100 protein-coding genes, 1 tRNA gene and 3 pseudogenes (1 of these 104 cut by a window edge) are annotated in these 114,901 nt (G+C 72.7%); 61 read left to right on the top strand and 43 right to left on the bottom strand.

Features of this window, described 5'->3' with window-relative positions; genetic code table 11:
• Positions 1–229 carry the 3' end of an ABC transporter permease gene (locus tag ABD350_RS00960; RefSeq protein ID WP_344345422.1) on the top strand. Its footprint begins 593 nt before the window's first position, so only the last 229 of its 822 coding nucleotides appear in the window; its start codon lies beyond the left edge, outside the window; its stop codon occupies positions 227–229.
• A 34-nt stretch (positions 230–263) separates the two neighbouring features.
• The gene (locus tag ABD350_RS00955) at positions 264–914 is read left to right on the top strand and encodes an AAA family ATPase (protein WP_344345420.1); all 651 of its coding nucleotides are present in this window, start codon (positions 264–266) and stop codon (positions 912–914) included.
• A gap of 447 nt (positions 915–1,361) precedes the next feature.
• Here ABD350_RS00955 and ybaK read toward each other — a convergent pair whose 3' ends face one another.
• From ybaK to ABD350_RS00935, 4 genes are all read right to left on the bottom strand, one after another.
• Positions 1,362–1,862 (bottom strand): Cys-tRNA(Pro) deacylase, encoded by a 501-nt coding sequence (ybaK, locus tag ABD350_RS00950; protein ID WP_344345418.1) that lies wholly within the window; start codon positions 1,860–1,862, stop codon positions 1,362–1,364.
• A 21-nt stretch (positions 1,863–1,883) separates the two neighbouring features.
• Entirely contained in the window at positions 1,884–2,624 is a 741-nt protein-coding gene (locus ABD350_RS00945) for an LON peptidase substrate-binding domain-containing protein (protein ID WP_344345416.1), read from the bottom strand.
• 11 nt (positions 2,625–2,635) lie between these two features.
• Entirely contained in the window at positions 2,636–3,679 is a 1,044-nt protein-coding gene (locus ABD350_RS00940; RefSeq protein ID WP_382466796.1) for a hypothetical protein, read from the bottom strand.
• A gap of 154 nt (positions 3,680–3,833) precedes the next feature.
• Entirely contained in the window at positions 3,834–5,417 is a 1,584-nt protein-coding gene (locus ABD350_RS00935) for an oxidoreductase (RefSeq protein ID WP_344345412.1), read from the bottom strand.
• Between the two features lie 277 nt (positions 5,418–5,694).
• On the opposite strand from ABD350_RS00935, the gene hisD reads away from it, so the two are divergent.
• The 9 genes from hisD (at position 5,695) to ABD350_RS00890 (ending at position 12,832) form a co-directional block, all read left to right on the top strand.
• Positions 5,695–7,020 (top strand): histidinol dehydrogenase, encoded by a 1,326-nt coding sequence (gene hisD / locus ABD350_RS00930; protein ID WP_344345410.1) that lies wholly within the window; start codon positions 5,695–5,697, stop codon positions 7,018–7,020.
• Positions 7,021–7,034: 14 nt separating this feature from the next.
• The gene (locus ABD350_RS00925; RefSeq protein WP_344345758.1) at positions 7,035–8,141 is read left to right on the top strand and encodes a histidinol-phosphate transaminase; all 1,107 of its coding nucleotides are present in this window, start codon (positions 7,035–7,037) and stop codon (positions 8,139–8,141) included.
• Positions 8,138–8,731, top strand: coding sequence for an imidazoleglycerol-phosphate dehydratase HisB (gene hisB, locus ABD350_RS00920; RefSeq protein WP_344345408.1), 594 nt, complete (start codon positions 8,138–8,140; stop codon positions 8,729–8,731). The genes ABD350_RS00925 and hisB overlap by 4 nt, the downstream gene beginning before the upstream one ends.
• A gap of 3 nt (positions 8,732–8,734) precedes the next feature.
• Positions 8,735–8,899, top strand: coding sequence for a hypothetical protein (locus ABD350_RS00915; RefSeq protein WP_189996617.1), 165 nt, complete (start codon positions 8,735–8,737; stop codon positions 8,897–8,899).
• Positions 8,890–9,546 carry an imidazole glycerol phosphate synthase subunit HisH gene (gene hisH, locus ABD350_RS00910; protein ID WP_344345405.1) on the top strand — a complete coding sequence of 219 codons (657 nt, stop codon included), beginning with the start codon at positions 8,890–8,892 and terminating at the stop codon, positions 9,544–9,546. The genes ABD350_RS00915 and hisH overlap by 10 nt, the downstream gene beginning before the upstream one ends.
• A 3-nt stretch (positions 9,547–9,549) precedes the next feature.
• A complete protein-coding gene (gene priA, locus ABD350_RS00905; RefSeq protein ID WP_344345403.1) occupies positions 9,550–10,275 on the top strand; it encodes a bifunctional 1-(5-phosphoribosyl)-5-((5-phosphoribosylamino)methylideneamino)imidazole-4-carboxamide isomerase/phosphoribosylanthranilate isomerase PriA in 726 nt (241 codons plus the stop codon).
• Positions 10,272–10,667 carry a RidA family protein gene (locus ABD350_RS00900; RefSeq protein ID WP_344345401.1) on the top strand — a complete coding sequence of 132 codons (396 nt, stop codon included), beginning with the start codon at positions 10,272–10,274 and terminating at the stop codon, positions 10,665–10,667. The genes priA and ABD350_RS00900 overlap by 4 nt, the downstream gene beginning before the upstream one ends.
• Positions 10,668–10,673: 6 nt before the next feature.
• Positions 10,674–11,429 (top strand): imidazole glycerol phosphate synthase subunit HisF, encoded by a 756-nt coding sequence (gene hisF, locus ABD350_RS00895; protein WP_344345399.1) that lies wholly within the window; start codon positions 10,674–10,676, stop codon positions 11,427–11,429.
• 161 nt (positions 11,430–11,590) lie between these two features.
• Positions 11,591–12,832: an MFS transporter gene (locus tag ABD350_RS00890; protein WP_344345397.1), complete on the top strand. Its 1,242-nt coding sequence runs from the start codon at positions 11,591–11,593 to the stop codon at positions 12,830–12,832.
• A 9-nt stretch (positions 12,833–12,841) separates the two neighbouring features.
• On the opposite strand, the gene ABD350_RS00885 is transcribed toward ABD350_RS00890, so the two are convergent.
• Positions 12,842–13,477 (bottom strand): TIGR03085 family metal-binding protein, encoded by a 636-nt coding sequence (locus ABD350_RS00885; protein ID WP_344345395.1) that lies wholly within the window; start codon positions 13,475–13,477, stop codon positions 12,842–12,844.
• Between the two features lie 128 nt (positions 13,478–13,605).
• On the opposite strand from ABD350_RS00885, the gene hisI reads away from it, so the two are divergent.
• The 11 genes from hisI (at position 13,606) to lgt (ending at position 22,649) form a co-directional block, all read left to right on the top strand.
• Complete coding sequence (gene hisI, locus ABD350_RS00880; protein ID WP_344345393.1) at positions 13,606–14,052, top strand: phosphoribosyl-AMP cyclohydrolase; 447 nt, start codon at positions 13,606–13,608, stop codon at positions 14,050–14,052.
• Positions 14,053–14,063: 11 nt separating this feature from the next.
• On the top strand, positions 14,064–15,569 hold the full coding sequence (locus ABD350_RS00875) for an anthranilate synthase component I (RefSeq protein ID WP_344345391.1): 1,506 nt from the start codon (positions 14,064–14,066) through the stop codon (positions 15,567–15,569).
• A 25-nt stretch (positions 15,570–15,594) separates the two neighbouring features.
• On the top strand, positions 15,595–16,233 hold the full coding sequence (locus tag ABD350_RS00870; RefSeq protein ID WP_344345389.1) for a TIGR02234 family membrane protein: 639 nt from the start codon (positions 15,595–15,597) through the stop codon (positions 16,231–16,233).
• Positions 16,234–16,370: 137 nt separating this feature from the next.
• Positions 16,371–16,628, top strand: a complete 258-nt coding sequence (locus ABD350_RS00865; protein WP_344345387.1) for an HGxxPAAW family protein — start codon at positions 16,371–16,373, stop codon at positions 16,626–16,628.
• Positions 16,629–16,903: 275 nt separating this feature from the next.
• The gene (locus ABD350_RS00860; RefSeq protein ID WP_344345385.1) at positions 16,904–17,323 is read left to right on the top strand and encodes a DUF2752 domain-containing protein; all 420 of its coding nucleotides are present in this window, start codon (positions 16,904–16,906) and stop codon (positions 17,321–17,323) included.
• A 140-nt stretch (positions 17,324–17,463) separates the two neighbouring features.
• Entirely contained in the window at positions 17,464–18,273 is an 810-nt protein-coding gene (gene trpC, locus ABD350_RS00855) for an indole-3-glycerol phosphate synthase TrpC (RefSeq protein ID WP_344345383.1), read from the top strand.
• A 20-nt stretch (positions 18,274–18,293) separates the two neighbouring features.
• On the top strand, positions 18,294–18,461 hold the full coding sequence (gene trpM / locus ABD350_RS00850) for a tryptophan biosynthesis modulator TrpM (protein WP_344345381.1): 168 nt from the start codon (positions 18,294–18,296) through the stop codon (positions 18,459–18,461).
• Positions 18,462–18,594: 133 nt separating this feature from the next.
• Positions 18,595–19,878 (top strand): tryptophan synthase subunit beta, encoded by a 1,284-nt coding sequence (gene trpB / locus ABD350_RS00845; protein WP_344345379.1) that lies wholly within the window; start codon positions 18,595–18,597, stop codon positions 19,876–19,878.
• Positions 19,875–20,693, top strand: a complete 819-nt coding sequence (gene trpA, locus ABD350_RS00840; RefSeq protein ID WP_344345377.1) for a tryptophan synthase subunit alpha — start codon at positions 19,875–19,877, stop codon at positions 20,691–20,693. The genes trpB and trpA overlap by 4 nt, the downstream gene beginning before the upstream one ends.
• A 111-nt stretch (positions 20,694–20,804) precedes the next feature.
• Positions 20,805–21,578: a DsbA family protein gene (locus ABD350_RS00835; protein ID WP_344345375.1), complete on the top strand. Its 774-nt coding sequence runs from the start codon at positions 20,805–20,807 to the stop codon at positions 21,576–21,578.
• An 81-nt stretch (positions 21,579–21,659) separates the two neighbouring features.
• On the top strand, positions 21,660–22,649 hold the full coding sequence (lgt, locus tag ABD350_RS00830; RefSeq protein WP_344345373.1) for a prolipoprotein diacylglyceryl transferase: 990 nt from the start codon (positions 21,660–21,662) through the stop codon (positions 22,647–22,649).
• Positions 22,650–22,817: 168 nt separating this feature from the next.
• Here the strand turns inward: lgt and rbsK are convergent, their stop codons facing one another.
• The 3 genes from rbsK to ABD350_RS00815 are packed head-to-tail and all read right to left on the bottom strand — an operon-like array spanning position 22,818 to position 25,491.
• A complete protein-coding gene (gene rbsK, locus ABD350_RS00825) occupies positions 22,818–23,711 on the bottom strand; it encodes a ribokinase (RefSeq protein ID WP_344345371.1) in 894 nt (297 codons plus the stop codon).
• Positions 23,708–25,069, bottom strand: a complete 1,362-nt coding sequence (locus tag ABD350_RS00820; protein ID WP_344345369.1) for an ADP-ribosylglycohydrolase family protein — start codon at positions 25,067–25,069, stop codon at positions 23,708–23,710. Before ABD350_RS00820 ends, rbsK begins: the two co-directional genes overlap by 4 nt.
• Positions 25,057–25,491 (bottom strand): hypothetical protein, encoded by a 435-nt coding sequence (locus tag ABD350_RS00815; protein ID WP_344345367.1) that lies wholly within the window; start codon positions 25,489–25,491, stop codon positions 25,057–25,059. The genes ABD350_RS00820 and ABD350_RS00815 overlap by 13 nt, the downstream gene beginning before the upstream one ends.
• Before the next feature lie 220 nt (positions 25,492–25,711).
• Between ABD350_RS00815 and ABD350_RS00810 the strand changes: the two genes are divergently transcribed.
• The 3 genes from ABD350_RS00810 to ABD350_RS00800 all read left to right on the top strand — a co-directional run bounded on the left by ABD350_RS00810 (position 25,712) and on the right by ABD350_RS00800 (position 32,949).
• Complete coding sequence (locus ABD350_RS00810; protein ID WP_344345365.1) at positions 25,712–26,443, top strand: VIT1/CCC1 transporter family protein; 732 nt, start codon at positions 25,712–25,714, stop codon at positions 26,441–26,443.
• A 454-nt stretch (positions 26,444–26,897) separates the two neighbouring features.
• A complete protein-coding gene (gene gltB / locus ABD350_RS00805; RefSeq protein ID WP_344345363.1) occupies positions 26,898–31,493 on the top strand; it encodes a glutamate synthase large subunit in 4,596 nt (1,531 codons plus the stop codon).
• A complete protein-coding gene (locus ABD350_RS00800; protein WP_344345361.1) occupies positions 31,486–32,949 on the top strand; it encodes a glutamate synthase subunit beta in 1,464 nt (487 codons plus the stop codon). Before gltB ends, ABD350_RS00800 begins: the two co-directional genes overlap by 8 nt.
• Before the next feature lie 129 nt (positions 32,950–33,078).
• Here the strand turns inward: ABD350_RS00800 and ABD350_RS00795 are convergent, their stop codons facing one another.
• Positions 33,079–33,951, bottom strand: a complete 873-nt coding sequence (locus ABD350_RS00795; protein WP_344345359.1) for an aldo/keto reductase — start codon at positions 33,949–33,951, stop codon at positions 33,079–33,081.
• Positions 33,952–34,010: 59 nt separating this feature from the next.
• Between ABD350_RS00795 and ABD350_RS00790 the strand changes: the two genes are divergently transcribed.
• Positions 34,011–34,349, top strand: a complete 339-nt coding sequence (locus tag ABD350_RS00790) for a MerR family transcriptional regulator (protein WP_344345357.1) — start codon at positions 34,011–34,013, stop codon at positions 34,347–34,349.
• 109 nt (positions 34,350–34,458) lie between these two features.
• Here ABD350_RS00790 and ABD350_RS00785 read toward each other — a convergent pair whose 3' ends face one another.
• Both ABD350_RS00785 and ABD350_RS00780 read right to left on the bottom strand, forming a co-directional pair.
• Positions 34,459–35,340 (bottom strand): hypothetical protein, encoded by an 882-nt coding sequence (locus ABD350_RS00785; protein ID WP_344345355.1) that lies wholly within the window; start codon positions 35,338–35,340, stop codon positions 34,459–34,461.
• A gap of 135 nt (positions 35,341–35,475) precedes the next feature.
• The gene (locus ABD350_RS00780) at positions 35,476–37,230 is read right to left on the bottom strand and encodes a glycoside hydrolase family 35 protein (RefSeq protein WP_344345353.1); all 1,755 of its coding nucleotides are present in this window, start codon (positions 37,228–37,230) and stop codon (positions 35,476–35,478) included.
• Positions 37,231–37,358: 128 nt separating this feature from the next.
• Between ABD350_RS00780 and ABD350_RS00775 the strand changes: the two are divergent.
• The 6 genes and pseudogenes from ABD350_RS00775 to ABD350_RS00750 form a co-directional block, all read left to right on the top strand.
• Positions 37,359–38,237, top strand: a pseudogene (locus ABD350_RS00775) (helix-turn-helix domain-containing protein); the annotation flags it as partial.
• A 45-nt stretch (positions 38,238–38,282) separates the two neighbouring features.
• A complete protein-coding gene (locus ABD350_RS00770; protein ID WP_344345756.1) occupies positions 38,283–38,645 on the top strand; it encodes a chorismate mutase in 363 nt (120 codons plus the stop codon).
• 117 nt (positions 38,646–38,762) lie between these two features.
• Positions 38,763–41,273: an aminopeptidase N gene (gene pepN, locus ABD350_RS00765; RefSeq protein WP_344345351.1), complete on the top strand. Its 2,511-nt coding sequence runs from the start codon at positions 38,763–38,765 to the stop codon at positions 41,271–41,273.
• 94 nt (positions 41,274–41,367) lie between these two features.
• The gene (locus ABD350_RS00760; RefSeq protein WP_344345349.1) at positions 41,368–42,195 is read left to right on the top strand and encodes an NAD(P)H-binding protein; all 828 of its coding nucleotides are present in this window, start codon (positions 41,368–41,370) and stop codon (positions 42,193–42,195) included.
• A gap of 164 nt (positions 42,196–42,359) precedes the next feature.
• Positions 42,360–43,736: a pyridoxal phosphate-dependent decarboxylase family protein gene (locus tag ABD350_RS00755; RefSeq protein ID WP_344345347.1), complete on the top strand. Its 1,377-nt coding sequence runs from the start codon at positions 42,360–42,362 to the stop codon at positions 43,734–43,736.
• Positions 43,733–45,145: a lysine N(6)-hydroxylase/L-ornithine N(5)-oxygenase family protein gene (locus ABD350_RS00750; protein ID WP_344345345.1), complete on the top strand. Its 1,413-nt coding sequence runs from the start codon at positions 43,733–43,735 to the stop codon at positions 45,143–45,145. The genes ABD350_RS00755 and ABD350_RS00750 overlap by 4 nt, the downstream gene beginning before the upstream one ends.
• Before the next feature lie 114 nt (positions 45,146–45,259).
• On the opposite strand, the gene ABD350_RS00745 is transcribed toward ABD350_RS00750, so the two are convergent.
• Entirely contained in the window at positions 45,260–47,074 is a 1,815-nt protein-coding gene (locus ABD350_RS00745; protein ID WP_344345343.1) for a bifunctional metallophosphatase/5'-nucleotidase, read from the bottom strand.
• A 259-nt stretch (positions 47,075–47,333) separates the two neighbouring features.
• Between ABD350_RS00745 and pyk the strand changes: the two genes are divergently transcribed.
• Positions 47,334–48,770 carry a pyruvate kinase gene (pyk, locus tag ABD350_RS00740; protein ID WP_344345341.1) on the top strand — a complete coding sequence of 479 codons (1,437 nt, stop codon included), beginning with the start codon at positions 47,334–47,336 and terminating at the stop codon, positions 48,768–48,770.
• A 122-nt stretch (positions 48,771–48,892) separates the two neighbouring features.
• Here the strand turns inward: pyk and ABD350_RS00735 are convergent.
• Positions 48,893–48,975 (bottom strand) — tRNA-Leu (locus tag ABD350_RS00735).
• Positions 48,976–49,071: 96 nt separating this feature from the next.
• Between ABD350_RS00735 and ABD350_RS00730 the strand changes: the two genes are divergently transcribed.
• A complete protein-coding gene (locus ABD350_RS00730; RefSeq protein WP_344345340.1) occupies positions 49,072–49,731 on the top strand; it encodes an ANTAR domain-containing response regulator in 660 nt (219 codons plus the stop codon).
• A 70-nt stretch (positions 49,732–49,801) separates the two neighbouring features.
• On the opposite strand, the gene ABD350_RS00725 is transcribed toward ABD350_RS00730, so the two are convergent.
• The 7 genes from ABD350_RS00725 to ABD350_RS00695 all read right to left on the bottom strand — a co-directional run bounded on the left by ABD350_RS00725 (position 49,802) and on the right by ABD350_RS00695 (position 58,824).
• Positions 49,802–50,518: an ABC transporter ATP-binding protein gene (locus ABD350_RS00725; protein WP_344345339.1), complete on the bottom strand. Its 717-nt coding sequence runs from the start codon at positions 50,516–50,518 to the stop codon at positions 49,802–49,804.
• The gene (locus ABD350_RS00720; RefSeq protein WP_344345337.1) at positions 50,515–51,354 is read right to left on the bottom strand and encodes an ABC transporter ATP-binding protein; all 840 of its coding nucleotides are present in this window, start codon (positions 51,352–51,354) and stop codon (positions 50,515–50,517) included. Before ABD350_RS00720 ends, ABD350_RS00725 begins: the two co-directional genes overlap by 4 nt.
• Before the next feature lie 5 nt (positions 51,355–51,359).
• Positions 51,360–53,186, bottom strand: a complete 1,827-nt coding sequence (locus ABD350_RS00715; protein ID WP_344345336.1) for a branched-chain amino acid ABC transporter permease — start codon at positions 53,184–53,186, stop codon at positions 51,360–51,362.
• Between the two features lie 5 nt (positions 53,187–53,191).
• Positions 53,192–54,121, bottom strand: a complete 930-nt coding sequence (locus ABD350_RS00710; RefSeq protein ID WP_344345334.1) for a branched-chain amino acid ABC transporter permease — start codon at positions 54,119–54,121, stop codon at positions 53,192–53,194.
• 112 nt (positions 54,122–54,233) lie between these two features.
• On the bottom strand, positions 54,234–55,469 hold the full coding sequence (locus ABD350_RS00705) for a branched-chain amino acid ABC transporter substrate-binding protein (RefSeq protein ID WP_344345333.1): 1,236 nt from the start codon (positions 55,467–55,469) through the stop codon (positions 54,234–54,236).
• Between the two features lie 500 nt (positions 55,470–55,969).
• Positions 55,970–56,461: a hotdog fold thioesterase gene (locus ABD350_RS00700; RefSeq protein WP_344345332.1), complete on the bottom strand. Its 492-nt coding sequence runs from the start codon at positions 56,459–56,461 to the stop codon at positions 55,970–55,972.
• A gap of 50 nt (positions 56,462–56,511) precedes the next feature.
• Positions 56,512–58,824: an FdhF/YdeP family oxidoreductase gene (locus tag ABD350_RS00695; protein WP_344345330.1), complete on the bottom strand. Its 2,313-nt coding sequence runs from the start codon at positions 58,822–58,824 to the stop codon at positions 56,512–56,514.
• Between the two features lie 273 nt (positions 58,825–59,097).
• Between ABD350_RS00695 and polA the strand changes: the two genes are divergently transcribed.
• Positions 59,098–61,824: a DNA polymerase I gene (gene polA, locus ABD350_RS00690; protein ID WP_344345329.1), complete on the top strand. Its 2,727-nt coding sequence runs from the start codon at positions 59,098–59,100 to the stop codon at positions 61,822–61,824.
• 1,275 nt (positions 61,825–63,099) lie between these two features.
• Here the strand turns inward: polA and ABD350_RS00685 are convergent.
• On the bottom strand, positions 63,100–63,978 hold the full coding sequence (locus ABD350_RS00685; protein WP_344345327.1) for a DUF4184 family protein: 879 nt from the start codon (positions 63,976–63,978) through the stop codon (positions 63,100–63,102).
• A 330-nt stretch (positions 63,979–64,308) separates the two neighbouring features.
• Between ABD350_RS00685 and ABD350_RS00680 the strand changes: the two genes are divergently transcribed.
• A complete protein-coding gene (locus tag ABD350_RS00680; protein WP_344345326.1) occupies positions 64,309–66,090 on the top strand; it encodes a lytic transglycosylase domain-containing protein in 1,782 nt (593 codons plus the stop codon).
• 117 nt (positions 66,091–66,207) lie between these two features.
• Here the strand turns inward: ABD350_RS00680 and hrpB are convergent, their stop codons facing one another.
• Positions 66,208–68,721, bottom strand: coding sequence for an ATP-dependent helicase HrpB (gene hrpB / locus ABD350_RS00675; protein ID WP_344345325.1), 2,514 nt, complete (start codon positions 68,719–68,721; stop codon positions 66,208–66,210).
• A gap of 103 nt (positions 68,722–68,824) precedes the next feature.
• A complete protein-coding gene (locus tag ABD350_RS00670; protein WP_344345754.1) occupies positions 68,825–69,661 on the bottom strand; it encodes a class I SAM-dependent methyltransferase in 837 nt (278 codons plus the stop codon).
• A gap of 366 nt (positions 69,662–70,027) precedes the next feature.
• Between ABD350_RS00670 and rpsA the strand changes: the two genes are divergently transcribed.
• On the top strand, positions 70,028–71,518 hold the full coding sequence (gene rpsA / locus ABD350_RS00665; RefSeq protein ID WP_344345323.1) for a 30S ribosomal protein S1: 1,491 nt from the start codon (positions 70,028–70,030) through the stop codon (positions 71,516–71,518).
• A gap of 141 nt (positions 71,519–71,659) precedes the next feature.
• On the opposite strand, the gene ABD350_RS00660 is transcribed toward rpsA, so the two are convergent.
• Complete coding sequence (locus tag ABD350_RS00660) at positions 71,660–72,619, bottom strand: right-handed parallel beta-helix repeat-containing protein (RefSeq protein ID WP_344345322.1); 960 nt, start codon at positions 72,617–72,619, stop codon at positions 71,660–71,662.
• Between the two features lie 187 nt (positions 72,620–72,806).
• On the opposite strand from ABD350_RS00660, the gene ABD350_RS00655 reads away from it, so the two are divergent.
• From ABD350_RS00655 to ABD350_RS00645, 3 genes are all read left to right on the top strand, one after another.
• Positions 72,807–73,745, top strand: coding sequence for a PAC2 family protein (locus ABD350_RS00655; protein WP_344345320.1), 939 nt, complete (start codon positions 72,807–72,809; stop codon positions 73,743–73,745).
• A gap of 72 nt (positions 73,746–73,817) precedes the next feature.
• A complete protein-coding gene (coaE, locus tag ABD350_RS00650) occupies positions 73,818–74,435 on the top strand; it encodes a dephospho-CoA kinase (protein ID WP_344345319.1) in 618 nt (205 codons plus the stop codon).
• A 49-nt stretch (positions 74,436–74,484) separates the two neighbouring features.
• Positions 74,485–74,865 carry a tetratricopeptide repeat protein gene (locus ABD350_RS00645; protein ID WP_344345318.1) on the top strand — a complete coding sequence of 127 codons (381 nt, stop codon included), beginning with the start codon at positions 74,485–74,487 and terminating at the stop codon, positions 74,863–74,865.
• Positions 74,866–75,088: 223 nt separating this feature from the next.
• Here the strand turns inward: ABD350_RS00645 and ABD350_RS00640 are convergent, their stop codons facing one another.
• Positions 75,089–75,427 carry a DUF6343 family protein gene (locus ABD350_RS00640; RefSeq protein ID WP_344345316.1) on the bottom strand — a complete coding sequence of 113 codons (339 nt, stop codon included), beginning with the start codon at positions 75,425–75,427 and terminating at the stop codon, positions 75,089–75,091.
• Positions 75,428–75,643: 216 nt separating this feature from the next.
• Here ABD350_RS00640 and ABD350_RS00635 point away from each other — a divergent pair, with 216 nt between their 5' ends.
• Positions 75,644–76,351 carry a class I SAM-dependent methyltransferase gene (locus ABD350_RS00635; RefSeq protein ID WP_344345315.1) on the top strand — a complete coding sequence of 236 codons (708 nt, stop codon included), beginning with the start codon at positions 75,644–75,646 and terminating at the stop codon, positions 76,349–76,351.
• A gap of 137 nt (positions 76,352–76,488) precedes the next feature.
• Entirely contained in the window at positions 76,489–76,962 is a 474-nt protein-coding gene (locus ABD350_RS00630; protein ID WP_344345314.1) for a DoxX family protein, read from the top strand.
• 64 nt (positions 76,963–77,026) lie between these two features.
• Here ABD350_RS00630 and ABD350_RS00625 read toward each other — a convergent pair whose 3' ends face one another.
• Complete coding sequence (locus tag ABD350_RS00625; RefSeq protein ID WP_344345312.1) at positions 77,027–77,758, bottom strand: RNA-binding S4 domain-containing protein; 732 nt, start codon at positions 77,756–77,758, stop codon at positions 77,027–77,029.
• A gap of 155 nt (positions 77,759–77,913) precedes the next feature.
• Here ABD350_RS00625 and ABD350_RS00620 point away from each other — a divergent pair, with 155 nt between their 5' ends.
• Entirely contained in the window at positions 77,914–78,609 is a 696-nt protein-coding gene (locus tag ABD350_RS00620) for a uracil-DNA glycosylase (RefSeq protein WP_344345311.1), read from the top strand.
• Between the two features lie 290 nt (positions 78,610–78,899).
• Here ABD350_RS00620 and ABD350_RS00615 read toward each other — a convergent pair whose 3' ends face one another.
• Both ABD350_RS00615 and ABD350_RS00610 read right to left on the bottom strand, forming a co-directional pair.
• The gene (locus ABD350_RS00615; protein WP_344345752.1) at positions 78,900–79,367 is read right to left on the bottom strand and encodes a GNAT family N-acetyltransferase; all 468 of its coding nucleotides are present in this window, start codon (positions 79,365–79,367) and stop codon (positions 78,900–78,902) included.
• Between the two features lie 9 nt (positions 79,368–79,376).
• Positions 79,377–79,826 (bottom strand): annotated as a pseudogene (locus tag ABD350_RS00610) (RidA family protein); the annotation flags it as partial.
• A 272-nt stretch (positions 79,827–80,098) separates the two neighbouring features.
• Between ABD350_RS00610 and ABD350_RS00605 the strand changes: the two are divergent.
• From ABD350_RS00605 to ABD350_RS00590, 4 genes are all read left to right on the top strand, one after another.
• Positions 80,099–82,309: an FUSC family protein gene (locus ABD350_RS00605; RefSeq protein ID WP_425584165.1), complete on the top strand. Its 2,211-nt coding sequence runs from the start codon at positions 80,099–80,101 to the stop codon at positions 82,307–82,309.
• A gap of 94 nt (positions 82,310–82,403) precedes the next feature.
• On the top strand, positions 82,404–83,774 hold the full coding sequence (locus tag ABD350_RS00600; protein WP_344345308.1) for an amidohydrolase: 1,371 nt from the start codon (positions 82,404–82,406) through the stop codon (positions 83,772–83,774).
• 143 nt (positions 83,775–83,917) lie between these two features.
• Entirely contained in the window at positions 83,918–84,562 is a 645-nt protein-coding gene (locus ABD350_RS00595) for a DUF899 domain-containing protein (RefSeq protein ID WP_344345307.1), read from the top strand.
• 192 nt (positions 84,563–84,754) lie between these two features.
• A complete protein-coding gene (locus ABD350_RS00590; RefSeq protein ID WP_344345305.1) occupies positions 84,755–84,931 on the top strand; it encodes a hypothetical protein in 177 nt (58 codons plus the stop codon).
• A gap of 101 nt (positions 84,932–85,032) precedes the next feature.
• Here ABD350_RS00590 and ABD350_RS00585 read toward each other — a convergent pair whose 3' ends face one another.
• Both ABD350_RS00585 and ABD350_RS00580 read right to left on the bottom strand, forming a co-directional pair.
• Positions 85,033–85,419, bottom strand: a complete 387-nt coding sequence (locus ABD350_RS00585; RefSeq protein ID WP_344345304.1) for a hypothetical protein — start codon at positions 85,417–85,419, stop codon at positions 85,033–85,035.
• A 236-nt stretch (positions 85,420–85,655) separates the two neighbouring features.
• A complete protein-coding gene (locus ABD350_RS00580) occupies positions 85,656–86,435 on the bottom strand; it encodes an ATP-binding protein (RefSeq protein WP_344345303.1) in 780 nt (259 codons plus the stop codon).
• Positions 86,436–86,623: 188 nt separating this feature from the next.
• On the opposite strand from ABD350_RS00580, the gene ABD350_RS00575 reads away from it, so the two are divergent.
• The 3 genes from ABD350_RS00575 to ABD350_RS00565 all read left to right on the top strand — a co-directional run bounded on the left by ABD350_RS00575 (position 86,624) and on the right by ABD350_RS00565 (position 88,009).
• Positions 86,624–87,484 carry a helix-turn-helix domain-containing protein gene (locus tag ABD350_RS00575; protein WP_344345301.1) on the top strand — a complete coding sequence of 287 codons (861 nt, stop codon included), beginning with the start codon at positions 86,624–86,626 and terminating at the stop codon, positions 87,482–87,484.
• A complete protein-coding gene (locus ABD350_RS00570) occupies positions 87,485–87,739 on the top strand; it encodes a DUF397 domain-containing protein (RefSeq protein WP_189996687.1) in 255 nt (84 codons plus the stop codon).
• Positions 87,740–87,853: 114 nt separating this feature from the next.
• On the top strand, positions 87,854–88,009 hold the full coding sequence (locus tag ABD350_RS00565; RefSeq protein WP_344345299.1) for a hypothetical protein: 156 nt from the start codon (positions 87,854–87,856) through the stop codon (positions 88,007–88,009).
• Positions 88,010–88,181: 172 nt separating this feature from the next.
• Here ABD350_RS00565 and pdxR read toward each other — a convergent pair whose 3' ends face one another.
• The gene (gene pdxR / locus ABD350_RS00560; RefSeq protein WP_344345298.1) at positions 88,182–89,627 is read right to left on the bottom strand and encodes a MocR-like pyridoxine biosynthesis transcription factor PdxR; all 1,446 of its coding nucleotides are present in this window, start codon (positions 89,625–89,627) and stop codon (positions 88,182–88,184) included.
• 47 nt (positions 89,628–89,674) lie between these two features.
• Between pdxR and ABD350_RS00555 the strand changes: the two genes are divergently transcribed.
• Positions 89,675–90,220: a carboxymuconolactone decarboxylase family protein gene (locus ABD350_RS00555; RefSeq protein WP_382466941.1), complete on the top strand. Its 546-nt coding sequence runs from the start codon at positions 89,675–89,677 to the stop codon at positions 90,218–90,220.
• Positions 90,221–90,315: 95 nt separating this feature from the next.
• On the opposite strand, the gene ABD350_RS00550 is transcribed toward ABD350_RS00555, so the two are convergent.
• The gene (locus tag ABD350_RS00550) at positions 90,316–91,803 is read right to left on the bottom strand and encodes a glutamate synthase subunit beta (protein ID WP_344345296.1); all 1,488 of its coding nucleotides are present in this window, start codon (positions 91,801–91,803) and stop codon (positions 90,316–90,318) included.
• Positions 91,804–92,162: 359 nt separating this feature from the next.
• Here ABD350_RS00550 and ABD350_RS00545 point away from each other — a divergent pair, with 359 nt between their 5' ends.
• Positions 92,163–92,795 carry a nucleoside/nucleotide kinase family protein gene (locus ABD350_RS00545; RefSeq protein WP_344345295.1) on the top strand — a complete coding sequence of 211 codons (633 nt, stop codon included), beginning with the start codon at positions 92,163–92,165 and terminating at the stop codon, positions 92,793–92,795.
• A gap of 105 nt (positions 92,796–92,900) precedes the next feature.
• On the opposite strand, the gene ABD350_RS00540 is transcribed toward ABD350_RS00545, so the two are convergent.
• Complete coding sequence (locus ABD350_RS00540; protein WP_344345294.1) at positions 92,901–94,028, bottom strand: magnesium and cobalt transport protein CorA; 1,128 nt, start codon at positions 94,026–94,028, stop codon at positions 92,901–92,903.
• Positions 94,029–94,203: 175 nt separating this feature from the next.
• Between ABD350_RS00540 and ABD350_RS00535 the strand changes: the two are divergent.
• Positions 94,204–94,490: pseudogene (locus tag ABD350_RS00535) on the top strand (methyltransferase domain-containing protein); the annotation flags it as partial.
• A gap of 62 nt (positions 94,491–94,552) precedes the next feature.
• Here ABD350_RS00535 and ABD350_RS00530 read toward each other — a convergent pair.
• Positions 94,553–95,488: a carbohydrate kinase family protein gene (locus ABD350_RS00530; protein WP_344345292.1), complete on the bottom strand. Its 936-nt coding sequence runs from the start codon at positions 95,486–95,488 to the stop codon at positions 94,553–94,555.
• Positions 95,473–96,378 carry a pseudouridine-5'-phosphate glycosidase gene (locus ABD350_RS00525; protein WP_344345291.1) on the bottom strand — a complete coding sequence of 302 codons (906 nt, stop codon included), beginning with the start codon at positions 96,376–96,378 and terminating at the stop codon, positions 95,473–95,475. Before ABD350_RS00525 ends, ABD350_RS00530 begins: the two co-directional genes overlap by 16 nt.
• 99 nt (positions 96,379–96,477) lie before the next feature.
• Here ABD350_RS00525 and ABD350_RS00520 point away from each other — a divergent pair, with 99 nt between their 5' ends.
• On the top strand, positions 96,478–96,906 hold the full coding sequence (locus ABD350_RS00520) for a VOC family protein (protein ID WP_344345290.1): 429 nt from the start codon (positions 96,478–96,480) through the stop codon (positions 96,904–96,906).
• Positions 96,907–96,922: 16 nt separating this feature from the next.
• On the opposite strand, the gene ABD350_RS00515 is transcribed toward ABD350_RS00520, so the two are convergent.
• Complete coding sequence (locus ABD350_RS00515; RefSeq protein WP_344345288.1) at positions 96,923–97,489, bottom strand: methylated-DNA--[protein]-cysteine S-methyltransferase; 567 nt, start codon at positions 97,487–97,489, stop codon at positions 96,923–96,925.
• 40 nt (positions 97,490–97,529) lie between these two features.
• On the bottom strand, positions 97,530–98,402 hold the full coding sequence (locus ABD350_RS00510; protein WP_344345287.1) for a glycerophosphodiester phosphodiesterase: 873 nt from the start codon (positions 98,400–98,402) through the stop codon (positions 97,530–97,532).
• A 277-nt stretch (positions 98,403–98,679) separates the two neighbouring features.
• Between ABD350_RS00510 and ABD350_RS00505 the strand changes: the two genes are divergently transcribed.
• From ABD350_RS00505 to ABD350_RS00485, 5 genes are all read left to right on the top strand, one after another.
• Entirely contained in the window at positions 98,680–99,561 is an 882-nt protein-coding gene (locus ABD350_RS00505; protein WP_344345285.1) for an MHYT domain-containing protein, read from the top strand.
• Positions 99,562–99,601: 40 nt separating this feature from the next.
• The gene (gene uvrB, locus ABD350_RS00500; RefSeq protein WP_344345284.1) at positions 99,602–101,731 is read left to right on the top strand and encodes an excinuclease ABC subunit UvrB; all 2,130 of its coding nucleotides are present in this window, start codon (positions 99,602–99,604) and stop codon (positions 101,729–101,731) included.
• 164 nt (positions 101,732–101,895) lie between these two features.
• Entirely contained in the window at positions 101,896–102,474 is a 579-nt protein-coding gene (locus ABD350_RS00495) for a TerD family protein (protein ID WP_344345283.1), read from the top strand.
• A gap of 288 nt (positions 102,475–102,762) precedes the next feature.
• Positions 102,763–103,752, top strand: a complete 990-nt coding sequence (locus ABD350_RS00490; RefSeq protein ID WP_344345281.1) for a TerC family protein — start codon at positions 102,763–102,765, stop codon at positions 103,750–103,752.
• Between the two features lie 176 nt (positions 103,753–103,928).
• Positions 103,929–105,029, top strand: a complete 1,101-nt coding sequence (locus ABD350_RS00485) for a calcium:cation antiporter (RefSeq protein WP_344345280.1) — start codon at positions 103,929–103,931, stop codon at positions 105,027–105,029.
• Positions 105,030–105,054: 25 nt separating this feature from the next.
• Here ABD350_RS00485 and ABD350_RS00480 read toward each other — a convergent pair whose 3' ends face one another.
• Complete coding sequence (locus ABD350_RS00480; protein WP_344345279.1) at positions 105,055–106,365, bottom strand: MFS transporter; 1,311 nt, start codon at positions 106,363–106,365, stop codon at positions 105,055–105,057.
• Positions 106,366–106,549: 184 nt separating this feature from the next.
• Here ABD350_RS00480 and aroQ point away from each other — a divergent pair, with 184 nt between their 5' ends.
• Positions 106,550–107,023: a type II 3-dehydroquinate dehydratase gene (gene aroQ / locus ABD350_RS00475; RefSeq protein ID WP_344345277.1), complete on the top strand. Its 474-nt coding sequence runs from the start codon at positions 106,550–106,552 to the stop codon at positions 107,021–107,023.
• A gap of 14 nt (positions 107,024–107,037) precedes the next feature.
• Here the strand turns inward: aroQ and ABD350_RS00470 are convergent, their stop codons facing one another.
• The 5 genes from ABD350_RS00470 to ABD350_RS00450 form a co-directional block, all read right to left on the bottom strand.
• Entirely contained in the window at positions 107,038–107,766 is a 729-nt protein-coding gene (locus ABD350_RS00470) for an amino acid ABC transporter ATP-binding protein (protein WP_344345748.1), read from the bottom strand.
• Positions 107,767–107,833: 67 nt separating this feature from the next.
• On the bottom strand, positions 107,834–108,760 hold the full coding sequence (locus ABD350_RS00465; RefSeq protein ID WP_344345276.1) for an amino acid ABC transporter permease: 927 nt from the start codon (positions 108,758–108,760) through the stop codon (positions 107,834–107,836).
• Entirely contained in the window at positions 108,757–109,641 is an 885-nt protein-coding gene (locus ABD350_RS00460; protein ID WP_344345274.1) for an ABC transporter substrate-binding protein, read from the bottom strand. Before ABD350_RS00460 ends, ABD350_RS00465 begins: the two co-directional genes overlap by 4 nt.
• Positions 109,642–110,117: 476 nt before the next feature.
• Entirely contained in the window at positions 110,118–110,774 is a 657-nt protein-coding gene (locus tag ABD350_RS00455) for an MBL fold metallo-hydrolase (protein WP_344345273.1), read from the bottom strand.
• 97 nt (positions 110,775–110,871) lie between these two features.
• Positions 110,872–111,558 (bottom strand): maleylpyruvate isomerase family mycothiol-dependent enzyme, encoded by a 687-nt coding sequence (locus tag ABD350_RS00450; RefSeq protein ID WP_344345271.1) that lies wholly within the window; start codon positions 111,556–111,558, stop codon positions 110,872–110,874.
• A gap of 224 nt (positions 111,559–111,782) precedes the next feature.
• Between ABD350_RS00450 and uvrA the strand changes: the two genes are divergently transcribed.
• The gene (uvrA, locus tag ABD350_RS00445) at positions 111,783–114,836 is read left to right on the top strand and encodes an excinuclease ABC subunit UvrA (protein ID WP_344345270.1); all 3,054 of its coding nucleotides are present in this window, start codon (positions 111,783–111,785) and stop codon (positions 114,834–114,836) included.
• The last annotated feature ends 65 nt before the right edge of the window (positions 114,837–114,901 follow it).

Here is a 114,901-nt window from a genome sequence, read left to right as displayed (position 1 = left end):
GTCGGCGGCGCTGCTGCTGGGCGTGCTGCCGGCCGGGCGGATGCCGGAGGTGATCAGGCTGGCCCGCGATCTGCTGCCCTCCACCTACGGCGTGGAGGCCTACGCCCGGACCTTCGGGCCGGACCCGGACTGGGCCCTCGTCCTCGCTGACCTGGGGGTGTGCGCGGGCGTCGGCGTGATCTCGCTGGCCGTGGCGACCCGGGCCTACCGCAGGGCCGCCGTCCGGTGACGCGGCGCACGGCGCGACCTGGCACGATGGCAGGGTGACCGCACCGTTGACTCCACCGCCGCACGACGACTCCGCGCACCAGGTCCGGCAGGGGCCGCCGCCCGCCGGGGCGTTCGCCGGGCAGGGGCGGGAACAGGACGGTCCCGGGCTGCGGACGGAGCTGCGGGAGGCCGCCGTGATCACGGTGGCGCTGATGCTCGGCGGGGTGCTGCTGGGGCTGCTGTGGTGGTGGCTGGCGCCGCGCGTGCCGCTGGTCGGCGATGTGCTGGACAAGAGCTGGGTCGTCTACTTGAAGGACAGTGAGGGGGAGCAAGCCGTCGGGGTGGACGGAACGTTCACTCTGCTGGGGCTCGGCCTCGGACTCGTCAGCGCGCTCGTCGTCTTCCTGCTGCGCCGGCGCGGCGGGGCGCCGCTGGTGGTCGCGCTCGGGCTCGGGGGCCTGCTCGGGTCCCTGCTGGCCTGGCGCCTCGGGGTCTGGCTGGGCCCCGACACGGACGTGCTCGCGCACGCCCAGGCCGTGGGCAGGGGCGTGACGTTCTCCGCGCCGCTGAAGCTGTCGGCCAAGGGCGCGCTGCTGGCCTGGCCGCTCGCCGCCCTGCTGGCCCACCTCGGCCTGACCGCCCTGTTCGGCCCCCGCGACCCGGAGACGGCGTATCCCCACGGCCCCGGGTCTGAGACGCCGTAGCGCGTGGCTCCGGGCGGGAGGTGCCGTGGCCCATGGGTCCGGGCCTCAGGCGTCCTAGCGCGTGGCTCCGGGCGGGAGGTGCCGTGGCCCATGGCTCCGCGCCTCAGGCGTCCTAGCGCGTGGCTCCGGGCCGGAGACGCCGTAGCCAGACGCCGTAGCCCACGGCCCCCGGGCCCGAGACGGCCAACCCGTGAACCCCGCCCCGGCATGTCGTAGCCCGCGAGCCTCAGCCCCCGGGACTCCGTACCCGGCGGGAACCTGTGCCGCTGGAACGCCGACCCGGCGCGAGCCGTGCGCCGGTGTGCCGTGGCGGGCGGGAGCCGCGTGCCCGGTGTGCCGTACCCCGGCGCGAGCCGTGCGCCCGGTGTGCCGGGCCCGGCGGGTACCCGCGTCCTGGGCATGCCGTGCGTGACGGGGCCGTGCCTTCGACGGCCGGGGCGGGGGCGGTCAGTGCTTGGCGATCGGGGCCAGGGTCGCCTCCGTCAGCTTGGCCAGGTCGTCCGGGGCGAGTTCGACCTCCAGACCGCGGCGGCCCGCCGAGACGCAGATCGTGGGGTGGGCCCCGGCCGAGTCGTCGAGGACCGTGGGGAGCCTCTTGCGCTGGCCGAGCGGGGAGATGCCGCCGCGGACATAGCCCGTGGTGCGCTCGGCGAGCGCCGGGTCGGCCATCGTCGCCCGCTTGCCGCCCACCGCCGCCGCCAGGGCCTTCAGGTCCAGCGAGCCGGCCACCGGCACCACGCCGACCACCAGGGAGCCGTCCACCTCGGCCACCAGGGTCTTGAAGACCCGGTCGGAGGAGACTCCCAGCGCCTCGGCCGCCTCCTCGCCGTAGGAGGGGTGGGACGGGTCGTGGTCGTAGGAGTGGAGGGTGAAGTCCACGCCCGCCGCCGTCAGGGCCACCGTTGCGGGCGTGCCCCCGGCCTGCGCCTTCTTCTGCTTCTTCGCCATCCTCGGTTTCCTTGTGGTCCCTCAGTTCAGGCTCATCGGCGTCCGCGTCAGCTCGAACGCGGGCAGCGACGGCAGGCCGTGGATGATCGCCGTCTCCGCGCGCAGCAGTCTCAGCTCGTCCCGCAGCCGGGAGGCGGTGTCCGGCGCCTGGAGCAGCCGCTGTTTGGTCGGTGTGTCGTGCACCATCGCCGCGGCCACCAGGTACGACACCACGCTCGGGTCGTCCGGCAGCTCGGCGGAGCCGGACAGCGAGCGTTCCCGGGCGCCGGCCAGCCGCTTCTGGTAGCGGCGGAAGGACCGCAGGACGTCCTCGGCCAGCGCGCCGGCCTCGTCCCCGGGCTCCTCCTCCAGCTCCTGGAGTTCCGCGGTCAGATACGGGCCGGACGCGTCCACGGACAGCAGCCGTACCCGGGTCGTCCCGGTCGCCAGCACCTCGAACGTGCCGTCGGAGTGTTCCCGGATGGTCGCCGCGTCGGCCACGCAGCCCACCCCGTGGAAGGCGCGCAGCGGGTCCGGGCCGAAGCCGGCGGCCGGGCCCCGCGCGGGCAGCGCGGTGGGATCGGGCATGCCGGGGGCGCTCGGCGCGACCTCGTGGCCGTCCCGGATGGCGACGACGGCGAACCGGCGCGGCTCGTCCTCGGGGGTTTTCAGCAGGTCGCGCATCATGGCGCGATACCGCTCCTCGAAGACGTTCAGCGGCAGCACGAGACCCGGGAACAGCACCGAGTTCAGCGGAAAGAGCGGCAGACGGACGGTGGTCACGGCGCCCCAGCCTAGTGGCCTGCGGCGCGGGCGTGTCCGCCGTGTCCGGCTCCGGGCTCCGGCGGCGCCGTCAGCAGCCCGGGCAGGGCGGTCCACGGGGCCGCGGTCTCCAGCTGCTCGCGCAGCCACAGGAAGTGGCCGAGCGGGTCGGCGGAGAACCGGTCCCAGGGGAACGACGTGGCGTACGGGCCGATCAGCCGCAGCTGGGCCCGGGCGTCGCGCCAGCGCTCCAGCCGCAGCAGCACGTACAGCAGTTTGTTGCGGACCTCGGCCGGGGCCGGGTCGGCCGCCGGCAGCCGCGCGGACAGGGCGATCGCCCGGTCGGCCGCCGCCTCCAGCCGGCCGCGGGGCACCGCCGCGCCGCAGCCGTCGGTCAGATAGCCGAAGGCCGCCCGGGCGGGCAGCGCCTGCACCAGGGAGTCGGCCGGGGCGTCCTGCGCGGCCCGGTCGGCGAAGTCGAAGCACTCGCGGTGGGAGCCGTGCCAGGAGGCGGCCAGATAGCGCAGGGCGGCCACATGGCAGCCGTAGTGGTGCGGGGCGCGCCGTACGGCCGCCTCCCACAGCTCCTCGAAGTAGCGGTGCCCGGCCCGCGAGCCGCGCGCGTGGTCGAGCGCGATGCGCCAGGGCACCGGGTCGCGGTCGTCGGCGCGGGCGGCGGCGGTGATCAGCGGGCTCACCTCGCGCAGCAGCTCGGCCCGGGCCGGCGAGGGCCAGGCGCGGTCCACCGCCAGCTGGGCCCCGACCAGCAGCATCCCGGCGTCCTCGGGGTCGGCGGCGTGCCACTCCTCGTACCACTCCGGGCGGGAGCGGGCGAAGGCGGCCAGGCGCCGGGTGTAGCGGTCCCGGTGCTCCCAGTCGGCCGTGGCGCGGGTGTCGGCGAGCAGGCCGGCCGCGGTCGCGTACTCGCCCCGGCCGGCCGCGACGAGCGCGGGCGAGAGGCGGTCGTCGGGCGCGTCGAGCACGGCCTCGTCCCCGGCCGGTGGCCGCAGGGCCGGGCGCGCGGGGAGTCGGGGCATCCGGCGGTGGGGGCGGATGAACGAGGGCAGCAGAGCCATGGTGCCGACCATTGAAAGTCCGCAGGTCGGGGCGGCGCCAGAGGGCCAGGGCAAGTCGTGGAAGGTTGTACGGCCGACGGTAAAGGGCCTGTAAAGGGTGAATGTACGCGTTGTGTAGGCGAGGTGAGGTGTACGGGTGCGGGCGCCGTGCGGATCAGCTCCGGCGCAGCAGCCGGGTCGCGCCCGCCGCCACCGTGGTCGCCAGGACCCAGCCGGCGAGGATCATCACCGTCGCCAGCCACTGCCAGCCGCCCCGCATCCGCCACTGGCCCGCCTGGCCCAGGTCGATCACCGGCAGCAGCAGGTCCAGCGTGAACAGCGCCGGACTCCAGACCGGATTCCCGCCGGAATTCACCGGCGGATGGTCGGCGTGCGCGAACGACAGTGTGCCCGCCGCCCACAGCACCGCCATCCACACCGCCGCCCGGCCCGGCCGGTAGCCGTAGGCCACGGTCCAGTCCTGCGCGAACCCCCAGACCTTGGCGGCCGGCGGCAGCGTCTCGCGCCGCCGGCGCTGCTTGGCGAGCAGCACCTCGCGCGCGTCCTCGTCCTCCCCGGCGGAGCGCAGCACCGAGGCCAGCCGCTCGTAGGGCTCCGGGGCGTACTCGGCGGTGGCCGCCGCCACCCAGTCCAGGCGCCGGGTCAGCGGGAAAGGGCCCTGCGGCACCAGGTTCTCGTAGGTGAACCCGCCCATGTGCAGACTGCCCGCCTCCGGCCAGCTGCTCGCGCGGTCCACCAGGTTCACCACCCGCGCGCCCGACAGCACCACCTTGCCGCGCTGCGGCCTGTCCCCGAGGAAGCGCAGCTCCGGCGTCTGCACCCGGCGCAGCGACAGCTCCTGGTCGTCGGTGAAGACGAACCGGGCCCGCTCCAGGTCGACGGCGTCCCCGAACCGCCCGTCGTCCAGCCGCACCCCGCCCCGGCACTCGAAACGCTGGATGCGCGTCCCGTGCGCGGGCGTGGTGCCGCTCAGCGCCGGACTGCCCACACCGGCCGGGGTCAGATAGAGGGTGCGCTCGACCGTGAGCTGGGGGGCGTTCAGGGCGAACCGGGCATGCGGGTTGGTGAGTTTCGCACCCCGCAGGCTGAGCGAGACGCCGACCTGGGCGCCGCGCAGGCTCAGCTCGCCGTGCGACTCCAGCATCTCCGCCTGGAGGTCCTGGCCGACGGTCATGCCGTCCGCCGCGATCGACCGGCCGCTGCGGTCTCGGTACGCGATCGCCTGGTTGAGCAGCAGGTCGGTGCCGATCTGCGCGTCCGTCAGCCGGACCCCGCTCTGGAACCGGCAGCGCGGCAGATGCAGATCACCCTCCGTGTGCACCCGGGCCGCCTCCAGCCGCGGCACCGCGCAGTCCACCATGCGCACGGTCGTGAAGCGGGCCTCCGGCAGCCGGATCTCCTGGTCGAAGCGGCAGCCCGTCAGCTCCACGTACGGAGTGACCTGGCCGCCGGCGAGATCCAGCACGCCGGAGATCCGTACGCCGACGAGCTTGAGCGAGGACACCCGGCCGGCCAGCGCCGGCGGACCGTCCAGCAGCAGCCAGCAGACGATGCGGGCCCGCACGGTCCGCTCCGGGCCCCATGGTTGCCCGCCGTGCGGGTCGTCCGCGACGAGATCCCCGCTGCTCAGGTCGTACACGCTGCCGTTGCGGAAGGCCTGCCACATGCCCGCCTCGGTCGCGGTCAGGTCGTCCGGCAGGTCTCCGGCGGCGATGCGGATGCCGGCTCCCTCGGTCACCGCTCTCCTCTCTTCGCGCACTACGTTTCGTACAGCCGTTCATGCCCGCTGGGTGACCCGCCGAACACTCCACGTGAAGGTGATCTTCCGGGTTCCGGCCACCCTCTGTACCGGCCATTGGCCCACGAAAGGCCCGCTGACGGGCCATGACGGACCGCCTCCCGGCCCGTCGAGCACCGGATCCGGTCCCCCGGGCGGGTGACCATTGGCCCATGCTCTGTATCAGCCACTGATACGCGCGGACGGCTCCCGACGGCGGTCTGAGAGAATTGGGACTGTGATTTCCCGAATCGATCTGCGCGGCGACGCCCTTCCCGAGGGTCCCGCCCTGCGCGACCTGCTGCCCCGAGCCGACTTCGACGTTCAGGCCGCCCTGGAGAAGGTGCGCCCGATCTGCGAGGCCGTGCATCATCGTGGCGACGCGGCGCTGATCGACTTCGCCGAGAAATTCGACGGAGTACGGCTGGAAAACGTCCGTGTCCCGGCGCAGGCGCTCACCGACGCGCTCGCCGCTCTCGACCCGGCCGTGCGCGCCGCCCTGGAGGAGTCCATCCGCCGCGCCCGGCTGGTCCACCGCGCGCAGCGCCGTACGGCCCACACCACCCAGGTGGTGCCGGGCGGCTCGGTCACCGAGAAGTGGGTGCCGGTCGAGCGGGTCGGGCTGTACGCGCCCGGCGGCCGGTCCGTGTATCCGTCCTCCGTGGTGATGAACGTGGTGCCCGCCCAGGAGGCCGGCGTCGAGTCCATCGCGCTCGCCTCCCCGGCCCAGGCCGAGTTCGGCGGCCTGCCGCACCCGACGATCCTCGCCGCCTGCGCCCTGCTCGGCGTGGACGAGGTGTACGCCGCGGGCGGCGCCACCGCCGTCGCGATGTTCGCGTACGGCACCGAGTCCTGCCCGCCCGCGAACATGGTCACCGGCCCCGGCAACATCTGGGTCGCCGCCGCCAAGCGCTACTTCACCGGCAGGATCGGCATCGACGCCGAGGCCGGCCCGACCGAGATCGCGATCCTCGCCGACGACACCGCCGACCCGGTGCACGTGGCCGCCGACCTGATCAGCCAGGCCGAGCACGACCCGCTCGCGGCGGCCGTCCTGGTCACCGACTCCGCCGAGCTCGCGGACGCGGTGGAGAAGGAGCTGGCACCGCAGGTCGCGGCCACCCGGCACGTGGACGACCGGATCGTGCCCGCGCTGAAGGGCAGGCAGTCCGCGATCGTCCTGGTGGACGGCGTCGAGGAGGGCCTGAAGGTGGTCGACGCCTACGGCGCCGAGCACCTGGAGATCCAGACGGCCGACGCCGCCGCGCTCGCCGGCCGGGTCCGCAACGCGGGCGCGATCTTCATCGGCCCCTGGGCCCCCGTCTCGCTCGGCGACTACGCGGCCGGGTCCAACCACGTCCTGCCCACCGGCGGCTGCGCCTGCCACTCCTCGGGCCTGTCCGTCCAGTCCTTCCTGCGCGGCATCCACATCGTGGACTACACCAGGGACGCGCTCGCCGAGGTCGCCCACCACGTGGTGACGCTGGCGGAGGCGGAGGACCTGCCCGCGCACGGCGCGGCGATCAAGGCGAGGTTCGGCTGGAAGGTACCCGAGAGCAAGTGACCGGCAACCCCTCTGTGTCCCGTTGGGACGAGCTGCCCATCCGTGACGAGCTGCGCGGCAAGTCCCCCTACGGCGCGCCCCAGCTGGACGTGCCCGTACGGCTGAACACCAACGAGAACCCCTACCCGCTGCCCGAGCCGCTGGTCGAGCGGATCGCCGAGCGGGTGCGCGAGGCCGCCCGCGACCTGAACCGCTACCCGGACCGGGACGCGGTACAGCTGCGCACCGAGCTGGCCGCCTATCTGACGAAGACCGGCGGGTACCCCCTCGGCATCGAGAACGTCTGGGCCGCCAACGGCTCCAACGAGGTCATCCAGCAGCTGCTGCAGGCCTTCGGCGGGCCGGGCCGCACGGCCATCGGCTTCGAGCCGTCGTACTCGATGCACGCGCTCATCGCGCGGGGGACCGGCACCGGCTGGATCTCCGGCCCCCGGAACGAGGACTTCACGATCGACCTCGCCGCCGCCGAGCGGGCCATCGCCGAGCGCCGGCCGGACGTCGTCTTCGTCACCACCCCCAACAACCCCACCGGCAACGCGGTCCCGCCGGAGACCGTCCTCGCGCTGTACGAGGCGGCGCAGGCGGCCAAGCCGTCCATGGTGATCGTGGACGAGGCGTACATCGAGTTCAGCCACGGCGCCTCGCTGCTGCCGCTGCTGGACGGCCGCCCGCACCTGGTGATCTCCCGCACGATGTCCAAGGCGTTCGGCGCGGCCGGCCTGCGCCTCGGCTACCTGGCCGCGCACCCGGCCGTCGTGGACGCCGTCCAGCTGGTCCGGCTGCCGTACCACCTGTCGGCCGTCACCCAGGCGACCGCGCTGGCCGCGCTGGAGCACACCGACACGCTGCTCGGGTACGTCGAGCAGCTCAAGGCCGAGCGGGACCGGCTGGTCGCCGAGCTGCGCGCGATCGGCTACGAGGTCGTCGAGTCCGACGCGAACTTCGTGCAGTTCGGCCGGTTCGCCGACGCCCACGAGGCCTGGCGGAAGATCCTCGACCGGGGCGTGCTGGTCCGGGACAACGGCGTACCGGGATGGCTGCGGGTGTCCGCCGGCACCCCGGAGGAGAACGACGCGTTCCTCGACGCGGTCCGGGAAGTCAAGAAGGAGCAGAGTTCATGAGCCGCGTTGGACGCGTGGAGCGCACCACCAAGGAGACCTCGGTGCTGGTCGAGATAGACCTCGACGGCACCGGCCGCACCGACATCGCCACCGGCGTCGGCTTCTACGACCACATGCTCGACCAGCTCGGCCGGCACGGTCTGTTCGACCTGACCGTGAAGACCGACGGCGACCTGCACATCGACTCCCACCACACCATCGAGGACACCGCCCTCGCGCTGGGCGCCGCCTTCAAGCAGGCCCTCGGCGACAAGGTGGGCATCTACCGCTTCGGCAACTGCACGGTCCCGCTGGACGAGTCCCTCGCCCAGGTCACCGTCGACCTGTCCGGCCGCCCCTACCTCGTGCACACCGAGCCCGAGAACATGGCGCCGATGATCGGCGAGTACGACACGACGATGACCCGGCACATCCTGGAGTCCTTCGTCGCCCAGGCGCAGATCGCGCTGCACGTGCACGTGCCCTACGGCCGCAACGCCCACCACATCGTGGAGTGCCAGTTCAAGGCGCTGGCCCGGGCCCTCAGGTACGCCTGTGAGCGCGACCCGCGCGCGGCCGGCATCCTCCCGTCGACGAAGGGCGCGCTGTAACCCATGACCGGTCTGTCGACCCTGCTGATCGTCGTCGGCCTCTTCCTGGTCGGCGGGATCATCTCCTTCGTCAAGCAGAAGATGCCCACCAGCCTGATCGTGCTGCTCTCGATCGGCGCGGCCCTGTGCCTGGTGGCGGGCGTCCTGAGGCTGGAGGTGTGGAATTGAGCGCCGCGTCGGGCAAGAAGAAGGTCGTCGTCTTCGACTACGGCTTCGGCAACATCCGCTCCGCCGAACGCGCCCTCGCGCGCGTGGGCGCCGACGTCGAGATCACCCGTGACTTCGACAAGGCGATGAACGCCGACGGGCTGCTGGTGCCGGGCGTCGGCGCGTTCGCCGCCTGTATGAACGGCCTGCGCGAGGCGCGCGGCGACTGGGTCGTGGACCGCCGGCTGTCCGGCGGGCGCCCGGTCATGGGCATCTGCGTCGGCATGCAGATCCTGTTCGCGCGCGGCATCGAGCACGGCGTGGAAGCCGAGGGCCTGGACGAGTGGCCCGGCACGGTCGAGCCGCTCCAGGCCGACGTGGTGCCCCACATGGGCTGGAACACCGTCGAGGCCCCGGCCGGCTCCCGGCTGTTCGCGGGCCTGGACGCCGGCGCCCGCTTCTACTTCGTGCACTCCTACGCCGTCCACGAATGGTCCCTGGAAGCCCACAACCCGGTGATCGAGGCCCCCAAGGTCACCTGGTCGACACACGGCAAGCCGTTCGTGGCCGCCGTGGAGAACGGCGCCCTGTGGGCCACCCAGTTCCACCCCGAGAAGTCCGGCGACGCCGGCGCCCAGCTCCTCACCAACTGGATCGGAACCCTGTAGACCATGGCCAAGCTCGAACTGCTCCCCGCCGTCGACGTCCGTGACGGCCAGGCCGTCCGCCTCGTACACGGCGAGTCCGGCACCGAGACCTCCTACGGCTCCCCGCTGGAGGCCGCCCTCGCCTGGCAGCGCGCCGGCGCGGAGTGGCTGCACCTGGTCGACCTGGACGCCGCGTTCGGCACCGGGGACAACCGGGAACTGATCGCCGAGGTCGCCGGGGCGATGGACATCAAGGTGGAGCTGTCCGGCGGCATCCGCGACGACGACACCCTCGCCGCCGCCCTCGCCACCGGCTGCACCCGGGTGAACCTCGGCACGGCCGCCCTGGAGACCCCCGAGTGGGTCGCCAAGGTCATCGCCGACCACGGCGACAAGATCGCCGTCGGCCTGGACGTCCGCGGCACCACCCTGCGCGGCCGGGGCTGGACCCGCGACGGCGGCGACCTGTACGAGACGCTGGACCGCCTGAACAAGGAGGGCTGCTCCCGCTACGTCGTCACCGACATCGCCAAGGACGGCACCCTCCAGGGCCCGAACCTGGAACTGCTGCGGAACGTGTGCGCGGCGACCGACCGCCCGGTGGTCGCCTCCGGAGGCGTGTCCTCCCTGGACGACCTGCGGGCCCTCGCCGGTCTGGTGCCGCTCGGTGTCGAGGGCGCCATCGTAGGGAAGGCGCTGTACGCGAAGGCGTTCACCCTGGAAGAGGCCTTGGAGGCTGTGTCGTCATGACGTCCGAAGCCGTGCGGCGTGTGAGAAGCGGAAGTCCCTGGGAAGAGTCCTTCGGTTTCGCACACGCCGTGGCGGCGGGCGACCGGGTGCTGGTGGGCGGCACGACGTCCTTCAAGGGCACCGTGCTGTACGGCGAGGGCGACCCGTACGAACAGGCCAAGGTGGCCCTCACCAGCGCCGTCGAGGCGATCGCGGAGTTCGGCCTCGGTATCGAGTCCGTGCTCCGCACCCGGATGTACCTGACCCATGCGCGGGACGTGGACGCCGTCGGCCGGGCCCACCAGGAGCTGTTCGGCTCCGTGCGCCCGGTCTCGACCCTCCTGGTCGTCGAGGGCTTCGTCGACCCGCGCATCCTGGTCGAAGTGGAACTAGAAGCATTCAGAGGAGCCTGAGCAGTCATGACCCTGGCGGTCCGAGTCATCCCCTGCCTGGACGTGGACAACGGCCGGGTCGTCAAGGGCGTGAACTTCCAGAACCTGCGCGACGCGGGTGACCCCGTCGAGATGGCCAAGGTGTACGACGCCGAGGGCGCCGACGAACTGACGTTCCTGGACATCACCGCGTCCTCCGGCGACCGCGAGACGACCTACGACGTGGTGCGCCGCACCGCCGAGCAGGTGTTCATCCCGCTGACCGTCGGCGGCGGCGTGCGCACCGCCGAGGACGTGGACAAGCTGCTGCGGGCGGGCGCCGACAAGGTGGGCGTGAACACCGCCGCGATCGCCCGCCCCGACCTGATCCGCGAGATCGCCGAGCGGTTCGGCCGCCAGGTGCTGGTCCTGTCGGTCGACGCGCGCCGCACCCCCACCGGGGGCTTCGAGGTCACCACGCACGGCGGCCGGCGCGGCACCGGGCTCGACGCGGTGGAGTGGGCGCACCGGGCGGCGGAGCTCGGCGCGGGGGAGATCCTGCTGAACTCCATGGACGCGGACGGCACGAAGGACGGCTACGACCTGGAGATGATCGCCGCGGTCCGCAAGCACGTCACGGTCCCCGTGATCGCCTCCGGCGGCGCCGGCAAGCTCGCCGACTTCCCCCCGGCCGTCGGGGCGGGCGCCGACGCGGTCCTGGCCGCCTCGGTCTTCCACTTCGGCGACCTGCGCATCGGCGAGGTGAAAGAGACCCTGCGGCAGGCGGGCCACCCCGTCAGGTAACGAGCCCGCGCAAGCCCGCGCAAGGCCCCGGCCGGGCGGCCGGGGCCTCTTCGCGTGCGGACACGGCCCCGCACCGGGGCACGTCGCGGCGCGCTTTCACGGCTTTTCCCGACGGCTTCGATCCTCCCCACCGTTCCCGTGCCCGAGAGGACACCCCCCGCGTGACCGCCACGCTCACACCCCCCGCCTCCGTGCGGGCCCACCGGGATCCCAACGTGCTGCGCTGGCTCGGGGCCTACACCTCCTCGATGCTCGGTGACAGCGTCTACTACCTCGCCCTGTCCTGGGCCGCCGTGCAGGCCGGGACGCCCGCGCAGGCCGGGCTCGTGATGTCCGCCAGCGCGCTGCCCCGGGCCGTGCTGATGCTCGGCGGAGGCGTGATCGCCGACCGGCTGGGCCCGCGAAGGGTGGTGATCGGCAGCGACGCCGTCCGCTGCGCCGCCGTCCTCGCCGTGGCCGCCCTGCTGTTCCTCACCCGCCCCGGCCTGTGGCCGCTCGCCCTGCTCGCGTGCGTCTTCGGCGCCGTCGACGCCGTGTTCATGCCGGCCGTGGGCGCCCTGCCCGCCCGGATCACCGGCAGGGACCAGCTCGCCCGCGTCCAGGGCCTGCGCGGCCTCGCCGTCCGCGCCGCGAGCGTCGTCGGCGCCCCGCTCGGCGGGCTCGGCGTGGCCCTCGGCGGCGCCCCGGCGGCCTTCGCCCTCGCCGGAGCGCTCATCGCGCTGTCGCTGCCGCTGCTGCTGTCGGTACGCATACGGGACCTGCCCGGCGGCCCCGCCGGTACCGAGCGCCGCACCACCGCCCGCGCCGACCTGAAGGCCGGGCTGCGCTACGTCCGCCGGCACCGGGTCCTCGGTCCGCTGATGATCGCCATCGCGCTCGGCGACCTCGGCTTCGTCGGCCCGCTGAACGTCGGCCTCACCCTGCTCGCCGACCACCGCGGCTGGGGCGCCGCGGGCATGGGCTGGGTCCTGGCCGGGTTCGGCACCGGCGCGGGCGCCGCCTCGCTGCTGCTGGCCGCCCGCGGCCGGCTGCCCCGCGCCGGACTGGTCACCGGGTGCGCGTGTGCCGCGGGCTCCGTGGCCGTCGGCGCCCTCGCCTTCGTCCCCGGCCTGGCCGCCGCCGTCGGCACCGCCCTGCTGGTGGGCCTGCTCACCGGACTGAGCGGCGCGCTGTGCGGGGCCCTGCTCCAGACCCAGGCCGACCCCGCCTACCTGGGCCGTGTCACCGCCGTGTCCAGCCTGGTCAGCCTCGGTCTCACCCCGCTGAGCATGCCCTTCGCCGCCGCCGCGGCCGGCGCCTTCGGACTCGGCCCGGTCTACACCGTCAGCGCCGCCGTCTGCGGACTCGGCGGCCTGGTCTTCCTCGCCGTACCGGAGCTGCGCCGCGCGGAACTCCCCGGCTGACGGCGCCCGTCAGATGCCCAGCTGCTTCGACTCGTGCAGCCTGTCGATCGCGTCCGCGTCCCCCTCCAGATCCACCCTGGCCACGCTCTGCCGTCCGTACGCGAACATCAGCAGCTCCGACGGTTCACCGGTCACCGTGACCACCGGCGTACCCCGGTGCGCCACCGCCGTCTGCCCGTCCGGGCGGCGCAGCACCAGCCCCGTCGGCGCGCCCTTGCCCAGCAGCCGCGCGGCACGCTCCAGCCGGGACCACAGCGCGTCCTGGAACACCGGGTCCAGCTCGCGCGGGGTCCACTCCGGCTGGGCGCGGCGGACGTCCTCCGTGTGCACGTAGAACTCGATGATGTTGGCCGCCTCGTCCACCTGCTTGAGCTGGAACGGCGAGAACCGCGGCGGCCCGGTGCGGATCAGCCGGATCAGCTCCCCGTACGGCTTCGCGGTGTACTCGGCCATCACCTTCTCCAGGCGCGGCGCGAGCCGTCTGACCAGCGTGCCGCCCGCCGCGTCCGGGCGGCGCTCGCGCACGATGACATGCGCGGCCAGGTCCCGGGTCCGCCAGCCCGCGCAGAGGGTCTCGGCGTCCGGCCCGACGGTTTCCAAGAGGTCGGCGAGCAACAGCCGTTCACGCTTGGCGAAGGTCGACATGGAGCCAGCCTACGGCCAGGTGATCGCTCCGCCCACCCGTCGCCCCCCGAGGGGCCGCCCGGGAGGATCCCGACCGCTTCGTGGACGCCCGGGGCCCGCCGCCCGTGCCGCGCGGCACAATGGCACCCATGACCAGTACGACCGGCAGCCCCCGGCCCAGCAGCCTCGACCCGGAGATCGCCGCGCGGCTCAAGCGCAGCGCCGACGGGCTCGTCCCCGCCATCGCCCAGCAGTACGACACCGGCGAGGTGCTCATGCTCGGCTGGATGGACGACCAGGCACTGCACCGCACGCTGACCACCGGCCGCTGCACCTACTGGTCGCGCAGCCGCGGGGAGTACTGGGTCAAGGGCGACACCTCCGGCCACGTCCAGCGGGTGAAGTCGGTCGCCCTGGACTGCGACGGCGACACCCTGCTGGTCCGGGTCGACCAGGTGGGAGCCGCCTGCCACACCGGCGCGCGCACCTGCTTCGACGAGGACGTGCTCCTGAAGGACGCGGAAATGAAGGACGCGGACGTGCAGGACGCGGACGTGAAGGACGCGGACGCCGCCGCTCCGGCGTCCGCTCAGTAAGGTCGGCCGCCATGGATCTAGAGACCTTCCGCAAGCTGGCCGGAGACCGCCGCGTCATCCCGGTCACCCGCAAGCTCCTGGCCGACGGTGACACACCGGTCGCGCTCTACCGCAAGCTCGCCGCCGAACGCCCCGGCACCTTCCTGCTGGAGTCCGCGGAGAACGGCCGCTCCTGGTCGCGGTACTCCTTCGTCGGGGTCCGCAGCGCCGCCACGCTCACCGCGCGGGACGGGCAGGCCCACTGGATCGGCACCCCGCCCGTCGGCGTCCCCACGGACGGCGACCCGCTCGCGGCCCTGCGCGCCACCCTCCAGACCCTGCACACCCCGCACCAGGAGGGCCTGCCGCCCTTCACCGGCGGCATGGTCGGCTATCTGGGCTACGACATCGTCCGCCGCCTGGAGAAGATCGGCCCCGGCGAGCACGACGAGCTGCGGCTGCCCGAGCTGACCATGCTGCTGACCAGCGACCTGGCGGTGATGGACCACTGGGAGGGCTCGGTCCTGCTGATCGCCAACGCGATCAACCACAACGACCTGGAAACCGGCGTCGACGAGGCGTACGCGGACGCCGTGGCCCGCCTGGACGCCATGGAGGCCGACCTCTCCCGCCCGGTCTCCCAGCCGCCGGCCCACCTGCCGCCCTCCGAGCTGCCCGAGTACACCGCCCGCTGGGGCGGCCCCGACTACCGGCGGGCCGTGGAGGACATCAAGGAGCGCATCCGCGCGGGGGAGGCCTTCCAGGTCGTGCCCTCCCAGCGCTTCGAGACCCCCTGCACGGCGAGCGCCCTGGACGTCTACCGGGTGCTGCGGGCCACCAACCCCTCGCCGTACATGTACCTCTTCCGCTTCGACGGCTTCGACGTCGTCGGCTCCTCCCCGGAGGCGCTGGTGAAGGTCGAGGACGGGCGCGCGATGGTCCACCCCATCGCCGGCACCCGGCACCGCGGCGCCACCCCGCAGGAGGACCAGGCGCTCGCCGAGGAACTGCTCGCCGACCCCAAGGAGCGCGCCGAGCACCTGATGCTGGTCGACCTCGGCCGCAACGACCTCGGCCGGGTCTGTGAGCCCGGCTCGGTCGAGGTGGTCGACTTCATGTCCATCGAGCGCTACTCGCACGTGATGCACATCGTCTCCACCGTCACCGGCAAGGTGGCCCCCGGCCGCACCGCCTTCGACGTGCTCACCGCGTGCTTCCCGGCCGGCACCCTCTCCGGGGCCCCCAAGCCCCGCGCGATGCGGATCATCGACGAACTGGAGCCGTCCCGGCGCGGCCTGTACGGCGGCTGCGTCGGCTATCTGGACTTCGCCGGCGACTCCGACACCGCGATCGCCATCCGTACCGCCCTGCTCCGCGACGGCACCGCGTACGTCCAGGCCGGCGCGGGCGTCGTCGCCGACTCCGACCCGGCCGCCGAGGACCAGGAGTGCCGCAACAAGGCGGCGGCGGTGCTGCGGGCGGTGCACACGGCGAACCGCCTCGGGCGGCGGGGCGCTCCTCAGGGCAACCCCGGGTGAGGGTCCGCCGGGGGTTCAGGCGATAGTGGAGTACGTGACTGCCGTACCTCACCTTCGTTCCGAAGCCGCCGCACCCGCCCGGTCCGGCCGGCGGAGCCTCGCCGTGGCCCTGCTGTTCGGCGCGCTCGGCGCGGCCGTGGCGCTGCTCGCGACCCGGCAGCGCTGGGCGGAGGGCACCGCGACGGTGGCCGGCGGCGCGTTCCCGCTGACCGCCAAGGGCAGCGACGTCACGGGCGTCCCCGCGGCCCTCGCCATAGTGGGCCTCGCCGCGCTCGTCGCGGTCTTCGCCGTCCGCCGGGCCGGCCGCCTCGTCGTCGCCGGGCTGCTCGCGCTGTCCGGCGCCGGGATCGCCCTCGCGGCCCTGGCGGCCGTCTCCGACGGCTCCGCGCTGGACGAGCGGGCCGCCAAGGTGAGCGGCGACAGCTCCGCCACCGTCCACGCGCTCACCCACACCGGCTGGCCGTACGTCGCGGCCGCCGGCGGGCTGCTGATCCTGCTGGCCGGGCTGCTCGCCCTGCGCTACGGCCGCCTGTGGCCCGCGATGTCCGGCCGCTACGAACGCGGCACCGCCCGCCCCCGGCGCACCGCCCGCCCGGCCGACCCGGAGCGGCCCGAGGAGATGTGGAAGGCCCTGGACCGGGGCGAGGACCCGACGGGCGCCTGAACCGGCACGGCCCGGGCGGTGTGGCGAACCAGACGCCACCCCCGCGTCCGGCGCGCGCGACGCTACGGGACAATGGACGGCGGCGAGCGTACGACGCCTCATACGACACGTACACCAGCAACAACGAGGAGCAAGTCATGGCGGGCAGCAGCCACGGCCACGGTCACACCCCGGCCGCCTGGACCGGTGTCATCATCGCCTTCATCGGTTTCTGCGTCGCGGGCGCCTTCATGGTGATGGCCCAGCCCGTCGGCTTCTGGGCCGGTATGGCCCTCACGCTCCTCGGCGGCGTGGTCGGCGGCATCATGCGGGCCATGGGCCTCGGCCAGCCGAAGCAGACCGCTGCCGTGGCGCGCGCCTCCGCGAGCCCCGAGCCGGCCGCCGCGGGCCGCTGAGCCCAGGCTTCCCCGAGAGGCGGCCCGGCATCCGCAGGGATGGGGACCGCCTCTCGCGCTGTCCGGCCCCGGAGGACCGCGGCCCGCTCCCGGGCTCCCTCGCCGGTGCCGCCCGGCGGGCGGAGCCGTACCGGGCGGGGCAGAATGCCCGCGTGAACGCCGACAGCCGCACGGCCCCGTCGGAGCCGCCCCGCGCCGCCCCGGACGCCACACGGCTCCCCACACCCTCCGCGTCCCCCGGTGCCCCGCACCCGGCGCCGCCCCCCGCACATCCCATGCCCCCCACGCCCGCCGTGCCGCCCCTGTGGCGCCGGCTCGCCGTGCCCCTGGGGCTGTTCGCGGCCGTGGCCGGGGCCTTCGGCTATGTCGGAGCGGTCGACCCGAACCAACCCGGCCACTACCCCGTCTGCCCCCTGTACGCGCTCACCGGCCTGTACTGCCCGGGCTGCGGCGGACTGCGCAGCGCGCACGCGTTCGTCCACGGCGACCTGCTCACCGCGGTGCGCGCCAACGCGCCGGCCGTGGCCGCCTACCTGGGCTTCGCCGTGCTGTGGACCGTCTGGACGGTCCGCGCGGCGCGCGGCCGGCCGCTGCGGACCGGCCTCGGCCCCGTACCCCTGTGGACCGTCGCCGCCCTGCTGGTGGCGTTCACCGTCCTGCGGAACCTCCCGTTCGGCGGCCTGCTCCACCCTTGACCGTGCCGGAAGAGGGATGTCCACGGAGTGGGACCGCCGTCAACCGGATGCGAAGCCACCGCACCGCTGCGGATACCATCGCATTGACCACGGGCTTTCGGAGCCTGAAGGAACCCACCGTCTGGAAGGGGGCCGCTCGCGTGAGTGTGCTCGACGAGATCATCGACGGAGTCCGAGCCGACCTCGCCGAGCGGCAGGCCCGAGTCAGCCTCGACGAGCTCAAGGAGCGCGCGGCCAAGGCCCCCGCAGCCAAGGACGGGGTGGCCGCGCTCAAGGGCGACGGCGTCAAGGTGATCTGCGAGGTCAAGCGGTCCAGCCCCTCCAAGGGCGCGCTGGCCGCCATCGCCGACCCGGCCGGCCTCGCCGCGGACTACGAGGCGGGCGGCGCGGCCGTCATCTCCGTCCTCACCGAACAGCGCCGCTTCGGCGGCTCGCTCGCCGACCTGGAGGCCGTCCGCGCGCGCGTGGACATCCCGGTGCTGCGCAAGGACTTCATCGTCACCTCGTACCAGCTGTGGGAGGCCCGCGCGTACGGCGCCGACCTCGCGCTGCTGATCGTCGCCGCCCTGGAGCAGCCGGCCCTGGAGTCGCTGATCGAGCGCGCGGTGTCCATCGGCCTGACCCCGCTGGTCGAGGTGCACGACGAGGAGGAGGTCGAGCGGGCGGTGGACGCGGGCGCCAGGATCATCGGCGTCAACGCGCGCAACCTCAAGACCCTGGAGGTCGACCGCGGCACGTTCGAGCGGGTCGCCCCGGAGATCCCCGACCACCTCGTCAAGGTCGCCGAGTCCGGCGTGCGCGGCCCGCACGACCTGATCGCCTACGCCAACGCCGGCGCCGACGCGGTCCTGGTCGGCGAGTCCCTGGTCACCGGCCGCGACCCGAAGGCGGCCGTCGCCGACCTGGTCGCCGCCGGCGAACATCCCGCACTGCGGCACGGGCGCGGCTGATCCCGCTAGGCTTGGTGTCGATGACTCCCACCGTGACGACCGTGGACCGGCACGCGCGCCTGGCGCGCGGCTGCCGTCCGCGTGGCTGCCGCGCGCCCGCGCGGCGCGTCCACGGCCGCAGGGTGCGGTACGTCATCGGTGACGAACCCGGGCAGGTCAACGGGCGTCGATGGCAGCGCGCCCTCTAGGGGCGCGGGACTCCATCTGACATGCGGCTACCGCCGCGCGGGCGCGACAAGCCACACACGGCCCGCAGCCGGCAGACGACCCGAGCCCCACGGCGATCGGTTTTTCCCAGGACACTCACCGTGAGGTTTCCGCATGCCCAGCGATTTCTTCATCCCCGACCCGGAGGGCCGGGTCCCCGACGCCGGGGGCTACTTCGGCGCGTTCGGCGGCAAGTTCATCCCGGAGGCCCTCGTCGCCGCCGTGGACGAGGTCGCCGTCGAGTACGACAAGGCCAGGAACGACCCCGAGTTCGCCCGTGAACTCGACGACCTGCTGGTGAACTACACCGGCCGCCCGTCGGCGCTCACCGAGGTCCCCCGCTTCGCCGAACACGCCGGCGGCGCCCGCGTGTTCCTCAAGCGCGAGGACCTCAACCACACCGGCTCCCACAAGATCAACAACGTGCTCGGCCAGGCCCTGCTCACCAAGCGCATGGGCAAGACCCGGGTCATCGCCGAGACCGGGGCCGGCCAGCACGGCGTCGCCACGGCCACCGCCTGCGCGCTGTTCGGCCTCGACTGCACCATCTACATGGGCGAGGTCGACACGCAGCGGCAGGCCCTGAACGTGGCCCGCATGCGCATGCTCGGCGCCGAGGTCGTCGCCGTGAAGTCCGGCAGCCGCACCCTGAAGGACGCCATCAACGAGGCGTTCCGGGACTGGGTCGCCAACGTCGACCACACTCACTACCTGTTCGGCACGGTCGCCGGCCCGCACCCCTTCCCGGCCATGGTCCGCGACTTCCACCGGGTCATCGGCGTCGAGGCCCGCCGCCAGCTCCTGGAGCGCGCCGGCCGTCTGCCGGACGCGGCCGTCGCCTGCGTCGGCGGCGGCTCCAACGCCATCGGCCTCTTCCACGCCTTCATCCCCGACGAGGGCGTCCGCCTGATCGGCTGCGAACCGGCCGGACACGGCGTCGAGACCGGCGAGCACGCGGCCACCCTCACCGCCGGCGAGCCCGGCATCCTGCACGGCTCCCGGTCCTACGTCCTCCAGGACGACGAGGGCCAGATCACCGAGCCGTACTCCATCTCGGCCGGTCTGGACTACCCCGGCATCGGCCCCGAGCACTCCTACCTGAAGGACTCCGGCCGCGGCGAGTACCGCGCGATCACCGACGACGCCGCCATGGGGGCGCTGCGCCTGCTGTCGCGCACCGAGGGCATCATCCCGGCCATCGAGAGCGCTCACGCCCTGGCCGGCGCCCTGGAGGTCGGCCGCGAGCTGGGCCCGGACGGCCTGATCGTCGTCAACCTGTCCGGCCGCGGTGACAAGGACATGGACACCGCCGCGCGCTACTTCGGCCTGTACGACACCGACGCCGAGGTGGCGGCCGACGCCGCCGACACCGCCGAGATCGAGGGGGACGCCAAGTGAGCGGGAACATCCAGCTGCTGTCGGACACCCTCGCGGGTGCCAAGGCCGAGGGCCGCTCCGCGCTCATCGCCTACCTCCCGGCCGGGTTCCCCACCGTGGACGGCGGCATCGAGGCGATCAAGGCCGTCCTGGAGGGCGGCGCGGACGTGGTCGAGGTCGGTCTGCCGCACAGCGACCCGGTCCTGGACGGTCCGGTCATCCAGACCGCGGACGACATCGCCCTGCGGGGCGGTGTGCGGATCGCCGACGTCATGCGCACGGTCCGGGAGGCGTACCGGGCCACCGGGAAGCCGGTCCTGGTGATGACGTACTGGAACCCCATCGACCGCTACGGCGTCGAGCGCTTCACCGCCGAGCTGGCCGAGGCGGGCGGCGCCGGCTGCATCCTGCCCGACCTGCCGGTGCAGGAGTCGTCGCTCTGGCGCGAGCACGCCGAGAAGCACGGCCTCGCGACGGTCTTCGTCGTGGCGCCCAGCAGCAAGGACGAGCGGCTCGCCGAGATCACCGCGGCGGGCAGCGGCTTCGTCTACGCCGCCTCGCTCATGGGCGTCACCGGCACCCGCGAGTCCGTCGGCGCGCAGGCCCAGGACCTGGTCCGGCGCACCCGCTCCACCGGCACCGCCCTGCCCGTCTGCGTGGGCCTCGGCGTCTCCAACCGGGCCCAGGCCGCCGAGGTCGCCGGCTTCGCGGACGGCGTGATCGTCGGCTCGGCGTTCGTGAAGCGGATGCTGGACGCGCCGGACGAGGCCGCCGGCCTCGCGGCGGTCCGCGAGCTGGCCGGGGACCTGGCGAAGGGCGTCCGCGGACAGGCGTGAGCAGGGAGCCGGTACGGGCCGCGATGTCCCGTACCGGATGATTCGGTCACTCGAACGGGTGGACCTCGAACCGGGGAGGCGCGCTGCGCCTCCCCGGTTCGTTCTGGGGGTGTGAGCGAGAAGAACCGTGACGGAAAGCGCACCGCCCGCGAGCGGCTGGCGGTCGAGCGCGAGAAGCAGAAGGCCGCGGACAAGCGACGGCGGGCGCTGATCGTGGGCGCGAGCGTCGTCTGCGTCCTGGGCCTGGCGGCGGTGATCGGCGTCGTCGCCGCGAACGCCGGCAAGGACAAGAGCACCGACGCGGGCCCGGCCGTGGCCCCCTCGGGCGCGCAGGGCAAGGACAGCCTCGCGATCCCGGTCGGCAAGGACGGCGCCAAGTCCACGCTCACCGTCTGGGAGGACTTCCGCTGCCCGGCCTGCCAGGCCTTCGAGGTGGCGTACCGGCCGACGCTCCACGAACTGACCGACGCCGGCAAGCTCAGAGTCGAGTACCACCTGGTCCGGCTGATCGACGGCAACCTCGGCGGCACCGGCTCGCTGCGCGCCGCCAACGCCGCGGCCTGCGCCCAGGACGCCGGAAAGTTCCGCGACTACCACGACGTGCTGTTCGCGAACCAGCCCAAGGAGGCCGACGACGCCTTCGCGGACAACGGCAAGCTGATCGAGCTGGCCGGCAAGGTCAAGGGCCTGGACACCCCCGCCTTCCGCCGGTGCGTCGAGAACGGCACCCACGACGGCTGGGTGGACAAGTCCCACCAGGCGTTCAAGTCCGGCGGCTTCGGCGGCACGCCGACCGTGCTGCTCGACGGCAAGAACATCTACGAGGACCGCACGATGACCCCGGCCAAGCTCAAGCAGATGGTGGAGGCGGCCGGCCGCGGGTGAGCGTTTCCCACGCCCCGTTATGGACCCGTAGCCGGGCTGCTTGCCGTCCCCACGGCCCGGCACGGTAGCGTCGGATCTGCCATGAACCTTGCCTATATCCCCAGCCCGTCGCACGGGGTGCTGTACCTCGGCCCCATCCCGCTGCGCGGCTACGCCATCTGCATCATCATCGGCGTCTTCGTTGCCGTCTGGTTCGGCAACAAGCGCTGGATCGCCCGCGGCGGGCAATCCGGCACGGTCGCCGACATCGCCGTCTGGGCCGTGCCGTTCGGCCTGGTCGGCGGCCGGCTCTACCACGTGATCACGGACTACGAGCTGTACTTCAGCGAGGGCCGTGACTGGGTGGACGCCTTCAAGGTGTGGGAGGGCGGCCTGGGCATCTGGGGTGCCATCGCGCTCGGCGCGCTCGGTGCCTGGATCGGCGCCCGGCGCCGCGGCATCCCGATGCCCGCGTACGCCGACGCCGTCGCGCCCGGCATCGCGTTCGCGCAGGCCATCGGCCGCTGGGGCAACTGGTTCAACCAGGAGCTGTACGGCCGGGAGACCCACGTGCCCTGGGCGCTGCACATCACCTCCGCCGAGGGCGGCCGGGTGCCGGGGTACTACCACCCGACGTTCCTGTACGAATCGCTGTGGTGCGTCGGTGTGGGCCTGCTGGTGATCTGGGCGGACCGCCGCTTCAAGCTGGGGCATGGCCGGGCGTTCGCCCTGTACGTCGCCGCGTACTGCGCGGGCCGCGGCTGGATCGAGTACCTGCGCGTGGACGACGCCCACCACATCCTGGGCATCCGCCTCAACGTCTGGACCGCGCTGATCGTCTTCCTGCTGGCGGTGGCGTACATCGTGGTGGTGGGCAGGAAGCGGCCGGGGCGGGAGGCCGTGGTGGAACCCGCGGTCGCCTCCGGCGGTCCGGCCGGGGGCACGGAGGCTGTCGCCGGCGGTGCGGAGAAGAACCCCGGGGCCGCCGAGGCCGACGCCGACGCCGACGCCGAGGAGAAGCGGACCGGGGGCGACGGGGAGCCGGGCGAGGAATCACCCAAGGACGAGGCGAAGCCGGCGAAGAAGGTCTGACAGCCGGTACCACGACGACGGTCCGACCGCCGGTTCCACGACGCCGAGGGCGCCCGGAGTCTTCCGGGCGCCCTCGGCGTGTGAGACCGGCACCGCCGGGCGCCGCCGTCGGGTCTGATCGCCGTCGCGGCGGCCGGCAGAGCCGCGCCCGCGCACGGAGGCGAGTGCTCACGTGCCGTACCGCGCCTCGATCTCCGGGCGGTACGGCATCGACGCCGACGCCCCTTCCCGCTGGACGGAGATCGCCGCCGCGGCGGCCGCCCAGGTCAGGGCCTCGCGTACCGGTCTCTCCTCGGCGAGGGCCACGGCGAGCGCGCCCACGAAGGTGTCGCCCGCGCCGGTGGAGTCGACGGCGGTCACCCGGGGCGCGGGAACCACGAGAGGCTCGGTGCCCCGGGCCAGATACAGGCAGCCGGTCGCGCCCAGGGTGACGACGACCTCCGGCACCAGATCCAGCAGGGCCGCCGCCGCCTCGCGCGGGTCGGTGCGGCCGGTGAGGGTGACCGCCTCGTACTCGTTCGGCACCAACAGGTCGACGGCACGCAGCAGTTCGGGTGGCAGCGGCTGGACCGGGGACGGGGTGAGGACCGTACGGACCCCGTGCCGGCGGGCGGCCCGCGCGCCCGCGACGACCGCCGCGAGCGGGATCTCCAGTTGCAGCAGCAGGGCGTCGGCGGTGGCGATCACCCCCTCGTCGCCGGGGGAGAGGTGGTCCACGGTGCCGTTGGCGCCGGGGACGACGACGATCGCGTTGCCGCCCTCGGCGTCCACCACGATGTGCGCGGTACCGGACGGACCCTCCACCGTACGCAGGAAGTCGGTGTCCACGCCGGAGTGTTCGAGGGTGTCGCGCAGCCGCGCGCCGTAGGCGTCGGTGCCGACCGCGCCGATCATCGAGACGGTCGCGCCGGCCCGGGCCGCGGCGATCGCCTGGTTGGCGCCCTTGCCGCCGGGCACCGTACGGAACTCCCGTCCCGTCACGGTCTCCCCGCGCTCGGGCGCCTTGTCGACATAGGCGACCAGGTCCATGTTGGTGCTGCCGAGGACCGCGATATGGGTCATGGGCGGGTCGCCTCCAGGTGCGTGAGGTGGGCGAGGGTGTCGAAGCCGCTGCCGTCGAACTCGGCGATGGCGCTGGTGAGCCGGTTCTTCAACGGCGCCCGCCAGCGTTCGGGCAGCGCGTCGGGGGACCCGGCGAGGAGTCCGGCGATGCTGCCGGCGGTCGCGCCGGCGGAGCCGGTGCCCCAGCCGCCGGACACGGCACGGCAGATGGAGCCGGCGAAGTCGCCGTCGGCGTGGGTGAGGGCGGCGGCGATCAGCGCGGTGGTGGGGACGGCATGGGCCCGGTGGTGGGTGGCGGCGTAGCGGACGTGGAGTGCGTCCACCACGTCCTCGAAGTCCTCGGTGGTCCGGGCCAGCCGGACGGCGTGGTCGACGGCCGCCGCCAGCCGGGAGCGGGGCGGGAGCACCGCGCGGCCGGCCCGCAGACAGGCGTGGACGTCGTGGGTGCCCGGGGTGGCGGCGGCGATGACGGCGGCGGTGAACATGGCCGCGTAGACGCCGTTGGCGGTGTGGGTGAGGACGGCGTCCCGGTACGCCTGTCCGGCGGCGGCGCCCGGGTCGCCGGGGTTGGTCCAGCCGTGCGGGTCGGCGCGGACCAGCGCGCCGCTCCACTCGCGGAACGGGTTGCGGTGGCGGGCGGTGTGCGGGGGCTCGATGCCGCAGAGCAGATTGCGGTAGGCGACGCGCTCGGCGGTGGCGGTGCGGCCGGGCGGAAGCTCGTCGAGCCAGAGCCGGGCCACGTCGTCGGTGCCGAAGCGGCGTCCGTGGCGCCTCAGCAGCAGCAGGTGGAGGAGCGAGCGGTCGAGGTCGTCGTCCTCGGGCATGCCGTCGATGTTCTCGGCCAGGCAGGTGGCGGCGGAACGCCGGTCCCAGGGATGGGCGGCGAGGACGTCCCCGGGTACGCCCCTGGCGGTGAAGTAGCCGGTGAGGGGCCGGTTTCCGGCCGCCGCGGCGAGCGCCCGGATGCCGTCGAGGGGGAGTTGCCCGACGGGTTTGCCGAGGAGGCGGCCGATGGCCCGGCCGAGCCAGGCGGCTTCGAAGGCGCGGGGGTCCGGCGCGGTGGCGGACCGCCCGGCGGGCCAGTCGGGGCACAGGGACCTGATGCGGGCCAGGTCGGTCGGCTCGTCCTCGGCGAAGCGGCCGGGCAGGTCGGCGAGTTCGTCCAGCAGGTCCTTGGCCAGCAGGCGCAGATAGCGGGAGACGCCGTGTGCGAAGGCGTCCGTCCGCTCCGGCGCGTCCGGGCCGCCGGCCGCCCGCCAGCGCGCCTCGACGGCCTTCGGCTCGCGCCCGTCCAGGCGGGCCTGGCGCAGCTCGTGGCCCAGCAGTTCCTCCGGCCGGACCCAGGTCAGCCGGAGCACGGGCGGCCTCCGAGCGCGGTGGACGCCCGCTCGTGGGCGCGGCCGCGGCGGACGTCCCGGGCGGAGAGCCCGCGGACGGTCCCGGTGCGCGTGCGGGCGGGCGCCCACCGGCCCGCACGGCCGGCGCCCGCGACCGTCTTGGCGTCGGCTGCGCCCATGACCTCCTCCGCCCCGGGCAAGCCGGCGGGGCCACCGGCCGTCGGGGCGATCGGGTCGTGCTCCCGGCCGTACGCCGCCGGGCCGGGCAGTGCCTGACGGCGGTCGTCGCCGGACAGCACCGGCACGCCCGGGGGGACGGGGGGCTTCCCGACGCGGCGCGGCCGGGAGGGACGACGGGCGGCGGCCGTGGCCGGGGCGCCGTCGAGGAGGGCGGGGAGCGCGCCCTGAACGGGGGCGCCGCTTCGGTGTGCTGTGGGCGTCATGCCCCGCATCATCCTCCTGGGCGGCCGTGTCGGACGGCTTCCAGGAGTCCGGCGCGTTCCGCCGGACGGGTGCGGGTGCGAAGGTCCGCTGACGCCGAAACCGCAGGTTAGCCCAGCCTTTCCTTGCTGGCGGAGGGGGAGTCGGCGGCGTAGATTTGGGCTTGTCAAAAAATAGAACTCGTCCAAAGTTAGCTTTGGCTAAGCTTTCCTGGGGGCCCGCATGGCGATCATCGACACCGAGGCCGCGCTGCACGAAGCGCACCGCGACAACCACACCCACCGCGATGTGAACGGTGGCTGGCTGCGGCCCGCCGTCTTCGGCGCCATGGACGGCCTGGTCTCCAACCTCGCCCTGATGACGGGCGTGGCCGGCGGCTCCGTGAGCCAGCACACCATTGTCATCACCGGCCTCGCCGGCCTCGCGGCCGGTGCCTTCTCCATGGCGGCCGGCGAGTACACCTCCGTCGCCTCCCAGCGCGAACTGGTCGAGGCGGAACTCGACATCGAACGCCGTGAACTGCGCAAGCACCCGCAGGACGAGGAGGCGGAGCTCGCCGCGCTGTACGTGGCCCGCGGGGTCGAGCCGGAGCTGGCCCGGCAGGTCGCCCGGCAGCTGTCCAGCGATCCCGAGCAGGCCCTGGAGATCCACGCCCGCGAGGAGCTGGGCATCGACCCCGGCGACCTGCCCTCCCCGCTGGTCGCCGCCGTGTCGTCGTTCGGCTCCTTCGCCCTCGGCGCCCTGCTGCCCGTGCTGCCGTACCTGCTCGGCGCGACCGCGCTGTGGCCCGCCGTGCTGCTCGCCCTCGCCGGGCTCTTCGCCTGTGGTGCCGTGGTGGCCAAGGTGACCGCGCGGACCTGGTGGTTCAGCGGCCTGCGGCAGCTCGCGCTGGGCGGTGCGGCGGCCGGTGTGACGTACGCCCTGGGCAGTCTGTTCGGGACGGCCGTAGGATAGGCCGACCGGTACTTATGCGACGGGCCGCATAAGTACCCGTTACTCGCTGGTTTCGAGTGCTTTGCGACGGGGCATGAGCCGTAAGCGCTGTGGGCAATGACGCCTGCCGCGCCCCCACGGGACGGGTGATGACGCCCGCTCCGGCCCCCTCGGACCGCCGGACGCCGATCCGACCGATCCTGTCCGTCACGGTCCCCACGACGTTGCCGCCACCGCACGGCATCCGCCGTCCTCGCACGGCACCGCGCCGCCACCGCACGGCATGCGCCGCGCTCGCGCGGCACCCCCGCCGCGACCCGCGGTGTCCGCATGATGGAACGAAGTATCCGGTTCCCGGGAACCGCTCCATCATGTAACCTGCACGAAATTTTGATCTCATCGCAGATCTCACGCAGAGGGCCAACGTCGTCCCTCGGCACCTGCCACATGCCACATGACGACGACGGGAGAGCCGATGCGTACGCCGCGCCAGCCGTCCCAGCACTCCACGAACGGCCGAAACTGGTCGTTCATGGATGCTCGCCCTGCTGCGCAGGGTATGTACGACCCCCGCAACGAACACGACGCGTGCGGCGTCGGTTTCGTCGCCACCCTGACCGGCGAGGCCTCCCACACCCTGGTCGAGCAGGCACTCACCGTCCTGCGCAACCTGGAGCACCGCGGCGCCACCGGCTCCGAGCCCGACTCCGGCGACGGCGCGGGCATTCTCTCCCAGGTGCCGGACGCCTTCCTCCGCGACGTGGCCGGTTTCGACCTTCCCGCAGCCGGGTCCTATGCGGTAGGCATCGCCTTTCTGCCGGAGGAGGGGACCGAGGACGCCGTCTCACAGATCGAGACGATCGCCGCCGAGGAGGGCCTGACGGTCCTCGGCTGGCGCACCGTCCCGGTCGCCCCGGAACTGCTCGGCGCCACCGCCCGCTCCACCATGCCGGTGTTCCGGCAGGTCTTCGTGACCGACCGTGCCAGCGAGGGCCTCGCCCTGGACCGCAAGGCGTTCGTGCTGCGCAAGCGCGCCGAACGCGAGGCCGGGGTCTACTTCCCCTCCCTGTCCGCCCGGACCATCGTCTACAAGGGCATGCTGACCACCGGCCAGCTCGAACCCTTCTTCCCGGACCTGTCCGACCGCCGCTTCGCCTCCGCGATCGCGCTGGTGCACTCCCGGTTCTCCACCAACACCTTCCCGTCGTGGCCGCTCGCGCACCCGTACCGGTTCGTCGCGCACAACGGCGAGATCAACACCGTCAAGGGCAACCGCAACTGGATGGTCGCCCGCGAGTCCCAGCTGGTCTCGGACCTGTTCGGCCCGCAGGGCAAGCTCGACCGCCTCTTCCCGGTGTGCACCCCGGACGCCTCCGACTCCGCCTCCTTCGACGAGGTCCTGGAACTGCTGCACCTGGGCGGCCGTTCGCTGCCGCACTCCGTGCTGATGATGATCCCGGAGGCGTGGGAGAACCACGACTCCATGGACCCGGCCCGGCGCGCCTTCTACCAGTACCACTCCACGATGATGGAGCCCTGGGACGGCCCCGCCTGCGTCACCTTCACCGACGGCACCCAGGTCGGCGCCGTGCTCGACCGCAACGGCCTGCGCCCCGGCCGCTACTGGGTCACCGACGACGGCCTCGTCGTCCTCGGCTCCGAGGTCGGCGTCCTCGACATCGACCCGGCCAAGGTCGTCCGCAAGGGCCGCCTCCAGCCCGGCCGGATGTTCCTCGTCGACACCGCCGAGCACCGCATCATCGAGGACGACGAGATCAAGGCGTCCCTCGCCGCCGAGAAGCCCTACGCCGAGTGGCTGGAGGCCGGCGAGATCGAGCTGGGCGACCTGCCCGAGCGCGAGCACATCGTGCACACCCACGCCTCGGTCACCCGCCGCCAGCAGACCTTCGGCTACACCGAGGAAGAGCTGCGCGTCATCCTCGCCCCGATGGCCCGCACCGCCGCCGAGCCGATCGGCTCCATGGGCACGGACTCCCCGATCGCGGCCCTGTCCGAGCGCCCGCGGCTGCTCTTCGACTACTTCACCCAGCTGTTCGCGCAGGTCACCAACCCGCCGCTGGACGCGATCCGCGAGGAGCTGGTCACCTCCCTGCGCAGCTCGCTGGGCCCGCAGGGCAACCTGCTGGAGCCGACCGCCGCCTCCTGCCGGTCCGTCGTGCTGCCCTTCCCGGTGATCGACAACGACGAGCTGGCCAAGCTCATCCACATCAACGCCGACGGCGACATGCCCGGCTTCAAGGCCGCCACGCTCGCCGGTCTGTACCGGGTCTCCGGCGGCGGTGACGCCCTCGCCGCGCGCATCGAGGAGATCTGCGCCGAGGCCGACGCCGCCATCGACAACGGCGCCCGGCTGATCGTCCTGTCCGACCGCCACTCCGACGCCGAGCACGCGCCGATCCCGTCCCTGCTGCTCACCGCGGCCGTCCACCACCACCTCATCCGCACCAAGCAGCGCACCCAGGTGGGCCTGCTGGTCGAGGCCGGCGACGTCCGCGAGGTCCACCACGTCGCCCTGCTCATCGGCTACGGCGCCGCCGCCGTCAACCCCTACCTGGCGATGGAGTCGGTCGAGGACCTGCTGCGCGCCGGCACCTTCCTGAACGGCCTGGAGCCCGAGCAGGCCATCAAGAACCTGATCTACGCCCTCGGCAAGGGCGTGCTGAAGGTGATGTCCAAGATGGGCATCTCCACCGTCGCCTCCTACCGCGGTGCCCAGGTCTTCGAGGCCGTCGGCCTGGACGAGGGCTTCGTGGCGAAGTACTTCAACGGCACCGCCACCAAGATCGGCGGCGTCGGCATCGACGTCATCGCCCAGGAGGTCGCCGCCCGCCACGCCAAGGCCTACCCGGCCTCCGGCATCGCCCCGGCGCACCGCGCGCTGGAGATCGGCGGCGAGTACCAGTGGCGCCGCGAGGGCGAACCGCACCTGTTCGACCCGGAGACGGTCTTCCGCCTCCAGCACTCCACGCGCACGGGCCGCTACGACATCTTCAAGAAGTACACGGACCGCGTGAACGAGCAGTCCGAGCGCCTGATGACACTGCGCGGCCTGTTCGGCTTCAAGTCCGACCGGCAGCCGATCCCGGTCGAGGAGGTCGAGCCGGCCAGCGAGATCGTCAAGCGCTTCTCCACCGGCGCCATGTCGTACGGCTCCATCTCCAAGGAGGCGCACGAGACCCTCGCCATCGCCATGAACCAGCTGGGCGGCAAGTCCAACACCGGTGAGGGCGGCGAGGACCCCGAGCGCCTGTACGACCCCGCGCGGCGCAGCGCCATCAAGCAGGTCGCCTCCGGCCGCTTCGGCGTGACCTCCGAGTACCTGGTCAACGCGGACGACATCCAGATCAAGATGGCCCAGGGCGCCAAGCCCGGCGAGGGCGGCCAGCTGCCCGGCCACAAGGTCTACCCGTGGGTCGCCAGGACCCGGCACTCCACGCCGGGCGTCGGCCTGATCTCCCCGCCGCCGCACCACGACATCTACTCCATCGAGGACCTGGCCCAGCTGATCCACGACCTGAAGAACGCGAACCCGCGGGCGCGGATCCACGTCAAGCTGGTCTCCGAGGTCGGCGTCGGCACGGTCGCGGCGGGTGTGTCCAAGGCACACGCGGACGTGGTGCTGATCTCCGGCCACGACGGCGGCACCGGCGCCTCCCCGCTGACCTCCCTCAAGCACGCGGGCGGCCCCTGGGAGCTGGGCCTGGCCGAGACCCAGCAGACCCTGCTGCTCAACGGGCTGCGGGACCGGATCGTCGTCCAGACCGACGGCCAGCTGAAGACCGGCCGGGACGTGGTCATCGCCGCTCTGCTCGGCGCCGAGGAGTTCGGTTTCGCGACCGCCCCGCTGGTCGTCTCCGGCTGCGTGATGATGCGCGTGTGCCACCTGGACACCTGTCCGGTCGGCATCGCCACCCAGAACCCGGTGCTGCGCGACCGCTTCGCCGGCAAGGCCGAGTACGTCGTGAACTTCTTCAAGTTCATCGCCGAGGAGGTCCGCGAGCTGCTGGCCGAGCTGGGCTTCCGCTCCATCGAGGAGGCCGTCGGCCACGCCGAGGCGCTGGACGTCGAGCGCGCGGTGGACCACTGGAAGGCGCAGGGCCTGGACCTGGAGCCGCTGTTCCACGTGCCCGCCCTGCCCGAGGGCGCCGTCCGCCACCAGGCGGCCGCCCAGGACCACGGCCTGGAGAAGGCCCTGGACAACGAGCTGATCAGGCTCGCCGCCGACGCCCTGGCCGCGAACGACGCGACCGAGGCCCAGCCGGTGCGCGCCCAGGTCGCCATCCGCAACATCAACCGCACGGTCGGCACCATGCTCGGCCACGAGGTGACGAAGAAGTTCGGCGGCGCGGGCCTGCCCGACGACACCATCGACATCACCTTCACCGGCTCCGCCGGCCAGTCCTTCGGCGCGTTCCTGCCGCGCGGCATCACGCTGCGCCTGGAGGGCGACGCCAACGACTACGTCGGCAAGGGTCTCTCCGGCGGCCGGATCGTCGTCCGCCCGGACCGGGCGGCCGACCACCTCGCCGAGTACTCGACCATCGCGGGCAACACCATCGCCTACGGCGCCACCGGCGGCGAGCTGTTCCTGCGCGGCCGTACCGGTGAGCGGTTCTGCGTCCGCAACTCCGGCGCGCTGGTCGTCTCCGAGGGCGTGGGCGACCACGGCTGCGAGTACATGACCGGCGGTCACGCGGTCGTCCTCGGCCCGACCGGCCGCAACTTCGCGGCGGGCATGTCCGGCGGCATCGCCTACGTCGTCGACCTCGACCGCGACAACGTCAACTCCGGCAACGCCGGCGCGGTCGAGGCGCTGGACGAGGCGGACAAGCAGTGGCTGCACGACGTGGTGCGCCGCCACGCCGAGGAGACCGGCTCGACCGTCGCCGCCAAGCTGCTGGCCGAATGGGACACGGCCGTGGAGCGCTTCAGCAAGATCATCCCCAGCACGTACAAGGCAGTGCTCGCCGCCAAGGACGCCGCCGAGCGAGCCGGTCTCTCCGAGACCGAGATCACCGAGAAGATGATGGAGGCGGCGAGCAATGGCTGACCCGAAGGGCTTCCTGAACCACGGCCGTGAGGTCGCCGAGACCCGCCCCGTCGCCGAGCGGGTCAAGGACTGGAACGAGGTCTACGTCCCCGGCTCGCTGCTGCCGATCATCAGCAAGCAGGCCGGCCGCTGCATGGACTGCGGTATCCCGTTCTGCCACAACGGCTGTCCGCTGGGGAACCTGATCCCCGAGTGGAACGACTACGCCTACCGCGAGGACTGGGCCGCCGCCTCCGAGCGGCTGCACGCGACCAACAACTTCCCGGAGTTCACCGGCCGGCTCTGCCCGGCCCCTTGTGAGTCGGCGTGCGTGCTGGGCATCAACCAGCCGCCGGTCACCATCAAGAACGTCGAGGTCTCGATCATCGACAAGGCGTGGGAGACCGGGGACGTCGCCCCGCAGATCCCCGAGCGCCTGTCCGGCAAGACGGTCGCGGTCATCGGCTCGGGCCCGGCGGGCCTCGCCGCCGCCCAGCAGCTCACCCGGGCCGGCCACACGGTCGCCGTCTACGAGCGCGCCGACCGCGTCGGCGGGCTGCTGCGGTACGGCATCCCCGAGTTCAAGATGGAGAAGCGGCACATCAACCGCCGTATCGAGCAGATGCGCGCGGAGGGCACCCGGTTCCGCACCGGCGTGGAGGTCGGCCGCGACATCAAGGCGACCGACCTGAAGAAGCGCTACGACGCGATCGTGATCGCCGCCGGTGCCACGACCGCCCGTGACCTTCCCGTTCCCGGCCGGGAGCTGAAGGGCGTCTACCAGGCCATGGAGTACCTGCCCCTGGCCAACAAGGTGCAGGAGGGCGACTACGTGGTGCCGCCCATCTCCGCCGAGGGCAAGCACGTCGTCGTCATCGGCGGCGGCGACACCGGCGCGGACTGCGTCGGCACCGCCCACCGGCAGGGCGCGGCCTCCGTCACCCAGCTGGAGATCATGCCCCGCCCGAACGACGAGCGGCACCCGGTCGACCAGCCCTGGCCGACCTTCCCGATGCTGTACAAGGTGACGAGCGCCCACGAGGAGGGCGGCGAGCGCGTCTACTCCGTCTCCACCACCCACTTCGAGGGCGACGAGGACGGCAACGTCCAGTGGCTGCACCTCACCGAGGTGGAGTTCATCGACGGCAAGCTGACCCCGAAGCCCGGCACCGAGCGGAAGATCCCGGCCCAGCTGGTCACCCTCGCCATGGGCTTCACCGGGACCGACCGGGAGAACGGCCTGGTCGAGCAGTTTGGTCTAGACCTCGACGCTCGGGGTAACATCGCCCGCGACGCCGACTTCCAGACCAACGTGCCGGGTGTGTTCGTCGCCGGTGACGCCGGCCGCGGCCAGTCCCTCATCGTCTGGGCGATCGCGGAGGGCCGCTCGGCCGCCCGCGGAGTCGACCGCTACCTGACCGGGGCCAGCGACCTGCCGGCCCCGATCCGCCCGACGGACCGCGCCCTGGCGGTCTGACGCGCGACCCACCGGACCCGAGGTCCGCACAGACGTTACGTACAAAGGCGTACGGAACACAGACGGCGCCTGCCCGCCTGTCCCCGACCGGACACTGGGCAGGCGTCGTTGCATGTCCCCGCCCGGGCGTCACGCCCCCGCGTCGATCCGCTTGTACTGCTCCTCGGTGAGGGCGAGTCCGAGCGCGGCGACGTTCTCCGCCAGGTGGGCGGGGGAGGAGGTGCCGGGGATCGGGACGATGTTCGGCGCGCGGTGCAGCAGCCAGGCGAGGGCGGTCTGCGCGCGGGTGGCGCCGAGTTCGGCGGCGACGGCGGCGAGCGGCCCGCCGTCGGCCGCGTGCCCGCCCATGGCCACCGGGAAGTACGGCAGGAAGGCGATGCCGGCCTCGGCGGTGTGGTCGATCACCGGGTCGTGCCCGCGGGTGGCGAGGTTGTACACGTTCTGCACGCTGGCGATCGGCGCGACGGCCGAGGCGGCGGTCAGTTCCGCCACCGACACCTCCGACAGCCCGATGTGCCGTACCTTCCCCTCCTCCTGGAGCTGCTTGAGGGCGCCGATCTGGTCCGCGAGCGGATAGTCGGGGTCGATGCGGTGCAGCTGGAACAGGTCGATGCGGTCGGTGCGCAGCCGGCGCAGGCTCAGCTCGGCCTGCTGCCGCAGGTACGCCGGGTGCCCATGGGTGATCCACTCCGTCGGACTCGGCCGCAGCACGCCCGCCTTGGTGGCGATCACGATGCCGTCGCGGTACGGGTGCAGCGCCTCGGCCAGCAACTCCTCGTTGGCGCCCAGCGCGTAGGCGTCGGCGGTGTCGAAGAGGGTCACACCCAGCTCGGCGGCCCGGCGCAGCAGCCGTACGGCGTCGGCGCGGTCGGTGGGGGCGGTCCAGATGGGCGCGGTCATGCCGGACCGCTCGTGCGGGGCGTTCGCCAGGCGCATCGCGCCGTAGCCGATCCGCCGTACCTCCAGGTCGCCGCCGATGCGGAATACAGTCGGGTTCGTCATGGCTGTGACGCTAAGAGCTGACACGGATGTGAGCTTCAAGAAGCTGTGAGGGGGATCACATGAGGATCGGGGAGCTGGCTCGCGCGACCGGCGTGAACGTCCGGCTGCTGCGGTACTACGAGGAACAGGGCCTGCTCGTCGCCGACCGCACCCCCGGCGGGCAGCGCGTGTACGACGACAGCGCCCCCCAGGCCGTACGCCGGATCCGCACCCTGCTGGACGCCGGACTGCCGACCCGGGTCATCCGTGAGGTCCTGGACTGTGTGTGCGGCAGCGAGGCCGAGGTCGAGCCCTGCCTGACCCCGGTGCTGGTGGAGCAGTTGCAGGGCATCGAGGAGCGCATCGCCCGGCTGGAGGGCTCCCGCGCCTCGCTGACCCGGCTGCTGACCACCTCCTAGCGCTCAACCCCCACTTCGACTCCAAGCAGTCGATGCCTGAGGAGATCCCGCGGACCTTCCTCGACGAGCCGTGGGATCGCCGTACGCCGATGACCCGCTTCCCGCCCGGCTATGTGTCGCACTCCAGCACCGTCCGGCACAGCCCGCACCGAGCCCGTACCCGCCCCTGTACCGGCATCCTGATCCGCTGGTGGCAGGTGGGGCAGGGAAAGGAGACCCGGAGCCGGCCGGTGGGGTCGGCGGCGAAGGCGTACGGGGTGGCCGGCGGGCCGTCGCGGGCGTGCCGGCGGTCATGGGCGTAGCGGCGGCGGCCCGCCCAGCCGGCGGCGGCCAGCGGCGGCTGCCGCGCGTCCCGGCGGGCCCGGTCGCCGCCCTTGACGTAGGCGGTGTAGGCCTGCGGGCTGGTGAACCACAGGGACGGGTCCTCGCCGAACAGCAGTGCCCGCTTGGCCAGGACGTAACCGAACTCCTCCGGGGTGAGATAGCCCAGCTTCTGCGAGGAGACCGCGTCCTCCCGGTAGGCATCGAGCAGCAGCCAGCCCGCGCCCAGGTAGGCCGTCGCCGTGTCCGTCAGGATCTCGTTCTCCGCGGTGGTGGGGAAGGCGAGGCCCAGGCGGTGCAGATAGACGTGCGCCACCTCGTGGGCGAGGGCCGCGCCGATGTCGGCGCGGTGGGTGCGGAACCGGTCGTTCAGCTCGACGAAGTACTCGGGGCCCGCCGCCAGTTCGACGTTGGCCGCGTGGGTCATCTCCCGGAAGCCGACGATCAGCCGCGCGTCCGGCAGCCGGAAGTGCCGCACGATCTCCCGGGCCACCCGCTGCGCGCCCAGATGCAGATCGTCCGTGTCGCAGAAGGCCACGTCGGCGGGGGCCACGCTGGCCGAGAACGTCTCGATGGTGTCGCGGGACAGCCGCCGGTACAGCGCGGTGACGGCGGCCCGCACCGTCTCCAGGTGCGGGTAGCCGTGCTCGACCGGTCCGCCGTTGGCCACGTCGGCACCCCCTGAAGCCGCCGGAACTCCTCTCCACTGTAGGCGGGAGCGGCCCCGGCGGACCGTTCCCGGCGAAGGGCGGCCGGCCGGACCCGCGGCACCGTCGGCCGGCCGCGGAGGCGGTGCCCGCGGCCCTCACACCGGCAGCAGGCGCGGAGCCGGTGGATCCGGCCGGCCCTCGTCCAGGTCCAGCACCCAGATCTCGTTCCCGCCCTCCCGCAGCACCGGCCCGGGCACGTACAGCGACCGCTGGGGCCCCGCCGACCAGTAACGGCCCAGGCAGAAACCGTTGATCCAGACGAACCCGCGGGTCCGGCCGGGCAGCTCCAGCCGGGCGTCCCCGGCCCCCCGGACCGTGACCGAGCCCCGGTACAGCCCCGGCGCGTGCCCGCCGGGCGGCGGACCGAAGGGCACCGCGGCCACACCGCCGGCGAACGCGTCCAGGTCGAGCCCCCGCGCGCGCACCCCGTGCAGATACTGCCGTTCGTGCAGGATGCCGCCGGTGATGCCCTTCGGCTCCCCGAGCCGGGGCCCGTAGTTCACCCGCCCCAGGGACTCCACCCACAGCTCCACGCGCGCGTGCCCCGCGACCGGCTCCGCCAGCCGCGGCTCCGCCTCCGTGAGCACCCCGGCCCGCTCCCCGTCGACGTACACCACGGCCAGATCGCGCAGCCCGCGCACGGTCAGCGGGTACGGCCGGCGCGGGCCGGGCACCTCGGCCTCGTAGCGCACCAGGCCCCGGGTGATCCCCAGCTCCTCGAACGTCGGCGGCAGAGGCGTCACCGTCTCCGGCCCGCCCAGCGCCCCGAGCACCCCGGCCAGACACGCCCAGCCGGTGAGCGCGGCCTCGGCCGGGGCGCCCAGCACGGGAGGCGGTGGCGGCGGCTCGGGCAGCGGACCGGGCGCATACCCGGCCAGCACCTCGCGAAAGCGCCGGAACTTCTTTGTGGGGCGGCCGTACTCGTCCACCGGAGCGTCGTAGTCGTAGGAGGTCACATCCGGCTCCAGCCGGCCCTCGTGCAGCGCGCCGCCCCGGTTGGCGCCCGCCCAGCCCCCGAAACTCGTGCCGCCGTGTGCCAGATAGAGGTTCACCGACGCCCCGCACTCCAGGATCTCCCGCAGCGCCCCGGCCGCCTCGTCCGGATCCCGTACGGCGTGCTCGCCGGCCCAGTGGTCGAACCAGCCGCACCAGAACTCCATGCACATCAGCGGCCCCACCGGGCGGTGCCGGCGCAGCGTGTCGAAGGCCACGCGCGCGTGGGAGCCGAAATTCACCGTGGCGAGCACCCCGGGCAGCGAACCCCCGGTCAGCATGTGGTCCTCGGGGCCGTCCGAGGTGCACAGCGCCGCCGTGACCCCCTCGGCGCGCAGCAGGCCCGCCAGCTCCGCGAGATAGCCGGTGTCGCTGCCGTAGCTGCCGTACTCGTTCTCCACCTGGACCAGCACCACCGGGCCGCCCCGGTCGAGCTGCCGGGGCACGATCTCGCGCAGCAGCCGGGCGAACCAGCCGCGGACACGGGCCAGGTAGCGCGCGTCACGCGTACGCGCGCGCGGGCCCACCTCGCCCGTGAGCCAGGCCGGCAGCCCCCCGTTCTCCCACTCGGCGCAGATGTACGGACCCGGCCGCACGATCGCCCACATCCCCGCCGCGCCGACCGCGTCCAGGAACCGGCCGACCGCCCCCACGTCCCGGAAGGCCCCCGGACGCGGCTCGTGCAGATTCCACGGGACGTACGTCTCCACGCAGTTCAGGCCCATCGCCCGCAGCACGGCCAGCCGGTGCCCCCACTGGGCCTCGTGCACCCGGAAGTAGTGCAGCGCCCCGGACAGCAGCCGTACCGGACGCCCGTCCAGCAGGAACCCCGCTTCCCCCACCGTGAACTCGCTCAAGCGCCCTCCCCGCCGCGGCCTCGTCCGACCGCCCCAGCCTCGCCCCCTTCCGGCACCCGGCGCCATGGACGAAGATCGGCGCTGCTTGGACAAAACCCGCGCCGCGCGGCCCGTCGGGAGGAGCGCCGATGTACCGGACCTGGATGCGGTTCCTCAGCCCCGGCCCCGCCCACCGCCGCCTCGGCCTTATCTGCCTCGGCGTCGGCCTCCAGCACGGCGCGCTGCCCACGGTCGGCCCGCGCACCCTCGACCACCACGTGGCCGTGGTGATCAGCTCCGGCGGCGGCTGGTACCGGGGCGCCGACGGCCGCCGGAGCACCGTCACCGCGCCCGCGCTGCTGTGGCTCACCCCCGGCGTGCCCCACCACTACGCGCCCGACCCGGACACCGGCTGGGACGAGGGCTTCGTGGACTTCACCGGGCCCGCCACCGCCGCCTACCGCGAACTCGGCTACATCGACCCCGACCGGCCCGTGATCCCGCTCGCCGACGCCGCCGGCCCGCGCACCGTCATCGCCCGCATCGCGCGCGCCGCCCGCCCCGGCAACCCCCTGCTGGAGACCGAGACCGCGGCCGCCGTGCACGAACTCCTCGTCGCCCTGCGCCGCGCCCGCGCCGACCTCGCCCGGGGCGGAGACCGGGTGCTCGCCGCCCTGGCCCGGGACGCCTGCACCCCGATGAGCGTCGCCGACCACGCCGCCCGGCACGGCATGACCACCGCCGAACTGCGCGGCGCGGTCCGCCGGGCGGCCGGCTGCACCCCGAAGGACTACCTGCTCGGCATCCGCCTCGGCCGGGCCAAGGAACTCCTCGCCGCCACCGAGCTGCCCGTCGCCGCCGTCGCCCGCCGCGTCGGCTACGACGACCCCGCCTACTTCTCCCGGCTGTTCACCCGCCGCGTCGGCCTCGCCCCCGTACGCTTCCGCGCCCAGCAGGGCCGCACCGTGCCCGGCGGCTGGAGCGACCGCGTCCCCGACCCCGGCGATCCGCCGCTGATCCAGTCCTCGGACACCCCGTGGACGCGGCCCGCGCAGCGCATAGGGTTGGCCCCCATGACCACCAGCAACACCGGCCCCGATGCCACGGACCCCGAGGTCCGCCAGGAACTGGAGCGGCTGCGCGACAGCATCGACAACATCGACGCGGCCGTCGTCCACATGCTCGCCGAGCGTTTCAAGGCCACCCAGCAGGTCGGCCGGCTCAAGGCGCTGCACCGGCTGCCGCCCGCCGACCCCTCCCGCGAGTCCCGGCAGATCGCCCGGCTGCGCCGGCTCGCCGAGAACGCCAAGCTCGACCCGGCCTTCGCCGAGAAGTTTTTGAACTTCATCATCGCCGAGGTGATCCGGCACCACGAGCGGATCGCCGAGAACACCCACAACGGGCGACCGGCGCACGAGGCACCGGCGGAGCACTGACCGGGCACCGCCCGGGGCGCCGAAGGGGAGCGGCCGGACCGGGCGCGCACGGGGGGCGGAGCCGATGTACCGGTCCGCCCCTGTGCGCTGCCGACGGCATCAGGCAGCATGGCCTCCATGTCCGTACTCACGCGCGATGAAGCGCAGCTCCGAGCAGAAATCCTCGACGTCCAGCGGTACACGGTCGAACTGGACCTCACCACCGGCGACGAGACCTTCGACTCCCGTACCGCGATCCGGTTCACCACACGGTTCGACGGGGACACGTTCGTCGAGTTGAAGCCTGCCGAGCTGCGCGGCGCCACGCTCGACGGACAGCCGCTCGACCCGCGGTCGCTCACCGGGAACCGGCTGCCGCTGAAGAACCTCACCGCCGGTGAGCACGAGCTGCGCGTCGACGCCGTCATGCGCTACTCCCGCACCGGTGAGGGCATGCACCGCTTCACCGACCCCAGCGACGGCGAGACGTACGTCTACACCCAGATGTTCATGGACGACGTCCAGCGCGTCTTCGCCGCCTTCGACCAGCCCGACCTGAAGGCCGTCTTCGAGGTCTCCGTCAGGGCGCCCGAGGGCTGGACCGTCCTCGCCAACAGCGTCACCGACCGCCGCGGCGACGGCGTCTGGCAGGCCGCGCCCACCCCGCCGATCTCCACCTACCTGGCCGCCGTCGCCGCCGGCCCCTGGCACTCGGTGCGCACCGAACACCGCGGGCTGCCCTTCGGCGTCCACTGCCGCCGCTCCCTCGCCCCCCACCTCGACGCCGACGAGATCCTCGACGTCACGCGGGCCTGCTTCGACCGCTACCACGAGAAGTTCGAGGAGCCGTACCCCTTCGACTCCTACGACCAGGCGTTCGTCCCCGAGTTCAACGCGGGCGCCATGGAGAACCCGGGCCTGGTCACCTTCCGCGACGAGTACGTCTACCGCTCCGCCGTCACCGACACCGAACGGCAGTCCCGCGCCATGGTCATCGCGCACGAGATGGCCCACATGTGGTTCGGCGACCTCGTCACCCTCAAGTGGTGGGACGACATCTGGCTGAACGAGTCCTTCGCCGAGTACATGGGCTACCAGACCACCGCCGAGGCCACCCGGTTCACCGGCCCCTGGACCGAGTTCGGCGTCACCCGCAAGGCCTGGGGCTACGACGCCGACCAGCGCCCCACCACCCACCCGGTCGCCCCCGACAACGTCGACGACACGGCCTCCGCCCTGCTCAACTTCGACGGCATCTCCTACGCCAAGGGCGCCTCCGCGCTGCGCCAGCTGGCCGCCTGGCTCGGCGAGAAGGACTTCCTCGCCGGCATCAACACCCACTTCGCCCGCCACAGGTTCGGCAACGCCACCCTCGCCGACTTCATCGACTCCCTCGCCTCGGCCACCGACCGCGACGTCTCCGCCTGGGCCGACAGCTGGCTGCGCACCACCGGCGTCGACACCCTCGTCCCGACGATCACCGCCGCCGGCGGCACCTGCGCACTGACCGTCGACCGCACCGGCAGCCGCCCGCACCGCCTCGGCGCCGGACTGTACGACCACGACCTCGCCGACGAGGGCCGGCTCGTGCTGCGCGAGCGCATCGACCTCGACCTCCCGCAGACCGCGCCGCAGCCCATCGGCAAGCGCCCCGCACTGGTCGTCCTCAACGACGGCGACATCACCTACGCCAAGATCCGCTTCGACACCGCCTCCTTCGAGACCCTGCGCACCGGACTGTCCGGGCTGCCCGACCCGCTCACCCGCGCGGTCGTCTGGAACGCCCTCCGGGACGCCGTACGCGACGGCGACCTGGCCCCCGCCGCCTACCTGGAGACGGCCCGCGCCCACCTGCCCCGCGAGACCGACCTCGCCATCGCCCAGGGCGTCCTCGCCTTCGCCGCCGGCCAGCTCACCGGGCAGTACCTCGCCCCGGCGGACCGCCCGGCCGCCCTGGCCACCCTCACCTCCCTCTGCCGCGACCTGCTGCGCCGCACCGAGGACGGCGACCACCCCGGCCTGCGGCTGATCGCCGTACGGCACCTGATCGACGTGGCCGCCCACCCCGAGCCCATCGCCGCCTGGCTCGCCGACGGCACCGTCCCCGGCGGACCGGAACTCGACCCCGAGCTGCGCTGGCGCGTCCTCGCCCGGCTCGCCGTACTCGGCGCCACCGACGAGGCCGCCATCGCCGCCGAGCTGGCGAGCGACCCGAGCGCCGCCGGCCGCGAGGGCGCCGCCCGCTGCCGCGCCGCGCTGCCCGACCCGGAGGCCAAGCGCGCCGCCTGGGAGGCGATGTTCGCCGGCGACGACCTGTCCAACTACCTCTTCACCGCCACCGCCCAGGGCTTCTGGCAGCCCGAACAGGCCGAACTGGTCCGCCCGTACGTGCCGCGCTTCTACGCCGACGTGGTCGGCCTCGCCGCCCGCCGCGGCCCCGCCATCGCCACCGCCGCCGGCCGCTGGTGCTTCCCCGCCCACGCCGTCGACACCGAGAACCTGCGGCTCGGCGAGGAGTGCCTGCGCGACGGCGACCTCACCCCGGCGCTGCGCCGCACCCTCGCCGACCGCCTGGACGACCTTGCCCGCGCCCTGCGCGTCCGCGACGCGCGGAAGGAGGAACAGCGGGGCGTACGACCGACGGCGTAGGCCACGGCTGGTCCCTGCCGACGATGCGGCCCACGGGCCGCGCTTCCTAGGCTCGGGCGGACAGTGTGATCGTCCGAGCCCTGGAGGCAGCACCGTGATCGTAGTCACCGGCGCGACCGGCAACGTCGGCCGCGCCCTCGTCGACCGACTCCTCGCCGCGGGGCGGCCCGTCCGGGCCCTGACCCGCGACCCCGCTCGGGCCGGCCTGCCCGGGCGGGCCGAGGTGGTGGCGTTCCGCCCGGACGACCCCGCCGCCCTGTTCGCCGGGGCCACCCACGTCTTCCTGTACGTCCAGGCCGTCACCGCCCCGCTGCTGGCGGCCGCCCGCGAACACGGCGTACGGCACGCCGTCCTGCTCTCCAGCGGCCTCGTCCAGGAGGGCGCCGACGAGACCCACCCCATCCACGTCATGCACGCCACCGCCGAGCAGCACATCCGCGACAGCGGCCTCGCCTGGACCTTCCTGCGGCCCAACGGCTTCGCCACCAACGCCCTCCAGTACGCCCCGCAGATCCGCGCGGGCGGCGACACCGTCCGCGGCGTCTACGCCGGCGCGCTCTCCGCGCCCATCCACGAGGACGACATCGCCGCCGTCGCCGAACGCGTCCTGCTCGACGACGGCCACGAGGGCGCCGTGCACCGGCTGACCGGACCCGCGGCCATCGGCAACGCCGAACAGGTCGCCGCCATCGGCGACGCACTCGGCAGGAAGCTGACGTTCGTGGAGGTCGACCCGGCCGAGGCGGGCCCGGACCTGTTCCCGCACGTACCGCCGGGAATGCTCGGCCGGCTGCTGGACAGCGTCGCGCAGACCGTCGGCACACCCCCGGAGATCACCGGCACCGTGGAAGAGCTCACCGGCACCCCGGCCCGCGCCTTCGACCGCTGGGCCCGCGACCACGCCGCGGACTTCCGGCCCTGACCGACCGGTCCCTCGCGGGCACGGCAGTACACACTTTCGGGTTCCGTTCGCCGGACTTTCGGGACACAGGGCTCTCCTCCGGTACAAGCTGGCACTCCACCCACACGCCACCCGCCCGGGCCCGGCAGGCCCGCCCGGCGTTCCCGTGCCCCGGAGGAGAGCCCATGACCGCACAAGCGGCCCTGAGCGCGCCGCCGCTCGCCTCGGGCCCCGGCGGCCCCGAGGCCCTGCGGCCCCTCCTCGCCACCGTGCTCGACGCGCTCGCGGCCGGTGCCGCCGAGCGCGGCGGCCCGCTGCCCGCCGGCGGACCCGACGCCGTCACCGCGCGCGTCGCCACCGCCCTCGGCGACCCCCTGCCGGAGACCGGCGACCCCGACGCCCTGTACGACCTCGTGCGGGCCCTCGCCGCGGGCGCCGCCGACCCCGCCGACCCGCTGTGCGCCGCCCACCTGCACTGCCCTCCGCTCGCCGTGGCCACCGCCGCCGACCTCGCCGCGAGCGCCCTCAACCCCTCCCTGGACTCCTGGGACCAGGCCCCGGCCGCCTCCGCCCTGGAAGCCGCGGTCACCCGCGCCCTCGCCCGCACGGCCGGCCTCGCCGACGCCCTCGTCACCACCGGCGGCACCGAGTCCAACCAACTCGCCCTGCTGCTCGCCCGCGAGGCGCACGGCAGCGGCGTGCGCCTCGTCTGCTGCGCCGGCGCCCACCACTCGCTGCCGCGCGCCGCCTGGCTGCTCGGCCTGCCCGCCCCGGTCGTCCTCCCGGCACCCCGCGGCACCCTGGACCCGGCCGCCCTCGCCGAAGCCCTCACCACGCTCCCCGGCCCCCTGCTGGTCGCCGCCACCGCCGGCACCACCGACGCCGGCCTCATCGACCCGCTGCCCGAGATCGCCGCCCTGTGCGCCGCCCACGGCGCCCGGCTGCACATCGACGCGGCCTACGGCGGCGGCCTGCTGTTCAGCGACCGGCACCGCGGCCGCCTCACCGGGCTCGACGCCGCCCACACCGTCACCCTCGACCTGCACAAACTCGGCTGGCAGCCGGCCGCCGCCGGCCTGCTCGCCGTGGCCCGCCCGGACGAGCTGGCCACCCTCCACCAGCGCGCGGACTATCTGAACGCCGCCGACGACACCGACGCCGGCCTCCCCGACCTGCTCGGCCGCTCCCCGCGCACCACCCGCCGCCCCGACATCCTGAAGATCGCCGTCACCCTCAGAACGCTGGGCCGCGCCGGCCTCGGCGCCCTGGTCGACCAGGTCTGCGCCCGAGCCCGCGAGTTCGCCGACCTGATCGGCGCACACCCCGGCTTCGAGCTGTACGACCGGCCCGTCATCAGCACCGTCCTGTTCCGCCCCACCGCGGCCGACGACGACACCGTGGCCGCCGTCCGCCGCGCCCTGCTGCACGAAGGCCGGGCCGTGCTCGGCCGGGCCCGGCTCGACGGCCGGCTCTGGCTCAAGGCCACCGTCCTCAACCCCCGGAGCCGGCCGGACGACCTGGCCCGCCTGCTCGAACTCGTCGAAGGAAACACCCCCGGATGACCCACCCCCCACGCCACGAGCCGACCTCCCCACGCGACCTCGTCGGCATCGGCATCGGCCCCTGCAACCTCTCCCTCGCCGCCCTCGCCCACCCGCTCGCCGAACTCGACGCCGTCTTCTACGAACAGCGGCCCGGATTCGACTGGCACCCCGGGCTGCTCATCGAGGGCGCCACCCTCCAGGTGCCGTTCCTCGCCGACCTCGTCACCCTCGCCGACCCCACCAGCCCCTGGAGCTTCCTCAGCTACCTCAGGAACCGCGAACGCCTCTTCCCGTTCTACTTCGCCGAGCGCTTCCACATCCAGCGCGCCGAGTACGACGCCTACTGCCGCTGGGTCGCCCAGCAACTGCCCGGACTGCGCTTTCGCCACCAGGTCGACGCCGTCCGCTGGAACCCCGAACGGGACGTCTTCGAGGTCGACTTCACCCAGCTCGGCACCGAGGGCGAGGCCGAGGCCCTGGGCCGCACGTACACCCGCAACATCGTCCTCGGCATCGGCACCGCCCCCTACGTGCCCGACCCCCTCCAGCCCCTGGTGGACGCCCCCGGCGTGCCCGTCCTGCACGCCGCCGACTATCTCGACCACCGCGACTTTGTCCTCGCCGCCGGACACGTCACCGTAGTCGGCTCCGGACAGTCCGGCGCCGAGGTCTTCCTCGACCTGCTGCGGCACCGCCCGGCCGGGAGGGAACGGCTGCACTGGATCGGCCGTACCGAAGCGTTCGCCCCCATGGAGTACTCCAAGCTGGGCCTGGAACACTTCACACCCGACTACACCCGCTACTTCCACGCCCTCGCCGAACCCGTCCGTGACCGGCTGATCGCCGCCCAGTGGCAGCTGTACAAGGGCATCGACGCCGACACCCTCGCCGCCATCCACGACGAGCTGTACCGGCGCACCCTGGGCGGCGGCTGGCCCGACGCCGTCCTCACCCCCGGCGTCCGCGTCCGCACCGCCGGCCGGATCGCCACCAGCACCATCGAACTGCACCTGGAACACCTCCAGCAGGGCAGCCGCTCCCGGCTCACCACCGACGCCGTCGTCCTCGCCACGGGCTACCGCGAACGCCCCCTCGGCCGGCTCCTCGCCGGACTCGACCCCTACGTCCGCCGCGACAGCAGCGAACGCCCGCGCGTGGACGAGGAGTTCCGCCTCGTTCTCGACCCCTCGGTCACCGGCTCGGTCTACGTCCAGAACGCCGAGCTGCACACCCACGGCGTCGGCGCCCCCGACCTCGGCCTCGCCGCCTGGCGCAGCGCCACCATCCTCAACTCGCTCACCGGCAAGGAGTCGTACCCGCTGCCCGCCCGAACCGCCTTCACCTCCTTCGGCCTCGACGACCCGGCGGACCGGGTACCAGGGGCCCGGCAGCCCAAGCGGCTCACCCCGCTCGTCGACGGCCCCTGACCGGCCCGGCCCCCGGACACCCACCGAACGGGGACCGGCCGCAACCTGCGGAAGGCGGGAGCCCCGGAACGGCGGGGCCCTTGGAACCGCGGGGCCCTTGGAACAGCGGGATTCCTAGAACACCGGCGTGCCGTCCCGCACCAGCTTCCAGTCCACCGACGCGAAGTCCTTCGGGTCCAGCACCCCCTTCGCGGTCACCCACTCCGCGATCCGGGTGCGGATCTCCGTCGACTCCGACCACAGCTCCTTGGCGGCGGCGACGTGCGGGAAGGCACCGCCGCCGTTGGCACGGTAGTTGTTCACCGCGAGCACGAACCGCTGCGTGTCGTCCAGCGGGGCCCCGCCGAAGGTCAGGTTCCTGATCCGCGACCCGGCCGGCCGGGCGATGTCGATGTCGTACGACAGACCCGAGACGTAGTCGTAGTTGTAGTCCGGACGCCCACCGGCGTTGGTCAGCTTCTCCACGTCGACCGCGGCACCGGGGGCCGTCTGGACGTAGTACTCCGCCGAGTACTCCAGGTAGGCGCGCAGCTGGGCACCCGTCAGCAACTTGGCGACCAGCGTGTTGTCGTAGACGTACAGGCTCGACAGGTCCCGGATCGTCACATCGCCGGCCGGGATCTGAGACGTCCGGGAGAACGGCGAGGCCTGGGCGAGCACCGGCAGCGAGGCGTACTCGGTGCCCGCGAGCGCCGCCTTGACCACGTCCTCCTGGACCTTGGTGATCAGGTCGATGACCGGGGCGTCCTTGTAGCGGGCCTCGACCGTGGTCAGGGTCTCGGTGGCGCGGCCGACGACCTGGTTGACGTACGTGACGACCTTCTTGTGCTCGTCGGCGAGCAGCCCGGTGATCTCCGGGTCGTCGGCGACGGTGCTGGAGTCGCGCAGCGACGCGGAGACCGACTCGACCTCCCAGCGGCCCTTGCGGAACACCAGCCCGATGTCGAAGAGGCTGAGTCGCTCGGCGTAGCACAGCGGCTCCGACAGCACGACGGTCCTGCCGGTCTTGTCGTTGACGACCTTCAGCTCCGGGATCTCCACGTGCGCGTGACCGACCAGGATCGCGTCGATCCCCGGCACCCGCCGGGCCACCTCGGCCGCCGCGTTCTCCACGTACGGCACCTGGTCGCCGTACGACGAGGTGCCCGAGGTGCCCGAGTGGGCCGAGACCACGACCACGTCCGCGCCCATCGACCTCAGCTTCGGCACCCACTTCGCGGCCTGCTCCTCCAGCCCCGGGAACGCCAGCTTCCCCTGCACATAGGCCTTGTCCCAGATCGCGATGCCCGGGTTGGTCAGACCGAGGACGGCGACCTTGACCGGCTTGGCGCCGGGCACGTGGAAGGTCTTCATGAAGTACGGCGGGAAGGCCGGCCGCAGCGTCCTGGCGTCCACCGCGTTGGCGCCGAGCAGCGGGAAGTCGAGCTGGTCCTCGAACTTCCGCAGCGTCTCGATGCCGTAGTTGAACTCGTGGTTGCCGAGGGCTGCGGCGTCGTACCCGATCGCGTTCATCGCCGCCGCCATCGGATGCACCGGCCCGCCCTCGGCGGTGATCGGGTCCACCTTGGCGTAGTAGTAGGTCAGCGGGGTGCCCTGGATGGTGTCGCCGGCGTCCAGCAGCAGGGTGTTGCGCGCGCCCTTCTCCTCGCGCACCTGCTTCACCAGGGTGGCGATCCGGGCGAGGCCCATCGCGTTGCCCGCCTTGTCGGAGTACTCCGCGTCCTTGAAGTAGTCCCAGTTGAAGATGTGACCGTGCAGGTCGGTGGTGCCCATGACGGTCAGCGAGTACCGCTTCACGGGGTGCCCGGGCTTCCCGGGCCGGTGGTCCTGCGCCGCCTCGGCCGCCGGGGCCGCCGCCGCGCCGGCGATCGCCACACCCGCTCCGGTGGCGGCGGACTTCTTCAGGAACTTCCGGCGGTTCAACGGCATCTCTCGGTCTCCTCGACGATCTGGACAACGCGCGTAGATTCTGACCTGGGCATGACCTACGGCAACAGGTCCGGAAGGTTGCGATCTGGTGACCCGTCCGCCGCCGGGCCCCGCTCGCCGCCCCCCGGCCACACCGCATCCGCTCATCGGAGCGGGCGCCCGCACACTTCAACACTTGTCAAAAACCCTTCGCCAAAAGGCCGTTGAGTAGTCATGCGGCGCCAACTCTCTACCCGCGGGTAAGCCATAGGCTCGACCCATGCGCCGAGCAAAAATCGTCTGCACACTGGGGCCCGCCACCGACTCGTACGACCGGATCAAGGCACTGGTCGAGGCCGGAATGGACGTCGCCCGGTTCAACCTCAGCCACGGCACGCACGCCGAGCACGAGGAGCGGTACCGGCGAGTGCGCAAGGCGGCCGACGAAACCGGCCGCAGCGTGGGCATCCTCGCCGACCTTCAGGGCCCGAAGATCCGGCTCGGCCGCTTCGCCGAAGGACCGGTACTCCTTGAACGCGGCGACACCTTCACCATCACCGTGGAGGACGGCGTCGAGGGCGACCGCCACCGGTGCGGCACCACCTACGCCGGCCTCGCCGCCGACGTCACCCCCGGCGAGCGCGTCCTCGTGGACGACGGCAAGGTGTGCCTGGAGGTCACCGAGGTCGACGGCCCCCGCGTGCACACCCGGGTGATCGAAGGCGGTGTCGTCTCCGACCACAAGGGACTGAACCTCCCCGGCGTGGCCGTCTCCGTCCCCGCCCTGTCCAAGAAGGACGAGGACGATCTGCGCTGGGCGCTGCGCACCGGCTTCGACCTGGTCGCCCTCTCCTTCGTACGCAGCGGCGACGACGCCGTGGACGTCCACCGGATCATGGCCGAGGAAGACCGCCGCCTCCCGGTCATCGCCAAGATCGAGAAGCCGCAGGCGGTGCGGAACCTCGACGGCATCGTGGCCGCCTTCGACGGGCTGATGGTCGCGCGCGGCGACCTGGGTGTGGAGATGCCGCTGGAGCAGGTGCCGATCGTCCAGAAGCGCGCCATCGCGCTCGCCCGGCGCAACGCCAAGCCGGTGATCGTCGCCACCCAGATGCTGGAGTCCATGATCGAGAACTCCCGGCCCACCCGCGCCGAGGCCTCTGACGTGGCCAACGCGGTCCTGGACGGCACGGACGCGGTGATGCTCTCCGGTGAGACCAGCGTCGGCAAGTACCCGGTCGAGACCGTGCGCACCATGGCGAAGATCGTCGCGGCGGCCGAGGAGGACATGCTGGCCAAGGGGCTGCCGCCGCTGACCGAACGGAGCAAGCCGCGCACGCAGGGCGGCGCGGTCGCCCGGGCCGCCGCCGACATGGGCGACTTCCTCGGCGCGAGGTTCCTGGTCGCGTTCACCCAGTCCGGGGACACCGCCCGCCGGCTCTCCCGCTACCGCTCACCGATCCCGCTGCTCGCCTTCACCCCCGAGCCGGCCACCCGCTCCCAGCTCAGCCTCACCTGGGGCACCGAGACCTTCCTCGGCCCGCACGTGGACTCCACGGACGCCATGGTCGACCAGGTCGACGAACTGCTCCTGAAATACGGCCGCTGCCGCAAGGGCGACATCGTGGTGATCACCGCGGGCTCCCCGCCCGGCGTCTCCGGCGCCACCAACATGGTCCGGGTCCACCACATCGGCGAGGACGACAGCCCGAAGTGATGCGGGGCGACGGCCGCACATCAGTGCTACGGAAGTTCATGCGGACACCCAGAGTGAGTGAGCGCGCCCACACATGACGAAAAGCGGAGAATCACGCGCACGTGAGCCTCCGCTTCGAGTTGTGCCGGGTGCGGGATTCGAACCCGCAAGCCCTTTCAGGCAGAGGTGTTTGAGACCTCCGTGTATGCCGTTCCACCAACCCGGCAGGCACTGCGGAGAGTGTACCGGGTCATCGTACGCCGCCGCTGCTAGGTAGGCTCTTGAGGAGCAGTACCAGCCTGCCCTGGACCAAGGAGCCTCAGTGACCGCCCCCGAGTCGCCCCAGCCCGTAGACGTGACCGACGACGACAAGTCGCACGTGCCTCCGCTGACGACCCGTGTCGTCATCGCCGAGGACGAGGCCCTGATCCGGCTCGACCTGAAGGAGATGCTTCAGGAGGAGGGCTACACCGTCGTGGGCGAGGCCGGAGACGGTGAGCAGGCCGTCGAGCTGGCCCGCGAGCACAAGCCCGACCTGGTCATCCTGGACGTGAAGATGCCCAAGCTCGACGGCATCTCCGCGGCCGAGAAGATCGCCGAGGAGTCCATCGCGCCCGTGCTGATGCTCACCGCCTTCTCCCAGCGCGACCTCGTCGAGCGCGCCCGGGACGCCGGTGCCATGGCCTACCTGGTCAAGCCCTTCAGCAAGAGCGACGTCGTCCCGGCGATCGAGATGGCCGTCTCCCGGTTCGCCGAGCTGAAGCAGCTGGAGAAGGAGGTCGCCGACCTCAGCCAGCGGCTGGAGACCCGCAAGCTGGTCGACCGGGCGAAGTCCATCCTGCAGACCGAGTACGGCCTGACCGAGCCGGCCGCCTTCCGCTGGATCCAGAAGACCTCCATGGACCGCCGCATGTCGATGCAGCAGGTCGCCGAGGCGGTCATCGCGGACAACGAGGAGAAGAAGGCCGCCAAGAAGGGCTGAGCGCCCCCGGTACGGCACCGGCCCGCGCCCCGGCGAAGGGGCGCGGGCCTCGTCGTATCCGCCCGCAGGGTCAGTCCTCGCCCAGGTAGGCCTTGCGTACCGACTCGTCGTGCAGCAGGTCCCGGCCGGTCCCGGACAGCACGATGGTGCCGGTCTCCATGACATGGCCCCGGTCGGCGAGCGAGAGCGCCGCCCGGGCGTTCTGCTCGACCAGCAGGATCGTGGTGCCCCGCGCCCTCAGCTCGGCGATCGTCGCCATGATCTTCCGCATCATGATTGGTGACAGGCCCATGGACGGCTCGTCCAGCATCAGCAGCTTCGGCCGGGACATCAGCGCCCTGCCCATCGCCAGCATCTGCTGCTCGCCGCCGGAGAGGGTGCCGGCGGCCTGCTTGCGGCGCTCGCCGAGGACGGGGAAGAGGCCGTAGGCGCGCTGGATGTCCTGTTCGATGCCCGGTTTGTCGTTCCGCAGGAACGCGCCGAGACGCAGATTGTCCTCGATGGTCATGCGCGGGAAGATGTGCCGGCCCTCGGGGGAGTGGGCGAGGCCGAGGGAGACCACCTGGTGGGCCGGGATCTTCTTCAGCGGTCTGCCGTCGAACCGGATCTGGCCGCCGGCCGGTTTCAGCAGCCCGGACAGGGTGCGCAGGGTGGTGGTCTTGCCGGCGCCGTTGGTGCCGACGAGGGTGACCACCTGTCCGGCCTCGACCGTGAAGGAGATGCCCTTGACGGCCTGGATCCTGCCGTAGGCGACGCGGAGGTCCTCGACTTCGAGCAGCGCGGTCATCGGTCGTCCTCCTTGCCGGGCGCGTTCTCGAAGGGCTCGCCGAGGTAGGCCGCGATCACCCGTTCGTCGCCCTGGACGGTCGCGCTGTCGCCCTCGATCAGCTTCTCGCCCTGCACGAGGACGGCCACGCGGTCGCACAGGGTGAAGATGAAGCGCATGTCGTGCTCGATGACGAGGACGGCGACCCCCGTGCCCCGGATGGCGCGGACGAGTCCCTCGGTGGTGCGGGTCTCCTGCGGGTTCATGCCGGCGGTCGGCTCGTCGAGCAGCAGCAGTCCGGGCTCGCTGGCCAGGGCGCGCGCGATCTCCAGCGTGCGCTGCTCGCCGTAGGGCAGGTTGCGGGCGAGGTGGTCGGCCTTGGGGGTGAGGCCGACGAACTCCAGGAGTTCCATGGCCCTTTCCCGGGAGGCCTGTTCGGCGCGGTGGAAGCGGGGGCCGCGCAGTACGGCGGACCAGAAGCCCTCCTTGGTGCGGGTGTGCCGGCCGACGAGTACGTTCTCCAGGACGGTCATGTCGGCGAACAGCCGGATGTTCTGGAAGGTGCGCGCGATGCCGGCCGCGGTGACCTTGAAGGAGGTGGGCGGCAGGACGGTGCCCCGGTACCGGACCTCGCCTTCGGTGGGGACGTAGAGGCCGGTCAGGCAGTTGAAGAAGGTGGTCTTGCCGGCGCCGTTGGGTCCGATGAGGCCGACGATCTCGCCGCTGCCCACGGTGAGGTCGACGCCGCGTACGGCGGTCAGGCCGCCGAAGCGCATGGTGACGCCGCGGGCGTCGAGGACGGTCTCGCCGGGGGTGGCGGCTGCGCGGCTGGTGCCCCGGGTGGTGTCGGTGGTCATGGCGGTCAGGCCCCCGCCTTCGTGAGGTGGGTGGGTGCGGGTGTGTCCTGGTGGAATTCGAGCCGGCGGCGCCGGTTGGGGATGAGGCCCTCGGGGCGGAACCGCATGAGAAGGATGAGCGCTACGCCGAAGGCGAAGAGCTGGTAGTCGCCGAGGAACTGGAGTTTGTTCGGGATCAGGAACAGCAGGGCGGCGCCGATCAGGGGGCCGCTGATGGTGCCCATGCCGCCGAGGACGACCGCGGCGAGCAGGAAGGCGGAGTTGGGCGGGATGGGACCGGCGAAGAGGTACTGCTCGGGGGTGACGGTGTAGGTGACGTGGGCCTGGACGGTGCCGGCGAGTCCGGCGAGGCAGGCGCCGACGGCGAAGGCGGTGAGCTTGACCCGGAAGCCGTTGATGCCCATGGCGAGCGCGGCGGTCTCGTCCTCGCGGATGGCCACCCAGGCGCGTCCGATGCGGGAGTCGCCGCTGCGGCGGAAGACCAGCACCACGACGGCGGTGATGATCAGCATCAGGAAGAAGTAGTTGGCGAACCGGCCGATGGCGAAGCCGCCCAGGTGGTGCCGGGCGCCGAAGTCGAAGCCGAGGACGTCCAGGTCGGGGATGGCCGAGACGCCGTTGGAGCCGTTGGTGATGTCGGGTCCGGAGGTGCCGTCGAGGTTGTTGGCGGTGATGCGGAAGATCTCGCCGAAGCCGAGGGTGACGATGGCGAGGTAGTCGCCGCGCAGCCGCAGGGTCGGGGCGCCGATCAGCACGCCGAAGACCAGCGAGGCGGCGGCGCCGGCGAGTACGGCGGCCCAGAACGGGACGTGCACGCCGAACGGTGAGCCGGGGGAGCCGGAGACCAGGGCGGCCGCGTAGGCGCCGACGCCGAGGAAGGCGACGTATCCGAGGTCGAGCAGGCCGGCGAGGCCGACGACGATGTTCAGGCCGAGGGCGACGGTGGCGAAGACCAGGATGTAGACGCCGAGGGTGGCGTACTGGTCGTCGGTCTGGGTGAAGGGGAACAGCGCCGCCGCGACGAAGGCGCCGCAGAGGGTGGTGTTCCGGTGCCGGGCGGTGATCTGCGCGGCGTGGGCGACGAGACCGGCCTTGCCGAGGGCGGCGAAGCCGAGGCCCGCGGTGATCAGGAAGCCGGTGAACTGTTCGTCGTACTCGGTGCCGATGCCGTAGGTGAAGACGGCCAGGCCGAGCGCGAGGATGCCGACGATGATCAGGATCTCGGCGCAGGAGGGCAGCGCGGGCACGGGCCGGGGGGTGTCGGCGGTGAAGGCGGCCTTGGCGGTCGCCCAGGTGTGCGCGAGGCCGTGCCTGGTCTTCGTCCAGCCGGTGTCGTCGGGGTCGGCGGGGTCGGGCGCGGGCCGGTGGAAGGGGAGGGCCAGGGCGCCGGCGAGGGCGGCGAGGGCGGCCACGGCGACGAGGAAGCCGCCGGGTTCGAGGTTGACGAGGCCGCCGAGGCGGGTGCTGATCGCGAGGACGGTGTACCAGCTGGTGGCGAAGGTGGCCAGGGTGGCGAGCCGCAGGGCCGGGTCCGCTCCGGCGGGTACCAGCCATCGCAGGCCCTTGGGGCGGTAGGAGGCCAGGGCGAGGAGGGTGGCGAGGAGCGCGCCGGCGAGGACGAGGACCTGCAGGCCGCCGGGGTAGCCGTAGACGGTGAGGTCGCCGGGGAAGGCGGCGGTCCAGGTCCAGGCGAGGAAGGTGGAGAGGGCCGTGAGCGCGCTGCCGCCGAGGGCGAGGGCGCGGGCGGCCCGCTCCGGCAGGGGCAGCAGGCCCGAGGGGGCGTCGGCCTCGCGGGCGCCGGGGGTTTCGGGCGCGGTGGTCTGTGTGGTCATCGGTCTCACGCCCTGTCCGCGACGCGCTCGCCGAGCAGGCCCTGCGGCCTGAACAGCAGTACGAGGATGAGGAGTACGAAGGCCCAGACGTCGGCCCAGGACTGGCTGCCGAACTCGTCCATGCCGGGGATGTCGGCGATGTAGGCGGTGGCCAGGGTCTCGGCGACGCCGAGGACCACGCCGCCGATCATGGCTCCGTAGATGTTGCCGATGCCGCCGAGGACGGCCGCGGTGAACGCCTTGAAACCGAGGATGAAGCCCATCCGGAAGTTGATCTCGCCGTACTTCAGGCCGTAGGCGACGGCGCCGACGGCGGCGAACGCGGCGCCGAGCGCGAACGCGATGACGATGATGCGGTCGGTGTCGACGCCCATCAGCTCGGCGGTGTCCGGGTCCTGGGCGGTGGCCTGCATGCCGCGGCCGGTGCGGGTCTTCAGCACGAAGTAGCCGAGGACCGCCATGGAGAGGGGGGCCGCCACGACGAGGAAGACGTCGCCGGTCTGGATGGTGACGCCGCCGGTCTCGAAGGGGCCGCCGGGGATCTGCGGGAAGGTGCGCGCGGACTTCGCCTCCGGGTACCAGGCCCATACCGCCTGCTGGAGCGCGAGGGAGAGACCGATGGCGGTGATGAGGGGCGCGAGGCGGGGGGCGCCGCGCAGGGGCCGATAGGCGAATCGTTCCGCCCCGACGGCGACGGCGACCGCGACGCCGACGGCGCCCGCGATCATCAGCGGCAGGGCGATCCACAGGGTGGTCCCGCCGGGGAGCCAGAGCCAGACGGTGAGGGCGCCGAAGGCTCCCGTCATGAATATCTCGCCGTGGGCGAAGTTGATGAGCTGGACGATGCCGTAGACCATGGTGTAGCCGATGGCGACCAGCCCGTACATGGCTCCCAGGAGCAGGCCGTTGACCAGCTGCTGCGGCAGTTCGTTCACCGCATGTCCTCCGAGCGTTCGGAAAATGCGAGGGATGTGGCCGGCTGCGAGTGTGCGCGGGGCGCCGGTGGAGGAGCGCCCCGCGCGGCTCGCGAGTGGTTCGGGGGCGGGCTCAGCCGGTGTAGGTACCGGACTTGACGGGGACCCAGGCGCCGTTCTTCACGGCGTACACGGTCAGCTGCTTGTTGGTGGCGTCGCCGTACCGGTCGAAGGAGACCTTGCCGGTCACGCCGTCGAAGGACACGTTCTGCATGGCCGCGGTGACCTTCGCGCGGGCGTCGGCGGGGAGCGTGCCGCCATGGGCCTCGACGACCTTCTTCACGGCCTCGATGATCGCCTGGGCGGAGTCGTAGGCGTAGGCGCCGTAGGCGGAATAGCCGTCCCTGTAACCGGCGGCCTTGTAGCCGGCGACGAACCGCTCGGCGGAGGGCAGGTCCTCGACCGGGGCGCCGACGGAGGTGGTGAGGTCGCCGGTGCTCTCGGGGCCCGCCAGCTTCATATAGGTGTCGTCCTTGACGCCGTCGCCGCCGACTAGCGGAATCTTGGCGCCGGCGGCCTTGATCTGTTTGCCGAGCGGACCGGCCTGCGGGTATTCGCCGCCGTAGTAGACGACTTCGGCGCCCGAGTTCTTCACCTTGGTGGCGACCGCGGAGAAGTCCTTGGCGTCGGGGTTGATGTGCTCGGTGCCGACCACCTCGCCGCCGAGCTTCTTGAACTCCGCGGTGAAGGTGGCGGCGAGACCGGAGCCGTAGGTCTTCTTGTCGTCGATGACGAAGACCTTCTTCTTCTTGGCCGTGCCGAAGAGGTACCGGGCGGCGAACGGGCCCTGGATCGCGTCCGTGGTCGCCGTGCGGAAGTAGGCCTTGTACTGACGAACCTTCTCGGTCTGCCACTTCGGGCCCTGGGTGAGGGACGGACCGGTGTTCGCCGGGGAGACCTGGACCAGTCCGGCGTCGTCCAGGACCTTCTGCATCGACTCGGCGACCGAGCTGTTCAGCGGGCCGACGACGCCGAGGACCTCCTTCTCGGAGACGAACCGGGAGGCGTTCTGCTGACCGGCGGACGGCTGTGCCTGGTCGTCGAGGGCCTCCATTTCGAAGGTGACGCCCTCGACGAGGTTCCGCTCGTTGGCGTTCTTGACGGCGAGGTCCACCGAGTTCTTGATGCCGAGGCCCATGGCGGACAGATCGCCGGTCAGAGGCGCGTCGACGCCGATGACGACGGTGGTGCCGCCGTCCTCGCCGGAATCCGGGTCCTTGCCGTCGCTGCCGCGCGAGCCGCAGGCGGAGAGGGTGAGCGCTCCCGCTGCCAGCGCGGCGGTGAGGGTGATAAGCGGACGTTGACGCACGATCAGTCCTTTCCCCAGGCACAACCGCTTCCCCATGGATGCGGCAGAGTCGCGCGCCGCGCTGAATTCACAAATCCGAAGGCGCGGTGATGGGCGGTGACTCTAAGCGTGTGCGGGGGACGTGGAAATAAGTCCGGCCGAGGCTGTGACTCTCTTGTTATGACACGGCGTAATGCGGGACCCGCCTTCGCATAGCGCGGGTCCAAGGTGAAGATCTGCTTCTGTATTGCGCGCGCATTACGCAGAGTTACGCCCGGAAAAGGGAGGGCGGGATTCCTGGGGGCCTTTCCCGTATTTCGCCGCGCGCATCGCCGATGCGGCTTTGCGGGTGGAACCCGCCTTGATGTGCGACGGAATGGGGAATTCCGTCGTCGGTGGCAGTGCCTCGTACCGCGATCGGCGCGCCCCGGTGTATCGCGATCGGCGCCCCCGGCGCCTTTCGCTCCCCGGCGCCGAAGCCGGGGGGAGCGAGGGGGCGACGCCTTCGGGGGCGGCGGGGGTCAGCTCGCGGTGGGCCGGGCAGGGGCCTCGTCGGCCGGGCGGGCGTCCCGGAGCAGGCAGGTCAGGCGGGCCGAGCAGACCCGGCGGCCCTGCTCGTCGCTGATCACGATCTCGTACGTCGCCGTCGACCGGCCCCGGTGCACCGGCGTGGCCACGCCCGTCACCAGGCCGGAGCGGACCCCGCGGTGGTGGGTGCAGTTGAGGTCCACACCGACCGCGATCTTCGAGACGCCCCCGTGCAGCATGGAGCCGACCGAGCCCAGCGTCTCCGCCAGCACCGCGGAGGCGCCCCCGTGCAGCAGGCCGTACGGCTGGGTGTTGCCCTCCACCGGCATGGTCCCGACCACCCTGTCCGCCGAGGCCTCCAGGATCTGCACGCCCATGCGGGTGCCCAGGTGTCCGGCCGAGAACAGGGCGGGCAGGTCCACGCCGAGCGCGGCGTACTCGTCGATGACCTGCTGCGGGAACTTCACTTGCTGCTGCTCGCCCATGGGGCCCGGCTCCGTCCGTCGTCCACCAGTTCTGCTCGCTGAGCAAACGCTCACTCGGCCGCCGATTGTTCCAGAGGGCGGCCCGCGTCCCCGGTGTGGGCTTCGAGACGTACGACGACGGACTTGCTGGCCGGGGTGTTGCTGGTGTCGGCGGTCGCGTCCAGCGGCACCAGTACGTTCGTCTCGGGGTAGTACGCCGCCGCGCATCCCCGGGCCGTCGGATACGCGACGACCCGGAAGCCGGGCGCCCGCCGCTCCACCCCGTCCTGCCACTCGCTCACCAGGTCGACGTACGACCCCTCGGCGAACCCCAGCGCGCGTGCGTCCTCCGGGTGCACCAGCACCACCCGGCGCCCGCCCTTGATGCCCCGGTAACGGTCGTCCAGACCGTAGATCGTGGTGTTGTACTGATCGTGCGAGCGCAGGGTCTGCAACAGCAGCCGCCCCTCGGGCAGCGCCGGGTACTCCACCGGCGCGGCCGTGAAGTTGGCCTTGCCCGTGGCGGTCGGGAAACGCCGTTCGTCGCGCGGCGCGTGCGGCAGCGCGAAGCCGCCGGGCCGGGCCACGCGCGCGTTGAAGTCCTCGAAACCGGGGATCACGCGCGCGATGCGGTCACGGATCGCCCCGTAGTCCTCGGCGAACTCCTCCCACGGCACGACACTGCGCTCGCCCAGCACCCGGCGCGCCAGACCGCAGACGATGGCCGGCTCGGACCGCAGGTGCGGGCTCGCGGGGGCCAGGCGCCCGCGCGAGGCGTGCACCATGCCCATGGAGTCCTCGACCGTCACGAACTGCTCGCCGCCGGCCCGCACATCGCGCTCGGTGCGGCCCAGGGTGGGCAGGATCAGTGCCCGCGCGCCCGTGACCACGTGCGAGCGGTTCAGCTTGGTCGACACATGCACGGTCAGCCGCGCCCGGCGCATCGCCGCCTCGGTGACCTCGGTGTCGGGCGAGGCGGACACGAAGTTGCCGCCCATGGCGAAGAAGACCTTCGCCCGGCCGTCGCGCAGCGCGCGGATGGCCCGTACGACGTCGAAGCCGTGCTCGCGCGGGGGCGTGAACCCGAACTCCTTCCCCAGGGCGTCCAGGAAGGCCGGGGCGGGCCGCTCGAAGATGCCCATGGTGCGGTCGCCCTGGACGTTGCTGTGCCCGCGCACCGGGCACACCCCCGCACCCGGGCGGCCGATGTTGCCGCGCAGCAGCAGGAAGTTGACCACTTCCCGGATGGTCGGCACCGAGTGCTTGTGCTGGGTGAGGCCCATGGCCCAGCACACGATCGTCCGCTCGGAGGCCAGGACCATGCCGAGGGCCCGCTCGATCTCCGCGCGCGTGAGGCCGGTCGCGGCCAGCGTCTCCTCCCAGTCGGCGGCCCGCGCTGCCGCCGCGAACTCCTCGAAGCCGTGGGTGTGCTCGCGGACGAACTCCTCGTCGACCGCGCCCTCCGTCTGCAGGATCAGCTTGTTCAGGAGCCGGAAGAGGGCCTGGTCGCCGCCGATGCGGATCTGCAGGAACAGGTCGGTGAGGGCCGCGCCCCGGAGCATGCCCTGGGGTGTCTGCGGGTTCTTGAAGCGCTCCAGGCCCGCCTCGGGCAGCGGATTGACGCTGATGATCCGCGCGCCGTTCGCCTTGGCCTTCTCCAGCGCGGAGAGCATGCGCGGATGGTTCGTGCCCGGGTTCTGGCCGGCGACGATGATCAGATCGGCCTGGTACAGGTCCTCCAGCAGGACGCTGCCCTTGCCGACGCCGATGGTCTCGCCGAGCGCCGACCCGGACGACTCGTGGCACATGTTCGAGCAGTCCGGCAGGTTGTTCGTGCCCAGCTCGCGCGCGAAGAGCTGGTACAGGAACGCGGCCTCGTTGCTGGTGCGGCCCGAGGTGTAGAAGACGGCCTCGTCCGGGGAGCCGAGGGCGGCGATCTCCTCGGCGACGATGTCGAAGGCCCGCTCCCAGGAGACCGGCTCGTAGTGCGTGCCGCCCTCGGGGAGGTACACGGGGTGGGTGAGCCGCCCCTGCTGGCCCAGCCAGTAGCCGCTGCGGGCGGACAGGTCGGCGACGGAGTGCGCGGCGAAGAACTCGGGGGTCACCCGGCGCAGCGTGGCCTCCTCGGCGACCGCCTTGGCGCCGTTCTCGCAGAACTCGGCCGTGTGCCGGTGGTCCGGCTCGGGCCAGGCGCAGCCCGGGCAGTCGAAGCCGTCCTTCTGGTTCACGCGCAGCAGCGTGAGCGCGGTGCGCTTCACCCCCATCTGCCGCTGGGCGACGCGCAGCGTGTGCCGGACGGCCGGCAGCCCCGCCGCCGCGTGCTTCGGCTCCGCGACCTGCGGCGCGTCCTGGACCGGATCACCCTTGGGCGGCTTCGTCGCCATCGCGCGCTCCCCTTCGACTGCGTGTGAGAAGTACCGCTGCCGATCCTCCCACGCGGCACCGACACCGGGGCCGGCCGGGCGGGCGAGGGCCGGGACCATTACCTGCGGTGGAGGGTGTCTTTCGCCGCGCTTTACCCGGGGGGACGGCACAAGGCCGGCGGTCTCCCGCCCGGGGCGGCCCCCTCCCGCGCCGTGCCGTCCGCCGTGCGGGTACCCCCGGCCGTCGCGGGCGGGCGGTCCGGGTTGTCAGTGGCTCGTGGCAGGATCGGTGACGTGGCAGAGACAGCACCGAAGCAGACCGACAAGACCTCCGGCGGCACCCGTCCCCGGCTGATGCTCATGGACGGGCACTCGCTGGCCTACCGCGCGTTCTTCGCGCTGCCCGCGGAGAACTTCACGACCGCGACCGGCCAGCCGACGAACGCGATCTACGGCTTCGCGTCGATGCTGGCCAACACTCTGCGTGACGAGGCGCCCACGCACTTCGCGGTGGCCTTCGACGTCTCCCGCAAGACCTGGCGCTCCGAGCGGTTCACCGAGTACAAGGCGAACCGCTCCAAGACCCCGGACGAGTTCAAGGGCCAGGTGGAGCTGATCGGCGAGCTGCTCGACGCCATGCACGCCCCGCGCTTCGCCGTCGAGGGGTACGAGGCGGACGACGTCATCGCCACCCTCGCCACCCAAGCCGAGGCCGAGGGCTTCGAGGTGCTGATCGTCACCGGCGACCGCGACTCCTTCCAGCTGGTCACCGAGAACATCACCGTGCTGTACCCCACGAAGGGCGTCTCGGAGCTGACCCGGTTCACCCCGGAGAAGGTTTTCGAGAAGTACGGCTTGACGCCCGCCCAGTACCCGGACTTCGCGGCCCTGCGCGGCGACCCGTCCGACAACCTGCCCGGCATCCCCGGCGTCGGCGAGAAGACCGCCGCGAAGTGGATCAACCAGTTCGGTTCCTTCGCCGAGTTGGTCGAACGCGTCGACGAGGTCAAGGGCAAGGCGGGCCAGAACCTCCGGGACCACCTGGAGTCCGTCAAGCTCAACCGCGTCCTCACCGAGCTGGAGCGCGGGGTCGAGCTGCCCAAGGCGGTCGCCGACCTGGAGCGGGCCCCCTACGACCGCAAGGCCGTGGCGATGGTCCTCGACACCCTGGAGATCCGCAACCCGTCCCTGCGCGAGCGCCTCTTCGCCGTCGACCCCGGCACGGAGGAGACCGAGACCGCCCCGGTCACCACCGACGGCGTCGAGATCGACGGCAGGATCCTGCGCACCGGCGAGCTGGCCCCCTGGCTCGCCGAGCACGGCGCCGGGCCGCTGGGCGTCGCCACCGTCGACACCTGGGCCCTGGGCGCCGGCTCGGTCGCCGAGGTCGCGCTCGCCGCGGCCGGGGGACCGGCGGCCTGGTTCGACCCCTCCGAGCTGGACGAGGCCGACGAGAACGCGTTCGCCGCCTGGCTGGCCGACGCCGGCCGGCCCAAGGTGTTCCACGACGCCAAGGGCGCCATGCGGGTCTTCGCCGAGCACGGCTGGCGTGTCGAGGGCGTCGGCATGGACACCGCGCTCGCCGCGTACCTGGTCAAGCCCGGCCGCCGCTCCTTCGACCTGGACGCGCTGTCCCTGGAGTACCTGCACCGCGAGCTGACCCCCGCCGCCGCGGCCGACGGTCAGCTGGCCTTCGGCGCGGACGAGGGCGCCGAGGCGGAGGCGCTGATGATCCAGGCCCGCGCGGTCCTGGACCTGGGCGGGACGTTCGAGGAGCGCCTGCGGGAGGTCGGCGCGGCGGAGCTGCTCCGGGACATGGAGCTGCCCACCTCCGCGCTGCTCGCCCGCATGGAGCGGCACGGCATCGCCGCCGACCGGGCGCACCTGGAAGCGATGGAGCAGATGTTCGCGGGCGCGGTGCAGCAGGCCGTGAAGGAGGCGCACGCGGCCGCCGGCCGCGAGTTCAACCTGGGCTCGCCCAAGCAGCTCCAGGAGGTCCTCTTCGGCGAGCTGGCGCTGCCGAAGACGAAGAAGACCAAGACCGGTTACACCACCGACGCCGACGCCCTGGCCTGGCTCGCCACCCAGACCGACAACGAACTGCCGGTGATCATGCTCCGCCATCGTGAGCAGGCGAAGCTCCGGGTGACCGTCGAGGGTCTGATCAAGTCCATCGCGGGCGACGGCCGTATCCACACCACGTTCAACCAGACGGTGGCCGCGACCGGGCGCCTGTCCTCCACGGACCCGAACCTGCAGAACATCCCGGTGCGCGCCGACGAGGGCCGGGCGATCCGCCGGGGCTTCGTGGTCGGCGAGGGCTTCGAGTCCCTGATGACCGCGGACTACAGCCAGATCGAGCTGCGGGTGATGGCCCACCTCTCCGAGGACGAGGGTCTGATCCAGGCGTTCACCTCCGGCGAGGACCTGCACACCTCGGCCGCGTCCCAGGTGTTCGGGGTCGAGCCCCAGGCGGTGGACGCGGAGATGCGCCGCAAGATCAAGGCGATGTCGTACGGCCTCGCCTACGGACTGTCCGCGTTCGGCCTCTCCCAGCAGCTGAAGGTCGACGCGGGCGAGGCCCGCGCCCTGATGGACGCCTACTTCGAACGCTTCGGCGGGGTGCGGGACTATCTGCGCCGGGCGGTCGACGAGGCGCGCGCCACGGGCTACACGGCGACGCTCTTCGGCCGCCGCCGCTACCTGCCCGACCTCAACAGCGACAACCGCCAGCGCCGTGAGGCGGCCGAGCGCATGGCCCTCAACGCGCCCATCCAGGGCACGGCGGCGGACATCGTGAAGATCGCCATGCTCAAGGTGGACAGCGCGCTGCGGGCGGCGGACCTGAAGTCCCGGATGCTGCTCCAGGTCCACGACGAGATCGTCCTGGAGATCGCCCCCGGCGAGCGGGCGGTCACGGAGGAGATCGTCCGCCGCGAGATGGCCGACGCCGTCCACCTGAGGGCCCCCCTGGACGTCTCGGTCGGCGTCGGCCCGGACTGGGAATCAGCGGCCCACTGACCCCGCCAGGCGGCGGAGAAACCGTCCCCACCGACCGGAGCCGCCACGCTCCGCTCCGGGAACCACGTCTCCGCCGCCACAGGGGCGACAGCCCGCCACACCACCGCCCCTCTTTTCCTCCGCCCTCCTTCCTCCACCGCAACGGCGCTCAGCCCCCACGACGCGGACCGGCGGTGCCGAACCCACCCCACCCCGAAGCGGCCGGTGCCCGGGGAGGGCCCCGGACCTGAAGCAGTCGGCGTCCCCGGGAGGGCCCCGGACCTGAAGCGGCCGGTGCCCCGGGAGGGCCACGGACCTGAAACGGCTGGTGTCCGGGGAGGGTCCCGGACCTGAAGCAGTCGGCGTCCCCGGGAGGGCCCCGGACCCAAAGCGGCTGGTGCCCGGGGAGGGCCCCGGACCTGAAGCAGTCGGCGTCCTTGGGAGGGCCCCGGACCTGAAGCGGCCGGTGCCCCGGGAGGGCCGCGGACCCGAAACAGTCGGCGCCCACGACAGAGCCCCGCACCCGAAACAGTCGGCGCCCCCGGTCAACCCCGCACCCGAAACGGCCAGCGCACCTCGGTCAGCCCCATACCCCGGTACCTTCCCGCACCCCGAAACGATCCCCGCAACCCTGAAACAGCCCCCGCACCCCGCCCGCACACCCCCGCGCCCCCGCCCAGCCGCACCGGGAGGCGGCAGCCGGACACCCCGCCCGGCCGCACCGGGAGGAGGCGGTAGCCGGGCACCCCGTCCAGCCGCGCCCGGAGGCGGCAGCCGGACACCCCACCAAGCCGCGCCGGGAGGTGGCAGCGGGGCACCCCGTCCAGCCGCGCCCGGAGGCGGCAGCCGGACACCCCGCCAAGCCGCCCCGAAAACGCCCCCCACCCGGGCGACCCGGCCAAACCCCCGGAGGGCCCGTCACTCTCGTGGCCCCCGTCAAAACGCCCCCCACCGCCCGCAGCCGCAACACTGCGGGCATGGGTATACGCATGCTTCACCGCCGGACGCCCGAGGCAGCCGCCGGGGCCTGGGCGGGTGTCGCCTCGGCTCAGGCCGTGCCCGCCGCGCCGGTTCCGGCTCTCGCGGCCGACGCAAGCACCGCCCGCATCCCACCCGATCTGGCCACGACCGTCCGCACCGTCACCAAGGGCCTCGGCCGCGGGCACGCCGCCCGCCCGGCCCGCATCCCGGACTGGCGTCAGTGGACCGACCTGGCCCGCGGCTATCTCGCCCTCGCCCTCGCCCTGATCCCCAGAGCACGCCCCCGGCACAAGCTCACGGTGTTCGTCGCACCCCTCATCGAGCGACCGGCCGCCCCCGGCCCGCACCGACCGTCCCACCGTGATCGCCATGACCCCCGTGATCCCGGTGACGAGCGGCCGGACGCCAGACCCTGACCCCCACGGCGTACACCAGCAGCCCCGGCACCAGCCCGGCGCCCACCCCGAAGCACAGGGTGGGCACCAGCTCCCACGGCCGCGCGTCCGCACCGCCCCGCTCCCGCCAGTGGGCCGTCCGCTGCACCGCCCCCGCCAGCGCGCAGCCCCCGATCACCGCGAGGGCCCACCACCGGTCCCGCACGGACAGCACCGGCACCCCCACGGGCACCCCGCCGGGCAGCCGTCGTAGCGCCCGGGCCACGAACACCACGATCAGCACGGTGCCCGCCGCCGACGACCCGTACTGCAGCCAGGTGTACAGCGGCACGCCCGCCGGACGGTCCCGCCCGACGGCCGGGACCAGCCGCGTACCCCACCGGTCGTGATGGGTGAACGCGTCCCACACCACATGGGTCAGCGCGCCGAGCACCGCGGAGGCGTACCACCGGCCCACCGACACGCCCCGCACGCGCGCGCGGGGCACCCCGCAGCGCAGCAGGGCGGCCGGCCGCCCCTGCCACCCTCGCGGCAGCAGCGCGAGCAACGGCTCCCGGACCAGCAGCCACAGCCCCGCGAGCGCCCAGGCGAGGAGCACATCGACCGTGGCGACTCCGGCGAACGCGTGCGTGACCGAGCCGAACTCCATTCCGCCCGGCAGGACGTTGGCCGCGTAGTAGGGCAGGTCGGGCGCGCAGGAGCCGGCCACGAGGACCGCGGGGACCAGCCCGCCCCGCCCGCTGCCGTCCCGGCGGACCGCGGGCAGCGCGGCCGCCGCGTGGCTGAGCGTGAACGGCAAAGAGCCTCCTGAGCGTACGGCGGCCCGCAGGGGGACGCCGGTGACCGGATCCGGCCAGTATGCGTGACGCCGCTTCAAGGCCCGGCGAGGCAGCCGGGATTGGCCAACCGGTGAACTTCGGGCATCAACCCGTGCCTGATCACGACAAGTTGTCGTAGGGTCACGTGGGTCCCCTTGCCGGGCGCACGGTGACACACGCGGCGCTCGGACGCCACGGCGGAACAGCCACGGCGGAACAGGGGCAACCAGAGCACCGGGTCAACCGTCACACCAGAGCGAGGCGGGCAGACGGAGACGGACGCGCGGGCGTCCACGGGAGGGGTTCACTCTATGGCGGCGCAATTCGGCAGGCGACTGCGCAAGGGGGCGGCGGGCACCGCCGTGGCCGCGGCGGCGGTCGCGGCTCTCTCCGCGTCCCAGGCTCCGGGAGTGGCCGGCGAGGACAACAGACCCACGGCGGCCGGCGCCACGAACTCCGTACCGGACGGCAGCGCCGGCACCACTGGTACCGCCGGCGCGACCGGCAACTCGCCGTACTACACGGACCTTCCGCCGCTGAAGAGTCCCGCGCCCGGCCCCTCGTCCCCCGTCGGCACCCCCGTTTCCCGGGGCGACGGGGACGCGGGCATCCCGGCGACGGTCCTCGACGCCTACAAGAAGGCCGCGGCCGAACTGCGCGCCACCAAGCCCGGCTGCAACATGCCCTGGCAACTCCTGGCCGCCATCGGCAACGTCGAGTCCGGGCAGGCCCGGGGCGGTCAGGTCGACGCCGACGGCACCACCCTGCGCCGGATCCTGGGACCGCAGCTCGACGGCAACGGCTTCGCGCTCATAGCGGACACCGACGGTGGCGCGTACGACGGCAACAGCAGCTATGACCAGGCCGTCGGGCCCATGCAGTTCATCCCGTCCACCTGGGCCTGGGCCGGCCGCGACGGCAACGGCGACGGCAAGAAGGACCCGAACAACATCTACGACGCGGCGCTCGCCGCGGGCCACTACCTGTGCCGCAACGACTGGGACCTGTCCCGCGAGGCCGACCTGCACAGCGCGATCCTCAGCTACAACAACTCGCAGGACTACCTCGACCTGGTCCTGAACTGGATGGAGTACTACCGCAAGGGCGCCCACACCGTCCCCGACGGCACCGGTGGCGTCCCGGAGCACCGCAGCGACGAGGGCACCCACCGCGTCCCGTCCCCGCGGCCCACCCAGCCGCCGACGACCAAGCCGGCCCCGAAGCCCCACAAGCCCGGCAACGAGCACGGGGGCAACGGCGGGAACGAGACGCCCAAGCCCCCGAAGCCGCCCGTCCCGCCCACGCCCCCGCCGACGACCCCGCAGACGCCCACCGACCTCGTGGACCACCTCCAGGGCCTCGGCACCGGGAAGCTCACCGCCATGGCCGGCGACGCCTTCGCCGAGCGGATCGGGGTGCGCGCCGAGACCAAGGTCGGCAAGTCCGTCGCCAAGGTCAGGATCAGGTTCACGCTCACCGGTGACACCGACGCCACCTTCGCCGGCGGCGAGACCGTCGCGACGGTTGCCACCGACGCCAAGGGCGTCGCGCTCGCCCCGCCGCTCCAGGCCGGGGAGAAGACGGGCGACTTCAAGGTCACCGCGGCCGTCGTGGGCCGCCAGGTCAAGGGCGTCGACTACACGGCGACCGTCACCGAGCGCGTCGCCGACGCCCTGACCCGTACCGGCACCACCGTGCCGACCTGCACGCCGGGCGGCGAGTTCGCCGAGCAGGTGCAGGTGAAGGCGACGTACCGGGGCGCCGCCGCGGACAAGGTCGCGGCCACCGCCACCCTGGTCAAGTCCCTCACCGACGCCACGGCGAACGACAAGGGCCCCTACTTCAAGGACGCCGCCGGCAAGCCCGTACGCTCCCTCACCGGCCTCCGGACGGACGCGAAGGGCCTGCTCACGCTGCCCAAGCTGTACGCCGACGACATCACCGGCACCTTCCTGCTCCGCATCACCACCACGGGCGGCGCGACGCTCACCGTGCCGCTGAAGGTCGAGGCCGCCGTCGACATCCCGGTCATTCCCACGCCGGACCCGTCCACCTCCTCGGACAGCCCCACGCCGGGCCCGTCCGCCTCCTGAGGCCACGCGGCACGACACCAGGGCGCCCTCCCCTCACCGGGGGAGGGCGCCCTGCCGTGTGCGTACGGCCGTACGGCGGCTGTTCTCCTCTCGCCCGGCCGGCGAAGCCCGCACCGGTCAGCGCCGGAGCCGCGCGTTGGTGTGCCGGGTGGGTTCGGCGGTCGCCGGGTCCTCGGGCCACGGATGCTTGGGGTACCGGCCGCGCAGCTCCGCCCGCACGGCCCGGTAACCGTCCTTCCAGAAGGAGGCGAGGTCGGCCGTGACGGCGGCGGGCCGTCCGGCGGGGGAGAGCAGGTGCACCAGCAGCGGCACGCCCGCCACGGCCGGCGTCTCCCGCAGCCCGAACAGTTCCTGGAGCTTGACGGCGAGCACCGGCCGCTCCGCGTCCCGGTAGTCGATCCGGATCCTGGACCCGCTCGGTACGGTGATCCGCTCGGGCGCCAGCTCCTCCAGCCGGGCCGCCTCCCCGCTCGCCCACGGCAGCAGCCGGGCGAGCGCCCGACCCGCGTCGATCCGGGCCAGATCGGCCCGCCGCCGGGCCCGGCCCAGCTCCGGCTCCAGCCACTCGTCCACGCGCGCGTGCAGCGCGTCGTCCGACACGTCCGGCCAGGGCTCCCCGAAGCGCGTCCGCAGGAACGCCAGCCGCTGCCGCAGCCCCCGCGCCTCCGGCGACCAGCGCAGCAGCCCGAACCCCTCCTGCCGGAGCCCGTCGAGCAGGGCCGTGCGGACGAGGGCGGGGCCGGGCTCCTTCAGGGGGCGTACGGCCAGCTCGATCGCTCCCAGCCGCTCGACGTGCCGGGCCACGACGTCCCCGCCGGCCCAGCACACCTCCTCCCGCTCCCCGAGCAGGGCCCCGGCGGCGGCCCGCGCCACGTCCTCGTCTACGGCCGCGCCGAGCCGCACGCGCGCGTGCCCCGTCCCCGCGGGCCGGTCGGCGACGGCGACGACGATCCACTCGGCCCCCCGCAGCCCCGACCCCTCGGCCGGCTCGACCCGGGTCCCGGACGCCATGAGATACGACCCCCCGTCCAGCCTGGCCACCCGCTCGGGAAACGCGAGAGCGGCGACCAGCCCGGCGAGCCTGTCGTCGCCGGCACCCGGATCCACCCGGACGGGCCCGTCCGGCGCGGGCGTATGGCCGGACCCGGCGGAGACGGCACGCAGGCGCCGTACTTCCGCGGCCCACCGCGCGCCGTAGGCGTCACCGCCACCGCGGGCCCGTCGCAGCGCGCCCGCCAGGTCGTCGCCGTACTCGCGCGGCACCTCCTCGGAGAGCAGCGCGACCACCGGGGCGCCGTCCCCGCCCGTGTCCAGCAGCGCCCGCCCCAGCCGGGGATGCACCCCCAGCCGGGCCAGCCGCGCCCCGACCGCGGTCGCACGCCCGGCGGAGTCCACCGCTGCGACCGCCCTCAGCGCGGAGCGCGCCGCCGCCATCGCCCCGCCCGGCGGCGGATCCAACAACGCCAGCCCGGAGGCGTCCGGATCGCCCCAGCAGGCCGCCTGGAGAGCGAACGAGGTCAGATCGGCCACCTTGATCTCCGGTGCCGGAAAAGCCGGCAGACGGCCGTCCTCGGCCTGGTCCCAGCACCGGTACACCACCCCCGGCGCCTCCCGCCCGGCCCGCCCCGCCCGCTGCCGCCCGGCCGCCCGCGACGCCCGCACGGTGGTCAGCCCGCTCAGTCCGCGCGCGTGATCCACCCGCGGCTCCCGGGCCAGCCCGGAGTCGACCACCACCCGCACCCCGGGCACGGTCAGCGACGACTCGGCCACGGACGTCGCCAGCACCACCCGGCGCCGCTCCCCACCCGACAGCACCGCGTCCTGCACCGCCGCCGGCGCCCGCCCGTGCACCTGGAGCACCTCGACGCCGCCGAGCTCCCCCAGCAGCCCCGCCACCCGCGCGATCTCGCCCACACCGGGCAGGAAACACAGCACGTCCCCGTCCCGCTCGGCCAGCGCCCGCCGTACCACCGACGCCACATGCGCCAGCAGCGCCGGATCCACCCGCGTCCCGTGCGGCGGCCGGACCGGACGGGCCGGCGGCGCCCACACCACCTCCACCGGATGCGCCACCCCCGCCGCCTCCACCACCGGCGCCCCGCCGAGCAGCCGCGCCCACCCCTCGGCGTCCGTGGTCGCCGACGCGGCCACCAGCCGCAGCTCCGGCCGCAGCGCCTGCCGTACGTCCCACAGGAACGCGGCCACGGTGTCGGCGTCCAGATGCCGCTCGTGGCACTCGTCCAGGACGACGACGTCCACTCCGGTCAGCTCCTGGTCGCGCTGGAGCCGTTGGAGCAGGACGCCGGTCGTCACGACCTCCACGCGCGTGCGCCGGCCCACCGCCCGCTCGCCGCGCACCGTGAAGCCGACGCTCTCGCCGGGCCGCTCGCCCAGCAGCCACGCCATGCGCCGGGCCGCCGCCCGCGCCGCGATCCGCCGCGGTTCGGCCACCACCACCCGCCGCGCCGGACCGTCCCCCACCAGCCCCGCGAGCACGAGCGGCACCAGCGTCGTCTTGCCGGTGCCGGGCGGCGCCACGAGGACGGCGGTCCCCTCGCCTTCCAGGGCGTCGGTCAGGGCGGGCAGGGCGGAGCGCACGGGCAGCGCGTCCAGAGCGTCGTAACGGATCACGCCCCCAGTGTCGTACGACGGGGAAACGGTCCCCACGCGCGCGTGCGGGCATGTGATCACGGGCGGTGATCAGGTGACTCCCGCGGGCGGTTTTCGGACGGCTTCAGTCCCGCTCGCACACGAAGATCGCCGTGCCCGGGATCAGGTTCCCGCGCAGGGGCGACCAGCCGCCCCACTCCGAGGTGTTCCACAGCGGCCACTCCGGTTCCACCAGGTCCACCAGCCGGAAGCCCGACGCCACGATGTCCCGCACCCGGTCGCCGAGCGTCCGGTGATGCTCCACGTAGACCGCGCGGCCCCGCTCGTCCTGCTCCACATAGGGCGTGCGGTCGAAGTAGGACGCGGCCACCGACAGCCCCTCGGGGCCCGGCTCGTCCGGGAACGCCCAGCGGATCGGATGCGTTACCGAGAACACGAACCGTCCGCCCGGCCGCAGCACCCGGTGCACCTCGCGCAGCACCAGCCGCGGGTCGGCCACGAACGGCAGCGCCCCGTACGCGGAGCACGCCAGGTCGAAGGAACCGTCCGCGAAGGGCAGCGCGCCGGCGTCCGCGCAGACCAGCGGGAAGGTGCTGCCGATCCGCAGCGCGTGCTGGAGCTGGCGGTGCGAGAGGTCCAGGGCCACCGGCCGGGCGCCCTGGGCGGCGAGCCAGCGCGCGCACTGCGCCGCGCCCGCGCCGATCTCCAGGACCTCCCTGCCCTTCAGCTCCTCCGGCCCGCCGAGCAGCCCGGCCTCCGCCTCGTCCAGGCCCTCCGGGCCCCACACGAAGCGGTCGTCGCCGAGGAAGGCTCCGTGGTCGGTCTGGTACTCGTCCGCGTTCCGGTCCCACCAGCCCCGATTGGCTCGCGTACTTTCCGTGACGTCCGCGTCACGCCGGGTGGCTTCCGGCTCGAACCCTTCGGACCGCTGAGGGTCGTACGCTTCCGGCTCTTGGATGATCGGCTCCCTCGTCGTACTCTTCCGTCCAGCCCGCCGGAGGGGCCCTCGTGGGAGGGTTCCCAGGGCCTCCTGCGGCCTGTCGACGTTTTTTCTCCGCCGGTTATGCGGCGATCCGCCCCGGGTGTCCGCCGTCGCGCATTGACCCTGTCCGGCTGCCCCCGTATGCTACAAGTTGCGCTGCGGGCCTGCGCACCTCAGACGTAGCAGGCTGCGCTCGCATCTGTTGTATGTCCCCTCGGTTGTCGAGGCGCCATCACCAGCAATGGTGAGGCGCTTCCTTGGCTGTCCGGCTTCTGCAGAGCGAAACGGGCTCCCGGCGTAAGCAGTACCTACGACTTCAATGTCCGTACCGGAGCCCTTTCCCACATGACGAGCAGCACCGAGACCACCGCCACCACCCCGCAGGTAGCGGTCAACGACATCGGTAACGAGGAAGCATTCCTCGCAGCGATCGACGAGACGATCAAGTACTTCAACGACGGCGACATCGTCGACGGCGTCATCGTGAAGGTCGACCGGGACGAGGTCCTGCTCGACATCGGTTACAAGACCGAAGGTGTCATCCCGAGCCGCGAGCTCTCGATCAAGCACGACGTCGACCCGAACGAGGTCGTGGCCGTCGGCGACGAGATCGAGGCCCTGGTCCTCCAGAAGGAGGACAAGGAAGGCCGCCTGATCCTCTCGAAGAAGCGCGCCCAGTACGAGCGTGCCTGGGGCACCATCGAGAAGATCAAGGAAGAGGACGGGATCGTCACCGGTACCGTCATCGAGGTCGTCAAGGGTGGTCTCATCCTCGACATCGGCCTCCGTGGCTTCCTGCCGGCCTCCCTGGTCGAGATGCGCCGTGTCCGCGACCTCCAGCCGTACGTCGGCAAGGAGCTCGAGGCCAAGATCATCGAGCTGGACAAGAACCGCAACAACGTGGTCCTGTCCCGCCGTGCCTGGCTGGAGCAGACCCAGTCCGAGGTCCGCCAGACGTTCCTCACGACCCTCCAGAAGGGTCAGGTCCGCTCCGGTGTGGTCTCCTCGATCGTCAACTTCGGTGCCTTCGTGGACCTGGGTGGCGTCGACGGTCTGGTCCACGTCTCCGAGCTGTCCTGGAAGCACATCGACCACCCGTCCGAGGTTGTCGAGGTCGGCCAGGAGGTCACCGTCGAGGTCCTCGACGTCGACATGGACCGCGAGCGCGTCTCCCTGTCGCTGAAGGCGACCCAGGAAGACCCGTGGCAGCAGTTCGCCCGCACCCACCAGATCGGCCAGGTCGTGCCCGGCAAGGTCACGAAGCTGGTGCCGTTCGGTGCGTTCGTCCGCGTGGACGAGGGCATCGAGGGTCTGGTCCACATCTCCGAGCTGGCCGAGCGCCACGTGGAGATCCCGGAGCAGGTCGTCCAGGTCAACGACGAGATCTTCGTCAAGGTCATCGACATCGACCTGGAGCGCCGCCGCATCAGCCTCTCGCTGAAGCAGGCCAACGAGGCGTTCGGCGCCGACCCGTCGGTCGTCGAGTTCGACCCGACCCTGTACGGCATGGCCGCGTCCTACGACGACCAGGGCAACTACATCTACCCCGAGGGCTTCGACCCGGAGACCAACGACTGGCTGCCGGGCTACGAGAAGCAGCGCGAGGAGTGGGAGCGCCAGTACGCCGAGGCGCAGGCCCGCTTCGAGCAGCACCAGCAGCAGGTCATCAAGTCCCGCGAGGCGGACGCCCAGGCCGCTGCCGAGGGTGGCGAGGCCGCGGCTCCGGCCGCGACCGGCGGTTCGTACTCCTCCGAGGGCGCCGACACCTCCGGTGCGCTGGCCTCGGACGAGGCGCTGGCCGCGCTGCGCGAGAAGCTGGCCGGCGGCCAGAGCTGATCGCTTGCCGCTGAGGCTCAGCCGATAGTCGCTGAAGGGCCGTACCTTTCGAGGTGCGGCCCTTCAGGGTTTTCCCGGGGGGGGTGCGGTCCGGATGCGGCCGCGGGTCCGTCGTGGCCTGTCGCGCGGTTCCCCGCGCCCCTAGGGGGTCACCTGGACGTTGGTCAGTCCGTTGCCGCCTGTCACCGTGTTGGTGCCGTAGACCGTGGTCTGGCAGGTGGCGCTGTAGTTGGTGACGTCGATCGCCAGGCGGGTCGCGCCGGTCGCACCCGTCAGAGTCGACTTGTTGCCCTTGAAGACCGTGCCGCAGCCCCAGCCCGCCTGCTGGGTGTGGGTCTGGTAGCCGTCATTGGTGGTGGCGGTGCCGGTGTTGTCCTGGACGAGGACGTCGTTGCCCTTCACGTCCACCCAGGAGTCGTCGTAGTGGGCGCCGGTCAGACCGCTGCCGTCGAAGGTGTTGCCGATGATCCGCGCGCCGGTCGTGCCCTCCTTGATGTCGACGTTCTCGCCGCCGACGTCCGGACCGATCGTGTTGTTCAGGATCCGCACCCGGTCGCTGCGGTCGGACAGCGTGTTCGCGGTGCCCACGTACACGCCCTCGCCCATGCCCCGGCCGTCGTTCCCGGTGTCGTAGATCTTCGAGTTCTGGATCACGCCGTCCGTGCTGGAGTTGCGGAAGTGCACGCCCTCCATGTCCACGCCGTGCACCGTGACACCGTCCAGCACGACGCCCCTGGCCGCGTCGACCATGATGCCCTTCTGGCCGCCGGTCACGGTCAGGCCGCCGACCGTCCAGTAGGAGGCGCCGTTCAGGTGCAGTCCGTAGCCGCCGCCGGCGGTGAGTACGGCGCCGGGGGAGCCGGTCAGGGTGATCCGGGCGGCGGCCGTGGCCGGGGTGGTCGCCTTGAAGTTGCCGGTGTAGGTGCCGTCCGCCAGGTGGATCGTGTCGCCGGGCCGGGCGGCGGCGAGCGCCGTCTTCAGCTGGGCGGCGGTCGTGACCTCGATGGGACCGGCGGCCGCGGCCGGTCCGGGGGCGTACAGGGCCAGGCCGGCGGCGAGGGTGGCGGCGAGCAGGGAGGTGAGCGGCGTACGCATGCGCATCGGAGTGCCTTCCCGTTTTCCCCTATGTGAACGGCGGTCGTCACCGCGAACTCGACGCCCGTGAAGGTACGGACCAGGTGAGGGGCCGTCAAGGCGTACGGCAGGGATCCCGATCGACGGCGTGTGGCGGGAATTCCGCAGTTCCGGGGCGCGTTGTCCATGACGGACACGAGGAGGAGCGGTCACAGTGCTTGATCCGCAGGGTTTGTACGCATGGGAGCCGAAGGGCCTCGCCGTGGTGGACATGGCGCTCGCCCAGGAGTCGGCCGGCCTTGTCATGCTCTACCACTTCGACGGATACATCGACGCGGGTGAGACCGGCGACCAGATCGTCGACCGGCTGCTCGACTCACTGCCCCACCAGGTCGTGGCCCGGTTCGACCACGACCGGCTCGTGGACTACCGGGCCCGCCGGCCCCTGCTGACCTTCAAGCGGGACCGCTGGACCGGCTACGAGACCCCGGCCATCGAGGTCCACCTCGTCCAGGACACCACCGGTGCCCCCTTCCTGCTGCTGTCCGGGCCCGAACCGGACGTGGAGTGGGAGCGGTTCGCGGCGGCGGTGCGGCAGATCGTGGAACGGCTCGGCGTGCGCCTGTCCGTGAACTTCCACGGCATCCCCATGGGCGTCCCGCACACCCGCCCGGTGGGCCTGACCCCGCACGGCAACCGCACCGACCTCGTCCCCGGACACCGCAGCCCCTTCGACGAGGCACAGGTGCCCGGCAGCGCCGAGTCCCTGGTCGAATACCGCCTCATGGAGGCCGGTCACGACGTCCTGGGCGTCGCCGCGCACGTGCCGCACTACATCGCCCGCTCCCCGTACCCGGACGCCGCGCTGACCGTCCTGGAGGCCGTCACGGCCGCGACCGGCCTGGTATTGCCCGGCGTGGCCCACGCGCTGCGCACGGACGCCCACCGCACCCAGACCGAGATCGACCGGCAGATCCGGGAGGGCGACGAGGAACTGACCGCGCTCGTCCAGGGACTTGAGCACCAGTACGACGCGGCGGCGGGCGCCGAGACCCGGGGCAACATGCTGGCCGAGCCCGTGGAGATCCCGTCGGCGGACGAGATCGGGCGGGAGTTCGAGCGGTTCCTGGCGGAGCGGGAGGGCGACGCCTGAGGCGGGGGCGCGGGCGCCGGCGGCCGGCACCCGCCGCACCGGCCCCCCGGCCGGGCGTCTAGGCTGCCGTTCATGCTGACAGTGGGCCTGACCGGCGGGATCGGCGCCGGCAAGAGCGAGGTGTCGCGGCTGCTCGTGGAGCACGGGGCCGTCCTCGTCGACGCGGACCGCATCGCCCGCGAGGTCGTGGCGCCCGGCACCCCCGGCCTCGCCGCCGTGGCCGACGCCTTCGGTACGGACATCCTCACCGCCGACGGCGGCCTGGACCGGCCCCGGCTCGGCTCCCTCGTCTTCGCCGACCCCGAGAAGCTCGCCGTCCTCAACTCGATCGTGCACCCGCTGGTCCGGGACCGCTCCCGCGAGCTGGAGAGCGCGGCGCCCGAGGACGCCGTGGTGGTCCACGACGTCCCCCTGCTCACCGAGAACGGCCTCGCACCGCTCTATGACGTCGTGATCGTCGTGGACGCGAGCCCCGAAACCCAGCTCGACCGGCTGGTACGGCTGCGCGGGATGACCGAGGAGGACGCACGCGCGCGTATGGCCGCACAGGCGACGCGCGAGCAGCGCCGGGAGATCGCGGACATCGTCATCGACAACGACGTTCCCCTGGAGGTGCTGCGGAGGCGCGTCGCCGAGGTGTGGGACGACCTGGCCCGTCGGGCGCGGCAGGACACCGCCGGCGCGGAATAGCCGGCCGCTTCGGGGCGTTGAACCGCCGGAGCAAGGGAAGGACTCAGCCGTGCCCGAGACCAGCGGTTCCACCGGACGCACTCCGGAAACGCATGTCATCGACTTCCGCGCCGCCGAGCAACTGCTCAACGCGCGCGACCCGCGGGGCGCGGTGAAGCTGCTCGACGAAGTCATCGCCGCGCACCCCGAGAACACGGCGGCCCGGCTGCTGCGCGCGCGTGCCTTCTTCGCCGCGGCCCAACTGCGTCCCGCCGAGCTGGAGTTCACCATCGTGCTGGAACGCGAGCCGGACAACGCGTTCGCGCACTTCGCCCTGGCCCGCACCTACGAACGCCAAGGCCGCCCCGACCAGGCCAAGCGCCATTTCCGGCTGGCGGCGGCGCTGGACCCCAACCCGCGGTACCTGAAGGCGGCACGCTTCGAGGCGTGACATCCCGGTGGCCGACGGCGCGCCCGCCCGGCCCGGGAGGCCGGCACCGGCGCCCGTTCACGGATGCCGGGGCCCTGCCCGGTCCCGGGGTCCCGCCCGGTCCCCGGGGTCCCGCCCGGTTCCCGGGGTAGCGCCGGCGCCGCCCGCGGACGCGGAGGCCCGCCAGGATCGGCGGGGCAGCGCCGGTCTCCGCCACGGATGCCGGGTTCAGGGATGCGGGGTGTCACGGATGCCGGGGGCCGGGCCACCCCCGGTGCGGGCGTCCGCCCGGATGGCGGTGGTTCGGCGGGCCCGGGTACGGCGGTCCGTCCTCCGGCGGCTGGTACGGCGGCACGTCGCGGCCCGGCTGGTAGTGAGGGCCCTGCCGCATGTGCCGCACGATCACGGCCAGGTCGACGGCGGCCACCAGGCACAGCGCCCCGCACACCGCCGCCCAGCCCGGCCGCCCGGCCAGCGCGAAGGCCACCGTGCCGAGAGCCGTCCAGCCCAGCCCCCACACGCTCAGCCAGAACCGCGCCCGCAGGGCACTGCGCGCGGTCGCCGGTTCACTGCCCGTACGCATCGGACCACCACTCCTCCTTGCAACGTACTCTTCGGCGCCGGCCCGCACCAACGCCCGGTCCGGCCCCGCCCGGCATCGGCGTCCGCGGGTCGGTGCCCCCTGGTACATCGGGCACGGATGGTTCCCGTTCCGGCCTGGATAACTCGAAGGAGTGAACTGGGGGAGAGGGGGAACGGGCGTGCGGGCGTGGGCCGTTGTCCGGGCATGAGGATCGAGATGCGTGAGGGATACGAGGGCACGGGACCGGGGGCGATCACCCCGGACGGCTGCGCGGTCGAGCTGTACGCACGGCTGCCGGTGGGGGACGAGCCGGACATCATCGCCGCCGCGGTGCCGGCCGGGGCGCACATCCTGGAGCTGGGCAGCGGGGTCGGCCGGGTGACCCATCCGCTGCTGGAGCGCGGCTTCACGGTCACGGCGGTGGACGAGTCCGCCGAGATGCTGGCCCGGGTGCGCGGGGCACGCACGATATGCGGCCCTGTCGAAACCCTGGAACTGGGCGAGACGTTCGACGTGGTGATGCTCGCGTCGTTCCTGGTGCACGCCGGTGACGAGGAGGTCCGCAGGGGCATGCTGCGCACCTGCGCCCGGCATGTCGCGGAGGACGGTTGCGTACTCATCCAGCGGGAGGGCCCGGACTACCACACCAACGTGCCCAGGGAGCGGGTCGACCCGAGCGGCTTCACCGTCAGGATCACCTCGGTGGAGCCGGCCGGGGAGGGGGTGGACTCGGTGCGCGCGGAGTATGTGTTCCCGGACGCGGTGTGGACCCAGACCTTCCTGTCCAGGCCCCTGACGCAGGAGCAGTTCGAGTCGGCGCTTGCGGAGGCGGGACTGAAGGTCGACAGGTATCTGACACCGGACGGGATATGGGTGCGGGCGGTGCCGGCGGTGCCGGCGGTGCGGGCGGTACCGGCGGGGTGACCGGGGGCCGGGTCCGCCCGCTCTCCGAACGGTTTGTATCCCCGCCTGCTCCCGCTGCCGGAAAAGCGATGAGTTCCGGCTCTCCGGCCGGTCTACCTGGGTGAAAGCAACCAGGACCGCTTCCTCGGGAGACCTCCATGTCCCAGACCCAGACCCAGACCCAGGCCACCGCTCGCGTCGGCTCGCGCTCCACGGCGCCCACGGCCTCCGCCGGCTCCCGCACGGGCCGGGCGCGTGGAGCACTGGTGGCGCTGCGGGCCGTGCAGGTGGTGCTGGCCCTGTTCTTCGGCCTCGCCAGCGCCCTGCCCAAGCTCATAGCGCATCCGACGGCCGTCGAGTCCTTCGACAGAATCGGCTGGGGCAGCGGGGCCATGTACACCATCGGCGCCCTCGAACTGGCCGGGGCGGTCGCGCTGTTGGTTCCCGTCTTGCAGTCCCTGTCGGCGATCGCCCTCGGCGCGCTCATGGTGGGAGCGTTCATCGTGCAGCTCACCGCGTTCGACGGCCAGAACGCGGCGACCCCTCTGATCCTGCTGGCCCCGCTCACCCTGATCGCCTGGGCCCGCCGCTCCCCCAACAGGGCGCTGCTGCGGTTGCCGGTCCGCCGGTGACCCCTCCGGGGCACGGCCGGCGGCGACAAGGGATGTGGCAGGCGGCCGGGGCGGGGCCGTGGACTTACCGGCCGCGCGGGTGGCCGCCGGTGCCGTCGGGTTCGCTGCCGGTGCCTGTGTCGGCGTCGGTTCCGGAGCCGCGATGTCCGCGACGGCCGCCCGGTCCGCCGGTACCCCTGCGGCCGCCCGCGCCCGAGCCGCCCGCCCCGCCCGTACCCGAGCCGCCCGGCCCGCCCCGGCCGGCGGAGCCGGGTCCGGCGAAGCCGCCGGGGCTGCCGAGGGCCAGGCCCCGGAGGCGTTCGAGTTCGCGGCGGTCGCGCTTGGTGGGGCGGCCGGTGCCCCGGTCGCGGAGGCCGACAGGAGCGACGGCCTCGCGGGGCGGGGGCGGAGGGGAGTTGTCGATGTAGCACTGCGCGGCCACGGGCGCCCCGACCCGCTTGCGGATCAGGCGCTTGACGATCACGACCCGTTCCCGGCCCTCGTGCCGCAGCCGCACTTCGTCACCGACGCGCACGGAGTAGGCGGGCTTCACCCGCTCGCCGTTCACATGCACATGCCCGCCCCGGCAGGCCGCGGCGCCCAGGGAGCGGGTCTTGATGAGACGGACGGCCCAGATCCAGCTGTCGATGCGGACGGTCTCGCCGCTCGCGGTCCCCGCGGCCTCGGCGGCGGCCACCGCCGCGGCGATCCTGGGGTCGAGCGGCTGTCCGGCGGGGGCGGAACCCGTGCCGCCCGGCTCGTCCGTTACCTCGCCGGTCCCACGGTCCACGTTCTCGTCCGCATCGTCGGAAGCCATGCCCCGACCTTAACGCGCGCGGGCCACCGAGCCGGAAGCGTTTTCCCGGCGCGCACCCGGGCACCCGCGCACTCCGGCCCGCCCCGACCCGCACCCACCGCGCATCCGTGTCTCCGCCCACATCCCGCCACCCACCCCCGGCTTACGGTGAACGTATGGACAACCCCAGTGCCCTCGCCCGGCTGGACCGGCGCGTCGCCGAGTGCCGGGCCTGCCCCCGGCTGGTCGAGTGGCGCGAGGAGGTGGCCCGTACGAAGCGGGCCGCGTTCGCCGACTGGACGTACTGGGGGCGGCCGGTGCCCGGCTTCGGCCCCGCGGACGCCCGGCTGGTGATCATCGGGCTGGCCCCCGCCGCGCACGGCGGCAACCGCACCGGCCGGATGTTCACCGGCGACCGTTCCGGAGACGTGCTCTACCAGGCGCTGTACGACGTGGGGCTCGCCTCGCAGCCCACCTCCGTCAGTGCCGATGACGGCCTGGAACTGTACGGCGTGCGGGTCACCGCGCCGGTGCACTGCGCCCCGCCCGCCAACAAGCCGACCCCGGGCGAGCGCGACACCTGCCGCCCCTGGCTGGTCCAGGAACTGACGCTGCTCCGGCCGACGCTGAAGGCCGCCGTCGTCCTCGGCGCCTTCGGCTGGCAGGCCGCGCTGCCCGCGTTCGCGGCGGCCGGCTGGACGGTGCCCCGCCCCCGCCCGGTCTTCGGCCACGGCGCCCGGGTCGCGTTGGACGGCCTGGACCTCTTCGGCTGCTTCCACGTCAGCCAGCGCAACACCTTCACCGGCCGGCTCACCGCCGAGATGCTGCGGGAGGTCCTGCGTACGGCGGCGGACGCGGCCGGGCTGCCGTGAGGAGCCGGCCCGGGCCGAGTCCCCGGTGGCACTCGGCCTGACCATGAGCCGGGCGGGCGGCTACGCCAAGCCGCTGCCCGAGCACCGGGAGTGGGGACAGCCGACGGCACCGCCCGGCGCCCCCGGGAAGGCGGTTCGCGGACACCGGTCGTAGGCCCGGAACCCGGTCGTAGGTCTGGGAAGCCGGCCGTAGCTCCGGAACCCCGGCCGTAGATTCGGCAACCCGGTCGTGGGTTCGGGGACGGCGGCCGTAAGGGAAGCCCCGGTGCCTCGGAGGCGTCAGTCGTGCTTCAGGGGCGCCAGTCGTAGCGGACGTCCGGTTCGCGTTCCTCGTTGCGGCTGCCGTCGGTGAACGCCACGGCGGTGAAGCCGTGCCGCTCGTAGAAGCGGTGGGCGGGCTTGTTCACCTGGAACGTCCACAGGGTCAGCCCACCCGGGCTGCGCTCCTTGGCCAGCGCGACGAACCGGTCACCGATGCCCCGGCCCCGCCACTCGGGGTCCAGGTACAGCTGGTCCAGCACCTCCCCGTCCAGCACCATCAGACCGACCACGCCGGCGCCGGCCGCCTCCGCCACCCAGGTCTCCCGCGCCGGCACCACGACGTGCCGGACATAGTCCCGGACCTCGTCGTCGGTGCGCGGGCGCACGACGGTCGGCAGCGCGGTGCCGAAGGACCGCAGATAGACGTCGGCGACGGCCCGGGCGTCGGCCGCCACGGCACGGCGCAGCACGACCGGGTCCGCCGCCGGCTCCGGCACCACGGCGGTGGCCGTGATCTCCAGGAGCTGGCCGGGGTAGCCGAGGCAGGACACGCCGAGCAGTGTGGAGGAGTGCGGGCCCGTGCTCAGCCCCGAGGACTCCACGACCTGCCACACCGCGGACAGCGCCGCGGTGTCGTCGCCGACCACGTACACGTCCGTCACCAGTACATGCTCCAGATCGCTGCCGACGGCCCGCAGCTGCTCGCGCAGATTGGCGATCACCTGCTCGGCCTGGCGCACGGGATCCCCCGGTCCCACCAGTTCCCCGTCGGCGGTCAGCGGCACCGACCCGGCGAGGAACGCGAGCTTCGTCCCCGCCTCGACGACCGAGGCGTGGGAGTAGGCGGGCGGAGGGAACAGGGCGGGGGCGGTCACACGCCGGATCACGGAAGCGGCTCCTTCGTACGGGGGACGGCACGGATGCCCGATGATCCGGCCCGCGCGGCCCGCCCGCATCCGGATTTCGGTGCCGAAGAGGCCTTCCGGCCATTGCGTTCATAAAGAAAACGGCCGTCCCGCCAGGTTTCACACGGGCGAAACGTGAGCGTTCCGTTCGCGAGGGGAACGCGATCTACCGTGGGACCACCTCCACCGGCCACCGTCGTCCGAAGGCCCACCCCCGCCCTCGTATGAACAGGAGCCCCGTGTTCCGGCCCGCTGTGCCCGCCGTACCCCCCTGGCTCGCCCACGCCTTCCGCGCCCAGCGCGAACCCGTCCCCTGGAGCGCGGTGTGCCGGGGCGCCCTCGCCGCCGGGCCGTCGCTGCTCGCCGGGATGCTCCTGGGCCGGACGGCCCTCGGAGTGCTCGCCGCCATCGGTGCGATGCTCGCCGGCATCAACGACCGGCCGGGCGGCCGGCGGGCCTCCGTGCGCCGGCTCGGCGTACCCGCGGCGGCCGGAGCGGCCGGACTGCTCGCGGGGACGTACGCCGGGCAGGGACTGACCGCCGTACCGCTGACCCTGGCGCTCACCGCGCTGGGCCTGGCCGCCGGCGGCATCAGCGCCGTCGGACCCGTCGCCTCCGCCGCAGGCACCCAGCTGCTCGTCGCCGCGGCGGTCGGCGCCGGGATGCCGGCGGCCGACCCCGGCTGGCAGCGGGCCCTCGCCTTCCTCGCCGGGGCCGGCTGGCTGCTCGCGCTGCGGCTCGTCCTGCCCACGCCCGGCTCGCTCGCCGGGGACTTCCGGTTCGACGGGGAGCGGGCCGCGGTCGCCGGCGTGTACGACGCGATCGCCGCGCTCGTCGAGGCCGCGGGCGGTCCGCACGCCACCGCCCGGCGGGCCGCGCTGACCGCCGCCCTCGACCATGCCCAGGACGCCCTCGCCGGACCCCGGCTGCGCGGATACGCCACCCGCGCCGCCGAACGCAGGCTGCACGCGCGGTTCGCCGCGGCGCTGCCCCTAGCCGAGGCCGCCACCGCCCTGTGCTGGGCGGGGGAGCCGGTGCCGGCGCGGGCGGCGCAGGGACCCCGGCGGCTCGCCGCGGCCGTCCGCGCCGACACCGGTCCCGGCCGGCTGCCCGCCCCGCCCCTCCCGCGCGCCGGGCTCCGCGCCCGCGAGACAGCCCCCGTGCTCCCCGCCCTGCGCGCCCTGGACGACGCCCTGCTGCGCGCCGCCGAGGCCTTCGACCGGGGCGAGGGCGCCGGCCATGGGCTGCTCGGCCGGAGCGAGGGCGCCGGCCATGGGCTGTTCCGCCGGGGCGGGGGTGCCGGTCGCGGGTTGCTGGGTCGTAGTGAGGGTGCCTACCGCGGGCTGTTCGACCGGGGCGAGGGCGCCGGCCGCGGGCTGTTCGGTTGGGGCGAGGGGGGCGGCCATGGGCTGCTCGGCCGGAGCGCGGGTACCCATCGCGGGTTGTCCGGCCGGGGCGAGAAGGCCGGTCGCGGGATGCCTGGCCGGGACGGGGATGCCGGTCGCCGGCTGCTCGGCCGGGGCGGGGGTGCCGGTCGCGGGTTGTCTGGCGGGGGCGAGCATGCCGGTCGCCGGCTGTTCGGCCGGCGCCGGAGTCCGCGCCAGGCGCTGGGGGCCGCGCTCGGAGCCGGCGGGCGCGAGTACGGCCTGCGCGTCGCCCTCTGCTTCGGCGCGAGCGTGGCCATCGCCCAGGCCCTGCACCACGCCCGCTGGTACGGCCAGCACGCGCACTGGTACTGGCTGCCCGCCACCGCCGTCTTCCTTGTTAAACCCGATCTCGGTCCGCTCGCCTCCCGGGTGCTGTGCCGGGCCGCCGGCACCGTCCTCGGCGCCCTGGTCTTCGCCGGCCTCGCCGCGCTGCTGCCCCGCCCGGCCGGACTGATCGCGCTGGTGGCGGTGTGCGGCGCCCTCATACCGGTCGCCACCCGGCACTTCGCGGCACTCACCGCCGTCGTGACCGTCCTCGTCCTCGCCCTGCTCATGGCCGGTGGCGAACCGCAGGCCTCGGCCGGCCGGATCGGCGAGACCCTGCTGGCCTGCGCCCTCGTGCTGGTCGTGGGGCACCTGCCGATGCCGGGGAAGCGGGGCGGCGGCGTACGCGACCGGCTCGCGGCGGCCGGGGGCGCGGCACACGCCTACCTGCTGCACGTCCTCGGCACGCCCCGAAACCAGCACACCGTCGAGTCCGGGGGCCGTGCCGAGCGGTGGACGCTGTCCGCGGTGCCCGCTGACCGTGCCGAGCGGTGGGCGTTGCGCCGGGAGGCCTACCGGACCCTCGCGGAGGCCCGGACCGCCATCTCGCTCGCCGCCGCCGAACTGCCCGCCCTGGCCCGGCACACGGAGGGCACGGACGCCGTCGCCGAGGCGCTGGAACGGCTCGTGGACACCACCACGGCCTGCGCCGTGCACCTCGACGACACCGGGCGGCTCACCTCCCGGCACCTCCGGCGGCTGCGCGAGGCACTGGGGGAGCTGGAACGGCTGGAGCAGCTGGGGCAACGGGGCGTACGGCTACCGCTGCCCACAGCCGCGTAGCCGTACCGGGCCGTCGTAGCCGTACCGTACCGGGCCGTCGTAGCCGCCCCCGGGAATCCCCCGCCGTACGGCGAAAGGCCCGTACGTTGGTCGTATGAGTGCCGTTGGCATGCCGAGCGATTCTCCCGCCGACCTCGTCGTCACCGGCTGTGCCGTCCTGGTGCACGACGACGCGGACCGGATCGGATTCCGCGAGGACGCCGCGATCGTCGTCCGGGACCGGGTGATCGACGCGGTCACCACGGCGGCCGCCGCCCGGGACGTACCGGCCGTGACGCGGATCGAGGCGCACGGGCAGGTCGCGCTGCCCGGTCTGATCAACTGCCATACGCACGCCCCGATGGTGGCCCTGCGGGGCCTCGCCGAGGATCTGCCGACGGGGGAGTGGTTCAACGACGTGGTCTGGCCCGTCGAGACCAACCTCACCGAGCGGGACGTGGCGCTCGGGGCGCGGCTCGCCTGCGCCGAGATGATCCGGGGCGGGGTGACCTGCTTCGCCGACCACTACTTCCACATGGACACGGTCGCCGACGTCGTCGCCGAGTGCGGGCTGCGCGCCCACCTCGGGCAGGTCTACTTCTCCGGTCAGGGGCCCCGGGGCCGGGAGGCGTCGGTGGAGTTCGCGCTCCGCCGGCGCGGTGCCGCCGACGGCCGCGTCACCACCGCCCTCGCTCCGCACGCCCCCTACACCGTCAGCGACGCCGACCTCGCCGCCACCGCCGAACTCGCCCGCGCGCACGGTCTGCCCGTGCACATCCACGCCGCAGAGAACCGCGACCAGACCGAGGTCAGCCTGGCCCGGCACGGCCGCACCCCCATCGAGATCCTGGACCGCACCGGCCTCCTGGACACCGACCTGCTCATCGCCCACGGCACCGGCATCCTGGAGCGGGACCTGCCGCTGCTGGAACGCACGGGCGGCCGTACGGCGGTGGCCACCGCGCCCCGCGGCTATCTGAAGTTCGCCTGGCCGACGACCACTCCGGTGCGGGCCCTGCGCGCGGCCGGCGTCCCCGTCGGCCTCGCCACGGACGGCGCCGCCTCCAACAACTCCCTCGACGTGTGGGAGGCGATGGCGTTGACGTCCCTGATCCAGAAGTCCACCGAGGGCGACCCGCGCTGGCTGACCGCCCGTCAGGCCCTGCACCACGCCACCTCGCAGAGCGCCCGCGCGGTCGGCCTCGGGGACCGGATCGGCTCCCTCGCGCCCGGCCGGCGCGCCGACATCGTCCTCGTCGACCTCACCGGCCCGCACACCCAGCCGGTCCACGACCTCGCCGCCACCCTGGTGCACAGCGCCCGTGCGGCCGACGTCCGTACGACGATCGTCGACGGCCGCGTCCTGATGCGGGACCGCGCACTGCTCACCCTGGACGTGGAGGACGTCGTACGGGAGTTGACGGAGCGGCTGCCCGGGCTGACCGCGCGCGGCCACGGACGGCGCGTCCAGGAGTACGACACCTGAGCCCGCAGCCCGGCGGAACGCGGGTGCCGGCGGCGCCCGGTGGGAACGGCGTGAGACTGGCCGAAAAACTTCCCCTTCGCCGCGATGAGTTCCGCGCGCGCCGACGGTCACCACCCCCGACGGACCGTCGGACAGGAGGGCTCATGTCGTTTCCGGAGATCGTCTCGCGTGAGCGGTGGCGCGCGGCGCGCGAGGAGTTGCGGCACAGGGAGGAGGCGGTCAGGCGAGCGCGCGAGGCCCTGGACGCCGAGCGCCGGAGGCTGCCCATGGTCGAGGTCGACCCGGAGTACGTCTTCGAGGGCGGCGACGGCAAGGCCACCCTCCTGGACCTCTTCGAGGGCCGGGCCCAGCTCGTCGTCCACCACTTCATGTTCGCGCCGGAGTGGGAGACCGGCTGCCCGTGCTGCGCGGCCTTCCTGGACCAGGTGGGCCACCTCGCCCATCTGCGCGCCCGGAACACGTCCTTCGCGGCCGTCTCCCGGGCACCGTTCACCCGGATTCTGCCGTTCAAGGCGCGGATGGGCTGGGCGGTGCCCTGGTTCTCCTCGGCGGACAGCGACTTCAACCGCGACTTCGAGGCCACCGTCGAGGCGGACGGCGAACTGGTCGAACGCGCGGGCGTCAGCTGCTTCCTGCGCGACCACGACCGGGTCTTCCACACGTACTCGCTGTACGACGACGGACTGGACGTGCTGGGCACCACCGCGGCCCTGCTCGACCTGACCGCGCTCGGCCGGAACCCCGCCGGCAGCGACCGGCTGCGGCTGCACGACGAGTACGACTACTAGGACTGCCGTCACGGGCCGATACGAGGGGTACGGCCGGTGATACGGGGCGTGCGGTTCGTGTCACCAGGTGAACGGATCCTCACCGTCCGCGCCGACCCGGTGTCGGCTAGGTCTCAGTACCGTCACCGGGCGACGCGTTTTCCCCTCCAGGGCGTTGACTCTTTACACGTACGACGCTTCTGGAGGTGCGAGATGGTGAACGGGCGAAGGGTGCTCGAACGCTTTCCCGCCGGTGGTCCGCGCGGCTCCTGGCCCGCGGAGGAGTTCGCGCACGCGCGACGGCAGGAAGGCCTGCCCGCCGAGGTCGTCATGGACCTCGCGACGGACGCCTTCCTGGTGATCGTCCGCGGCGGCGAGCCGGCCGAGTGAACCGGCCGGGCAGACGAGTGTGAGAGGCGTACGGGGGGCGTATGGGGCGTATGGGGATGGGGTTTACGGGGGGCCTGCGGGGCGTACGAGGGCGTGCGTGGTTACGCCGACGCGGCCCGCGACCAGTCCGGAGCCGTACCCGTCACCCGGCACAGGGCCAGGTACAGCGGGATCGGCGGGGTGTACGGGACCGTGCCCGCCGGGCGGTGGATCAGCCGGGCGGTGCCGGTGACCAGGGCGCCCGTGGTGTAGCGGGCCGGTGACGGCCAGGGCAGGGCGTAGTCGGAGTCCGACGGTACGATCCACCACCACTGGGAGCCGTCGGTGTACACGCATCCCACCCGCGGCAGCCGGGGTACGACGAGCGGGCCCAGGCGGTCGGGCACGGCCACGGCGTCACAGCCGAGCGGCGCGGTCATGCCGTCCGGCAGCGCCAGCGGCCGGCCCGGGCCCTGGTCCGGGGCCGGCCACCGGCGTCGCAGCCGCACGAGCGTGTCCAGGCCGAAGGCGCCCTCCTGACCGGCACCGGCACCATAACCGGAGGCACGGAAGCCGGCTCCGGCATCGGCACCGAGACCGGCGGCACGGAAGCCGGCATTGGCAGGGGAACCGGCACCGCCATGAGGGCCGGCATCGGAACCGGTGCCGGCACCGGTGCAGGAACCGGCCCCCGTCCCGTCACCCTGTCCGGCGCCACCGGCCCGCCCGGCGCCGGCCGCGCCCGTCACGGCCGCTCCCGGTGGCGACACTGCTCGGGCGCCCGGTACGGGGGTTCCGCCGGTGCCGTATGCCGGTGCCGCTCGGGGTGGAGGGCATCGCCGTCGTACTGCCCCGGCTCCCGCCGGTGCCGTTCCGCCGCGGCCCGCTCGTCCTCCCCGGAGTCCTCCGGGCGGCCCGGCTTGGGGCGGGCGCCCCAGCCGAGGTCGGCACGCGGCTCGGCGGCGTCGCGGGCGGTGTCGGTACCGCGGGGCAGTTCGGCCCAGACCAGCAGGCCGGGGCCGTGCTCCTGGGCGCCCCAGGCCCGGCACAGCGCGTCGACGAGAAGCAACCCCCTCCCGTGCTCCTCGTCGGGTCGCTGCGGGGACGGGCGGGGCTCGCCAGGAGCACAGCCCTCGTCTCGGACGGCTATGCGCACCATGTCGTCATGGTCGTGCAGCTCGCACACCACCCGGCTGCTCGCGGTGTGCACGATGGCGTTGGTGACCAGCTCGGAGACGACCAGGGCCGCGCTGTCACAGGTGTCCGCGCAGACCGCCCAGCCGGACAGCCGGGCCTCGGTCAGACGTCTCGCCTGGGCGACGGAACCCGGATGTGCGGCCAGCTCGAAGCGGAACCTGCGGCCGGCGGCGCCTGTCCGGAGGGCTGCCCCCTCCACCAGGTCCGAACCGGCTCGCGCGGGGACATCCCCCTCGGCGCCGAGACCGGCACGGCCGGCGGCGTCTGTTCCTAAAGGCGCGGACGGAATCACGCCTGCCACTATCGCCCCGTCGCAGACACTTGGCAAGAGTCACTCTGAAAAATGCAGAGTGTTAGGGACTCTGTCAGGGAGCGTGGCACACTGCTCGCAACAGCACCTCGCGCGGCGCCAATTGGAGTCGTCGGAGATCGGGCCCGGTCTTCGAATGAACCTTCGAATGGCGCCGCAGGGCTGTCGGGAAACTTTCGGTGGAGGCTTTCGGTGGAGGTGGGAGCGTGAGCGAACCGCGGTCCGCGCCGACGGTGGGCCAGGTGGTCCTCGGCCGGCGCCTGCAGGACCTGCGGGAACGCGCCGGGCTGAAGCGCGAGGAGGCCGCCCGGGTCCTCCATGTCGCCCCCGCCACCGTCCGCCGCATGGAGACGGCAGAGGTCGCCCTCAAAATCCCGTACCTGCAACTGCTGCTGAAGGCCTACGGCGTCCCCGAGGACGAGGCCGAGCTCTTCGTCCGGCTGGCCGAGGAGGCGAACCGGCCCGGTTGGTGGCAGCGGTTCCACGACATCCTGCCGGGCTGGTTCTCGATGTACGTCAGCCTGGAGGGCGCGGCCAGCCTCATCCGCTCCTACGAGCCGCACTTCGTCCCCGGCCTGCTCCAGACCGAGGACTACGCCCGCGGTGTGCTGAAGTCCGGCGCCATCGGCCAGACCAGCCCGGACGACATCGAGCGCCATGTGGCCCTGCGCATGCGGCGCCAGGACCTGCTCACCCGCCCCGACGCCCCCCGCTTCTGGGCGGTGATGGACGAGACCGCGCTGCGCCGTCCGGTCGGCGGCCCGGAGGTCATGCGCGCACAGATCGACAAGTTGCTTGAGGCCACGGAGTTGGCCCATGTGACGCTCCAGGTCGCCCCGTTCGCCAACGGGCCGCACCCGGGGACGTACGGGCCCTTCGTGCTGTTCCGATTCGCCGTGTCCGAACTGCCGGACATGGTCTACAGCGAGTACCTGACCGGCGCCGTCTATCTGGACGCGCGCACCGAGGTGGCGACCCACCTGGAGGTCATGGACCGCATGGCGGCGCAGGCCGCTACGGCACAACGCACGAAGGAGATCCTCCGGGATCTCCGCAAGGAGCTGTGAATGGATCGCATCATGCCGCGCGGACGCGTCTACAACGGCATGCCCGCGCGGGAGTTGGGCAGCGAGGGGTGGCACAAGCCCTGGAGCGGCGGCAACGGCGGGAACTGCCTGGAGGCGATGAAGCTTGCCGACGGCCGGATCGCCGTACGCCAGTCGACCGATCCGGACGGGCCGGCCCTGATCTACACCATGGACGAGATGACCGCGTTCATAGAGGGAGCCAAGGCGGGGGTGGCCGACTTCCTGCTGTCCTGAACTCGTCGGCGGCGCCCGGCCCGGTGCCGCGTCGAGGTTTTTGATTCTTGGTTCGCCCCCCCTCTCTCGAGACCGACTCGACCGTTGCCGCGTCCGACGCCTACGGAGTGCCGCATGGCAGGACAGGACCCGACGGCCGGCGAGACCGGCACCGGCAGGCCGTATCCCGCGCGGACGTACGGCTGGTATCCCGGCGGCAAGGACGACCGCACCCCGTCGACGAGGCGATGGGCCGGCAGGCGGCGGCCCCGGACTCCCGGGTGCCGGTGACGGCCTTCTACCGCGACAACGACCCCCGGTACCGGTTCGGGACGACGGCGTCATCCCGGCTACGGCGCGGTGGCCCGCGAGCCGCAGGGCAACCGCCCTGGTCGCCGTGGGCCGGGCCGCTTCCGTCGTGGGCCGAGCCGCTTCCGCCGCGGGCGCGTCGCCGGGCCGGGGCTCACGCCGTTGAAAGCACCTCGCACAGTGCCTCCAGCGCCGCCCCGTAGGGGTGGTCGGCCGGGGCCGCGTACCCCACCACCAGGCCGTCACCGGCCGACGCCGGACTGTCCGGGTGCCGGAACGCGGCCAGACCGTCGAGGGCGATGCCCCGCCGCGCGGCGGCCTCCACCACCGTCTGTTCCGTGCCGGACGGCAGCCGCAGCACCGCGTGCAGCCCCGCCGCGATACCCGTCACCCCGATGTGCGGCGCCCGCTCGGCCAGCGCGGCGACGAGCCGGTCACGCCGGCTCCGGTACCGCTGCCGCATCCGCCGCACATGCCGGTCGTACGACCCGCAAGCCACGAAGTCCGCGAGCGCCAACTGGTCGGGCACGCTCGCCCACCCCTCCCGCTCCCCCTTCACCGCCAGCACCGGCTCCACATACCGTTCCGGCAGGACCATCCAGCCCAGCCGCAGCGCCGGCGACAGGCTCTTGCTGACCGACCCGATGTGGATCACCCGCTCCGGATCGAGCCCCTGAAGCGCGCCGACGGGCCGGCGGTCATAGCGGAACTCGCCGTCGTAGTCGTCCTCCAGCACCACCGCCCCCCGCGCGCGTGCCCAGTCGATCACCGCCGCCCGGCGCTCCGCCCGCAGCGGTCCGCCGGTCGGGAACTGGTGCGCGGGCGTCAGCAGCACGGCCCGCTCGCGCCCGAGCGCCGCCACCCGCGCGCCGTGCTCGTCCAGCGGCAGCGGTACCGTGCGCACACCGGCCGCCGCGAGCAGGTCCCGGTGGAAACCGAGACCGTACGCCTCCACGCCCAGCGGACCGCGCAGCACCCCGCCTCCGGCCGGCCCGCCCGGCGCGTCCCGGCCGAAGAGCAGGCGCAGGGCGTGCGCGAAACCCGAACAGATCACGATCCGGTCCGGCGCGGTACGTACCCCGCGCGCGCGTGCCAGGTACTCCGCCAGTGCCTCCCGCAGCTCCCGCCGCCCGGCAGGATCGCCCGGCCCGAACGCCTCGCTCGGCGCCGCCTGGAGCGCCCGGCGGTACGAGGCCGCCCACGCCGTGCGCGGAAAGGCCGAGGCGTCCGGCCTGCCCTGCCGCAGATCGTGCCGCGGGCCACGCGCGCGTGCCGGCGCCTGGGCCCGTGCCCCCGCGCCCGCGGCCTGGCGCGAGGGCCGCGCCCGCTCGGCGACCCGGGTCCCGGAACCCTGCCGGGCGGTCAGCCAGCCCTCCGCGACCAGTTCCGCGTAGGCGTCGGCCACCGTGTTGCGGGCCACGCCCAGGTCCGCGGCGAGCGACCGGTACGGCGGCAGCCGGGTGCCCGGAGCCAGCCGGCCACCGCGCACGGCCTCCCGCAGCGCGCGGGTGAGCGCGGCCCGGCGGCCACCCGGTCCGGACAGCTCCAGATGCAGGTCGACGCCGATCCGCTCCGCGGAATTGACCCACGATTCCGTCATGGAAATGCACCCTACAACCGGTCTTTCCGGTCCCTACGGTGGAGCACATGACGACGGACACGCGCACCATGAACACCGCTGACAGGACCCTGGACCGCACCTTTGATCCCACTGCCGGGATCGCCGCCGCCGAAGCCGCCCGCACCCGCCTGGACTTCGCGAAGGCCGCGCCGGAGGTCTACCGTGCCATCATCCGCTTCGACTCCGCCGCCCGCGCGGGCCTGGACCCGGCCCTGGTCGAACTGATCCAGATCCGTGCCTCCCATCTCAATCACTGCGCCTACTGCCTGCACATGCACACCAACGACGCCCGCAAGGCCGGCGAGAGCGAGGACCGGCTCCACCTGGTCGCCGTCTGGCGGGAGGCCCGGCACTTCTTCACCCCCAGGGAACAGGCCGCGCTGGCCCTGACCGAGGCGGTGACCCTGATCGCCGACGGCGGCGTCCCCGACACCGTCTACGCCGAGGCCGCCGCCCACTTCGAGGAACGGGAACTGGCCCAGGTCCTCTCCCTGATCCTCACCATCAACACCTGGAACCGGGTGGCCCTGGCCACGGGCAAGGTGGCGGGCACGGACGAGCGCACCGGCTGAGGACGGACCGGCGGTCGCGACGCCGGCCCTTGGGGCGCGGGAGCCTGCGGTGTCGGCGGTGCGGTCGGTGTCGGCGGTGTCCGCGGTGCCGTCGGTCAGACGGTCATCGGCCGGTCCGTCGGGGTGATCGGGGCCGGGAGCCGGGAGCTTCCCGTCAGATAGCGGTCGACGGCCGCCGCGACCGCCCGGCCCTCCGCTATCGCCCAGACTATGAGCGACTGCCCGCGCGCCGCGTCGCCCGCGGCGAACACCCCGGGGACGTTGGTCGCGAAGCCGTCGTCCCGGGCGATCGTGCCACGCGGCGCCAGCGCCAGCCCCAGCTGCTCGATCAACCCGTCCTCCCGGTCCGGCCCGGAGAATCCCAGGGCGAGGAGCACCAGGTCGGCCGGGAGCGCCCGCCCGGTGCCCGGCAGCGGAAGCCGCCGCTCGTCGACCTCCACCAGATGCAGTGACCGCACATTCCCCCTCTCGTCCCCCGTGAAGCGGAGCGTGGACGCCGCGAACAGCCGGGCGTCCGCGTCCGCCGCCGGTGCCGTCCGCAGCTCCCGAGCCTCCTCGTGCGCGGCCGACAGCCGGTAGACCTTCGGATACGTCGGCCACGGCTCGCTGTCCTCGTCGCGCTCCGCACCCGGCTGCCCGTAGATGTCCAACTGGGTGACGGACGCGGCCCCCTCGCGCACCGCCGTGCCCAGACAGTCCGCCCCGGTGTCCCCGCCGCCGACGATCACCACGTGCTTGCCGGCGGCCGACAGCGGCGAGGCCTCCAGATCCCCCTCGCACACCCGGTTCGCCAGCGGCAGATACTCCATCGCCTGGTGTATCCCGTTCAACTCCCTGCCCGGCACCGGAAGTTCCCGCCACGCCGTCGCGCCGGTCGCGATGACCACGGCGTCGTACCGGTTCCGCAGCTCGACCGCCGGAACATCCCGGCCGACCGCCGTCGAGGTGCGGAACTTCGTCCCCTCGGCCAGCATCTGCCCGATCCGCCGCTCCAGGTGCCGCTTCTCCATCTTGAACTCGGGGATGCCGTACCGCATCAGCCCGCCGATCCGGTCGTCCTTCTCGTACACCGCGACCGTGTGCCCGGCCCGGGTCAGCTGTTGCGCCGCGGCCAGACCGGTGGGCCCGGAGCCGATGACGGCGACCGTCTTCCCGGACAGCCGCTCCGGCGGCCGGGCCGGCGTGAAGCCCTCCTCCCACGCCCGGTCGGCGATCGCACACTCGACGTTCTTGATGGTGACGGCCGGCTGGTTGATCGCCAGCACACACCCCGCCTCGCACGGTGCCGGGCACAACCGGCCGGTGAACTCCGGGAAGTTGTTGGTGGCGTGCAGCCGGTCACCGGCGGCCCGCCAGTCCTCCCGCGACACCAGGTCGTTCCACTCGGGGATGAGATTGCCCAGCGGGCAGGCCTGGTGGCAGAACGGGACGCCACAGTCCATACAGCGGTCGGCCTGCGCGCTGATGATGGGCAGCAGCGCTCCCGGGACGTACACCTCCTCCCAGTCCCGCACCCGCTCCTCGACGGGCCGCCGCGGCCATTCCTGGCGCGGCGTGGACATGAACCCCTTGGGATCGGCCATGGCGTCTTCCTCGCGTACGGGGCACCACAGGCGCCGGGTGTACGAAGGTCCGTCCGACATCGGGCAGCACTCTTGCGGCCACGATACGACCCCGCGAGCCCCCGCGCAGAGCGGCGGACAGCGCTTTCTGCCGGGGTTTCGCGCGAGACCCGGAGGATCGGACGACACCCCATGCGTGGCCAAGACACCCCATGCGTGGCCAAGGGACGCCGTGACGCCGGCGGATACCGGCCGCCGTGCTCCGCCGCGGCACGGGCGGCGCCCGGCTGCCCGCCCTTGCTTCACGGCCCGTCGTGCGGGCGGCGTTCGTGCCCGACCGTTCTCGCCGCTCCACCGGGCCACCCGGCATCATGGGCTGCGTGCGACTCGAAGCGATCACCTGGGACCGGCTGGCCGAGCGGCTCGCCGACCGCCTGGCCGACACGGCGCCGGCCGACGGAGGGGCCTGGTCGCGCGTCGGCTTCGACGGCGCCCCGGCCGCTCACCCGGGAGACCTGGCCACGCGTGTCGGCGAGGCGCTGCGCCTACGGGGCCGGCCCTCCCTCGTCATCGGCACGGAGGGCTTCCTGCGCCCGGCCTCGCTGCGCCTGGAGCACGGGCGGCGCGACGCGGAGTCGTACTACAGCGGGTGGTTCGACACGGGCGCCCTGTGGCGTGAGGTGATCGGCCCGCTCGATCCCGGAGGCAGCGGGCGGATCCTGCCCGACCTGTGGGACCCGGTCACGGACCGGGCCACCCGCAGTCCTTATGTGCAACTCCCGCCCGGCGGCATTCTCCTGCTCCACGGTCCTCTCCTGCTGCGTCACTGGTTCCCCTTCGATCTGACCGTGCATCTCCTCCTCTCCCCGGGCGCCCTGCGCCGCCGCACCCCCGAGGCCGACCACTGGACCCTTTCCGCCTTCGAGCGCTACGAGGCCGAAACCGACACGGCCGGCACGGCCGACGTGCTGGTCCGCGCCGACGACCCGCGCCACCCCGCCTGGAACGGCTGACCCGCTGGGCGGACGGACCGTCCACCCCGGTGGCCGCGGGAGCCGGCGCCCGGCAGCCGTACCCCCGGTCGTACCCCTGCCGAGCGGTCCTTGCGTACCCGCCGCTCAGAGCCAGCCGTTGCGCCGGAAGCCCCGGTACAGTGCCAGACAGGCCGTCGCCATCACGGCCATCATCAGCGGATAGCCGAATCGCCAGTGCAACTCCGGCATGTGGTCGAAGTTCATGCCGTACATCCCGCACACCATCGTCGGCACGGCGACCACGGCGGCCCATGCCGTGATCCTCCGCATGTCCTCGTTCTGCGCGACGGTCACCTGCGCCAGATGCGCCTGCAGAATGGAGTTGAGCAGCTCGTCGAACGCGGCGATCTGCTCCTTGGCCCGGAACAGATGGTCCAGTACATCCCGGAAGTACGCCTGTATCTCCGGGTCGACGACCCGGAAAGGCCGGGTCGCCAGATCCTCCACCGGGCGGCCCAGCGGCACCACCGCCCGCTTCAGCTCCAGCAGTTCACGCTTCATCTGGTAGATACGGCCGGGGTCGAGCCGTGCTCCGTTCTCCGAGAACACCTCCGCCTCGACCTGGTCGATGTCGCCCTGCACCGCGTCCGTGACGTTCAGATAGTCGTCGACCACATGGTCGGCGATCGCGTGCAGCACCGCCGCCGGCCCCTTGGCTAGCTGCTGCGGGTCCGTCTCCAGCTCCTCGCGCAGCGGGCCGAGGGAGCCATGCCGGCCGTGCCGCACCGTGATCACGAAGTCGGGGCCGACGAACACCATGATCTCGCCGGTGTCCACCACCTCGCTGGTCGCCGTCAGCCGTTCGTGCTCCACATAGCAAACGGTCTTGAACACCGCGAAGAGCGTGTCCCCGTAGTGCTCCAGCTTCGGCCGCTGATGCGCCTCGACCGCGTCCTCCACCGCCAGGGGATGAAGGTCGAACAGCTCGGCGACCCCCGCGAACTCATGCTCCGTCGGCTCGTGCAGCCCGAGCCAGACGAAGCCCTCGCCGGTCTTGCGTACCAGCCGGACGGCATCCACCAGGTCGGCGCACCCGGAGACGCGCACGCCGTCCTGATATGTCACGCAGTTCACCACCGAGGAGCCCAGGGGCGACCTGGCGGGGTGACTCAGGTCCACGCGCGGCTGACGCCGGGCCAGCCGTGCGACCTTGCGCAGGCCGCCGACACCGCCCAGCCCCGTGACCTTCCGCAGATTCCCTGCCATGGACATCTGGATCTCCTCGTGTGGATCTCCGAGTGCGACGCTTGCGCGCCTTGCTCCGCAAGTCTGCCAGTCCCGGGCAAAGTGCGTGCAAGCCTGTGGGAACAGGGAGTTCCGCTTTGTTCCCGCCTGTGGACAAGGGACGACCGAACCGGAAATCCCGGGCGACTGGATGATCGGGGGCATGCCGTCTTCCGGCGGGTACCTCCTGCCCAACCGGCAGAACGGGGCGGGCCGGCGCTTCGACGCCTTCACCGCCCTCTTCGACCCCGCCAGGTACAGGTACGCGTCCACGTCGTGGGCGCCGAGGAGCCGCTGGGGGAGGGCTTCGACCTGGTCCACGCCCGGCTCGTCCTCGTCCATGTGCCCGACCCGGAACGGGCCTTGCGATCGCCGATCACGTCCCTGCGTCCCGGCGGACGGCTGCTGAGCGAGGACGCCGACCCCGCCCTCCAGCCTCTGATCCGCCCGGGCCTCCCGCAGACCGCGCCCCCCGGCCCGCTCGGGACGACGAGCCCGGCCCACGGCAAGGCCTAACTCCCGCCGTCCCGATGCGGAGGTCTGCCGCCGACCCGGCGGACCGCTTCCGCACCTGCCCGGCAGCCCCGCGCCGCCGCCTCCTCCGGGTCCGCGCCCGCCAGCAGGGCGGCGAGGAACGCGCCGGTGAAGGCGTCACCCGCGCCCGTGGTGTCACGGGGCGCCACCGGCAGGGCCGGGACCCGGGTGGGCACGGCACCGCGACGGGCCACCAGCGCGCCGTCCGCCCCCGCCTTGACCACCACCAACGGCACCAGACGGCTCAGCTTGGCCGCCGCGTCCGCCGGATCCGGCAGCCCGGTCAGCAGGCACGCCTCGTCCCGGCTGGGCAACAGCACGTCCAGTCCCCGTGCGAACGCCAGAATAGGGTCCACCCCCAGCTCCGCCAGAAAGCCGGCCGACGCCGGATCAAGGCTGACCGGCACCCCCCGCGCGCGTGCCGCCGCGAGCGCCGTCCCGGCGAGCGCCCGGCTCGACTCCGTGAAGAGCAGATAGCCCGACACATGCAGCCGGTCCACCCCGTCGAGCAGCGTGTCCGACCAGTCGGCGGGCCCCAGCCGCAAAGACGCCCCGCTGTCCGTCAGGAACGTCCGCTCGGCCGCCGCACCCGTGTCGACGAGGCAGATCACCGTCCCGGTCGCCGCCCGAGGATCCACCACCAGCCGGGGCCGCACCCCGGCCGCGACCAGCTCCCGCTCGTGCCAGGCCGCGGCGTCCACGCCCACCCGTCCCAGCAGCCGTACGTCCGCCGCGCCCGCGTACGCCGCCCAGCAGGCCACGTTGGCGCCCGCGCCGCCCGGCAGCGTCCGGATCAGGGCGGCCGTGTCGGTGCCGGCCGCGAGCGGCCCCCGGTGCCGGGCGACCACATCGGTGACCACGTCCCCGACGACCAGCAGGCTTCCGTTCCGCTCCGCGCTCACCCCCTGGCCCACGCCGTGGCGATCCGCGCCGCCAGCCGTACGTTGCCGCGCACCGCCGCCAGGTTGGCGTGCAGCGAGGCACCGTCGGTGTGCCGGACCAGGTAGTCCAGCAGGAACGGTGTCACCGCCTGCCCGGTGACGTCCTGCTCCGCGCAGGCGCGCAGCGCGTCGGCGAGCACGCGCGCGTGCAGAGCGGGATCGAGCTGCTCCGCCTCCGGGACCGGATGGGCGACGATCAGCGCGGACTCCGGCGCGTCCAGCGCGTCCTGGGCGCGCATGACGGCGGCGACCTGCTCCGGAGTGTCCAGCGTCCAGTCGACCGGATGCCCCGAGTCCGCCAGATAGAAGCCCGGGAACCGGCTCGTGCCGTACCCGGCGACGGCCACGCCCAGCGTCTCCAGGCGCTGCAGCGTCGCCGGCACGTCCAGGATCGACTTCACGCCCGCGCACACCACCGTGATCCGGGTCCGCGCCAGCAGCCCCAGGTCCGCCGACTCGTCCTGGGTCACCGTCCACTGCCGGTGCACACCGCCCAGCCCGCCGGTGGCGAACACCCGGACGCCCGCCAGCGCGGCCAGCTGCGCGGTCGCCGAGACGGTGGTCGCCCCGTTCGCTCCCGCCGCCATGGCGAGCGGCAGATCACGATGGCCCAGCTTGCGTATGTCCTCGTTCGCGACCCGTTCCAGCTCTTCCTTGCCCAGACCGACCCGGGGCCGCCCGTCGAGGACGGCGACGGTCGCCGGCACGGCACCCTCCCGCCGTACCGCCTCCTCCAGTTCGACCGCCACCTCCAGGTTGCGCGGGCGGGGCAGGCCGTGCGCGATGATCGTGGACTCCAGAGCCACCACCGGCCGCCGCTCGCCGATCGCCTCCCGGACCTCTTCCGACACCACCAGCACCATGTGCCCGCCTCCTGTCCGTCGGTCCTCTCTCATCTCTGGCGGGCCCCGGCCGCGGCTAAACGCTTGTGAGCCGCCCGGGAGGCCACCAGCCTGGGGCGTATGACGAAGAACAGCACGCGTCTCGACCACGTCGTCCTGTGGGTGGCCGACCCGGTCGCCTCGGCCGCCTTCTACGAAACGGCCGTCGGTCTGGAACCGATCGCGGTCGCCGAGTACGCGGCGGGGAAGGTGTCCTTCCCGTCCGCACGTGTCAACGAGGAGACCATCCTCGACCTCGCCCCGCACAGCCTCGCCGCACGGATGAGGATGCTGCCCGGCTCGGCCGGCAGCGCGGGCCACCCGGTCAACCACGTCTGCCTCGCCCTGCCGGCCGACGCCTTCGACGCCCTGCGCGCCCGCCTGGAGGAACACGGCGTCCCCGTGTCCGGCATCGATCCCGGCCTGTCGGGCGCCCGCGGCGACGCCACGCGCAGCTTCTACTTCCGCGACCCCGACGGCAACGTCTTCGAGGCCCGGCACTACGACTAGCCGTATCCGGAGCCGGTCAGAACAGCGGTTCCGGCAGCACACCCTCCAGGGCGAGCAGCTTCCGCTTGGTCTCCAGCCCGCCCCCGAAACCGCCGATGCCGCCGCCGCTCTCCACCACCCGGTGGCACGGCACCACCACCGGCAGCGGATTGGCCCCCATCGCCATCCCCACCGCCTGCGCCCCACCGGGCTGCCCGACCCGCCTGGCCAGATCGCCGTACCCGACCACGCTGCCGTACGGCACGCCGGACGCCAGCTCGCGCAGCACCTGCCGGTTGAACCCGGAGCTCAGCGACCAGTCCAGCGGCAGGTCGAAGCCATGCCGCTCGCCCGCGAAATACGCCCGAAGCTGGCGTATCGCCTCCGCCAGCAGCGGGGCGTCCGGATCCTCCACGGGCCGGCCGCCCAGGCGGCCGCCCAGGCGGGCGGCCAGCCGCTCCAGCGCTTGGCCGCGCACGGCGTCCGAGGCGTGGAACACCACGTTGACCAGGCCGTTCCGAGTCGCCGCCAGCATCAGCGGGCCGATGTCCGTACCGACCACGGTCCACACGATCCGCTGCTCATCCTGCCCGAGGCTGTCCATGCGCCCACGGTACGACCCGGCACTGACAACGCTCGTCCGGTCAGTGCGAAGCCAGCGCGTCCCGCACCACATCCGGTTTGTTGGTGATGATCCCGTCGACCCCGTAGCCGGCGACCCGGCGGGCGCCGGCCGCGTTGTCCACCGTCCAGGTGAACACTCTGAGCGGCCGGCCGTGCGGCCCGCGGAGGGCGTGCACCGCCGAGACGTACTCCCGGGTGAGCGACCCGTGCGGAGGGTTGACCAGATCCGTGAAGCGGGCGAACTGCTTCAGCTCCGTCACGGCGGGCGTGCCCAGGTAGGCGGTGGTGACCGCCGGCTTCAGTTTGTGGACGGTCCGTACGCTGTCGGCGCTGAAGCTCTGGACGATCAGCCGGTTCCGGTGCCGGCCGTCCAGCCAGCCCTCGTTGCGGAGAAGCTTGAGCGTCTGCTGCTCGATGCCCGGGTACAGCTCCGGGTTCTTGATCTCCAGGACGAGTTTTTCGTGGTTGCGTTCGACCCGGCGCATGTACTGCTTCAGCGTCGGCACGCGCGCGCCCGCGTACGCGGAGGAGAACCAGCTGCCCGCGTCCAGCCGGGCGATCTCCGCGGCGGTGAAGTCCCGCACCTTCCACGGAGCCCGGCCGGGGAAGACCTCCTCGACGTTCGTGGTGCGCGACAGGCTGTCGTCGTGGAGCACCACCAGCTGACCGTCCTTGGTGCGCTGAACGTCGTTCTCCACCCAGGAGAAGCCCAGCTGGGCGGCCTTGTCGATGGCGGCCAGCGTGTTCTCGGGCGCGTAGGCGGAGGCGCCCCGGTGGGCGATCACGGTGGGCACCACCCCGTCGCCCGCCCGGGCTGCGGAACCGGTGCTCAGCAGGACCGCCGCCGCTCCGAGGGCCGCGACGACCGTCCCGGCGACTACGCGTGCGTACATGCGTACTCCTCCCGTCGAGGGATACCGACAGCACCAGAGTGACAGCTCAGCGTCAACAGCACCCAGCCGCAGGATGGCCACAAACCGAAGGGAGACGTTCGAAGTCCGCTCACCGGTGACGCACATCTGCGGCAAGGGCGTGTTTCTTTGCCGGAAAGTCGTTCGACCATTCCGGGGGGAGTCATACTCTCTGCGACAACCCTGACCGCCCCCGCGGTCCTGGGACGGGGGCACATTCGGTATTCCGGGACGCAAGAAGGCGGAAGGGCAGCCGCGGATGCAAGGCACGGTCGACGGATTCAGCTACGGGGTCGTCACCCCGTTGGTGGCCTATCTGATGGCCTGCCTCGGTGGCGCCCTCGGCCTGCGCTGCACCACACGGTCGCTGTTGGTCACGCACTCCCGGCGCCCCGCCTGGCTGGCCCTCGGCTCGGCGGCGATCGGCTCGGGCATATGGACCATGCACTTCGTCGCCATGATGGGCTTCACCATCAAGGACACGCCGATCCACTACGACAAGCCGCTCACCTACGCGAGCCTCGGGCTCGCCATCGTCATGGTCGGCATCGGGATCTTCATCGTCGGCTACCGGGGCGCCACCGGCGCGCCGCTGTTCACCGGCGGCACGATCACCGGCCTCGGCGTCGCCTCGATGCACTACCTCGGCATGGCGGGCGTCCGCTTCCACGGGCAGTTCACGTACAACACGTTCACCGTCGCGGCCTCCGTCGTCATAGCGGTCGTGGCCGCCACCGCCGCCCTGTGGGCCGCCGGACAGGTGCGGGGCTTCGCGTGGAGCGTGGGCGCCAGCCTCGTCATGGGGCTCGCGGTCAGCGGTATGCACTACACCGGGATGGCGGCGCTCGGCGTCCACCTAGACAGCGCCCCCCACCCCGCCGAGGCCGGGTCCGCGGCCACGTCCTCGCTCGCACCCATGCTGATCGGTCCGCTCGCCTTCCTGCTCATCGCGGGCGTCGTCGTGGTCTTCGATCCGCTGATGGTCATGGGCGGCCCCGACTGGACGCCCGTCGAGCACAAACCGGGCGTCCCGGCCGCCGCCGTCGCCTCCCAAGCGGTCCACGGCCCCGCCGTCCACCACGGGCCCAGGCCGCTCCGCCGGGCCGGGCACCACCGCCCCCGCACCCCGCAGAACCGCTGATCGGAACCGGTTGTCAGTGCGGGGTCGTACGGTGGATGACATGCGGCCCGTTTCCCACATCGAACGCACGGTGGCGCCTTTCGAGGTCGTCAGCCCCTACCAGCCCAGCGGCGACCAGCCGACGGCCATCGCCGACCTGGCCCGGCGCGTCCAGGCCGGTGAGAAGGACGTCGTCCTCCTGGGCGCGACCGGCACCGGCAAGTCCGCCACCACGGCTTGGATGATCGAGAAGCTCCAGCGCCCCACACTCGTCATGGCCCCGAACAAGACGCTGGCCGCCCAGCTGGCCAACGAGTTCCGCGAGCTGCTGCCGAACAACGCGGTCGAGTACTTCGTGTCGTACTACGACTACTACCAACCGGAGGCGTACGTCCCCCAGTCGGACACCTACATCGAGAAGGACTCCTCGATCAACGAGGAGGTCGAGCGCCTGCGCCACTCGGCCACCAACTCCCTGCTCACCCGCCGCGACGTCGTCGTGGTCGCCTCGGTGTCCTGCATCTACGGCCTCGGAACGCCGCAGGAGTACGTGGACCGCATGGTCCCCCTCAGGGTCGGCGACGAGATCGACCGGGACGAGCTGCTGCGCCGCTTCGTGGACATCCAGTACACGCGCAACGACCTGGCGTTCACCCGCGGCACGTTCCGCGTCCGCGGCGACACCATCGAGATCTTCCCGGTCTACGAGGAGCTGGCCGTCCGCATCGAGATGTTCGGTGACGAGATCGAGGCGCTGTCCACGCTGCACCCGATCACCGGCGAGATCATCAGCGACGACCAGCAGCTCTACGTCTTCCCCGCCTCCCACTACGTCGCCGGCCCCGAGCGCTTGGAGCGGGCCGTCAACGACATCGAGAAGGAGCTGGGGGAGCGCCTGGCCGAACTGGAGAAGCAGGGCAAGCTCCTGGAGGCCCAGCGGCTTCGGATGCGCACCACCTACGACATCGAGATGCTCCGCCAGATCGGCAGCTGCTCCGGCGTGGAGAACTACTCGATGCACTTCGACGGCCGTTCCCCCGGCTCCCCGCCCAACACCCTGCTGGACTACTTCCCGGACGACTTCCTGCTCGTCATCGACGAGTCGCACGTCACCGTCCCGCAGATCGGCGCGATGTACGAGGGCGACGCCTCCCGCAAGCGCACCCTGGTCGACCACGGCTTCCGCCTGCCCTCCGCCCTGGACAACCGCCCCCTGAAGTGGGAGGAGTTCCAGGAGCGCATCGGGCAGACCGTCTACCTGTCGGCCACCCCGGGAGCCTACGAGCTGTCCCGCTCCGACGGCGTCGTGGAGCAGATCATCCGCCCGACCGGTCTGGTCGACCCGGAGGTCGTGGTCAAGCCCACCGAGGGCCAGATCGACGACCTGGTGCACGAGATCCGCAAGCGCACCGACAAGGACGAGAGGGTCCTCGTCACCACGCTGACCAAGAAGATGGCCGAGGACCTGACCGACTACTTCCTGGAACTCGGCATCCAGGTGCGCTATCTGCACAGCGACGTCGACACCCTGCGCCGCATCGAACTGCTGCGTGAGCTGCGCGCCGGTGAGTACGACGTCCTGGTCGGCATCAACCTCCTCCGCGAGGGTCTCGACCTGCCCGAGGTGTCGCTGGTGGCGATCCTGGACGCCGACAAGGAGGGCTTCCTGCGCTCCGGCACCTCGCTGATCCAGACCATCGGCCGCGCGGCGCGCAACGTCTCCGGCGAGGTCCACATGTACGCCGACAAGATCACCCCGGCGATGGAGCGGGCCATCGAGGAGACGAACCGCCGCCGGGAGAAGCAGATCGCCTACAACAAGGCCCACGGCATCGATCCGCAGCCGCTGCGCAAGAAGATCAACGACATCGTGGCGCAGATCGCCCGCGAGGAGGTCGACACCGAACAACTCCTGGGCTCCGGTTACCGCAAGACGAAGGACGGCAAGGGAGCGAAGGCGCCCGTTCCGTCGCTGGGCGACAAGGCGGCCAAGGGCGCCAAGGCCGGCAAGGGCAAGACGGTGCCCACGGACCGCCCGGCGGCCGAGCTGGCCGAGCAGATCGAGGAGATGACCGAGCGGATGCGGGCCGCCGCCGCGGAGCTGCAGTTCGAGATCGCGGCCCGGCTGCGCGACGAGGTCTCCGAGATGAAGAAGGAGCTGCGCCAGATGCGAGAGGCCGGCCTCGCCTGACCCGCCGTCCGCCGGCCTCGGCGATTGTGTGCCAAGTGTTGCAACACCGACACAAAGCGCGAGCCGGGGTCGGTACGGGTGGTCGCCCTGCGTAGGGTTCTGGACAACCGCGCCGCGCAACGGCCCGGCGCGGCAGCAGGGGACTGTCGAGAGGGGATTCAGCCGTGTCGGTCAACTTGTCCAAGGGTCAGGCCATCAGCCTGGAGAAGAACGACGGGGCCACCCTGAGCGCGGTCCGCATGGGGCTCGGCTGGCAGGCGGCGAAGCGGCGCGGCCTGTTCGGCTCCCGCACCCGCGAGGTCGACCTGGACGCCTCGGCGGTCCTCTTCGCCGGCCAGGAACCGCAGGACGTCGTCTTCTTCCGCCACCTGGTGAGCGACGACGGTTCGGTGCGTCACACCGGTGACAACCTCGTCGGCGGCGCCGGCCAGGGCGGCGACGACGAGGCGATCCTGGTGGACCTGCAGCGTGTGCCGACCGGCGTCGACCAGATCGTCTTCACGGTGAACTCCTTCACCGGCCAGACGTTCCAGGAGGTGCAGAACGCTTTCTGCCGGCTCGTGGACGAGACCAACGGCGAGGAACTCGCCCGCTACACCCTGGCCGGTGGGGGCGACTACACCGCCCAGATCATGGCCAAGGTGCACCGGGTGGGCTCCGGCTGGACGATGACCGCCCTCGGCGCCCCGGCCAACGGCCGCACCTTCCAGGACCTCATGCCGGCGATCCGCGAGCATCTCTGAGCACGGGAGCCCGCCCGCAGGGCTCGGGGACGCGCGAGCGAACGGGACTTGTACCAAGCGTTGGCAAAACGGCTCTGACCTGGCGACTTGGTAGTTGCTTTACTAAGCTCTTTACCTTCTCTTGGTTATTGGGTACTGTTCTCCGTACGGAGGGGAGTACTCCTTGCTGCGGCGCACCCGTCAATACGGACCTGTTCTGGTCCCGGGGCGTCGGCCCATCGCGGGTGGAAGAGACCTCCGGCAGCGACAACGCTGATGTGTTTGCCGTCACGTAATGCCGGAGGTGCAGTGGAAGTCTCTATGGGCCTGTGGGTCCTCACCGTCGCGGGTCTCGCCGCGCTGATCGCGGTCGATTTCTTCATCGGCCGCAAGCCACACGAGGTGTCGATCAAGGAAGCGGGTGTCTGGACGGTCGTCTGGATCACCCTGGCCGGCCTCTTCGGTCTCGGCCTCCTCGTCTTCGGCGGCGGACAGCCGGCCGGCGAGTTCTTCGCGGGCTTCATCACCGAGAAGTCGCTGAGCGTCGACAACCTCTTCGTCTTCGTCCTCATCATGGCGAAGTTCGCGGTGCCCACCCAGTACCAGCAGCGCGTCCTGCTCGTCGGCGTCCTCATAGCCCTGGTCCTGCGGGCCGTCTTCATCGCCGCCGGTGCCGCGATCCTCGCCAGCTTCGCCTGGGTGTTCTACCTCTTCGGCGCCTTCCTGATCTGGACCGCCTGGAAGCTCATCCAGGAGGCCCGTGCGGAGGAGCAGGAGGACGAGTACGAGGAGAACAAGCTCCTGAAGGCCGTCGAGCGCCGCTTCGGCGTGGCCGACCGTTACCACGACACCAAGCTGTGGATCCAGCAGAACGGCAAGCGCGTCATGACCCCGATGCTGGTCGTGATGCTCGCCATCGGCACCACCGACGTGCTGTTCGCCCTGGACTCCATACCCGCGATCTTCGGCCTGACCCAGGACCCGTACATCGTCTTCACCGCCAACGCCTTCGCCCTGATGGGGCTGCGCCAGCTGTACTTCCTCATCGGCGGACTGCTCAAGAAGCTGGTCCACCTGTCGTACGGGCTGTCGGTCATCCTCGGCTTCATCGGCGTCAAGCTGGTACTGCACGCCCTGCACGAGTCCGGTGTCCACGTCCCCGAGATCAGCATCCCCGTCTCGCTCGGCGTGATCTGCCTGGTCCTCGTCGTCACCACGGTCACCAGCCTGCTCGCCACCAGGAAGCAGGCGGCGCACACCGACGCCGAAGGCGCCCCGAAGGAGCGCGTCGACGTGTGACGGTGCCGCCGTCCGCAGGCACCGCCGTGAAGTCCGAGACCTCGCCCAGCCTCCTGGGCGAGGTCTCGCCATGAGGCGCTTCCGGTCCCACCGGCACCGGACCCGCGCCGGAAAGGATGAGAGGTATCCGAAAAGAGCGGAATGCGAATCCTGTACGCCTCTGCGACCATCGCCGCATGATCACTCGGCTTCGGTCGCTCACCCGTCAATGGACGATGCTCGTGCCGGTGCTCGCGGTCGTCCTGCTGGCCCTCACCTGGGGCCGGCACCTGCCCGGCGTCCTCGTCGGCCTGGTGACGCTGGTCCTGGCCGGTTCCGTCCTGGCGGCGGTGCATCACGCCGAGGTGGTCGCCCACCGGGTGGGCGAGCCCTTCGGCTCTCTGGTGCTCGCCATCGCCGTCACGATCATCGAAGTCGCCCTGATCGTCACCCTGATGGCCGATGGCGGTGACAAGAGTTCCACGCTGGCCAGGGACACTGTCTTCGCCGCCGTGATGATCACCTGCAACGGCATCGTCGGGCTCTGCCTCCTCGTCGCCTCCCTGCGGCACGGCACGGCGCTCTTCAACCCCGAGGGCACCGGCGCCGCGCTGGCGACCGTCGCGACGCTGGCCACACTCAGCCTGGTGCTGCCGACCTTCACCACCAGCAAGCCCGGACCCGAGTTCTCCACCGTCCAGCTGACCTTCGCCGCGCTGTCCTCACTGATCCTGTACGGACTGTTCGTGACCACCCAGACCGTGCGGCACCGCGACTACTTCCTGCCCGTCCCCCGGCAGGGCGCGGTCATCAGCGGCGACGACCACGCATCGCCCCCGTCCGCACGCGCGGCCCGGCTCAGCCTGGGCCTGCTCGGGCTGGCCCTGGTGGGTGTGGTCGGCCTGGCCAAGGGGGTGTCGCCCACGATCGAGTCGGGCGTGGCGGCGGCCGGCCTGCCGCACGCGGTGGTCGGCGTGATCATCGCCCTGCTCGTCCTGCTGCCCGAGACGATCGCCGCGCTGCGCGCCGCCCGCCGGGACCGGGTGCAGACCAGCCTCAACCTCGCGCTCGGCTCCGCGATGGCCAGCATCGGCCTGACCATCCCCGCCGTGGCCCTCGCCTCCGTCTGGCTGTCCGGACCGCTCGTCCTGGGTCTGGGCCCGACCCACATGCTGATGCTCGCGCTGACGGTGGTGGTCAGTTCCCTGACCGTGGTGCCCGGCCGGGCCACACCGCTCCAGGGCGGCGTCCATCTGGTGCTCTTCGCGGCCTACCTGGAACTGGCGGTCAACCCCTAGCCGGCGGCCCGCCCGGCACGTCCGGTCAGCCCGTGACCGGCTTCGGCTCCACCGCGGTCACGGGCACCGGCCGCGTCTCCGGCAGCAGCGTGAAGCACACCAGGCTGATCAGCGCGATCCCCGTCAGATACACGCCCACACCCCACGGCACCCGCCCGCCCCGCTCCGCGAGCGCCGTGGCCACGATCGGGGTGAGAGCGCCGCCGAGGACCCCGCCGAGGTTGTAGCCCACGGCGGCCCCCGTGCAGCGCACCCGCGGTTCGTACAGCTCCGGCAGATAGGCGGCGATCACCGCGAACGCGGTGACGAAGGCGAGCAGGGCGCCCAGGATGCCGAGGAACATCAGCAGCGGCTCTCCGGTCGCCAGCAGCGCGACCATCGGAAGCATCCACAGGGCGCAGGCCACGCACCCGGCCACACACATCGGCCGGCGCCCGAACCGGTCGGCGAACAGCGCCACGAGCGGCACGAGCGCGCCCTGCACGAGCACCGCGCCCATGACACACGTCAGCAGGACCGTGCGGCTCACGCCGAGCCGTTCCGTCGCATACGCCAGCGCCCAGGTCGTCACCGCGTAGAACACCGCGTAGCCCGACGCGAGCGCCCCGGCCGTCAGCAGCACCAGCCGCCCGTGGTGCCGTACGACCTCGAAGAACGGCACGCGCGCGTGGTCGTCGAGTTCCAGGAAGCGGGGACTTTCCGCGAGGGACGAGCGCAGCCACAGGCCGGCCACTGCCAGCGCTCCGGCCGCCCAGAACGGCACGCGCCAGCCCCAGCGCGCGAACTCCGCGTCGGACAGCGCCGTCGACAGCGCGAGCACCACCCCGTTGGCCAGCCCGAAGCCGAGCGCCGGGCCCATCTGCGGAAAGCTCGACCACAGGGCACGCCGTCCGGCCGGGGCGTGCTCGGCGGTCAGCAGCACCGCCCCGCCCCACTCCCCGCCGAGTCCCAGCCCCTGCAGGAAGCGCAGGACGAGCAGCAGAAGGGGCGCGGCGATGCCGATGGCGTCATAGGACGGCACACAGCCGACCGCGACCGTGGCGGCGCCGGTCAGCAGCAGTGAGGCGACGAGCACCGGCCGCCGGCCACGCCGGTCTCCGAGATGTCCGAACAGCACCGAGCCCAGCGGTCTGGCGATGAACCCCACCCCGAACGTCCCGAACGCCGCCAGCGTGCCCGCCAGGGGCGAGAACGTCGGGAAGAACAGCGGTCCGAGCACCAGGGCCGCCGCGGTGCCGTAGACGAAGAAGTCGTAGAACTCGATCGCCGTCCCGGCGAGCGAGGCGGCGGCGAGGCGCGGCATGGACGGCCTGTTCACAGCCTGTACATCGTGCATGATGGGTCAACTACCCACCGTGATCAGGAGTTACGGGGGCGTGCGGAGGTGATCACGGGGTTGGTGGTGTACGCCGTGGCGACCGGCGTGCACGGCCCTCTGCCCGCCCCAAGGCGGCGTGATAGACCGGTCCGTGACGAGCGGCGGCCGCGGACGCGCCGCCCACCGACGGACCGGAGGAACCGTGCCCCGCACCCTGGCCAACGCCCCGATCATGATCCTCAACGGGCCCAACCTGAATCTGCTCGGCCAGCGCCAGCCCGAGATCTACGGCAAGGAGACTCTGGCCGACGTGGAGGCGCTGTGCGCCAAGGCGGCCGCCTCCTACGGCGGAACGGTGGACGCCCGGCAGTCGAACCACGAGGGCGAGCTCGTCGACTGGATCCACGAGGCGCGGCTCGGGCACTGCGGGATCGTCATCAACCCCGGCGCGTACTCGCACACGTCGGTCGCCATCCTGGACGCGCTCAACGCCTGCGACGGGATGCCCGTGCTGGAGGTGCACATCTCCAACATCCACCAGCGCGAGCCGTTCCGGCACCACTCGTACGTCTCGCAGCGCGCCGACGGCGTGATCGCCGGCTGCGGGGTGCAGGGCTATGTGTTCGGCGTGGAGCGGGTCGCGGCGCTGCTCGGGGCGGCGCGGGCGGACGCGTAACCCCGCGCGCGGGTCTACAGCCGGCCCGCCTCCACGATACGGCGCAGGAAGCGCCGGGTGCGCTCGTGCCGCGGCTCGCCGAAGACCTGCTCGGCGCTGCCGCGTTCGAGTACGACCCCGCCGTCCAGGAAGCACACCTGGTCGGCGACGTCCCGCGCGAACCCCATCTCGTGCGTCGCCAGCACCATGGTCATGCCCTCCTCCTTCAGGCCGCGGACCACCTCCAGCACCTCGCCCACCAGTTCCGGGTCGAGCGCGGCCGTGATCTCGTCCAGCAGCAACAGCCGGGGCCGCACCGCCAGGGCCCGTACGATCGCCACACGCTGCTGCTGCCCGCCGCTGAGCCGGTCGGGGTAGGCATCAGCCTTCCCGGCCAGGCCGAGCCGTTCCAGCAGCTCCCTGGCCCGTTCCTCGGCCTCGGCGCGGGCCACCCCGTGCACCCGGCGCGGCGCGAGCGTGATGTTGTCGAGCACGGTCAGGTGTGGAAACAGGTTGTACGCCTGGAAGACGACGCCGATCCGGCGCCGTACCGCGTCCTGGTCCACCCGAGGGTCGGTGATCTCCTCGCCGTCCAGCCAGATCGCGCCGTCGTCGATCTCCTCCAGGAGGTTGGCGCAGCGCAGCAGGGTGGACTTGCCCGAACCGGAGGCACCGATCAGCGCGGTCACCGTATGCGGGGCGACGTCCAGATGCACGTCGCGCAGGACGACCGAGCCGCCGAAGGTCTTGCGGACCGACTCCATGCGCAGCACGGGCCCGTGGTCCCCAGGCGTGCTCTCCAACGTGCTCACAGCGATCCTCCCCGGATGTTCACAGGGACCCTCCCTGCACCCGCCGCCGGTCCATCCGGGCCGTCACCCAGTCGGTGAACCGGGTCATCGGGATGGTCAGCGCCACGAAGACCAGCCCCGCGACGATGTACGGCGTGTAGTTCAGACTGCGGCCCACGATGATGTCGGCCGCCCGCACGGCGTCCACCGCACCGCCGATGGAGACCAGACCGGTGTCCTTCTGCAGCGACACCAGGTCGTTGAGCAGCGGCGGCACCTGACGGCGCACCGCCTGCGGCAGCACGACGTGGCGCAGGGCCTGGCGGCTGGTCAGACCCAGCGAACGGGCCGCCGCGCGCTGTGAGGGGTGGACGGACTCGATGCCGGCCCGGAACACCTCCGCCACGTAGGCCGAGTAGGTCAGCGTCAGCGCGGTGCCGCCGAGCAGCACCGGATCGACCGTCACCCCCTGCAGCCGCAGCGCCGGCACGCCCAGGACGACGATCAACAGGTTGATGATCAGCGGCAGACCGCGGAAGAAGTCGGTGTACGCCGCCGCCAGCACCCGCAGAGGGAAGAAGACCGGTCCGCGCAGCGTCCGCGCGATCGCGATCAGCATGCCGAGTACCAGGACGGCGGCCCCGCAGACCAGCAGCAGCCGGAGGTTCAGCCACAGCCCTTCGAGGACCTTCGGGAACGCCTCGCGCGCGTAGTGCGCGCTGAGGAAGGTCTCCTTGGTGCGCGGCCAGCCGGGCGCGTTGACGACGACCAGATAGAGCAGGGCCGCCGTGACGAGGGTCGACAGGGCCGCGATCGCCGTGGCGCGACGGGCACGCGCGCGGCGGTGGCGTTCGCGTGCCAAGCGCCGTTCGGAGGGCACGTAGCCGTCGCCGTCGGGGCCGCCACGGGTCATGTCACCGGTGCCGTCCGCCCCTTCCCGGGCCGGCTCGCCCTTGACGACCGTCACTTGAGCACCGGGGCGTCGACGGCGTCCGAGAGCCACTGCTTCTCGATGCGGGCCAGCGTGCCGTCCTCGCGCAGGGCGTCGACGGCGGCGGTCACACACGAGGTCAGCGCGCTGCCCTTGTCCAGCACGAGCCCGAACTGCTCGGACGCGCCGCCCTGGTTCTCGAACTGGCCGACGATCTCCGCGTCCGTCACCTCGGCCGCGGTGATGTAGAACGCGGTCGGCAGATCGGTGACGACGGCGTCGACCTGACGGTTCTTCAGCGCGGACTTGGCCTGGTCGTTCTTGCCGAAGACGGCCGCCTGCCGTGCCGGTTTCACCAGGTCGGTGATGTAGTCGAGGCTCGTGGTGCCCACCTGGGCGCCCAGCTTGAGCTTCCGCAGGTCCGCGATGCTCCTCGCCTTGGCCGCCGTGCCGCCCTTCAGCGCGATGACGGCCTGGCGCACGTCGTAGTAGCCGGAGGAGAAGTCCACCGCCTTTTTGCGCTCGTCACTGATCGAAACCTGGTTGATGTCGAAGTCGAAGCTCTTCACCCCGGGCGCGAACGCCTTGTTGAACGGCACGCTCTGCCAGACGACCGCGCTCTTGTCATAGCCGAGCCGCTTCGCCACGGCATAGGCGACCGCCGACTCGAAGCCCTGGCCGTTGGCGGGCTTGTCGTCCTTGAACCAGGGCTCGTACGCCGGTTCGTCCGTCGCGATCGTCAGCTTCCCTGTCTCCTTCGTGGCGAGCTTGCCCTTGGCGCAGCTCTTCGCGGCCGGCCCGGACGAGGTGGCGGCTGCCTCCTCCTCGGGCTGCGGCGCACAGCCGACAGCGGTGGCGAGCAGGGCTACGGTGACGGCGGCGACCGCGCGGCGCGGGGTGCGAGGGGCAGGATGCATGGCGGGAGAGTGGCAGCGAACGCGGCATCTGTCCAGGTCACAGCGGTAGTTGTCCGCATAGTGGGAACGGGTGTTGCGGCGGTGTGAACGTGGCCGCGCACTTACGCGCGTGCAGGCGATGCTTGGGCCGCCGGCCGAGGGCGGTGGGTTGGAGACCGGCGGCCCTGCCGCTTCAGGAGCTGTTGTCCTGCGCGGGCTGCTACCAGTTGACAGCGGAGCGCCGTTCTCCGCGAGTGCGCACGGGGGCTCGGTACGTGCGAAGGAATCACACGGGGCGCGTGCCGAGGCGGTGTGCGCCCGGAGCATGCGTGGTGCGAGCTGCGCGCCCGGCGCGTGTGCGACGTGCCTGCGCCGGGCGCGTGCACGACCGAGTGCGCCGGAGCACCGGTGTTTTCCGCGCCGAGGGCCCGGCAGGGGAGGCGGACGGGCTCACGGACGAAACCGTGCGGACCGACCGTGAAGGTCCCGTTCCCCGCTCACCACCCGCGCGCGTGCCACTCCGGCAGATGCGGCCGCTCCGTGCCCAGCGTCGTGTCGTTGCCGTGCCCCGGGTAGACCCATGTCTCGTCCGGCAGCACGTCGAAGATCTTCGTCTCCACGTCGTGGATCAGGCTCGCGAACGCCTTCGGGTCCTTGCGCGTGTTGCCGACACCGCCGGGGAAGAGGCAGTCGCCGGTGAAGACGTGCGGGTGGCCGTGCGGGTCGTCGTAGACCAGCGCGATCGAACCGGGCGTGTGACCGACCAGATGGCGCGCGGTCAGCTCCACCCGCCCCACCTTGATCACGTCGCCGTCGTCGACGAGGACGTCCGTGGGCACGGGGATGCCCGCGGCGTCGTCGCGGCCGGCGTACGTACGCGCGCCCGTGACCGCCACGACCTCGGCGAGCGCCTGCCAGTGATCACCGTGCTGGTGCGTGGTGACGACGGACGCGATGCCGTCGTCACCGATCATGCCGAGGAGCGTGTGCGCCTCGTTGGCGGCGTCGATCAGGAGTTGCTCGTCGGTGGCCCGGCAGCGCAGCAGATAGGCGTTGTTGTCCATCGGGCCGACCGCGATCTTGGTGATCATCAGGTCCTTCAGCTCGTGCACATCCGCCGGTCCGCCGACCTTGACCTCTCCGGAGTACGTCATGACCGCAGCCTATAGCGGGACGGCCCGGCGCACGGCCGCTCGGACGGGCCCCCGGACGGCTGGCCCGCGGGCGGGCCTCCTGGAGCCGGGGCGGCCTCTAGAGCGGGGGCAGCTTCGGCAGCTCCCCGCCGGCCACCTCCAGCGCCGCGCCGTCGCGGCGCCCGGCGAGCCAGCCCAGCAGGTCCGCCGGCCGGCCGGTCACCGTGATTCCGGGCACGTCGGCCCCGCGCCCGGTGATCCACGCGCGCGTGCCGTCCGTGAGGCGGATCGCCGGGATGTCGGAGTGCCCGGAGAAGCGCTCCGCGAGGAAGCCGGTCTCCCGCTCCGCGAACTCGGCCGGCAGGTCCTCCAGCTCGTACCCGATCCCGAGGTCCACGTGGTGCAGCTCCACCTCCGCCCACCGGCGGAACGGGACCCGCGACGCGGAGTCGGTGACCCCGTTGCGCAGCTCCACCGTGCGGGACCAGTCCGCGGGCACCTCCCCGGCCGCCTGCAAGCGGGCCGCGCTGTCCCGGACGTCGGCGACCTGAATCTCCAGGGGGCGCGGCGCGCCCTCCTCGATGTCGGCGTCCCGCGCCTCGGCACTCGCGTACATGGGACGGCCCTCAAGGACGTTCACGAGAGCGTCCGCGTTCCGGGCGAGGTGGGCGAGGACGTGCCCGCGGCTCCAGCCCGGGAGCCGTGACGGCCCGGCGAGCGCGGCGTTGTCCAGTGCGGCGAGCGCGGTGAGCAGCCGGTCGGTCGCCGCACGTACACAGGCCAGGTCATGAGCGTGATCCATCATGGCGCCGACCCTAGCCCGGCCACTCCTTCGGGTGAAGGTGACGAACGCCGCCCGTAAATCGAATGCGCGTGCTATATCGTCGGTGGCGGCGTCGGGCATGCTGGGTAGCCGGGGATTGTTATGCAACCGGGCAATCCGACCGACGTTGTCAGTGGCTCCCCCTAGTCTGAAGAAGCACGGGGGCCCCGCCCCTGTCACTTCTCCCAAGAAAGGTGCGGACCGGCGTGGCCGACCGTCTCATCGTCCGTGGCGCGCGCGAGCACAATCTGAAGAATGTCTCGCTCGACCTGCCTCGTGACTCGCTCATCGTCTTCACGGGCCTGTCCGGGTCGGGCAAGTCCTCCCTGGCCTTCGACACGATCTTCGCTGAGGGCCAGCGCCGTTACGTGGAGTCGCTCTCCTCGTACGCACGGCAGTTCCTCGGCCAGATGGACAAGCCCGACGTCGACTTCATCGAGGGCCTTTCCCCCGCGGTCTCCATCGACCAGAAGTCGACCTCGCGCAACCCCCGCTCGACGGTCGGCACGATCACCGAGGTCTACGACTACCTGCGTCTGCTCTTCGCGCGCATCGGCAAGCCGCACTGCCCCGAGTGCGGCCGCCCGATCTCGCGCCAGTCGCCGCAGGCCATCGTGGACAAGGTCCTGGAGCTGCCCGAGGGGAGCCGCTTCCAGGTGCTCTCCCCGCTGGTGCGCGAGCGCAAGGGCGAGTTCGTCGACCTCTTCGCCGACCTCCAGACCAAGGGCTACTCCCGCGCGCGCGTGGACGGCCAGACCGTCCAGCTGTCCGAGCCGCCGGTCCTGAAGAAGCAGGAGAAGCACACCATCGAGGTGGTCGTGGACCGCCTCACGGTGAAGGACTCCGCCAAGCGGCGCCTCACCGACTCCGTGGAGACGGCCCTCGGCCTGTCCGGCGGCATGGTCGTGCTCGACTTCGTGGACCTCCCCGAGGACGACCCCGAGCGCGAGCGCATGTACTCGGAGCACCTCTACTGCCCGTACGACGACCTGTCCTTCGAAGAGCTGGAGCCCCGCTCCTTCTCCTTCAACTCGCCCTTCGGCGCCTGCCCCGAGTGCACCGGCATCGGCACGCGCATGGAGGTCGACCCGGAGCTGATCGTCCCGGACGAGGACAAGTCCCTGGACGAGGGCGCCATCCACCCCTGGTCGCACGGACACACCAAGGACTACTTCGGCCGCCTGGTCAGCGCCCTCGCGGACGCCCTCGGCTTCCGCACGGACATCCCCTTCGCGGGTCTGCCGCAGCGCGCCAAGAAGGCCCTGCTCTACGGCCACAAGACCCAGATCGAGGTGCGCTACCGCAACCGGTACGGCCGCGAGCGGGTCTACACCACCCCCTTCGAGGGCGCGGTGCCCTTCGTCAAGCGCCGGCACAGCGAGGCCGAGAGCGACGCCAGCCGCGAGCGCTTCGAGGGCTATATGCGCGAGGTGCCCTGCCCCTCCTGCGAGGGCACGCGCCTGAAGCCGATCGTCCTCGCGGTCACGATCATGGGGAAGTCGATCGCGGAGGTCTCCGCGATGTCGATCAGCGACTGCGCGGACTTCCTGGGCGAGCTGAAGCTGAGCGCCCGTGACAAGAAGATCGCCGAGCGGGTCCTGAAGGAGGTCAACGAGCGGCTGCGCTTCCTGGTCGACGTCGGCCTGGACTACCTCTCGCTCAACCGCGCGGCCGGCACCCTCTCCGGCGGCGAGGCCCAGCGCATCCGCCTGGCCACCCAGATCGGCTCCGGCCTCGTCGGAGTCCTGTACGTCCTGGACGAGCCGTCCATCGGTCTGCACCAGCGGGACAACCACCGGCTGATCGAGACCCTGGTCCGGCTGCGTGACATGGGCAACACGCTCATCGTCGTGGAGCACGACGAGGACACGATCAAGGTCGCCGACTGGATCGTGGACATCGGCCCCGGCGCCGGCGAGCACGGCGGCAAGGTGGTGCACAGCGGCTCCGTGAAGGAACTGCTCGAAAACGCCGAGTCGCAGACCGGTGCGTACCTCTCGGGCCGCAAGTCGATCCCGCTCCCCGACGTACGCCGCCCGCGCGACCCGTCCCGGCAGCTCACCGTGCACGGCGCCCGCGAGAACAACCTCCAGGACATCGACGTGTCCTTCCCGCTGGGCGTGTTCACGGCCGTCACCGGTGTCTCCGGCTCCGGCAAGTCGACACTGGTCAACGACATCCTGTACACGCACCTGGCCCGCGAGCTGAACGGCGCCCGGAGCGTCCCCGGACGGCACACCCGCGTCGACGGCGACGACCTGGTGGACAAGGTGGTGCACGTCGACCAGTCGCCGATCGGCCGGACCCCGCGGTCCAACCCGGCGACGTACACCGGTGTCTTCGACCACATCCGCAAGCTGTTCGCCGAGACCACCGAGGCGAAGGTCCGGGGCTACCTGCCCGGCCGCTTCTCCTTCAACGTCAAGGGCGGCCGCTGCGAGAACTGCGCGGGCGACGGCACGATCAAGATCGAGATGAACTTCCTCCCGGACGTCTACGTCCCGTGTGAGGTCTGCCACGGCGCCCGGTACAACCGGGAGACCCTGGAGGTCCACTACAAGGGCAAGTCCATCGCCGAGGTCCTGAACATGCCGATCGAGGAGGCCATGCACTTCTTCGAGGCGGTCCCGGCGATCTCCCGCCACCTGAAGACGCTGAACGACGTCGGTCTCGGTTACGTCCGCCTCGGCCAGTCCGCCACCACCCTCTCCGGTGGTGAGGCGCAGCGCGTCAAGCTCGCCAGCGAACTGCAGAAGCGGTCCACCGGACGCACGGTCTACGTCCTGGACGAGCCGACCACCGGTCTGCACTTCGAGGACATCAGCAAGCTGCTCAAGGTCCTCGGCGGACTGGTGGACAAGGGCAACACGGTCATCGTCATCGAGCACAACCTCGACGTGATCAAGACCGCCGACTGGGTCGTGGACATGGGCCCCGAGGGCGGCGCCGGAGGCGGCCTGGTGGTCGCCGAGGGCACGCCGGAGGAGGTCGCCGGGGTGCCGGCGAGCCACACGGGCAAGTTCCTGCGGGAGATCCTCGGTGCCGACCGCGTCAGCGATGCCCAGCAGGTCGAGGTGCGGCGCGGTGGCACGGCCCGGAAGACGGCCGCGGCCAAGACTCCGGCCAGGAAGACGGTGACGGCCAAGGCAGGCAGCGCCGCCACCAAGTCCAAGGCCAACAGCACCGCGACCAAGAAGGCCGCCACCGTCACGAAGAAGGCGAAGCCCGCGAAGAAGACCACGCGGACCAGCGGTTCCTGAGCCGACCGGACGCCAGGCGGAGGCTCCGGCCGACGCCTGACAACTCATCAAAAAAGCGGCGCCCC

This window comes from Streptomyces nogalater (assembly GCF_039532885.1).
Lineage (GTDB): Bacteria > Actinomycetota > Actinomycetes > Streptomycetales > Streptomycetaceae > Streptomyces > Streptomyces nogalater.
The sequence above is the reverse complement of the archived record's forward strand: the minus strand, read 5'-3'. Positions and strand labels throughout refer to the sequence as shown.

What these genes read in the sequence shown, in the direction of transcription:
- hisI (WP_344345393.1), top strand. Translation starts at nt 13,606, where the DNA reads ATGACCAGTACGACCGGCAGCCCCCGGCCCAGCAGCCTCGACCCGGAG.
- ABD350_RS00510 (WP_344345287.1), bottom strand. Translation starts at nt 98,402, where the DNA reads ATGTACGCACGCGTAGTCGCCGGGACGGTCGTCGCGGCCCTCGGAGCG.
- ABD350_RS00640 (WP_344345316.1), bottom strand. Translation starts at nt 75,427, where the DNA reads ATGCGTACGGGCAGTGAACCGGCGACCGCGCGCAGTGCCCTGCGGGCG.
- rpsA (WP_344345323.1), top strand. Translation starts at nt 70,028, where the DNA reads ATGACGAGCAGCACCGAGACCACCGCCACCACCCCGCAGGTAGCGGTC.
- ABD350_RS00810 (WP_344345365.1), top strand. Translation starts at nt 25,712, where the DNA reads ATGGCGATCATCGACACCGAGGCCGCGCTGCACGAAGCGCACCGCGAC.
- ABD350_RS00745 (WP_344345343.1), bottom strand. Translation starts at nt 47,074, where the DNA reads ATGCCGTTGAACCGCCGGAAGTTCCTGAAGAAGTCCGCCGCCACCGGA.
- ABD350_RS00790 (WP_344345357.1), top strand. Translation starts at nt 34,011, where the DNA reads ATGAGGATCGGGGAGCTGGCTCGCGCGACCGGCGTGAACGTCCGGCTG.
- ABD350_RS00520 (WP_344345290.1), top strand. Translation starts at nt 96,478, where the DNA reads ATGACGAAGAACAGCACGCGTCTCGACCACGTCGTCCTGTGGGTGGCC.
- ABD350_RS00620 (WP_344345311.1), top strand. Translation starts at nt 77,914, where the DNA reads ATGGACAACCCCAGTGCCCTCGCCCGGCTGGACCGGCGCGTCGCCGAG.
- uvrB (WP_344345284.1), top strand. Translation starts at nt 99,602, where the DNA reads ATGCGGCCCGTTTCCCACATCGAACGCACGGTGGCGCCTTTCGAGGTC.
- ABD350_RS00515 (WP_344345288.1), bottom strand. Translation starts at nt 97,489, where the DNA reads ATGGACAGCCTCGGGCAGGATGAGCAGCGGATCGTGTGGACCGTGGTC.
- ABD350_RS00460 (WP_344345274.1), bottom strand. Translation starts at nt 109,641, where the DNA reads ATGCATCCTGCCCCTCGCACCCCGCGCCGCGCGGTCGCCGCCGTCACC.
- ABD350_RS00485 (WP_344345280.1), top strand. Translation starts at nt 103,929, where the DNA reads ATGATCACTCGGCTTCGGTCGCTCACCCGTCAATGGACGATGCTCGTG.
- ABD350_RS00595 (WP_344345307.1), top strand. Translation starts at nt 83,918, where the DNA reads ATGTCGTTTCCGGAGATCGTCTCGCGTGAGCGGTGGCGCGCGGCGCGC.
- ABD350_RS00630 (WP_344345314.1), top strand. Translation starts at nt 76,489, where the DNA reads ATGTCCCAGACCCAGACCCAGACCCAGGCCACCGCTCGCGTCGGCTCG.
- ABD350_RS00635 (WP_344345315.1), top strand. Translation starts at nt 75,644, where the DNA reads ATGCGTGAGGGATACGAGGGCACGGGACCGGGGGCGATCACCCCGGAC.
- priA (WP_344345403.1), top strand. Translation starts at nt 9,550, where the DNA reads ATGGCCAAGCTCGAACTGCTCCCCGCCGTCGACGTCCGTGACGGCCAG.
- pyk (WP_344345341.1), top strand. Translation starts at nt 47,334, where the DNA reads ATGCGCCGAGCAAAAATCGTCTGCACACTGGGGCCCGCCACCGACTCG.
- ABD350_RS00725 (WP_344345339.1), bottom strand. Translation starts at nt 50,518, where the DNA reads ATGACCGCGCTGCTCGAAGTCGAGGACCTCCGCGTCGCCTACGGCAGG.
- ABD350_RS00450 (WP_344345271.1), bottom strand. Translation starts at nt 111,558, where the DNA reads ATGATGGATCACGCTCATGACCTGGCCTGTGTACGTGCGGCGACCGAC.
- ABD350_RS00505 (WP_344345285.1), top strand. Translation starts at nt 98,680, where the DNA reads ATGCAAGGCACGGTCGACGGATTCAGCTACGGGGTCGTCACCCCGTTG.
- ABD350_RS00715 (WP_344345336.1), bottom strand. Translation starts at nt 53,186, where the DNA reads ATGACCACACAGACCACCGCGCCCGAAACCCCCGGCGCCCGCGAGGCC.
- pdxR (WP_344345298.1), bottom strand. Translation starts at nt 89,627, where the DNA reads ATGACGGAATCGTGGGTCAATTCCGCGGAGCGGATCGGCGTCGACCTG.
- ABD350_RS00625 (WP_344345312.1), bottom strand. Translation starts at nt 77,758, where the DNA reads ATGGCTTCCGACGATGCGGACGAGAACGTGGACCGTGGGACCGGCGAG.
- pepN (WP_344345351.1), top strand. Translation starts at nt 38,763, where the DNA reads ATGTCCGTACTCACGCGCGATGAAGCGCAGCTCCGAGCAGAAATCCTC.
- ABD350_RS00755 (WP_344345347.1), top strand. Translation starts at nt 42,360, where the DNA reads ATGACCGCACAAGCGGCCCTGAGCGCGCCGCCGCTCGCCTCGGGCCCC.
- lgt (WP_344345373.1), top strand. Translation starts at nt 21,660, where the DNA reads ATGAACCTTGCCTATATCCCCAGCCCGTCGCACGGGGTGCTGTACCTC.
- trpB (WP_344345379.1), top strand. Translation starts at nt 18,595, where the DNA reads ATGCCCAGCGATTTCTTCATCCCCGACCCGGAGGGCCGGGTCCCCGAC.
- ABD350_RS00875 (WP_344345391.1), top strand. Translation starts at nt 14,064, where the DNA reads ATGGATCTAGAGACCTTCCGCAAGCTGGCCGGAGACCGCCGCGTCATC.
- ABD350_RS00480 (WP_344345279.1), bottom strand. Translation starts at nt 106,365, where the DNA reads ATGCACGATGTACAGGCTGTGAACAGGCCGTCCATGCCGCGCCTCGCC.
- ABD350_RS00660 (WP_344345322.1), bottom strand. Translation starts at nt 72,619, where the DNA reads ATGCGCATGCGTACGCCGCTCACCTCCCTGCTCGCCGCCACCCTCGCC.
- ABD350_RS00815 (WP_344345367.1), bottom strand. Translation starts at nt 25,491, where the DNA reads ATGACGCCCACAGCACACCGAAGCGGCGCCCCCGTTCAGGGCGCGCTC.
- ybaK (WP_344345418.1), bottom strand. Translation starts at nt 1,862, where the DNA reads ATGGCGAAGAAGCAGAAGAAGGCGCAGGCCGGGGGCACGCCCGCAACG.
- ABD350_RS00720 (WP_344345337.1), bottom strand. Translation starts at nt 51,354, where the DNA reads ATGACCACCGACACCACCCGGGGCACCAGCCGCGCAGCCGCCACCCCC.
- ABD350_RS00470 (WP_344345748.1), bottom strand. Translation starts at nt 107,766, where the DNA reads ATGGAGTCGGTCCGCAAGACCTTCGGCGGCTCGGTCGTCCTGCGCGAC.
- ABD350_RS00795 (WP_344345359.1), bottom strand. Translation starts at nt 33,951, where the DNA reads ATGACGAACCCGACTGTATTCCGCATCGGCGGCGACCTGGAGGTACGG.
- ABD350_RS00700 (WP_344345332.1), bottom strand. Translation starts at nt 56,461, where the DNA reads ATGGGCGAGCAGCAGCAAGTGAAGTTCCCGCAGCAGGTCATCGACGAG.
- ABD350_RS00565 (WP_344345299.1), top strand. Translation starts at nt 87,854, where the DNA reads ATGGCAGGACAGGACCCGACGGCCGGCGAGACCGGCACCGGCAGGCCG.
- ABD350_RS00915 (WP_189996617.1), top strand. Translation starts at nt 8,735, where the DNA reads ATGACCGGTCTGTCGACCCTGCTGATCGTCGTCGGCCTCTTCCTGGTC.
- ABD350_RS00550 (WP_344345296.1), bottom strand. Translation starts at nt 91,803, where the DNA reads ATGGCCGATCCCAAGGGGTTCATGTCCACGCCGCGCCAGGAATGGCCG.
- ABD350_RS00570 (WP_189996687.1), top strand. Translation starts at nt 87,485, where the DNA reads ATGGATCGCATCATGCCGCGCGGACGCGTCTACAACGGCATGCCCGCG.
- ABD350_RS00525 (WP_344345291.1), bottom strand. Translation starts at nt 96,378, where the DNA reads ATGGTGCTGGTGGTGTCGGAAGAGGTCCGGGAGGCGATCGGCGAGCGG.
- ABD350_RS00590 (WP_344345305.1), top strand. Translation starts at nt 84,755, where the DNA reads ATGGTGAACGGGCGAAGGGTGCTCGAACGCTTTCCCGCCGGTGGTCCG.
- ABD350_RS00900 (WP_344345401.1), top strand. Translation starts at nt 10,272, where the DNA reads ATGACGTCCGAAGCCGTGCGGCGTGTGAGAAGCGGAAGTCCCTGGGAA.
- ABD350_RS00455 (WP_344345273.1), bottom strand. Translation starts at nt 110,774, where the DNA reads ATGACGTACTCCGGAGAGGTCAAGGTCGGCGGACCGGCGGATGTGCAC.
- ABD350_RS00865 (WP_344345387.1), top strand. Translation starts at nt 16,371, where the DNA reads ATGGCGGGCAGCAGCCACGGCCACGGTCACACCCCGGCCGCCTGGACC.
- hisB (WP_344345408.1), top strand. Translation starts at nt 8,138, where the DNA reads ATGAGCCGCGTTGGACGCGTGGAGCGCACCACCAAGGAGACCTCGGTG.
- ABD350_RS00940 (WP_382466796.1), bottom strand. Translation starts at nt 3,679, where the DNA reads ATGGCTCTGCTGCCCTCGTTCATCCGCCCCCACCGCCGGATGCCCCGA.
- ABD350_RS00750 (WP_344345345.1), top strand. Translation starts at nt 43,733, where the DNA reads ATGACCCACCCCCCACGCCACGAGCCGACCTCCCCACGCGACCTCGTC.
- hisF (WP_344345399.1), top strand. Translation starts at nt 10,674, where the DNA reads ATGACCCTGGCGGTCCGAGTCATCCCCTGCCTGGACGTGGACAACGGC.
- trpM (WP_344345381.1), top strand. Translation starts at nt 18,294, where the DNA reads ATGACTCCCACCGTGACGACCGTGGACCGGCACGCGCGCCTGGCGCGC.
- ABD350_RS00600 (WP_344345308.1), top strand. Translation starts at nt 82,404, where the DNA reads ATGAGTGCCGTTGGCATGCCGAGCGATTCTCCCGCCGACCTCGTCGTC.
- ABD350_RS00860 (WP_344345385.1), top strand. Translation starts at nt 16,904, where the DNA reads ATGCCCCCCACGCCCGCCGTGCCGCCCCTGTGGCGCCGGCTCGCCGTG.
- ABD350_RS00800 (WP_344345361.1), top strand. Translation starts at nt 31,486, where the DNA reads ATGGCTGACCCGAAGGGCTTCCTGAACCACGGCCGTGAGGTCGCCGAG.
- ABD350_RS00540 (WP_344345294.1), bottom strand. Translation starts at nt 94,028, where the DNA reads ATGTCCATGGCAGGGAATCTGCGGAAGGTCACGGGGCTGGGCGGTGTC.
- ABD350_RS00770 (WP_344345756.1), top strand. Translation starts at nt 38,283, where the DNA reads ATGACCACCAGCAACACCGGCCCCGATGCCACGGACCCCGAGGTCCGC.
- gltB (WP_344345363.1), top strand. Translation starts at nt 26,898, where the DNA reads ATGCGTACGCCGCGCCAGCCGTCCCAGCACTCCACGAACGGCCGAAAC.
- rbsK (WP_344345371.1), bottom strand. Translation starts at nt 23,711, where the DNA reads ATGACCCATATCGCGGTCCTCGGCAGCACCAACATGGACCTGGTCGCC.
- ABD350_RS00680 (WP_344345326.1), top strand. Translation starts at nt 64,309, where the DNA reads ATGGCGGCGCAATTCGGCAGGCGACTGCGCAAGGGGGCGGCGGGCACC.
- ABD350_RS00555 (WP_382466941.1), top strand. Translation starts at nt 89,675, where the DNA reads ATGACGACGGACACGCGCACCATGAACACCGCTGACAGGACCCTGGAC.
- coaE (WP_344345319.1), top strand. Translation starts at nt 73,818, where the DNA reads ATGCTGACAGTGGGCCTGACCGGCGGGATCGGCGCCGGCAAGAGCGAG.
- ABD350_RS00885 (WP_344345395.1), bottom strand. Translation starts at nt 13,477, where the DNA reads ATGTCGACCTTCGCCAAGCGTGAACGGCTGTTGCTCGCCGACCTCTTG.
- ABD350_RS00695 (WP_344345330.1), bottom strand. Translation starts at nt 58,824, where the DNA reads ATGGCGACGAAGCCGCCCAAGGGTGATCCGGTCCAGGACGCGCCGCAG.